The organism is Sulfitobacter sp. 1A13496 (assembly GCF_043557225.1).
Classification (GTDB): Bacteria; Pseudomonadota; Alphaproteobacteria; order Rhodobacterales; family Rhodobacteraceae; genus Sulfitobacter; species Sulfitobacter faviae.
In genome coordinates, this window is record NZ_JBIFFP010000001.1 from 221,547 (window position 1) to 332,246 (window position 110,700).

General features: G+C 63.8%; 109 protein-coding genes (1 of these 109 cut by a window edge). 56 read left to right on the forward strand and 53 right to left on the reverse strand.

The annotated features are described in order from the left end of the window. On the reverse strand, window positions 1–708 hold the 5' portion of the coding sequence (locus tag ACGYLX_RS01120) for a bifunctional sulfate adenylyltransferase/adenylylsulfate kinase (protein ID WP_394446882.1). Its footprint begins 1,005 nt before the window's first position; the window shows 708 of its 1,713 coding nt (coding positions 1–708); it begins with the start codon at window positions 706–708; its stop codon lies beyond the left edge, outside the window. Window positions 709–901: 193 nt separating this feature from the next. Then, entirely contained in the window at window positions 902–1,906 is a 1,005-nt protein-coding gene (gene trxB, locus ACGYLX_RS01125) for a thioredoxin-disulfide reductase (protein ID WP_394446884.1), read from the reverse strand. Window positions 1,907–2,122: 216 nt separating this feature from the next. Between trxB and ACGYLX_RS01130 the strand changes: the two genes are divergently transcribed. Then, on the forward strand, window positions 2,123–2,623 hold the full coding sequence (locus tag ACGYLX_RS01130; protein WP_394446886.1) for an Lrp/AsnC family transcriptional regulator: 501 nt from the start codon (window positions 2,123–2,125) through the stop codon (window positions 2,621–2,623). A 2-nt stretch (window positions 2,624–2,625) separates the two neighbouring features. Here ACGYLX_RS01130 and ACGYLX_RS01135 read toward each other — a convergent pair whose 3' ends face one another. The 5 genes from ACGYLX_RS01135 to lgt form a co-directional block, all read right to left on the reverse strand. After that, window positions 2,626–3,339, reverse strand: coding sequence for a Hint domain-containing protein (locus ACGYLX_RS01135; RefSeq protein WP_394446889.1), 714 nt, complete (start codon window positions 3,337–3,339; stop codon window positions 2,626–2,628). 271 nt (window positions 3,340–3,610) lie between these two features. Next, window positions 3,611–3,754, reverse strand: a complete 144-nt coding sequence (locus ACGYLX_RS01140; protein WP_169306083.1) for a hypothetical protein — start codon at window positions 3,752–3,754, stop codon at window positions 3,611–3,613. A 271-nt stretch (window positions 3,755–4,025) separates the two neighbouring features. Next, window positions 4,026–4,781: a peptidoglycan editing factor PgeF gene (gene pgeF, locus ACGYLX_RS01145; protein WP_394433750.1), complete on the reverse strand. Its 756-nt coding sequence runs from the start codon at window positions 4,779–4,781 to the stop codon at window positions 4,026–4,028. Beyond that, the gene (locus ACGYLX_RS01150; RefSeq protein WP_394446891.1) at window positions 4,778–5,836 is read right to left on the reverse strand and encodes a class I SAM-dependent methyltransferase; all 1,059 of its coding nucleotides are present in this window, start codon (window positions 5,834–5,836) and stop codon (window positions 4,778–4,780) included. Before ACGYLX_RS01150 ends, pgeF begins: the two co-directional genes overlap by 4 nt. Then, a complete protein-coding gene (gene lgt / locus ACGYLX_RS01155; protein WP_394446893.1) occupies window positions 5,833–6,717 on the reverse strand; it encodes a prolipoprotein diacylglyceryl transferase in 885 nt (294 codons plus the stop codon). The genes ACGYLX_RS01150 and lgt overlap by 4 nt, the downstream gene beginning before the upstream one ends. A gap of 94 nt (window positions 6,718–6,811) precedes the next feature. Here lgt and ACGYLX_RS01160 point away from each other — a divergent pair, with 94 nt between their 5' ends. The 5 genes from ACGYLX_RS01160 (at window position 6,812) to ACGYLX_RS01180 (ending at window position 9,983) form a co-directional block, all read left to right on the forward strand. Then, the gene (locus ACGYLX_RS01160) at window positions 6,812–7,054 is read left to right on the forward strand and encodes an accessory factor UbiK family protein (RefSeq protein ID WP_067267308.1); all 243 of its coding nucleotides are present in this window, start codon (window positions 6,812–6,814) and stop codon (window positions 7,052–7,054) included. Window positions 7,055–7,358: 304 nt separating this feature from the next. Further along, the gene (locus ACGYLX_RS01165) at window positions 7,359–7,859 is read left to right on the forward strand and encodes a YbjN domain-containing protein (protein WP_209218247.1); all 501 of its coding nucleotides are present in this window, start codon (window positions 7,359–7,361) and stop codon (window positions 7,857–7,859) included. A gap of 30 nt (window positions 7,860–7,889) precedes the next feature. Beyond that, window positions 7,890–8,705: a pyrroline-5-carboxylate reductase gene (gene proC / locus ACGYLX_RS01170; protein ID WP_394446896.1), complete on the forward strand. Its 816-nt coding sequence runs from the start codon at window positions 7,890–7,892 to the stop codon at window positions 8,703–8,705. Then, on the forward strand, window positions 8,698–9,036 hold the full coding sequence (locus ACGYLX_RS01175; RefSeq protein ID WP_394446898.1) for a tRNA-binding protein: 339 nt from the start codon (window positions 8,698–8,700) through the stop codon (window positions 9,034–9,036). Before proC ends, ACGYLX_RS01175 begins: the two co-directional genes overlap by 8 nt. After that, window positions 9,033–9,983 (forward strand): 2-hydroxyacid dehydrogenase, encoded by a 951-nt coding sequence (locus ACGYLX_RS01180; RefSeq protein ID WP_394446900.1) that lies wholly within the window; start codon window positions 9,033–9,035, stop codon window positions 9,981–9,983. Before ACGYLX_RS01175 ends, ACGYLX_RS01180 begins: the two co-directional genes overlap by 4 nt. Here the strand turns inward: ACGYLX_RS01180 and ACGYLX_RS01185 are convergent. Further along, window positions 9,980–10,561, reverse strand: a complete 582-nt coding sequence (locus ACGYLX_RS01185; protein WP_067267300.1) for a thymidine kinase — start codon at window positions 10,559–10,561, stop codon at window positions 9,980–9,982. The two genes, ACGYLX_RS01180 and ACGYLX_RS01185, sit on opposite strands and share 4 nt — an antisense overlap. A 77-nt stretch (window positions 10,562–10,638) precedes the next feature. After that, a complete protein-coding gene (locus ACGYLX_RS01190) occupies window positions 10,639–11,763 on the reverse strand; it encodes a beta-ketoacyl-ACP synthase III (RefSeq protein WP_394446902.1) in 1,125 nt (374 codons plus the stop codon). Window positions 11,764–12,178: 415 nt separating this feature from the next. Between ACGYLX_RS01190 and ACGYLX_RS01195 the strand changes: the two genes are divergently transcribed. Genes ACGYLX_RS01195 through ACGYLX_RS01205 form a run of 3 tightly spaced genes read left to right on the forward strand, consistent with a single transcriptional unit; the run spans window position 12,179 to window position 14,969 of the window. Beyond that, on the forward strand, window positions 12,179–13,882 hold the full coding sequence (locus ACGYLX_RS01195) for a pilus assembly protein TadG-related protein (protein WP_394446904.1): 1,704 nt from the start codon (window positions 12,179–12,181) through the stop codon (window positions 13,880–13,882). After that, the gene (locus ACGYLX_RS01200; protein WP_067267295.1) at window positions 13,879–14,409 is read left to right on the forward strand and encodes a TadE/TadG family type IV pilus assembly protein; all 531 of its coding nucleotides are present in this window, start codon (window positions 13,879–13,881) and stop codon (window positions 14,407–14,409) included. Before ACGYLX_RS01195 ends, ACGYLX_RS01200 begins: the two co-directional genes overlap by 4 nt. Beyond that, complete coding sequence (locus ACGYLX_RS01205) at window positions 14,406–14,969, forward strand: TadE/TadG family type IV pilus assembly protein (protein ID WP_394410372.1); 564 nt, start codon at window positions 14,406–14,408, stop codon at window positions 14,967–14,969. Before ACGYLX_RS01200 ends, ACGYLX_RS01205 begins: the two co-directional genes overlap by 4 nt. 55 nt (window positions 14,970–15,024) lie before the next feature. Here ACGYLX_RS01205 and carB read toward each other — a convergent pair whose 3' ends face one another. Further along, on the reverse strand, window positions 15,025–18,384 hold the full coding sequence (gene carB, locus ACGYLX_RS01210) for a carbamoyl-phosphate synthase large subunit (protein WP_394446906.1): 3,360 nt from the start codon (window positions 18,382–18,384) through the stop codon (window positions 15,025–15,027). A gap of 156 nt (window positions 18,385–18,540) precedes the next feature. Then, the gene (locus ACGYLX_RS01215) at window positions 18,541–19,326 is read right to left on the reverse strand and encodes an alpha/beta fold hydrolase (protein WP_394446908.1); all 786 of its coding nucleotides are present in this window, start codon (window positions 19,324–19,326) and stop codon (window positions 18,541–18,543) included. Between the two features lie 54 nt (window positions 19,327–19,380). Between ACGYLX_RS01215 and ACGYLX_RS01220 the strand changes: the two genes are divergently transcribed. Next, on the forward strand, window positions 19,381–19,755 hold the full coding sequence (locus ACGYLX_RS01220) for a hypothetical protein (protein ID WP_394446910.1): 375 nt from the start codon (window positions 19,381–19,383) through the stop codon (window positions 19,753–19,755). Between the two features lie 18 nt (window positions 19,756–19,773). Here ACGYLX_RS01220 and ACGYLX_RS01225 read toward each other — a convergent pair whose 3' ends face one another. Next, window positions 19,774–20,172, reverse strand: a complete 399-nt coding sequence (locus ACGYLX_RS01225; RefSeq protein ID WP_271693095.1) for a cupin domain-containing protein — start codon at window positions 20,170–20,172, stop codon at window positions 19,774–19,776. 275 nt (window positions 20,173–20,447) lie between these two features. Beyond that, window positions 20,448–21,725 carry a serine hydroxymethyltransferase gene (gene glyA, locus ACGYLX_RS01230; protein WP_394446912.1) on the reverse strand — a complete coding sequence of 426 codons (1,278 nt, stop codon included), beginning with the start codon at window positions 21,723–21,725 and terminating at the stop codon, window positions 20,448–20,450. 181 nt (window positions 21,726–21,906) lie between these two features. On the opposite strand from glyA, the gene ACGYLX_RS01235 reads away from it, so the two are divergent. Continuing rightward, on the forward strand, window positions 21,907–22,668 hold the full coding sequence (locus ACGYLX_RS01235) for an NAD kinase (protein WP_067267283.1): 762 nt from the start codon (window positions 21,907–21,909) through the stop codon (window positions 22,666–22,668). 123 nt (window positions 22,669–22,791) lie between these two features. Beyond that, the gene (locus ACGYLX_RS01240; protein WP_067267282.1) at window positions 22,792–22,989 is read left to right on the forward strand and encodes a CsbD family protein; all 198 of its coding nucleotides are present in this window, start codon (window positions 22,792–22,794) and stop codon (window positions 22,987–22,989) included. 64 nt (window positions 22,990–23,053) lie between these two features. Here the strand turns inward: ACGYLX_RS01240 and ACGYLX_RS01245 are convergent, their stop codons facing one another. The 3 genes from ACGYLX_RS01245 to ACGYLX_RS01255 all read right to left on the reverse strand — a co-directional run bounded on the left by ACGYLX_RS01245 (window position 23,054) and on the right by ACGYLX_RS01255 (window position 27,528). Further along, window positions 23,054–24,295 carry a saccharopine dehydrogenase family protein gene (locus tag ACGYLX_RS01245; protein ID WP_394446913.1) on the reverse strand — a complete coding sequence of 414 codons (1,242 nt, stop codon included), beginning with the start codon at window positions 24,293–24,295 and terminating at the stop codon, window positions 23,054–23,056. Between the two features lie 20 nt (window positions 24,296–24,315). Further along, window positions 24,316–25,410 carry a carboxynorspermidine decarboxylase gene (locus ACGYLX_RS01250; protein ID WP_394446915.1) on the reverse strand — a complete coding sequence of 365 codons (1,095 nt, stop codon included), beginning with the start codon at window positions 25,408–25,410 and terminating at the stop codon, window positions 24,316–24,318. Between the two features lie 225 nt (window positions 25,411–25,635). Beyond that, entirely contained in the window at window positions 25,636–27,528 is a 1,893-nt protein-coding gene (locus tag ACGYLX_RS01255) for a propionyl-CoA synthetase (RefSeq protein WP_394446916.1), read from the reverse strand. 190 nt (window positions 27,529–27,718) lie between these two features. Between ACGYLX_RS01255 and ACGYLX_RS01260 the strand changes: the two genes are divergently transcribed. Continuing rightward, window positions 27,719–28,480, forward strand: a complete 762-nt coding sequence (locus ACGYLX_RS01260) for a MipA/OmpV family protein (RefSeq protein WP_394446918.1) — start codon at window positions 27,719–27,721, stop codon at window positions 28,478–28,480. Between the two features lie 42 nt (window positions 28,481–28,522). Here the strand turns inward: ACGYLX_RS01260 and ACGYLX_RS01265 are convergent, their stop codons facing one another. After that, window positions 28,523–30,796, reverse strand: a complete 2,274-nt coding sequence (locus ACGYLX_RS01265; protein ID WP_394446920.1) for an NADP-dependent malic enzyme — start codon at window positions 30,794–30,796, stop codon at window positions 28,523–28,525. 220 nt (window positions 30,797–31,016) lie between these two features. Between ACGYLX_RS01265 and ACGYLX_RS01270 the strand changes: the two genes are divergently transcribed. The 5 genes from ACGYLX_RS01270 (at window position 31,017) to ACGYLX_RS01290 (ending at window position 36,141) form a co-directional block, all read left to right on the forward strand. Further along, window positions 31,017–31,409, forward strand: coding sequence for a cytidine deaminase (locus tag ACGYLX_RS01270; RefSeq protein ID WP_067267269.1), 393 nt, complete (start codon window positions 31,017–31,019; stop codon window positions 31,407–31,409). 4 nt (window positions 31,410–31,413) lie between these two features. Then, window positions 31,414–32,718, forward strand: a complete 1,305-nt coding sequence (locus ACGYLX_RS01275; protein ID WP_394446921.1) for a thymidine phosphorylase — start codon at window positions 31,414–31,416, stop codon at window positions 32,716–32,718. Continuing rightward, complete coding sequence (locus ACGYLX_RS01280; RefSeq protein ID WP_394446923.1) at window positions 32,718–33,908, forward strand: phosphopentomutase; 1,191 nt, start codon at window positions 32,718–32,720, stop codon at window positions 33,906–33,908. Before ACGYLX_RS01275 ends, ACGYLX_RS01280 begins: the two co-directional genes overlap by 1 nt. A 70-nt stretch (window positions 33,909–33,978) precedes the next feature. Beyond that, complete coding sequence (gene upp / locus ACGYLX_RS01285; RefSeq protein WP_067263778.1) at window positions 33,979–34,620, forward strand: uracil phosphoribosyltransferase; 642 nt, start codon at window positions 33,979–33,981, stop codon at window positions 34,618–34,620. 87 nt (window positions 34,621–34,707) lie between these two features. Next, the gene (locus ACGYLX_RS01290; RefSeq protein WP_394446925.1) at window positions 34,708–36,141 is read left to right on the forward strand and encodes an SPOR domain-containing protein; all 1,434 of its coding nucleotides are present in this window, start codon (window positions 34,708–34,710) and stop codon (window positions 36,139–36,141) included. A 69-nt stretch (window positions 36,142–36,210) separates the two neighbouring features. Here the strand turns inward: ACGYLX_RS01290 and ACGYLX_RS01295 are convergent, their stop codons facing one another. Together ACGYLX_RS01295 and ACGYLX_RS01300 are read right to left on the reverse strand one after the other, a co-directional pair. Continuing rightward, window positions 36,211–37,224, reverse strand: a complete 1,014-nt coding sequence (locus ACGYLX_RS01295) for a hypothetical protein (RefSeq protein ID WP_394446928.1) — start codon at window positions 37,222–37,224, stop codon at window positions 36,211–36,213. Window positions 37,225–37,308: 84 nt separating this feature from the next. Continuing rightward, window positions 37,309–38,934, reverse strand: a complete 1,626-nt coding sequence (locus tag ACGYLX_RS01300) for an AMP-binding protein (RefSeq protein ID WP_394446930.1) — start codon at window positions 38,932–38,934, stop codon at window positions 37,309–37,311. 94 nt (window positions 38,935–39,028) lie between these two features. Between ACGYLX_RS01300 and ACGYLX_RS01305 the strand changes: the two genes are divergently transcribed. Both ACGYLX_RS01305 and ACGYLX_RS01310 read left to right on the forward strand, forming a co-directional pair. Then, window positions 39,029–39,961, forward strand: a complete 933-nt coding sequence (locus ACGYLX_RS01305) for a DMT family transporter (protein WP_394446932.1) — start codon at window positions 39,029–39,031, stop codon at window positions 39,959–39,961. Continuing rightward, a complete protein-coding gene (locus ACGYLX_RS01310) occupies window positions 39,958–40,599 on the forward strand; it encodes a sulfotransferase family 2 domain-containing protein (protein ID WP_394446934.1) in 642 nt (213 codons plus the stop codon). The genes ACGYLX_RS01305 and ACGYLX_RS01310 overlap by 4 nt, the downstream gene beginning before the upstream one ends. 249 nt (window positions 40,600–40,848) lie before the next feature. Here the strand turns inward: ACGYLX_RS01310 and ACGYLX_RS01315 are convergent, their stop codons facing one another. The 7 genes from ACGYLX_RS01315 to ACGYLX_RS01345 all read right to left on the reverse strand — a co-directional run bounded on the left by ACGYLX_RS01315 (window position 40,849) and on the right by ACGYLX_RS01345 (window position 48,744). Next, complete coding sequence (locus ACGYLX_RS01315; protein WP_394446936.1) at window positions 40,849–43,050, reverse strand: 3-hydroxyacyl-CoA dehydrogenase NAD-binding domain-containing protein; 2,202 nt, start codon at window positions 43,048–43,050, stop codon at window positions 40,849–40,851. 20 nt (window positions 43,051–43,070) lie between these two features. Continuing rightward, entirely contained in the window at window positions 43,071–44,285 is a 1,215-nt protein-coding gene (locus tag ACGYLX_RS01320) for an acetyl-CoA C-acetyltransferase (RefSeq protein ID WP_209218222.1), read from the reverse strand. 15 nt (window positions 44,286–44,300) lie between these two features. After that, window positions 44,301–44,939: a glutathione S-transferase family protein gene (locus tag ACGYLX_RS01325; protein WP_394446938.1), complete on the reverse strand. Its 639-nt coding sequence runs from the start codon at window positions 44,937–44,939 to the stop codon at window positions 44,301–44,303. Between the two features lie 134 nt (window positions 44,940–45,073). Next, a complete protein-coding gene (locus ACGYLX_RS01330) occupies window positions 45,074–46,222 on the reverse strand; it encodes an acyl-CoA dehydrogenase family protein (protein WP_394446939.1) in 1,149 nt (382 codons plus the stop codon). Between the two features lie 23 nt (window positions 46,223–46,245). After that, entirely contained in the window at window positions 46,246–46,458 is a 213-nt protein-coding gene (locus ACGYLX_RS01335) for a hypothetical protein (RefSeq protein WP_067261198.1), read from the reverse strand. A gap of 50 nt (window positions 46,459–46,508) precedes the next feature. After that, a complete protein-coding gene (locus ACGYLX_RS01340) occupies window positions 46,509–48,290 on the reverse strand; it encodes an acyl-CoA dehydrogenase C-terminal domain-containing protein (RefSeq protein ID WP_394446941.1) in 1,782 nt (593 codons plus the stop codon). A gap of 52 nt (window positions 48,291–48,342) precedes the next feature. Further along, window positions 48,343–48,744 (reverse strand): MerR family DNA-binding transcriptional regulator, encoded by a 402-nt coding sequence (locus ACGYLX_RS01345; RefSeq protein ID WP_067261195.1) that lies wholly within the window; start codon window positions 48,742–48,744, stop codon window positions 48,343–48,345. A 185-nt stretch (window positions 48,745–48,929) separates the two neighbouring features. Between ACGYLX_RS01345 and ACGYLX_RS01350 the strand changes: the two genes are divergently transcribed. Together ACGYLX_RS01350 and ACGYLX_RS01355 are read left to right on the forward strand one after the other, a co-directional pair. Continuing rightward, the gene (locus ACGYLX_RS01350) at window positions 48,930–49,691 is read left to right on the forward strand and encodes a LuxR C-terminal-related transcriptional regulator (RefSeq protein ID WP_394446943.1); all 762 of its coding nucleotides are present in this window, start codon (window positions 48,930–48,932) and stop codon (window positions 49,689–49,691) included. 99 nt (window positions 49,692–49,790) lie between these two features. Beyond that, window positions 49,791–50,015: a hypothetical protein gene (locus ACGYLX_RS01355; protein WP_271688094.1), complete on the forward strand. Its 225-nt coding sequence runs from the start codon at window positions 49,791–49,793 to the stop codon at window positions 50,013–50,015. A 9-nt stretch (window positions 50,016–50,024) separates the two neighbouring features. Here ACGYLX_RS01355 and ACGYLX_RS01360 read toward each other — a convergent pair whose 3' ends face one another. Further along, window positions 50,025–50,405 carry a MerR family DNA-binding transcriptional regulator gene (locus ACGYLX_RS01360; RefSeq protein WP_209218215.1) on the reverse strand — a complete coding sequence of 127 codons (381 nt, stop codon included), beginning with the start codon at window positions 50,403–50,405 and terminating at the stop codon, window positions 50,025–50,027. Between the two features lie 118 nt (window positions 50,406–50,523). Here ACGYLX_RS01360 and ACGYLX_RS01365 point away from each other — a divergent pair, with 118 nt between their 5' ends. The 3 genes from ACGYLX_RS01365 to ACGYLX_RS01375 are packed head-to-tail and all read left to right on the forward strand — an operon-like array spanning window position 50,524 to window position 52,830. Then, window positions 50,524–50,946: a PaaI family thioesterase gene (locus ACGYLX_RS01365; protein ID WP_067261213.1), complete on the forward strand. Its 423-nt coding sequence runs from the start codon at window positions 50,524–50,526 to the stop codon at window positions 50,944–50,946. Beyond that, the gene (locus tag ACGYLX_RS01370; protein ID WP_209218213.1) at window positions 50,943–51,455 is read left to right on the forward strand and encodes a PaaI family thioesterase; all 513 of its coding nucleotides are present in this window, start codon (window positions 50,943–50,945) and stop codon (window positions 51,453–51,455) included. The genes ACGYLX_RS01365 and ACGYLX_RS01370 overlap by 4 nt, the downstream gene beginning before the upstream one ends. Before the next feature lie 22 nt (window positions 51,456–51,477). Next, the gene (locus tag ACGYLX_RS01375) at window positions 51,478–52,830 is read left to right on the forward strand and encodes an MATE family efflux transporter (RefSeq protein ID WP_394448066.1); all 1,353 of its coding nucleotides are present in this window, start codon (window positions 51,478–51,480) and stop codon (window positions 52,828–52,830) included. Here the strand turns inward: ACGYLX_RS01375 and arsC are convergent. From arsC to ACGYLX_RS01390, 3 genes are read right to left on the reverse strand one after another with little or no spacing between them, the layout of a single operon-like run. Then, a complete protein-coding gene (arsC, locus tag ACGYLX_RS01380; protein ID WP_394446945.1) occupies window positions 52,827–53,168 on the reverse strand; it encodes an arsenate reductase (glutaredoxin) in 342 nt (113 codons plus the stop codon). The two genes, ACGYLX_RS01375 and arsC, sit on opposite strands and share 4 nt — an antisense overlap. Further along, window positions 53,165–54,208 carry a quinone-dependent dihydroorotate dehydrogenase gene (locus ACGYLX_RS01385; RefSeq protein WP_394446947.1) on the reverse strand — a complete coding sequence of 348 codons (1,044 nt, stop codon included), beginning with the start codon at window positions 54,206–54,208 and terminating at the stop codon, window positions 53,165–53,167. The genes arsC and ACGYLX_RS01385 overlap by 4 nt, the downstream gene beginning before the upstream one ends. After that, window positions 54,205–54,555, reverse strand: a complete 351-nt coding sequence (locus tag ACGYLX_RS01390) for a DUF952 domain-containing protein (protein ID WP_394446948.1) — start codon at window positions 54,553–54,555, stop codon at window positions 54,205–54,207. The genes ACGYLX_RS01385 and ACGYLX_RS01390 overlap by 4 nt, the downstream gene beginning before the upstream one ends. A 130-nt stretch (window positions 54,556–54,685) precedes the next feature. On the opposite strand from ACGYLX_RS01390, the gene ACGYLX_RS01395 reads away from it, so the two are divergent. Both ACGYLX_RS01395 and ACGYLX_RS01400 read left to right on the forward strand, forming a co-directional pair. Then, the gene (locus ACGYLX_RS01395; RefSeq protein ID WP_394446950.1) at window positions 54,686–56,245 is read left to right on the forward strand and encodes a bifunctional metallophosphatase/5'-nucleotidase; all 1,560 of its coding nucleotides are present in this window, start codon (window positions 54,686–54,688) and stop codon (window positions 56,243–56,245) included. A 179-nt stretch (window positions 56,246–56,424) separates the two neighbouring features. Beyond that, entirely contained in the window at window positions 56,425–56,838 is a 414-nt protein-coding gene (locus tag ACGYLX_RS01400) for a VOC family protein (RefSeq protein ID WP_394446953.1), read from the forward strand. Between the two features lie 70 nt (window positions 56,839–56,908). Here ACGYLX_RS01400 and ACGYLX_RS01405 read toward each other — a convergent pair whose 3' ends face one another. Both ACGYLX_RS01405 and ACGYLX_RS01410 read right to left on the reverse strand, forming a co-directional pair. Next, window positions 56,909–57,241 (reverse strand): hypothetical protein, encoded by a 333-nt coding sequence (locus tag ACGYLX_RS01405; protein WP_394440315.1) that lies wholly within the window; start codon window positions 57,239–57,241, stop codon window positions 56,909–56,911. A gap of 86 nt (window positions 57,242–57,327) precedes the next feature. Beyond that, complete coding sequence (locus tag ACGYLX_RS01410) at window positions 57,328–58,227, reverse strand: LysR substrate-binding domain-containing protein (RefSeq protein ID WP_394446955.1); 900 nt, start codon at window positions 58,225–58,227, stop codon at window positions 57,328–57,330. A 97-nt stretch (window positions 58,228–58,324) separates the two neighbouring features. Between ACGYLX_RS01410 and ACGYLX_RS01415 the strand changes: the two genes are divergently transcribed. Then, window positions 58,325–59,548 carry an acyl-CoA dehydrogenase gene (locus tag ACGYLX_RS01415; protein WP_067263620.1) on the forward strand — a complete coding sequence of 408 codons (1,224 nt, stop codon included), beginning with the start codon at window positions 58,325–58,327 and terminating at the stop codon, window positions 59,546–59,548. 129 nt (window positions 59,549–59,677) lie between these two features. Then, a complete protein-coding gene (locus ACGYLX_RS01420) occupies window positions 59,678–61,852 on the forward strand; it encodes a thiamine pyrophosphate-dependent enzyme (protein WP_394446957.1) in 2,175 nt (724 codons plus the stop codon). 224 nt (window positions 61,853–62,076) lie between these two features. On the opposite strand, the gene ACGYLX_RS01425 is transcribed toward ACGYLX_RS01420, so the two are convergent. The 4 genes from ACGYLX_RS01425 to ACGYLX_RS01440 are packed head-to-tail and all read right to left on the reverse strand — an operon-like array spanning window position 62,077 to window position 66,166. Then, a complete protein-coding gene (locus ACGYLX_RS01425) occupies window positions 62,077–63,309 on the reverse strand; it encodes a mandelate racemase/muconate lactonizing enzyme family protein (protein WP_209218204.1) in 1,233 nt (410 codons plus the stop codon). 23 nt (window positions 63,310–63,332) lie between these two features. Next, entirely contained in the window at window positions 63,333–64,175 is an 843-nt protein-coding gene (locus ACGYLX_RS01430) for an NAD-dependent epimerase/dehydratase family protein (RefSeq protein ID WP_394446960.1), read from the reverse strand. Between the two features lie 12 nt (window positions 64,176–64,187). Further along, a complete protein-coding gene (locus ACGYLX_RS01435; RefSeq protein WP_394446963.1) occupies window positions 64,188–64,967 on the reverse strand; it encodes an HpcH/HpaI aldolase/citrate lyase family protein in 780 nt (259 codons plus the stop codon). Further along, window positions 64,964–66,166, reverse strand: coding sequence for an NAD(P)/FAD-dependent oxidoreductase (locus ACGYLX_RS01440; protein WP_394446965.1), 1,203 nt, complete (start codon window positions 66,164–66,166; stop codon window positions 64,964–64,966). The genes ACGYLX_RS01435 and ACGYLX_RS01440 overlap by 4 nt, the downstream gene beginning before the upstream one ends. 256 nt (window positions 66,167–66,422) lie before the next feature. Here ACGYLX_RS01440 and ACGYLX_RS01445 point away from each other — a divergent pair, with 256 nt between their 5' ends. From ACGYLX_RS01445 to msrB, 4 genes are all read left to right on the forward strand, one after another. Then, window positions 66,423–66,923: a sigma-70 family RNA polymerase sigma factor gene (locus ACGYLX_RS01445; RefSeq protein ID WP_394448067.1), complete on the forward strand. Its 501-nt coding sequence runs from the start codon at window positions 66,423–66,425 to the stop codon at window positions 66,921–66,923. Then, window positions 66,920–67,612 (forward strand): anti-sigma factor domain-containing protein, encoded by a 693-nt coding sequence (locus ACGYLX_RS01450; RefSeq protein ID WP_209218200.1) that lies wholly within the window; start codon window positions 66,920–66,922, stop codon window positions 67,610–67,612. The genes ACGYLX_RS01445 and ACGYLX_RS01450 overlap by 4 nt, the downstream gene beginning before the upstream one ends. Window positions 67,613–67,784: 172 nt before the next feature. Continuing rightward, window positions 67,785–68,339 (forward strand): fasciclin domain-containing protein, encoded by a 555-nt coding sequence (locus ACGYLX_RS01455; RefSeq protein ID WP_067268384.1) that lies wholly within the window; start codon window positions 67,785–67,787, stop codon window positions 68,337–68,339. 82 nt (window positions 68,340–68,421) lie between these two features. Continuing rightward, on the forward strand, window positions 68,422–68,904 hold the full coding sequence (msrB, locus tag ACGYLX_RS01460; protein ID WP_394446966.1) for a peptide-methionine (R)-S-oxide reductase MsrB: 483 nt from the start codon (window positions 68,422–68,424) through the stop codon (window positions 68,902–68,904). A gap of 54 nt (window positions 68,905–68,958) precedes the next feature. Here the strand turns inward: msrB and hrpB are convergent, their stop codons facing one another. After that, complete coding sequence (gene hrpB, locus ACGYLX_RS01465; RefSeq protein WP_394448068.1) at window positions 68,959–71,382, reverse strand: ATP-dependent helicase HrpB; 2,424 nt, start codon at window positions 71,380–71,382, stop codon at window positions 68,959–68,961. A gap of 80 nt (window positions 71,383–71,462) precedes the next feature. Between hrpB and meaB the strand changes: the two genes are divergently transcribed. After that, window positions 71,463–72,437, forward strand: coding sequence for a methylmalonyl Co-A mutase-associated GTPase MeaB (gene meaB, locus ACGYLX_RS01470; RefSeq protein ID WP_394446967.1), 975 nt, complete (start codon window positions 71,463–71,465; stop codon window positions 72,435–72,437). Here meaB and ACGYLX_RS01475 read toward each other — a convergent pair. The 3 genes from ACGYLX_RS01475 to ACGYLX_RS01485 form a co-directional block, all read right to left on the reverse strand. Further along, window positions 72,434–72,862, reverse strand: coding sequence for a PACE efflux transporter (locus tag ACGYLX_RS01475; RefSeq protein WP_394446968.1), 429 nt, complete (start codon window positions 72,860–72,862; stop codon window positions 72,434–72,436). The two genes, meaB and ACGYLX_RS01475, sit on opposite strands and share 4 nt — an antisense overlap. 106 nt (window positions 72,863–72,968) lie before the next feature. Continuing rightward, window positions 72,969–73,913, reverse strand: coding sequence for a tyrosine recombinase XerC (locus ACGYLX_RS01480; protein WP_394446969.1), 945 nt, complete (start codon window positions 73,911–73,913; stop codon window positions 72,969–72,971). Then, a complete protein-coding gene (locus ACGYLX_RS01485; protein WP_067263525.1) occupies window positions 73,910–74,617 on the reverse strand; it encodes a DUF484 family protein in 708 nt (235 codons plus the stop codon). Before ACGYLX_RS01485 ends, ACGYLX_RS01480 begins: the two co-directional genes overlap by 4 nt. A 271-nt stretch (window positions 74,618–74,888) precedes the next feature. On the opposite strand from ACGYLX_RS01485, the gene ACGYLX_RS01490 reads away from it, so the two are divergent. Next, complete coding sequence (locus ACGYLX_RS01490) at window positions 74,889–75,809, forward strand: nitrilase-related carbon-nitrogen hydrolase (protein ID WP_394446970.1); 921 nt, start codon at window positions 74,889–74,891, stop codon at window positions 75,807–75,809. 63 nt (window positions 75,810–75,872) lie between these two features. Here ACGYLX_RS01490 and fsa read toward each other — a convergent pair whose 3' ends face one another. Beyond that, the gene (fsa, locus tag ACGYLX_RS01495) at window positions 75,873–76,526 is read right to left on the reverse strand and encodes a fructose-6-phosphate aldolase (RefSeq protein ID WP_067263530.1); all 654 of its coding nucleotides are present in this window, start codon (window positions 76,524–76,526) and stop codon (window positions 75,873–75,875) included. A 122-nt stretch (window positions 76,527–76,648) separates the two neighbouring features. Here fsa and ACGYLX_RS01500 point away from each other — a divergent pair, with 122 nt between their 5' ends. From ACGYLX_RS01500 to ACGYLX_RS01515, 4 genes are all read left to right on the forward strand, one after another. Continuing rightward, window positions 76,649–78,838, forward strand: coding sequence for a primosomal protein N' (locus ACGYLX_RS01500; RefSeq protein ID WP_394446971.1), 2,190 nt, complete (start codon window positions 76,649–76,651; stop codon window positions 78,836–78,838). Between the two features lie 259 nt (window positions 78,839–79,097). Beyond that, the gene (locus ACGYLX_RS01505) at window positions 79,098–80,330 is read left to right on the forward strand and encodes an MFS transporter (protein WP_394446972.1); all 1,233 of its coding nucleotides are present in this window, start codon (window positions 79,098–79,100) and stop codon (window positions 80,328–80,330) included. Window positions 80,331–80,412: 82 nt separating this feature from the next. After that, window positions 80,413–81,285: a 50S ribosomal protein L11 methyltransferase gene (locus ACGYLX_RS01510; RefSeq protein WP_394446973.1), complete on the forward strand. Its 873-nt coding sequence runs from the start codon at window positions 80,413–80,415 to the stop codon at window positions 81,283–81,285. A gap of 110 nt (window positions 81,286–81,395) precedes the next feature. Beyond that, window positions 81,396–81,740, forward strand: a complete 345-nt coding sequence (locus ACGYLX_RS01515; protein ID WP_394446974.1) for a hypothetical protein — start codon at window positions 81,396–81,398, stop codon at window positions 81,738–81,740. An 89-nt stretch (window positions 81,741–81,829) separates the two neighbouring features. Here the strand turns inward: ACGYLX_RS01515 and ACGYLX_RS01520 are convergent, their stop codons facing one another. Continuing rightward, window positions 81,830–82,048 carry a DUF1127 domain-containing protein gene (locus ACGYLX_RS01520; RefSeq protein ID WP_394446975.1) on the reverse strand — a complete coding sequence of 73 codons (219 nt, stop codon included), beginning with the start codon at window positions 82,046–82,048 and terminating at the stop codon, window positions 81,830–81,832. Between the two features lie 354 nt (window positions 82,049–82,402). Here ACGYLX_RS01520 and ruvC point away from each other — a divergent pair, with 354 nt between their 5' ends. From ruvC to folD, 17 genes are all read left to right on the forward strand, one after another. After that, the gene (gene ruvC, locus ACGYLX_RS01525; protein WP_067263543.1) at window positions 82,403–82,909 is read left to right on the forward strand and encodes a crossover junction endodeoxyribonuclease RuvC; all 507 of its coding nucleotides are present in this window, start codon (window positions 82,403–82,405) and stop codon (window positions 82,907–82,909) included. Then, complete coding sequence (gene ruvA / locus ACGYLX_RS01530; RefSeq protein ID WP_067263546.1) at window positions 82,906–83,583, forward strand: Holliday junction branch migration protein RuvA; 678 nt, start codon at window positions 82,906–82,908, stop codon at window positions 83,581–83,583. Before ruvC ends, ruvA begins: the two co-directional genes overlap by 4 nt. Window positions 83,584–83,659: 76 nt before the next feature. Then, window positions 83,660–84,679 carry a Holliday junction branch migration DNA helicase RuvB gene (gene ruvB, locus ACGYLX_RS01535; protein ID WP_394446976.1) on the forward strand — a complete coding sequence of 340 codons (1,020 nt, stop codon included), beginning with the start codon at window positions 83,660–83,662 and terminating at the stop codon, window positions 84,677–84,679. Between the two features lie 23 nt (window positions 84,680–84,702). After that, the gene (locus tag ACGYLX_RS01540; protein ID WP_394448069.1) at window positions 84,703–85,326 is read left to right on the forward strand and encodes a hypothetical protein; all 624 of its coding nucleotides are present in this window, start codon (window positions 84,703–84,705) and stop codon (window positions 85,324–85,326) included. Continuing rightward, the gene (locus ACGYLX_RS01545; RefSeq protein ID WP_394446977.1) at window positions 85,323–85,730 is read left to right on the forward strand and encodes a YbgC/FadM family acyl-CoA thioesterase; all 408 of its coding nucleotides are present in this window, start codon (window positions 85,323–85,325) and stop codon (window positions 85,728–85,730) included. Before ACGYLX_RS01540 ends, ACGYLX_RS01545 begins: the two co-directional genes overlap by 4 nt. Window positions 85,731–85,839: 109 nt before the next feature. After that, window positions 85,840–86,535 (forward strand): protein TolQ, encoded by a 696-nt coding sequence (gene tolQ / locus ACGYLX_RS01550; RefSeq protein ID WP_394446978.1) that lies wholly within the window; start codon window positions 85,840–85,842, stop codon window positions 86,533–86,535. Window positions 86,536–86,538: 3 nt separating this feature from the next. Beyond that, on the forward strand, window positions 86,539–87,012 hold the full coding sequence (gene tolR / locus ACGYLX_RS01555) for a protein TolR (protein WP_209218187.1): 474 nt from the start codon (window positions 86,539–86,541) through the stop codon (window positions 87,010–87,012). A 3-nt stretch (window positions 87,013–87,015) separates the two neighbouring features. Continuing rightward, complete coding sequence (locus ACGYLX_RS01560; RefSeq protein WP_394446979.1) at window positions 87,016–88,152, forward strand: energy transducer TonB; 1,137 nt, start codon at window positions 87,016–87,018, stop codon at window positions 88,150–88,152. A 1-nt stretch (window position 88,153) separates the two neighbouring features. Next, window positions 88,154–89,497, forward strand: coding sequence for a Tol-Pal system beta propeller repeat protein TolB (gene tolB, locus ACGYLX_RS01565; RefSeq protein ID WP_394410222.1), 1,344 nt, complete (start codon window positions 88,154–88,156; stop codon window positions 89,495–89,497). Between the two features lie 98 nt (window positions 89,498–89,595). Then, window positions 89,596–90,120 (forward strand): peptidoglycan-associated lipoprotein Pal, encoded by a 525-nt coding sequence (gene pal / locus ACGYLX_RS01570; protein ID WP_067262930.1) that lies wholly within the window; start codon window positions 89,596–89,598, stop codon window positions 90,118–90,120. A 73-nt stretch (window positions 90,121–90,193) separates the two neighbouring features. Beyond that, on the forward strand, window positions 90,194–91,054 hold the full coding sequence (ybgF, locus tag ACGYLX_RS01575; RefSeq protein WP_394448071.1) for a tol-pal system protein YbgF: 861 nt from the start codon (window positions 90,194–90,196) through the stop codon (window positions 91,052–91,054). Between the two features lie 6 nt (window positions 91,055–91,060). Then, a complete protein-coding gene (gene tilS, locus ACGYLX_RS01580) occupies window positions 91,061–92,290 on the forward strand; it encodes a tRNA lysidine(34) synthetase TilS (RefSeq protein WP_394446980.1) in 1,230 nt (409 codons plus the stop codon). A gap of 143 nt (window positions 92,291–92,433) precedes the next feature. After that, the gene (ftsH, locus tag ACGYLX_RS01585; protein ID WP_067262909.1) at window positions 92,434–94,350 is read left to right on the forward strand and encodes an ATP-dependent zinc metalloprotease FtsH; all 1,917 of its coding nucleotides are present in this window, start codon (window positions 92,434–92,436) and stop codon (window positions 94,348–94,350) included. A 145-nt stretch (window positions 94,351–94,495) separates the two neighbouring features. Further along, entirely contained in the window at window positions 94,496–95,149 is a 654-nt protein-coding gene (locus tag ACGYLX_RS01590; RefSeq protein WP_394446981.1) for a hypothetical protein, read from the forward strand. A 39-nt stretch (window positions 95,150–95,188) separates the two neighbouring features. Further along, entirely contained in the window at window positions 95,189–95,773 is a 585-nt protein-coding gene (locus ACGYLX_RS01595) for an MOSC domain-containing protein (RefSeq protein WP_394446982.1), read from the forward strand. Between the two features lie 111 nt (window positions 95,774–95,884). After that, window positions 95,885–97,561: a formate--tetrahydrofolate ligase gene (locus ACGYLX_RS01600; RefSeq protein ID WP_394446983.1), complete on the forward strand. Its 1,677-nt coding sequence runs from the start codon at window positions 95,885–95,887 to the stop codon at window positions 97,559–97,561. Window positions 97,562–97,635: 74 nt separating this feature from the next. After that, entirely contained in the window at window positions 97,636–98,526 is an 891-nt protein-coding gene (folD, locus tag ACGYLX_RS01605; protein WP_394446984.1) for a bifunctional methylenetetrahydrofolate dehydrogenase/methenyltetrahydrofolate cyclohydrolase FolD, read from the forward strand. Here the strand turns inward: folD and ACGYLX_RS01610 are convergent. The 11 genes from ACGYLX_RS01610 to ACGYLX_RS01660 all read right to left on the reverse strand — a co-directional run bounded on the left by ACGYLX_RS01610 (window position 98,523) and on the right by ACGYLX_RS01660 (window position 110,507). After that, window positions 98,523–98,945, reverse strand: a complete 423-nt coding sequence (locus ACGYLX_RS01610; protein ID WP_394446985.1) for a PaaI family thioesterase — start codon at window positions 98,943–98,945, stop codon at window positions 98,523–98,525. The two genes, folD and ACGYLX_RS01610, sit on opposite strands and share 4 nt — an antisense overlap. Continuing rightward, entirely contained in the window at window positions 98,945–99,616 is a 672-nt protein-coding gene (gene pdeM / locus ACGYLX_RS01615) for a ligase-associated DNA damage response endonuclease PdeM (protein ID WP_394446986.1), read from the reverse strand. The genes ACGYLX_RS01610 and pdeM overlap by 1 nt, the downstream gene beginning before the upstream one ends. A 286-nt stretch (window positions 99,617–99,902) precedes the next feature. After that, entirely contained in the window at window positions 99,903–102,356 is a 2,454-nt protein-coding gene (locus tag ACGYLX_RS01620; protein ID WP_394446987.1) for a ligase-associated DNA damage response DEXH box helicase, read from the reverse strand. A gap of 44 nt (window positions 102,357–102,400) precedes the next feature. After that, the gene (locus tag ACGYLX_RS01625) at window positions 102,401–103,708 is read right to left on the reverse strand and encodes an ATPase (protein ID WP_394446988.1); all 1,308 of its coding nucleotides are present in this window, start codon (window positions 103,706–103,708) and stop codon (window positions 102,401–102,403) included. Between the two features lie 122 nt (window positions 103,709–103,830). Then, window positions 103,831–104,325 (reverse strand): prepilin peptidase, encoded by a 495-nt coding sequence (locus ACGYLX_RS01630; protein WP_394446989.1) that lies wholly within the window; start codon window positions 104,323–104,325, stop codon window positions 103,831–103,833. A gap of 3 nt (window positions 104,326–104,328) precedes the next feature. Then, window positions 104,329–105,180, reverse strand: a complete 852-nt coding sequence (locus tag ACGYLX_RS01635; protein ID WP_394446990.1) for a tetratricopeptide repeat protein — start codon at window positions 105,178–105,180, stop codon at window positions 104,329–104,331. 27 nt (window positions 105,181–105,207) lie between these two features. Continuing rightward, on the reverse strand, window positions 105,208–105,807 hold the full coding sequence (locus ACGYLX_RS01640) for a tetratricopeptide repeat protein (RefSeq protein ID WP_394446991.1): 600 nt from the start codon (window positions 105,805–105,807) through the stop codon (window positions 105,208–105,210). Further along, a complete protein-coding gene (locus ACGYLX_RS01645; protein WP_394431488.1) occupies window positions 105,807–106,784 on the reverse strand; it encodes a type II secretion system F family protein in 978 nt (325 codons plus the stop codon). The genes ACGYLX_RS01640 and ACGYLX_RS01645 overlap by 1 nt, the downstream gene beginning before the upstream one ends. 10 nt (window positions 106,785–106,794) lie before the next feature. Next, window positions 106,795–107,757 carry a type II secretion system F family protein gene (locus ACGYLX_RS01650; protein ID WP_394403748.1) on the reverse strand — a complete coding sequence of 321 codons (963 nt, stop codon included), beginning with the start codon at window positions 107,755–107,757 and terminating at the stop codon, window positions 106,795–106,797. Window positions 107,758–107,768: 11 nt separating this feature from the next. Continuing rightward, entirely contained in the window at window positions 107,769–109,238 is a 1,470-nt protein-coding gene (locus ACGYLX_RS01655) for a CpaF family protein (protein ID WP_394446992.1), read from the reverse strand. A 24-nt stretch (window positions 109,239–109,262) separates the two neighbouring features. Continuing rightward, the gene (locus ACGYLX_RS01660) at window positions 109,263–110,507 is read right to left on the reverse strand and encodes a CpaE family protein (protein WP_394446993.1); all 1,245 of its coding nucleotides are present in this window, start codon (window positions 110,505–110,507) and stop codon (window positions 109,263–109,265) included. Window positions 110,508–110,700: the final 193 nt, after the last annotated feature.

Genomic DNA, 110,700 nt, shown 5'->3' on the forward strand with positions numbered 1-110,700 from the left:
GCGGGTGAAGTGATCGACATCGCCGGGTTTGGTCATGCCGACAACGGGGTGGATCAGCAGGTTGGCCTGCGCTTCACGGGCGGCGCGGAAGGTGAGTTCCTGATGCGCGCGGTGCAGCGGGTTGCGGGTTTGGAAGGCCACGACGCGGCGCCAGCCCAGTTTGCGGAAATAGGCGCGCAATTCGTTGGGCGTGTCGCGGCGGGCGCGGAAGTCGTAGTGCACGGGCTGCTGGATGCCGGTCACGGGGCCGCCCAGATAGACGTTGCCTGCTTGGTTGTGCAGGTAGTTCACCGCCGGATGCGCCTCGTCATCGGCGCCAAAGACCTTCTCGGCCTCGCGCGATTTGTTCGGGGTCCAGCGGTCGGTGACGGTCATGGTGGCGAGGATCACGCCCTCTTGGTCGCGCAGGGCGATGTCCTGCCCTACTTCCAGCTTCTCGGCGAAAGCCTCGGTCACGTCGAGGGTGATGGGCATCGGCCAGAGGGAGCCATCCGCCAGCCGCATATTCTCGACCACGCTGTCGTAGTCCTCTTCGCCCAAGAACCCTTTCAGCGGGTTAAAGCCGCCGTTCATCAAGAGTTCCAGATCGCAGATCTGACGCGGGGTGAGGTCGAGGCTCACCAGATTGCCCGCCTCCACCTTCAGTTTTTGCGACGACTCGTAAGAGACGTAGAGTTCGGGGATCGGCGTGAGGTTGCTGGGCATCATGACTATCACTTTTCTTCAGGGAACAGGCGGCTTCGGTCCCGGCTGCCATAGCTGCAAAAGATGTGAAAAGTCTATAGAACTAAGGGGTGTCGCCCCGTTAAAGGCCGAAATCCCATGATCCGAGGGAGGCCTGCAATTCGGGTGCTGAGGGGCGGCGGAAACCGGAATTATCTCCGCCGCACCTTCGTCTGACTTAAACGTCTTCCTTCACTTCGGCCCCGTAGCCGAGCGGGAGGGAGGTATCTTTGCCGTCATCGTCGCCCACTTCGGCAAGGAAGCGCTCGGCTTCGAGTGCTGCCATGCAGCCCATGCCGGCGCTGGTCACCGCTTGGCGGTACTTGTGGTCGGTCAAATCGCCTGCGGCAAAGACGCCGGGGATGGAGGTCTTGGTGCTGTCGGGTTTGGTCACGACATAGCCGCCCATGTGGGTCTCCAGCGTGTCTTTGACCAACTCGTTGGCAGGCGCATGGCCGATGGCCACGAAGACGCCCTTGGCGGGGATGTCGGTGATCTCGCCGGTCTTGGTGTGTTTGACCTTCACGCCCTCGACGCCGAGCGGGTTGTCGGTGCCGTAAACCTCATGCAACTCATGGAACCACAGCGGCTCGATCTTGGGGTTCTTCATCAACCGGTCGATCAGGATCTTCTCGGCGCGCAGCTCGTCCCGGCGGTGGATCAGCGTGACCTTGGAGGCGAAGTTGGTGAGGAACAGCGCCTCTTCCACGGCGGTGTTGCCGCCGCCGATGACCACGATCTCCTGACCGCGGTAGAAGAACCCATCGCAGGTAGCGCAGGCCGAGACGCCGAAGCCCTTGAACTTTTCTTCGCTCTCCAGCCCGAGCCACTTGGCCCGCGCCCCGGTGGCGAGGATCACGGAATCGGCGACGTAAGTCGTGCCGCTGTCGCCCTTGGCGTGGAACGGGCGGCTCGACAGGTCGAGGTCGGTGATGATGTCGCCGATGATCTCGGTCCCCATGGCCTTGGCGTGGTCCTGCATGCGGATCATCAGGTCGGGGCCCTGCACCTCGCTGTCGCCGGGCCAGTTCTCGACCTCGGTGGTGGTGGTCAGCTGGCCGCCCGGCTCGATCCCCTGCACGAGAATCGGCTCCAGCATGGCGCGGCTTGCGTAGACCCCGGCGGTATAGCCTGCGGGGCCGGAGCCGATGATCAGTACCTTGGTTTTACGTGTCTCGGCCATCTGGCGCCCCCGGGCTGTCATTGATATTGCCCGCCTCATATAGCGATAGCCGCGAAGCCGTTAAACCCCTGCCGTCACCGCCCTGCCATTACGCTTGCGTGAGCGGTGAGGGCGGTTGGCATCAAGGATCGCGATAAAGAATATTGCGCTTATGTGAAACTTTATTGCGCGTACCACGCAGGCTGCTATAAGAATCGAAAATTCACTGAGGATGTTATGGCGGGTACACGACTTGATCCGATAGACCGGATGATCTTGGCCGAGTTGCAATCTGATGGCCGGATGACGAATGTCGAACTTGCCAAACGCGTCGGCATCTCTGCACCGCCCTGTTTGCGCCGGGTGCGCACCTTGGAAGAGCAGGGCTATATCAAAGGCTATCATGCGGATGTCGATGCGCGCGAACTGGGCTTTGAGGTGCAGGTCTTCGCCATGGTCGGGCTGGCCAGTCAGGCCGAGGCTGATCTGAGCGCGTTTGAAGAGAAATGCCGTGGTTGGCCGCTGGTGCGCGAGTGCCATATGCTCAACGGTGAGGTCGATTTCATCCTGAAATGCGTGGCACCAGATCTGTCGAGCTTTCAAAGCTTCCTGACCGGGCATTTGCTGACCACGCCCAATGTGGAAAGCGTGAAGACCAGCCTCGTGATCCGCGGGGCCAAGGACGAGCCCGGCGTGCCCTTCGACGTGTTGGAAGCGCGGCTGTCGACCGCGCCTTAAGGTCAGCTATCGGCGCGGTCTTCTGCCGCCTCGGGCGCGCGGGGATGGGCGAGGGGGCCGAAATCCCGCCCATGCGCGATCTGCGGAAACATGGATAGAAAGCGATCCCGCAGGCCGGGCGTTGCGTCACGCAGCGCTTGAGCGCCGGGGTGAAAGGTCTCCATCTCTAGCCCGCCTGCCTTGATCACCGCATGGCGCGACAGACAGATATGAAACAGGCGTACCGGGGTTGGCGGGGTGACCTCGATCACATTGACCCCATCCACGAATTCGCACAGCGGTGTGAGCAGGCGGCTGCCCTCCGCCCCGGCCCGCAGGTGGGGCGGCGTCTGGAGCACCCGTGCGGCGGGGCCGAGGGTGATGAAAGAATTCGGGCGCCCCTCGCCGAAACTGTCGGGCATGATACGGATGAGGGGCAGCCGCCCACTGTCCGCCGGGATGAAACGGCTCGACCCGATCCAGATCAACTGCGCCGGGTCTCCGGCACTCGTGTGGATCATGTCGCCGGGCTGGAGGTCTTCGATGGCGATGTCGCCCTGCACCGTTTGGATTGGCGTCCCGCGGGCGAAGGCCGCGAAAGCGGCTTCGAGAAGTGGCGCGGCGGGGGCGGTGTCTTGGCCGATATAGAGCGACCCGTCGGCGCGGAGCGCGGCGACTTCATAGCTGCGCATCGGCGCGGGCGGTGGGCCTTCGGCTTTGGTGGCGGTCTCAGTCATGCAAAACCCTTTGTCGGCCCGGCACAGCGCTGCCGAGGGCGCCATGCACCAGCTCGGGCTGACGGATACTGCGCCATGTTCTGCGGGATTTGTCAAAATATCCGGCCTGAGTGCTGCGCTTTGCGCGCCAATCTCGGCGGAATGCGGGGGCTGTTTCCGGGCCGGGTGCGTGATCGCCATATTCGCATGAAAACGCCCCTCGCAACGAATCAACGGCACGAGGGGCGGTCTGCTATACCGAGCGCGTGGCACCGGTACCGGGGGGAACTTCTCAGGCGGTCTTGCGGACCGGGGCGTTGCCGGAGCGTTTGGCGATGAAAGCGGCGCGGCGCGCACCGCGGGCCCATGGCATGACGGTGTCGGTTTTGGCCGCTGTCTCGACAACGGATTTGATGAAGCGCGGGTTCTTTTTCATGGCTCTGTTCCTCTTCGGGTCACGCGGGCATCGTTGCATCCACTATCGCAGTGCAATCGGGCCGGTTTTTGACCGTGGGCGAGAAACTTGTGGGAAATTGACGGCTTGGAAGGGCGGTTTTGGGCGCCTTTGCCATACTTCGAAAAGTGTTAATTTTCGGTGGTTTGCAGGGGGTGCGGGAAGCAATGATGCCGCAAAGTGCTGATTGTGCCAGATATCGCGACAGCAATGCGGCGCGAAACGGGCAGGCTTTGCCGCAATCCCGCCCCGTTCAGAGGGTGATCGCCGAGAGCAAGCGCCCATAGTCCGCTTCTTTGGCATGGGTCGTGCGCCGGTAGGAATAGAATCGCGCGGCATCGGCGTAGGTGCAATGCCGCGTCCATTCCGCATGGCCCACACCCGCAGCACGCAGACGGTTCAGGCCAAAGCCCGGCAAGTCGAAATGCAGACGGTCACCTTCGCCTTGGGCAAAGTAACGGGCAAACTCTGGGTCGGCGCTCATGAAATTGTCGAGAAACTCCGGCCCGACCTCATAGGCGCGCTGGCTGATGGAGGGGCCGATCACCGCGGTGATCTTTTCGCGGGTGGCGCCGAGATCGACCATGGCGTCGACCGTCGCCTCGAGTATCCCATCAAGCGCGCCGCGCCAGCCTGCATGGGCCGCGCCCACCACACCAGCCTGCGCATCGGCAAAAAGCACGGGCTGACAGTCAGCGGTCAGGATCGACAGGGCGATGCCGGGGGTTTTGGTGACCAAGGCATCAGCGCGGGGCTTGTCGTCGTGCGGCTCCGTCACCGTGACGACAGTGGCGGAATGCACCTGATGCACGCCGACAAGGTGGTCGGCAGGCAGGCCCATCGCCTCGGCGGCGCGGGCGCGGTTGATGCGCACGATCTCGGACTGGTCCGAGCTGCCGCTGCCGCAGTTCAACCCGGAAAACACGCCCGACGACGCACCGCCACGGCGGGTGAAGAACCCGTGCCGCAAAGGCGCAAGCGCATCGGATGTCAGAATTTCGAGCGTCATACTTCTGTCCCCGGGGGCGGGGTCTGACCTTTTTGGTAGAGCCCCATCACTTTGAACAGGTTTCCCATTTCCGTCGGGTGCGTCAACCGTCGATGTGCGGCAATATGGTTACTGAGCGCGTCGCCGGTCAGCGCCTCGGCCAGTTTCTGCGCGCGGGGGGTGATGCCCAACCGCTCCAGAAAAACGCCTTGGGTGACCACGCGGCTATGGGGGCAGGGGCAGGCGCGGGCCAGCGCCTCGAAATCGACATGGGCGGTCAGATCGGCCTGCCCGGGATTGGCGAGGGGATCGGCGGGGCTGTGGTTCTCCAGCGCTTGCAGCGTGTCGCCCAAGGCGCGCCAATCGCCATAGTCGATGATCAGCCCCGCCCCGCCATGGGCCGCGATGCGGTTGCCGATCTCTTGCATGATCTCCGCCGCCGGGGCGCAAAGCTCGATAAGGTCGCCGTCCTTCGTATCCTCCAGCCGATGGGCAAGGGCGGGCTGTGGGGTCACGGGGCCGAGGCCAAAGGTCAGCGCCCCCTCTGCCGCGCCCACCCGGCGCTCGGCCCAGCCTGCGCCTTGGCGGATGAATTGCCGGATTGGCAGCGCGTCGAAAAACTCATTGGCGATCAGGAACAGCGGCGCATCTGGCAGGTCAGCGGCACTTTCGGCCCAAGTGACCTCGGCCCCTCGCAGCGTCTCGCGCTGCACATCGCGCAAAGACGGAGAGGCTTCGACCAGCGTGACCTGCGCCGCCGCCTGAAACCCCGGCACCCGCGCCGTGGCGCGCAGGATATCGGCCATCAATGTCCCCCGGCCCGGCCCAAGCTCGGCCAGTGTGAAGGGGGAGGGGGCGCCCTGATCCAGCCAGCTTTGCGCCAGCGAAAGGCCGATCAACTCGCCAAACATCTGGCTGATCTCGGGGGCGGTGATGAAATCCCCCTCCGGGCCGAAAGGCGCCCGGGTGGTATAGTACCCCCAGTCGGGATGCAGCAGGCAGGACTGCATATAGGCGTCCAGCCGCATCGGCCCTTCCAGTGCGATCCGTGTGAGCAGATGGTCCTTCAGGCTCATGCCTGCCGCCGCGCTCGGATGATGAGGAAGACGCCCACGGCAATCATCGGCAGCGATAGGATTTGCCCCATGGTCAGCCCCCAGCCGCCGATATGCCAAGCCAGCCCCAGCGGGTTGCCGGGGGTGACGAATTGCGCGTCGGGCTGGCGCAGGAACTCCACCGCGAACCGTGCCGCGCCATAGCCCGCAAGGAAAGTGCCACCGATCAGCCCCGGCATTTTAAGCGCGCCGCGTTTCCACGCCATCCACAGCAGCACGCCGCCCAAGAGCAGCCCCTCCAGCAGCGCCTCATAGAGCTGCGAGGGGTGGCGCGCGCAAATGCCCGCCACATCGGGGCAGAACTGCGCCGCCTCACCGGGGAAGGCCACGCCCCAAGGCAGATCGGTCGGGCGGCCCCACAGTTCGGCATTGATGAAATTCGCGAGCCGCCCCAGAAACAGCCCCGGCGCCAGCCCCAGACAGACCATATCCCCGGTCGAAATCACCGGAATCCGGTGTCGCCATGTATAGAAAAGACCGGCCAGAATGACCCCAAGCGCCCCGCCATGGAAGGACATGCCGCCCTCCCAAAGCTGCAAGATCGCGGCGGGGTTCGACAGGTAATAGGCCGGTTGGTAAAACAGCACATAGCCCAAGCGCCCGCCAAGGATCACGCCCAGAATGACCCAAAAGAGCAGGTCCTCGACCTGACCGGGCTTCATGACTGGCGTGTCGTTCTTCCACAGATGGGGGCGTTTGACCGCCGCAGTGGCAATGCGCCAGCCCAGCAGGATGCCCACGATATAGGCCAGCGCATACCAGCGCAGCGCGAAGGTGGAACCAAACAGGGTCACCGAAAAGATTTCCGGCGCGATATCGGGGAAGGGGAGCATGGCTATCATGCTGCTGATTGAGCAAGGCCGCGCGGGGAAGTCAACCTTGCGAGCAAGGGCGCCGCGCCCCATATAGGGGCTAACAAACCTCCGGAGGCCAGACATGCAGACCCGCAATAAGTTTTTCGATGACGTTTCACAGATGATGACAAACGCGATGGGCGTCGCCCAAGGCGCGAAGGATGAGGCCGAAACTGCCTTCAAGGGCATGCTCGACCGTTGGCTCGCCGATCGTGATTTCGTCACCCGTGAGGAGTTCGACGCGGTGCGCGCCATGGCGCAGAAGGCCCGCGAAGAGAACGAAGCGCTGAAAGCGCGGCTCGACAAGCTCGAAGCCAAGGACTGAGCCTGAGGCCAACTCTGATCGGTCGCCCCAAATTTCGGGGCGGCGATCCCCCGCGCTACACGGGGGTTTTTCTGGCCCGGTAGCTCCCTCCCTCCAATTTATAGACGATTTCCGCGATTTACCCACAAGTTATTGCGGTTATCCCCTATCAATTGTGGTTATCCCCAAGAAAAAACTTGCCAGACTGTTCCGCTGCAAGCACCATATCTTGTATAGGTGATGTGAACCTACACGCCTATTTGTGCAGGCTTCCATGCATGGTGGGCCAAGTCCCGCCCCGTGGAACAGATTGAGAGGTGGCGAAATGGCCCTGTCCGAGCATTACCTTGAAGAAGAAATCCACCCCATTGATATCGTTGAAAATCTCGCGGCCCATCACGATTGGGAATTCGACCGCGTGGCGGATGACCAGATCGCCATGGCGGTCGAGGGGCAGTGGCGGACCTATTCCATCACGCTGGCATGGTCAGCTTACGACGAAACGCTGCGCCTGATCTGCACCTTCGAGATGGAGCCTCCGGCTGAAAAACTGCCGGAACTTTACGAATTGTTAAACCTCGTCAACGATCAATGCTGGGCGGGGGCCTTCAGCTTCTGGGCCGATCAGCAGTTGATGGTCTACCGCTACGGGCTGGTTTTGGCGGGCGGACAGGTCGCGGGGCCAGAGCAGATCGACACGATGATCGGTGCCGCCGTCATGAGCGCGGAACGCTACTATCCTGCGCTGCAATTGCTGGTCTGGGGGGATCAAACCCCCAAGGCCGCGATGGACGTCGCCATTGCAGAGGCTTACGGCCGGGCGTAACAAAGTCCCCGAACAACTTCGGGGGATAGGATGAAAGACGGGAGAGTAGCACGCGACGGTCTGGTTTTGCTGGGCTGTGGCAAAATGGGATCAGCCATGTTGGAGGGCTGGCTGGCGCAGGGGCTGCCGGCAAGCGCGGTTTGGGTCGTTGACCCGAAACCGTCCGATTGGCTGCAAGGCACCGGCGTGAACCTGAACGCCGACCTGCCTGCCGCGCCGGCGGTGGTGCTAGTGGCGGTCAAACCGCAGATGATGGCGGACGCGCTGCCGACGCTTCAGGCGATGGGCAATGGTGAGACGCTGTTCGTCAGCGTCGCGGCGGGCACGACCATCGGCTATTTCGAAAGCGTCCTCGGCGGGGACACGCCCATTGTGCGGGCCATGCCCAACACGCCTGCCGCCATTTCCAAAGGGATCACCGCCATCGTCGGCAACGCCAAGGTGGGCAGCCGGTCTCTGGATGAAGCCGAAACGCTGCTGAGCGCGGTGGGTGAGGTCGTCCGCCTGACCGAGGAGGCGCAGATCGACGCGGTCACCGGGGTCAGCGGCTCCGGCCCGGCCTATGTCTTTCACATGATCGAATGCATGGCCACTGCCGGTGTGGCCCAAGGCCTGCCCGAGGAATTGGCGATGCAATTGGCCAAGGCGACGGTCGCCGGGGCAGGGGCGCTGGCGATGCAGGCTGAAGAGGAACCGGCGCAGTTGCGCGTCAACGTCACCAGCCCCAATGGCACGACCCAAGCGGCGCTTGAGGTTTTGATGGATGAGGCCGACGGTTTCCCGTTCTTGCTGAAACGCGCGGTTGCCGCCGCGGCGGACAGATCGCGGGAGCTGGCCAATGGCTGAGATCACTTTCGACGATTTCCTGAAGGTCGACATTCGCGTCGGCACCGTGACCCGGGCCGAAGCCTTTCCGGAAGCACGCAAGCCGGCGATCAAACTCTGGGTAGATTTCGGCGAGGAGATCGGCGAGCGTAAGACCTCGGCCCAGATCACCGCGCATTATACGCCGGAGACGCTGGTGGGGCGGCAGGTCGTGGCTGTGGTTAATTTCCCCCCACGCCAGATCGGGCCTTTCATGTCCGAGGTGCTGGTGCTCGGCCTGCCCGACCAGGACGGAGAGATCGTGCTTTTGTCGCCCGATCAAAAAGTGCCCGAAGGAGGGCGGATGCATTGAAAAAGATATTGATTGCCAGACCCTTGCCCAAAGAAGTCACCGAAGCGTTAAAGGGCTGCGAAGTGACGGTGCGCGAGGAAACTGCGCCGCTTTCGGGCGAAGAAATGCGCGCCGCGCTGCGCGACTATGACGGGGTGATGCCGACCCTGGGGGATGCTTTCTCGGCCGAGGTTTTCGCCGATGTGCCCGAGCCGCGCTGCAAGATCCTCGCCAATTTCGGCGTCGGTTATAACCACATCGACGCGGCAGCGGCCCGCGCAGCGGGGGTGGAGGTGACCAACACCCCCGGCGCCGTCACCGATGCCACGGCGGATGTCGCCATGACGCTCATGCTGATGTCCGCCCGCCGCGCTGCCGAAGGGGAGCGGCTGGTCCGCTCCGGCGCTTGGGCCGGTTGGCACCCGACGCAGATGCTGGGGCTGCATTTGACCGGCAAACGGGTCGGCATCGTTGGCATGGGCCGGATCGGGCAGGCCATCGCGCGGCGCTGCCACTATGGGTTCGAAATGCAGGTCAGCTATTTCAACCGCAGTGAGAAAGACCTCGATTTTCCCGCTACCCGTGTCGAAAGCCTGCCCGCGCTGGCCGAAGCCGTGGATATGCTCGTCATCGCCGTGCCCGGCGGCGGCGAGACGCGGCATCTGATCGATGGGACTGTTCTCGGCGCGATGCAGCCTCATGCCCATCTGATCAACATCGCCCGCGGCGATGTGGTGCAGGAGGCCGCGTTGATCAAAGCCCTGCAAGCGGGGCGCATTGGCGGTGCGGGTCTGGATGTCTATGAGTTCGAGCCCAAGGTGCCGCAGGCGCTGCGCGATCTCGACAATGTTGTGCTGCTGCCGCATCTCGGCACGGCGGCGCATGAAGTCCGTGTCGATATGGGGCTGATGGCGGTGGCCAATCTGCAAGCCTTCATTGACGGAGAGACCCCGCCAAACCGGGTTTAACCGTCGCCCACAGCGGCGCGCCAGTGTTTGCGGCAGAGCGAGACATAGGTCTCGTTCCCGCCAATCTGCACCTGCGCGCCGTCCCGCATCGCTTGCCCTTCGGCGTCGCGGCGCACGACCATCGTGGCTTTCTTGCCGCAATGGCAAATGGTGCGCACTTCGCGCATCTCATCGGCCAGCGCCAGCAGGGTGGCGGAGCCGGGGAAAAGCTCACCCCGGAAATCGACCCGCAGGCCAAAACACATGATCGGCACGCCCAGATCATCCACCGCGCGGGCCAGTTGCCAGACCTGCTCGACCTCCAAAAACTGCGCCTCATCGACAAAGATACAGGCGCAGGGGCCTTGCTCCAACCGGGCTTCGATCTTGGCCAAAAGGTCTTCGCCCGGGGCGAAAGTATCGGCCTCTTGCCCGATGCCGATACGGGAGGCGATGCGACCTTCGCCCGCGCGGTTGTCGAACTGCGCGGTGAGCAAGAAGGGCACCATGCCGCGTTCCACATAGTTATGCGCCGCTTGAAGCAGCACCGTGGATTTACCGGCGTTCATGGTGGAGTAATTGAAGTAGAGCTTTGCCATGGGCAGGGTGTTACGCCGCCCATGACAGCGGATCAAGATGCAAACCCCGCCCTGATCTTAGGGCCGGGCGCCGCGCGTCAGCCGCGCTTTTTGACGATGACGGAGCCGACGGAATAGCCCGCCCCGAACGAACAGATCAGCCCGGTCTCGCCGTCTTCCAGATCGTCGGAGTTCTTCGCAAAAGCGATGATCGACCCGGCGGAGGAGGTGTTGGCGTAGTCTTGCAGAATGTTGGGCTGTTCGCCTGGCTCAGGCTCACGCCCCAGCACTTTGCGCCCGATGAAATCGTTCATCGACTTATTCGCCTGATGCAGCCAGATGCGCTTGAGGTCGTCGGATTCCAACCCGTTGTCGGCCATATGCCCGCCGATATGCTCGGCCACCATGGGTAATACTTCCTTAAACACTTTGCGCCCATTCTGCATGAACTGCATATCGCGCCGGTCGCTCAGCCCATCGGGGCGGGAGCGGCGGAGGAAGCCGTTGTTGTTGCGGATGTTGTTGGAATATTCGGTCGCGCAGCGGGTCGAGATGACCTCGAAACAGGGGCCGTCGACATCTTCGGCGCGTTCCAGCAGCGTGGCGGTGGCCACGTCACCAAAGATGAAGTGGCAATCGCGGTCACGCCATTCGAGGTGGGCTGAGCAAATCTCGGGGTTCACCACGAGGGCGGAGCGGATGGAGCCGGAGCGGATCATATCCGCCGCCGCCTGAATGCCGAAAGTGGCCGAAGAACAGGCGACGTTCATATCGAAGGCGAAGCCCTTCACGCCAAGAAGCTCCTGAATCTCGATGGCCACGGCAGGATAGGCGCGCTCGAGGTTGGAGGCGGCGCAGATCACCGCGTCCACATCCTCGGCGCTCTTTCCAGCGGCGGCGAGCGCCTTTTGCGCGGCATCAATGGCCATTTCGGCCATGAGAGAAGGCTCCTCATCCGTGCGCTGGCGCAGCAGGGGGTGCATCACATTGGGGTCCAGCACGCCGGATTTATCCATAACATAGCGCTGTTCAATGCCGCTGGCTTTGACGATGAACTCTTCCGAGGAATGCGCCTTGGCCTCTAGGGTGCCCGCTTCGATCGCCTCGGCATTTTCGGCGTTGTAGAGGTCGGCATAGGCGTTGAAGGCTTCGACCAGTTCGGCGTTGGTGATGGTTTGCTGCGGCGTGAAAACGCCCGTACCGGTGATGGCGGCTTGATACATCGCTGTGATCCCTTTCTCTCCAACGGCATGGCTGGTCTGATAAAGCTGAGCAGCCCCGGACGAATTGCAAGGGCCGTTGTCATGTCGGTGCACTTTGATGCAGGGGGAAGCAAGGTGCAGGTTCCATACTTTAGCGAAACCGCGCAGGACTTGCCACGGCTTTGACGGGGCAGACGTGTGAATGCCGCTACAGTTGCGAATTTTGATCGCCCCGGCCCCCGCGCGCTGGCTTGACTATGCAACCGGAAGCGCGCAGTGATTGAGCATTAGCAATCATTAATTGAACGAGAACAGTCAGGGTTTTTTGAGGCAGCGGCCCCTCCGGCGCGTGATTTACAGGTCCACCATCCGCGGATGCCGCAGCCTAAAGCACAGAATTTGCTTACGGATTCAACCTCCGAAAAAGAGAGGTGTCATGAGGCGCAGTACTATCAGTCGAATGCTTTGCGAGGGGGCAAAGCGTTTTCGCAAGGACGAGGGCGGCGGCATGCTGGTCCTCATGTTGGTCGTGTTTTTCGGGATCACGATCTTTGGCGGGCTGGCCGTGGATCTGGCCAACCACGAGCGGACGCGGACCACCTTTCAGACCCATCTCGACAATGCCGTGCTCGCCGCGGCGAGCCTGTCGCAAGACCTCGACCCTGAAGAGGTTGTGCGCAGCTACCTGACTTCCGCCGGGCTTGATGCATCCGAAGTGGTGATCGATTCAAGCGAAGAAAAGATCGGTGGCATTCTGGTGGGGCGGACCGTCGAAGCCTCGCTTCCGGCAGGGCTGAACACCTATTTCTTCCGTTTTTTCGACATCGATTCACTCGGGATGACGATCAGCTCTGAGGCGACCGAACGGGTCGAGGATATCGAGATTTCGCTGGTGTTGGATGTGTCGGGGTCGATGGGGGAGAGGACCAGCGACCGCAGCGGGATCAAGTTGACCCTGCTGAAGAATGCGGCCATCGACTTTGTCGATACGATCCTAAGCGATACCGAAGAGGGACGCGTATCGATTTCGATCATTCCCTATTCGACCAAGGTAAATGCGGGAGAAGCTCTGCTGGGCCAATATTCGACAACCACCGAACATAGCTATTCCCACTGCGTGGATTTCGATGGGAATGACTATAGTTCCTTGGCGATCGACCCCCAACAACAGATGCAACGGACAGGGCACTTCCAGTTCCAGAGCATGTCGAGTTCCAACCAGGAAAGGGGCCAATGGGTTTGCCGTAAAGACGCAGGTTTTGAAATTACTCCTCTGTCAGACTCGGTCGCGGCGCTGAGATCGCAAATCCTCGCTTTGACCGCCGAAGGGTCGACGTCGATCGACGTTGGTGCGAAGTGGGGGCTGGCCTTGCTTGACCCCTCCGCACAGGGGCCGGTGAGCGGCTTGATCGACGCCGGTCTGGTCCCGCAGGAGTTTCAAGGCCGCCCGCACCCACACGGGGCTGATAACAGCATGAAGGTTCTGGTGCTGATGACGGATGGTGAGAACTTTCCGGAATACCGTCTTGAGCCTGAGTATGCTTCCGGCGAGTCGGATGTGATCCGCACCGACTACGGTTCGGTGGTGTTCTATACAGTGGATTCTGCCGAACGCTCCAACGAATACGACGGGGATAATTCCTATCCTGAAGACTACTTTTATGCGACCCACCCTTGGGGCTCTGATCGTAGGTGGGATGATTACACGCTGCTCAACCACCCCAGTCTACGGGACTATAGGGATCAAGGGCAGGAAGAACGGCTCGACTGGCCCGAGGTTTGGGCCGAGATGTCCCCTTATTACTACGGCTATAACCTCTATGGCCGACGGCGGACGACGAACTGGTGGGGCGGATCGCAGACTTGGAGTTCCCGCGCGAACAGTTTTTGGAACGACATGCACGACACCATCAGCGCGAGCGAGAAAGACCGCCGCCTGCGCCAAATCTGCGGCGTCGCGAACACTGCTGGCGTCGTGGTCTATTCCATCGGCATGGATGTCGACAGCACCAACTCCCTCAGCCTTCTGAAAGACTGCGCCTCTTCCGAGGCCCATTACTTCGACGTTCAGGGTCTGGAGATCCAAACCGCCTTCGACATGATCGCGGCGTCCATCTCCATGTTGAGGCTGACCAAATGATCCGCTTCGTCAAAGACCGCTTTCGCCGGTCCGAGGCGGGCGGGGTCACCATTGAGTTCGTCATCCTTTTGCCGCTCGTCTTTTACTTCTTCTTCCTCGCGCTTGAGACGGGGTTGTGGAGCGCGCGTGAGATCATGCTGCGCCGGGCCACGAATTTGGCCGTGCGGGACGTGCGTTTGGCCACCGGTTCTGTGCCAGGCTATGACGCGATGAAGGCGCTGATTTGTGAGCGGTCGGTTTTCGATGCGGGCTGCATCGAGAATATCCGGATCGAGATGCGCGCCATGCCGATTGCCGATTGGGCTGACCTGAGCGGGGCTGCCCCCTGTGTCGACCGGGATGAGGATTTCGACCCAGCAAATGGTTTTCTGCCCGGCCAGCAGAACAATCTGATGATGATGCGGGTCTGTCGTTTGTTCGATCCGCTTTTGCCGGGGACAGGCTTGGGCCGGAAATTGCCCGAAGGGTCGGATGGCACATATGGCGTGCGAGTCACCACCGCTTTCGTGACGGAGCCGCGCGGATGAGGGGGGGCGTATTCAAAGGTTTCGTCCGGTCGGAAGAGGGCAGCCAGACGATTGCCTTTCTGGTTCTGCTGCCGTTGTTGGTCTGGTCGATCATGGCGATGCTGACCTTTACCGATGCCTTTCGGGTGCGTGGGATGGCGACCGATGCCACCGCCGTCATCGCCGACAGCCTGTCGCGGCAGACGACGCCGATCAACGCCGCTGATCTCTTGGGCCTGCAATCGGTGGCGGAGCAGCTCACTGGTTACGAAGTCTCTCTGCGCGTCACGCAGGTGCGGTGCATTCTGAATTGCGACAGTCTGGACCGCCGGATTTTGGCGGTGGATTTCTCGCAAGGCATCGGGCTGGACAGCCTGCTCGACATCGACTTTATCGCGGGGCTTTCGCGTGAACGGGTGCCGCTGATGGCCAATGGTGACCGTCTGGTGCTGGTGGAGACTTCTTTCATGCACGAGCCGATTGCGCAGATCGGCTTGGAGGGCACGGAGGTCAACGTCTCGCATGCCACACGGATGCGTTTCGCGCCTCAGCTTTGCTGGATCCGGTGCATCATCAGCTAGGCGGGCACCGATGCCCAAATGCGAAAGGGGCCGCCCGATGGGCAGCCCCTTTTTCTTATCCCTGAAGCGCTTTCACGCCGATCGCATCCTCGGCCTGCGCCTTGATTGCCAATGCGGCGGCATGGGCGCCTGCGGCGGTGGTGAAATAGGGGATCTTGTCGTAAAGCGCGATAGAGCGGATCGACTTGCTGTCTTCGACCGCCTGTGCGCCTTCGGTGGTGTTCATCACCAGATGCACCTCGCCGTTCTTCATCATATCGGTGATGTCGGGGCGCCCCTCATAGACCTTGTTCACCACATCGCAGGCATGGCCATTGGCGGTGAGCCATTCCGCCGTGCCACGGGTGCCGATGAGGGTAAAGCCTTGGTCCAGCAGGATCTTCGCCGCATCCAGCATGTTCTGGCCCTTATCCGCATCCTTGACCGACAGGAAGGCGCAGCCCTTGCGCGGCAGCGGGTTGCCCGCGCCCATTTGCGCCTTGAGGAAGGCGCGGGGGAAGTCGCGGTCCCAGCCCATGACCTCACCGGTGGAGCGCATTTCTGGTCCCAGCAGCGTGTCGACGCCGGGGAAACGGGCGAAAGGCAGCACGGCCTCCTTGACTGAGAACCAAGGCATATTGGGGTCGGCCAGCGTCATCGGGTCGCCCAAGGGCAACGTGTCTTCGTAAGCCGCCTGATCGGGGTAGGCGGGGCGCTGCGGGAAGTTGCTCAGCGGCTCACCAGCCATGATCCGCGCGGCGATGGAGGCGATGGCGCTATCGGTCGCCTTGGCCACGAAGGGCACGGTGCGCGAGGCACGGGGGTTCACCTCGATGAGGTAAATCTCGCCGTCTTTCACCGCGAACTGGATGTTCATCAGGCCCACAACGTTGAGCGCTTTGGCCAGCGCGCGGGTCTGCTCTTCGACCTCTTCGATCACCTCACGCGGCAGCGAATAGGGCGGCAGCGAACAAGCGCTGTCGCCGGAGTGGACACCCGCCTCTTCGATGTGCTGCATGATGCCCGCCACATGGACATTCTCACCATCGCAGAGCGCGTCGACGTCAAGCTCCACCGCGCCCGACAGGTAGCTGTCGAGCAGCACCGGGCTGTCGCCCGAGACCACCACGGCATTGGTGATGTAGCGCTCAAGGCTGGCCTGATCGCGGACGATCTCCATCGCACGGCCGCCCAGCACGTAGGAGGGGCGGATCACCAGTGGGAAGCCGATCTCCTTGGCGATCTCCATCGCCTCTGCATCGGAATGGGCGATGCCATTGCGCGGCTGTTTCAGGCCGAGGTTCAGCACAAGCTGCTGGAAACGCTCACGGTCTTCGGCCAGATCGATCATGTCGGGCGTGGTGCCGAGGATCGGAATGCCCGCTTCTTGCAAACCGTTGGCGAGCTTCAGCGGGGTCTGGCCGCCGAACTGGACGATGACGCCGTGTAGTGTGCCGTTCTCCTGCTCGACGCGCAGGATTTCCATGACATGCTCAAAGGTGAGCGGCTCGAAATACAGGCGGTCCGAGGTGTCATAGTCGGTCGAAACCGTCTCGGGGTTGCAGTTGACCATGATGGTCTCGTAGCCCGCATCGGTCAGCGCATAGCAGGCGTGGCAGCAGCAATAGTCGAACTCGATGCCCTGACCGATCCGGTTCGGGCCTCCGCCGAGGATGACGACCTTCTTGCGGTCCGAAGGCCGCGCCTCGCATTCCGCCTCGCCCATCAGCGGGGTCTCATAGGTGGAGTACATGTAGGGCGTCTGCGCCTCGAACTCGGCGGCGCAGGTGTCGATGCGTTTGAACACGGCCTTGACGCCAAGTGCCAGCCGCGCGTCGCGGACCTGTGCCTCGCGGCTGTCGGTCAGCATGGCGAGGCGGGCATCGGTGAAGCCCATCATTTTCAACTCGCGGAAGGTATCGGCGTCGCTTGGCAGGCCGCCCGTGCGAACGCCTTCCTCGGCCTCGATAATCTCGCGGATGCGGGCAAGGAACCAGGGGTCGAACATCGTATGCGCGTGCAGATCGTCGTCGGACATGCCGTGGCGCATCGCTTGGGCGATGGTGCGCATCCGGTCGGGCGTGGGCGCCGATACGGCTTTGATAAGCGCCGCCATATTCTCGGGCGCGTCGCCGGGCAGGTCGCTGTTGAGACCGACAATTTCCACCTCGTCAAAGCCTGTGAGGCCCGATTCCATCGACGCCAGCGCCTTCTGCAGGCTTTCGTGGATGGTGCGGCCAATGGCCATGGTCTCACCCACCGATTTCATCGCGGTGGTCAGGTTCGGCTCGGCGCCGGGGAATTTCTCAAAGGCGAATTTGGGGATCTTGGTGACCACATAGTCGATGGTCGGCTCGAAGGAGGCGGGGGTGACGCCGGTGATGTCGTTGTCGAGCTCATCCAGCGTGAAGCCCACGGCGAGCTTCGCGGCGATCTTGGCGATGGGGAAACCCGTGGCCTTGGACGCCAGCGCCGAGGAGCGGCTGACGCGCGGGTTCATCTCGATCACGACCATGCGGCCATCGGCGGGGTTCACGGCCCATTGCACGTTGGAGCCGCCGGTCTCCACCCCGATCTCGCGCAGCACCGCGATGGAGTGGTTGCGCATGATCTGGTATTCTTTGTCAGTCAGCGTCAGCGCAGGGGCCACGGTGATGCTGTCGCCGGTGTGCACGCCCATCGGGTCGATGTTCTCGATCGAGCAGACGATGATGGCGTTGTCGGCGGTGTCGCGCACCACCTCCATCTCGTATTCCTTCCAACCCAGCAGGCTCTCGTCGACGAGGATCTGGCCCATCGGCGAGGCATCCATGCCCGAGCGGCAGTAGAACTCATAATCCTCGCGGTTGTAGGCCACGCCGCCGCCGGTGCCGCCCATGGTGAAGGCGGGGCGGATGATCGCCGGAAGGCCCACGTATTCCAGTGCCTCGAGCGCGAGGTTCACGCCCGCGGCGAGGTCTTTCTTACCGTCTTCGCGCTTGGGCGCGGTGACGATGGTGGCCTTGGGGTTTTCGATGCCCAGACGGTCCATCGCTTCGCGGAACAGCTTGCGGTCTTCGGCCATCTCGATGGCCTCGCGTTTGGCCCCGATCATCTCGACGCCGAATTTCTCAAGCACGCCCATCTCTTCGAGCGCGAGCGAGGTGTTCAGCCCGGTCTGGCCGCCCATGGTGGGCAGCAGCGCATCGGGGCGCTCTTTCTCGATGATCTTGGCGACGATTTCGGGCGTGATGGGCTCGATATAGGTGGCATCGGCGAGCCCGGGATCGGTCATGATCGTGGCCGGGTTGGAGTTGACGAGGATGACGCGGTAGCCTTCCTCTTTCAGCGCTTTACAGGCTTGGGCGCCGGAATAGTCGAACTCGCAGGCTTGTCCGATGACAATCGGCCCCGCACCAATGATCATGATCGACTGGATGTCGGTACGTTTCGGCATGGCGGCCCCCTAATTTTGCAAATTGTCCTGCCTTATAGGGATGGCGGCACGGGCTGCAAGGGGGGAATGGCTTTGACGGCCCCAGAAATAAGGGCGGGGCCGTCTGTTCAACCTTTGCGGGCGCTATGAAGGGGCGATCCGCCGGGGCGGAAGGGGTCAGCCCGCGGGCGCGGCCCCTTCGGCGTTTAGAAAGATGCGCAGGGTGGCTTCGAACTCGCGCGGTTTCTCTGCGTGCAGCCAATGCCCCGCGCCGGGGATTTTGGCAAAGCGCGCCTGCGGGAAAAGCGCCTTGATTGGCTCGCGATGTTCGGGTTGGACATAGTCCGACGCACCGCCAGACAGGAACAGGGTCGGCCCCGTGAACTGGCCATCGGCGTCTTCGGGCCAGCCAACGATCTTGGGCATCTCCGCCTCAAGCGCGTCAAGATTCAACCGCCAGCGTTTGCCGGGCAGGTCGAGCGATTGGGTGAAAAAGCTCTGCAACGCGCGCTCCACCCCCGCCTCGGCCAATTGCGCCTCGGCGTCCGAGCGGCGCTCGACCCCGCTTAGGTCCACGCCGCGCATGGCGTCGATGAACATTTGCTGCGTGTGGCCATAGGTGACGGGCGCGATATCGGCGACGATCACCCGGCGCAGCAGATCGGGCTGGGTCAGCGCCAGCATCATCACCGCCTTGCCGCCCATGGAGTGGCCGCAGATGTCCACCGGGCCGCCCAGATGCGTGATTACCTCGGCCAGATCCTGCGCCATCTCGGGGTAGCTATGGGTGTCGTGATGCGGGCTGCTGCCGTGGTTGCGCATGTCCACCGTGACGACATGGCGCTCGTCTGACAGGCGTTTCGCGATGACGCCCCAGTTGCGGCCAGAGCCATAGAGGCCATGGACAATCAGCAGGGTCGGGCGGTCGGCGGCGGCTTCGCCATATTCGGAGTAATTTAACATGTGGGCAAATTTAAGGGCATTGCAGCCCGGGGACCAGAGCGATTAGATGCGCCCATGATTGACCGCCAAAATTTCGACACCCGCGCCGAGGCGCTGCGCCCTCTGTTCGAGGACCGTCTGCGCATCAAGGCCCGCGATCTGCGCGAGGCGTTTCACCGCGCCGGACCAGAGCTGCCGCGCGGCGTTCGTGGTGACGGGGTGTTGCTCAGCAAGACCGAGCATTTGGTCGGCAATCCCCACATTGCCCGTCAGTTGGAAGATGCCCCGGTTTGGGCTGCCTTCAACCGGGTTGCGGCGCATTTGAAAGAGATCGACCCCAAGGCTCGGCGACGCGGCATCATCCTCGACCGTTTGGCCGGGGTGGCCTTCAACATCCTTGTGGTCATCGTGGGCTTCGTGATCTGGCTTTGGTGGCGCGGCTACGTTTAAGCCGCCGCGCCTAAGGGCTCAGGCCGGGTCGTAATCCGCGTCCGTTACCTTTTCCATCCATTCGACCGCCTCACCGACCTGTGCCTCTTGCAGGGCGATATGGGTCATGGCGCTGTCGGGCGCGGCGCCGTGCCAGTGTTTCTCTCCGGGGCCGAACCAGACGACATCGCCCTTGTTCAACGTTTGCACCGGGCTGCCTTCGGTCTGGGCGCGGCCTGTGCCTTCGGTAACGATCAGGGTCTGGCCCAGAGGGTGGACATGCCACGCGGTGCGCGCGCCGGGCTGAAAGGTTACCGTCACCCCGCGCAGGCGGGCGGGGGCGGGGGCCGAGATCAGCGGCGTCATCTCGACCTCTCCGGTGAAGTAATCGTCAGGGCCGGGTTCAGAGGGGCGGCTGCCCTTGGGGTGAATGATCATGCGGTTCTCCTTTGCAGAAGAATGTGGCGCGGGGAGGGGGGATCGGCAAGGGGGCTGTCTGGCGATGATCGCCCGGAATCAAGGCGCTTTGCGCCGCCGGGCAGCGCTCGACCGCCCATGGGCGGGCGCTTTTGCTGCCGGGCACATCACCTTGGCCGCAGATCGTGGATGAGAGATAAAGGGGTAGGAACGCAGGTTGCGATGCCCACCCGCGGTCGGGCGCCGCCCGGCCGGAGGGTAAAGTGGCCCCCGCATCGCTGCGAGGGCCAGAGAGCTTACAGGTTCGGATACATCGGGAAACGCTGGCACAGCGCTTCGACTTCGGCTTTCACCTTGGCCTCGACCTCGGCATTGCCATCGGCACCATTGGCCGCCAGCCCGTCGACCACTTCGATGATCCAATCGGCGATCTGGCGGAACTCGGCCTCACCAAAGCCGCGTGTCGTGCCCGCGGGGGAGCCGAGACGGATGCCGCTGGTCACCATCGGTTTCTCGGGGTCGAAGGGCACGCCGTTCTTGTTGCAGGTGATCTGCGCGCGGCCCAGAGCCTTCTCGGTGTCGTTGCCCTTCACGCCTTTCGGGCGCAGATCGACCAGCACAACATGGGTGTCGGTGCCATGGGTCACGGTGTCGAGGCCGCCTTTGATCAACTGATCCGACAGCGCCTGCGCATTGGCGATGACCTGTTTGGCATAGGCTTTGAATTCAGGCTGCTGCGCTTCGCCAAAGGCCACAGCCTTGGCCGCGATCACATGCATCAGGGGGCCGCCCTGAATGCCGGGGAAGATGGCGGAGTTGATCTTTTTCGAGATCGCCTCGTCATTGGTCAAGATCATGCCGCCGCGCGGGCCGCGCAGGGTCTTGTGGGTCGTGGTCGTCGCCACATGCGCATGGGGGAAGGGGGAGGGATGCTCACCCGCTGCCACGAGGCCCGCGAAATGCGCCATGTCGACGAGCAGATAGGCGCCAACGCTGTCGGCAATCTCGCGCATTTTGGCAAAGTCGATCTGACGTGGGATGGCAGAGCCACCGGCGATGATCATTTTGGGCTGATGCTCTTTCGCCAATTCGGCGACTTGGTCGTAGTCCAGCAGGTTGTCCTGCTTGCGCACACCGTATTGCACGGCGTTGAACCATTTGCCCGACTGGTTCGGCTTGGCCCCGTGGGTCAGGTGGCCGCCGGCATCAAGGCTCATCCCCAGAATGGTGTCGCCCGGTTGCAGCAGCGCTGTGAAGACACCTTGGTTCGCTTGGCTGCCGGAGTTCGGCTGCACATTGGCGAACTGGCAATCGAACAGCGCGCAGGCGCGTTCGATGGCGAGGTTCTCGGCCACGTCGACATGCTCACAGCCGCCATAGTAGCGGCGGCCCGGATAGCCTTCGGCGTATTTGTTGGTCATGATGCTGCCCTGCGCCTCTAGCACCGCAGCGGAAACGATGTTCTCGCTGGCGATCAACTCGATCTCGTCGCGCTGGCGGCCCAGTTCGGCATCGATCGCAGCGGCGAGGGCGGGGTCGGAATCAGCGAGAGATTTGGTGAAGAAATCGGACATCAGGGGATCCTCATTGGAGCTGGTTTCGCGTGTTGCCTATCGGAAACCCGGCCTAAGGTGAAGGCTGTAAACCGACAGGTTGCAAGATATGTGCGTCAACACTGGTGGCGCACGGAATAATGTGATTGTTTTGGCCCCAAACGCCGATGATCGGAAACTTCGCCGGAATGAGCCTGCTGACATGTCCTTAAAGATCGCTTTTGTGGCCAGCCGGGCCAGCGTGGCACAGACGGCGCGGGCCGCTTTGATCGGGCGGTATGGCGATGTGCCACTGCGTCAGGCCGAGGTGATCGTGGCGCTTGGGGGCGACGGGTTCATGCTGCATACGCTGCACAGCACCCAAGACATGGACGCGCCGGTCTATGGGATGAACCGGGGCACCATCGGCTTTTTGATGAACGCCTACCGCGAGGGCGACCTGCAAGCGCGGCTTGCAGCGGCGGAAGAGGCGGTGATCAACCCTCTGGTCATGCGCGCCACGCATATTGACGGGACCATCTCGACCGCGCTGGCGATCAACGAGGTGTCTTTGCTGCGCGCGGGGCCGCAGGCGGCCAAGCTGCGCATCACGATCGACGGGCGCCAGCGGATGGAGGAACTGGTCTGCGACGGGGCGCTGGTGGCGACCCCTGCGGGCTCCACCGCCTATAACTACTCCGCCCATGGGCCGATCCTGCCCATCGGTTCTGACGTTTTGGCTTTGACCCCGATTGCCGCCTTCCGCCCGCGCCGCTGGCGTGGGGCCTTGTTGCCGAAACGGGCCACGGTGCGTTTCGATGTGCAAGAACCGCAGAAACGCCCCGTGATGGCCGATGCCGACGGCCAGTCGCACCGCGATGTCACGACGGTTGAAGTTTCCTCGGACCCCAGTGTCAGCCACCGGATCCTCTTCGATCCCGGCCATGGGCTGGAAGAGCGGTTGATCTCGGAACAGTTTAACTGACCGGGAAGGGCGGCGCCTTTCCGCCGCACCTCGCGCCCGCCGGAACCCTGACTTCGCGTCAGCGTTGAGCCTGCAAGAGCGGGATCCTCCCGCGTCTTAACAGCCGAAGAAAGGAGACCTAAGATGAATTGGGACCGTATCGAAGGCAATTGGAACCAGATGACCGGCGCGGTGAAATCGCAATGGGGCGATCTGACGGACGACGAAATCGCCGAAGCCCGTGGAAATCGCGAGCAGCTGGTGGGTAAGATTCAAGAACGCTATGGCATCGCCAAAGACGAGGCCGAGCGTCAAGTCGATGACTTCGCCGCGAAATACTGAGTTTCGTCGGCAGAATTAAAAAAGGCGACCCTTTGAGGGTCGCCTTTTGCGTTTCAAGAGAGGCTCAAGCCTCGTGCCACGCGCGGTCACCCTTGTCGTCTTTGACACGGGTGGGCAGGCCGATTTCGTCGAGCAAACCAAAGAGGGGCTTGGGGTCCAACTCTTCGACATTGACCATGGTGGCGGTGTCATAGGTGCCATCGGCGATCAGCATCGCAAAGGCCACCGGCGGCACGCCCGCGGTGTAGGAAATGCCTTGGCTGCCCACTTCGTTATAGGCGTCCTTGTGATCGGCCACGTTATAGACGAAGACCTCGACTTCTTCGCCGTCCTTCACGCCTTTCACCAGATCGCCAATGCAGGTCTTGCCGGTGTAGTTGGGCGCAAGGCTCGACGGGTCGGGCAGCACGGCTTTCACCACTTTCAGCGGCACGACCTCCAGCCCCTCGGCGGTGGTCACGGGCTGCTCGGACAGCAGCCCGAGGTTTTGCAAGACGGTGAAGACGTTAATGTAGTGGTCGCCAAAACCCATCCAGAAGCGCACGTCAGCCTGCGGGTAGTTCGCGGAAAGCGAATGCACCTCGTCATGGCCCGACAGATAGGCCTTCTGCTTGCCGACCACGGGCAGGTCCCATTCGCGACCCACTTCGAACATCTTGTTCTCTTGCCACGCGCCTTCCTGCCAGCTGTAGACCGTGCCGGTGAACTCGCGGAAGTTGATTTCGGGGTCAAAGTTGGTCGAGAAATACTTGCCGTGGTTGCCCGCGTTGATGTCAACGATGTCGATGGATTTGACCTCATCCATGAACTCGTCCACGGCGAAACGGGCGAAAGCGTTGACCATGCCCGGATCGAAGCCAGCGCCGAGAATCGCGGTCACGCCCGCTTCGGCGCAGGCCTCGCGGCGCTTCCATTCGTAGTTGCCGTACCACGGCGGGGTCTCGCAGATCTTGGTCGGGTCTTCGTGGATCGCCGTGTCGATATAGGCGGCACCGGTGTCGATGCAGGCCTGCAGCACGGTCATGTTCACGAAGGGAGAGCCCACGTTGATGACGATCTGGCAGCCGGTCTCCTTGATCAGGGCGGCCACGGCGTCGGTGTCCATCCCGTCAACGGCATGCGCCTTGAAGACGCCATCCTGCTTCATCGCGCTTTTCTCATGCACGCTGGCGATGATCGCCTCGCATTTGGAGACCGTGCGGCTGGCGATATGCAAGTCACCCAAACGGTCATTATTCTGCGCGCATTTATGCGCCACGACCTGTGCGACGCCGCCCGCGCCGATGATAAGAACATTGCGTTTCATAGTGTTGACCTCTTTCCTTGTCACGACAGGGCGGCGGCGAAATCGTCATAGTCGAAATCGCGCACCATTCGGGTGGTTCCGTCCAACTCGCGCACCGCGATGCCGGGCATCTTGACGCCGTTGAACCAGTTTTTCTTGACCATCGTGTAACCGGCAGCGTCCTGGAACGAGAGCCGGTCGCCCGCCTTCAGCGGCGCATCGAAGCGAAACTCGCCAAAGATATCGCCCGCAAGGCAGGACTTGCCGCAGATCATCCATTCGTGGTCACCGCTGTCGGGGCTCACCTTCGCAGGCTCGCGGTAGATCAGCAGATCGAGCATATGCGCCTCGATGGAACTGTCGACGATGGCGAGGTTCTTGCCGTTGTGCATCGTGTCGAGCACGGTGACCTCCAGCGTTGCCGCCCCGGTAATCGCGGCCTCGCCCGGCTCCAGGTAGACCTGCACACCAAAGCGGTCGGCAAAGGCCTTGAGCCGCAGCGCCAGATCGTCGAGCGGATAGTCCTCGCCGGTGAAGTGGATGCCGCCGCCGAGGCTGATCCACTCCATCTTGTGCAGCACCGCGCCGAAGCGGTCTTCGATCAGGGTCAGCATCTCATCGAAACGGGCGAAGTCGTCGTTCTCGCAATTGTTGTGGAACATCAGCCCGCTGATCCGGTCGGCGACCGCGTCGATCGCTGCCGGGTCATGCTCGCCTAGACGGCTGAAGGGGCGAGCGGGGTCGGCGAGGTCGAAGTCCGAGGTGGAGACGCCGGGGTTCACCCGCAGGCCGCGGATACGGCCCGCGGATTGCGCATCGAACTTGTCGAGCTGGCCGATGGAGTTGAAGATGATCTTGTCGGCATGGCCCAGCACCTCGTCGATCTCATGCTCGGCATAGGCCACCGAATATGCATGGGTCTCACCGGGGAATTTCTCGGCCCCGAGCCGCACTTCGTAAAGCGACGAGGAAGTCGAGCCGTCCATATACTCGGACATGAAGTCAAAGACCGACCATGTGGCGAAGCACTTCAGCGCCAGCAGGCAACGCGCACCGGAAAGCGCGCGGAGGCGGGCGATCTTTTCCATATTGTCGCGGAGATTGGCCTTGTCGATCAGGTAATAGGGTGTCTGCACGTCGAAAACCTTTCTGCGCGGCCGGAGGGCAAGCTCCGGGAGGGAAAAGACCCACTGAATGTGCTGTCGTGGTTGGCCCCGCCGGGGGGCATTTCCGGGGGCGCTTCGCATATTTTTTGCAAGCAACGCAATTGTAAAAAACGCGCGGGCTGGGCTGCGCGCGCGTTTCTGTGGGGGTAACTGTAGCGCCGGACAGGCAAAGGTCCACCGCCATGTAATTTTTGGTTAGCTCTGCGGGTAGCCGATGCCCTTCAGCGCCTCGCGGATTTCGTCCAAAATCGCCGGGTCGTCGATGGTGGCCGGGGTCTTGAAATCCTCCCCATCGGCGATCTTCACCATCGTCGCGCGCAGGATCTTGCCCGAGCGGGTCTTGGGCAGGCGGTCGACCACCACGGCCTGTTTGAAGGCGGCGACGGGGCCGATCTGCTCGCGCATCCGGGTGACGCATTCGGCGACGATTTCCTCATGCGGGCGGTCGACACCCTTGGTCAGGCAGAGAAACCCGACCGGCATCTGTCCTTTAAGCTCATCGCTGACCCCCACAACGGCGCATTCCGCTACATCGGGGTGCCCGGCCAAGACCTCTTCCATCGCGCCGGTCGAGAGGCGGTGGCCCGCGACGTTGATCACGTCATCGGTGCGCGCCATGATCCAGACATAGCCGTCCTCGTCGATCCGGCCCGCATCGCCGGTCTCATAATAGCCGGGGAAGGTGCTGAGGTAGGATTTGCGAAAGCGGTCTTCGGCGTTCCAGAGCCCCGGCAGGGTGCCGGGGGGCAGGGGCAGCTTGATGGCGATGGCGCCCAACTCTCCGGCGGGCAGCGGGTCGCCGCGCTCATCCAAAATCTGCACGTCATAGCCCGGCATCGGCACGGTTGGGGAGCCGACCTTGACCGGCAGCGCCTCAAGCCCCGCCGGATTCCCGACGATGGTATAGCCGGTCTCGGTCTGCCACCAGTGATCGTAGACCGGCTTGCCCAGTTTCTCCTGCGCCCATTCGACGGTATCGGGATCGGCCCGCTCCCCCGCGAGATAGAGCGCACGCAGGCTCGACAGGTCGTATTTCTTGATCTCTTCGCCCTCGGGGTCTTCGCGTTTCACGGCGCGGATGGCGGTGGGGGCGGTAAAGAAGCTCGCCACGCCATGTTCCTCAATCACCCGCCAGAAGGTGCCCGCATCGGGCGTGCCCACGGGCTTGCCTTCGAACACGACGGTGGTGTTCCCGGCGATCAGCGGCGCGTAGCAGATGTAGCTGTGCCCCACGACCCAGCCCACGTCCGAGGCGGCCCAAAAGACCTCTCCCGGTTCGACGTTATAGACGTTTTTCATGGTCCAGTTCAGCGCCACCAGATGCCCCGCCGTGGGCCGCACCACGCCCTTGGGCGCGCCGGTGGTGCCAGATGTATAGAGGATATAGGCCGGGTGGTTCCCCTCTACAGGCACGCAGGGCGCCGGGCGCACGCCGTCTTGGGCGGCGTACCAATCGATGTCCCGCTCAGGGTTCAACTCACAGGGTTTCTGGCCGCGTTGCAGGATGATGCAGGTGTCGGGCTTGTGGCAGGCCTGTTCGATGGCCCCGTCAAGCAGCGGTTTGTAATCCACCACCCGCGACGGCTCCACTCCGCAGGAGGCGGCGATGATCGCCTTGGGTTTGCAATCGTCGATCCGCACCGCCAATTCGCTAGAGGCAAAGCCGCCAAAGACCACCGAATGGATCGCGCCGATGCGGGCGCAGGCCAGCATCGCCTCAACCGCTTCGGGGACCATAGGCATATAGATCACCACGCGGTCGCCTTTTTCCACGCCTTGGGCCACCAGCGCCCCGGCGAGCGAGGCGACATGGGCCTGCAACTCGCTATAGGTCAGGGTCGATTTATTGCCGGTGATCGGGCTGTCATGGATGATTGCGACGCGCTTGCCATTGCCTTGGTCCACATGGCGGTCGACGGCGTTGTAGCAGGTGTTCACACTGGCATCCGCGAACCATTCATAGATATGGTCACCCCGGTCAAACAGCGCGCGCGTCGGCGCGATGTCCCAGTCGATCGCCTCGGCTTGCTCTAGCCAATAGGCTTCCGGGTCGGCCTTCCAGCGGTCGTAGGTGTCGCGATATCCCATGGTGTTCCTCCTCCTGTTGCGCTGTCCGGCAAACCCGCGGGCCGGGTATAGGTGCACTGTCGCGCAATTATTTCCAGTCACTCTGGCTGCTTAGAAAGATTTCGGCAAGCGGATCGCTATTGTTCCTGTCAGTCGCGCCGCGTCATGCTAGATTGGGCGGAAATTCACAGTTTTTCCGGAGCCTGCCATTATGCGTCTCGCCCTTTCTTTGCCTCTTGCATCCTGCCTTGCCATCGTTGCCGCGCTGCCTGCGGCGGCGCAGGACCGTAGCATCAACTTCGCCCTGCGCGGCGGTGTCGGGGCGGCGCCGGATTATCCGGGCGCCAGCAGCTATCGCGCGACGCCGGATCTGGCCTTTACCTTCGGCTCATTGGAGTGGGGCGGGCGCAAGATCGGCACCAACATTGGCGAAGCGCCCAAGACCGGTTTCGGCTTCACCGGCGCGTTCCGCTATCTGGGTGAGCGTGACAGTTCCGATCACGCGGAGCTTGCGGGGCTTGAGGATATCGACGCGGCGGTCGAACTGGGCTTTGGCGTGGTCTACCGCGAGGTGAACTGGCAGGTCTTCGGCAAGGTGCGCCGTGGCTTTGGCGGCCATGAAGGCGTGACCGGCGACATCGGCGCCGATGTGATCTTCCGCCCCGATGAGCGCTGGACCATCACCGCAGGCCCGCGTTTCAGCCTTGGCAACGACACCTATGCTGACACCTATTACGGCGTCGACACCGCCACCACGAACTTCGCCGCTTATGAGGCCGGTGGCGGTCTGCTCGGCGCTGGTGTCGAGGTCGAGGCGACCTATCGTCTGGACGAGGCATGGGCGCTGGAAGGGGCCGTGGCCTATCAACGTCTGCTGAATGACGCTGCCGACAGCCCGATCACACAGGCCGGGTCAGAGGATCAATGGACCATGCGCATTGGCGTCAGCCGCGCCTTTACTTGGCGGTTCTAAACGGCTTTGCGCCGCCCTTTGGGGGCGGCGCCTTGTCTTGCCTTAGCCGTAATGCGCGACCGGCGTGCCCGCGATGGCGCCCACGTTCAGCAGCCCGCGCGCGGTGATCGAGGGCGACACGATATGCGCGCGGTTGCCCATGCCCATCAGGATCGGCCCGACCTCAAGGCCGTCGCCCTTCATTTTCAAGATGTTGCGCACGCCCGAGGCGGCATCGGCATGGGCGAAGACCAGAACATTGGCGGCCCCTTCCATCCGGTTGCAGGGCAGCAGCCGCGCGCGCAGTTCGGCATCAAGCGCGGTGTCGATGTTCATCTCACCTTCGTAGACGAAATCATGGTTGCCCGCGTCGAGGATCTCCAGCGCCGCGCGCAGACGTTTGCCCGATCCTTCGCCCTGATTGCCGAACTGGCTTTGTGAGCAGAGCGCCACTTTAGGCTCGATGCCAAAGCGGCGGACGTGACGGGCGGCCCCGATGGCGATCTCGGCGATCTGTTCGGGGGTGGGGTGCAGGTTCACTTGGGTATCCGCGATGAAGAGCGGCCCGTCTTCGAGGATCATCATCGACAGCGCGCCATGCGGGCGGAAACCGTCGCGGCCCAGCACTTGGTTGACGTAATTGAGGTGCCAGCCAAATTCGCCAAAGGTGCCGCAGATCAGGCTGTCGGCCTCACCGCGATGCACCATGACCGCGCCAATGGCGGTGGTATTGGTGCGCATGATCGCCCGCGCGATGTCGGGGCTGACGCCGCGGCGGCACATCAGGCTGTGGTAGGTCTCCCAATAGTCGCGGTAGCGGGGGTCGTTCTCGGGGTTCACCAGATCGACGTTTTGGCCCAGTTGCAGGTTCAGCCCCGCCTTTTCGATGCGCCGTTCGATCACCTCGGGGCGGCCAATCAGAATGGGCCGTTCCACCGTTTCTTCGATGATCGCTTGCGCGGCGCGCAGCACGCGTTCGTCCTCCCCCTCGGTAAAGACCAGACGGCGGGGGGAGGAGCGGGCGGATTCAAAGACCGGGCGCATGATCAGCGCCGATTTGAACACCGATCCGTCGAGTTTGCGCTTGTAGGCGTCGAGGTCTTCGATTGGCCGCGCCGCCACGCCCGTCTCCATCGCGGCCTTGGCCACGGCGGAGGAGACGACGCCGATGAGGCGCGGATCGAAGGGTTTTGGGATCAGATATTCCGCGCCAAAAGTCAGCTGCTCGCCCTGATAGGCCGCTGCCGCCTCCGCGCTTGTCGTGGCGCGGGCAAGGGCGGCGATACCGTCGATACAGGCGATCTTCATCTCGTCGTTGATCGTGGTCGCGCCCACGTCCAGCGCACCCCGGAAGATGAAGGGGAAGCAGAGTACGTTGTTGACCTGATTGGGAAAATCGCTGCGCCCTGTGGCAATGATCGCATCCGGTGCCACGGCGCGGGCGACATCGGGCAGGATTTCCGGCGTGGGGTTCGCCAGCGCAAAGATGATCGGGCGCTTGGCCATCTTCGCCACCATCTCGGGCGAGAGCACGCCGGGGCCGGAGAGGCCAAGGAAGAGGTCGGCCCCGTCGATCACATCATCCAACGTGCGCAGGTCGGACTTCTGTGCATATTCGGCCTTGCTGGGGTTCATATCCTCGGTCCGGCCCTCATAGACCAGCCCGTTGATGTCGCAGAGCCAGACGTTCTCACGCTTTACGCCGAGTTTCAGCAGCATGTTGAGGCAGGCGATGCCCGCAGCCCCGCCCCCGGTGGAGACGATCTTGATGTCCTCGAAACGCTTGCCCGCCACATGCAGCGCGTTCTTGACCGCAGCGCCGACGACGATGGCGGTGCCGTGCTGGTCATCATGGAAAACGGGGATGTTCATGCGCTCGCGGCAGATCTTCTCGACCACGAAACAATCCGGGGCCTTAATGTCTTCGAGGTTGATCGCGCCAAAGCTCGGCTCCATCGCGCAGACGATCTCGGCCAGTTTCTCGGGGTCGGATTGATCAAGCTCGATGTCGAAACAGTCGATATTGGCGAATTTCTTGAAGAGCACGGCCTTGCCCTCCATCACCGGTTTCGAGGCCAGCGCGCCGATATTGCCCAGCCCCAGCACCGCGGTGCCATTGCTGACCACGGCCACCAGATTGCCGCGCGAGGTATAGCGCGCGGCGGTGTCGGGGTCGTTCTTGATTTCGATACAGGCCTCGGCCACGCCCGGTGAATAGGCCCGCGCCAGATCGCGGCCATTGGCCAGCGGTTTGGTCGCGCGGATCTCCAGTTTCCCGGGCCGGGGGTGTTCGTGGTAATCCAATGCAGCTTGGCGCAGGTTGGGGGTGTCGGACATCGTTTATGCTTCTCCCGAATAATGGTTTAGCGTTAAACTAATTTTCGCGCGCAAGCAAAGCGGCTTTTGGCGGGGGCGGTCTGGGCGCCGGATGGCTTTGCCCCAGCGTCGCCCTTGCAGGTCATTTTGCGCGGGCTTTAAGAGGCGATTGAGAGGACATGTGGTTTTGCATCGCACAGGGCGGGGCAATTTTCTATAGTCCGAGAAAAGGGAGAGCCTAATGACTGATTTGCGCGACGCGGCTGTATTGGTGCGGGAAAACGCCCATGCGCCCTATTCGAATTTCAAGGTCGGCGCGGCGATCCGCACCGCCTCGGGCGCGGTGTTCAGTGGCTGCAATGTCGAAAACGTCGCCTACCCGCAGGGCACCTGCGCCGAGGCGGGCGCGATTGCCGCCATGGTCGCGGCGGGCGAGCGTGAGATCGCCGAGGTCTATGTCGTGGCGGGCAGCGATATGCCGGTGACGCCTTGCGGCGGCTGCCGCCAGAAACTGGCGGAATTCTCAGGCGGGGATGTATCCGTGACCATGGCCACCGTGGCGGGCAAGGAACAGCAGACCACCATGGGCGACTTGCTGCCGGGGGCCTTTGGCGCCGCCCATATGCAGGGTTAACCGCATGAGCGCGCGGGACATTCTGGCGCGGCTGCGCCATGGTGAGGCATTGGATGCAGAGGCGCTGACCTGGATGGCCGGGGCGCTGGCCGATGGCCGTGTCAGTGACGCGCAGGCCGGGGCTTTTGCCATGGGCATCTGCCTGAATGGCTTGGACCAGCAGGGCCGCGTGGCGCTGACCCTCGCGATGCGCGATTCGGGGCAGGTGTTGGACTGGGACTTGGACGGCCCCGTGCTCGACAAACATTCGACCGGCGGGGTGGGCGATTGCGTCTCGCTGATCCTCGCCCCCGCGCTGGCTGCCTGCGGGGCCTATGTGCCGATGATCTCGGGTCGGGGGCTGGGGCATACCGGCGGCACGCTCGACAAGCTTGAGGCGATCCCCGGCGTTAGCACGCAGTTGGAAGAGGCGCGGTTTCGCGCGGTGGTGCGGGACGTGGGTTGCGCCATTGTCAGCGCCAGCGGCGACATCGCCCCGGCGGATCGGCGGCTTTATGCGGTGCGGGATGTGACCTCGACCGTGGATTCGCTCGACCTGATCACCGCGTCGATCCTGTCGAAAAAGCTCGCCGCTGGGCTGGATGGGCTGGTGCTCGACGTGAAGGTCGGCTCGGGCGCTTTCATGAAGGAGCTCGCGCAGGCGCGTGCCTTGGCCGAAGCGCTGAGCGGCACCGCCACGGTGGCGGGCTGCCCGACGACGGCGGTCATAAGTGACATGAACCAGCCGCTGGTGCCGAGCCTTGGCAACGCGCTGGAAGTGGCCGAGGTAATGCGGGTGCTGACCGGGGCGGCCACGGGGCCGATCCTTGATGTGACGGCTGAATTGGGTGGCGGGCTTCTTGCCAATGGCGGTCTGGCCGCGACGGCTGAGGCGGGGGCCGAAGCCCTGCGCACGGCGGTCCGCGATGGCCGCGCGTTGGAGCGCTTCACCCGGATGCTCAGCGCCATGGGCGCACCCGCTGATTTCGCCGAAAACTGGGAGCGTATTCTGCCCAAAGCCCCCGTGATCCGCGCAGTCCCCGCGCCGCGCGGCGGCTACGTGAGCGCGATCGACGGCGCGGCACTCGGCATGGGGGTGGTCAGCCTCGGCGGGGGCCGGGTGGTCGAGGCGGACCAGATCGACCCGGCGGTGGGCCTGTCGCAGGTGCGGCGCTTGGGCGAAGAGGTCTGCGCCGGCGCGCCTTTGGCCACGATCCACGCGGCGGGAGAGGCGGCTGCGGATGCGGCAGAGGCGGCGGTTCTGGCGGCGATCACGCTAGGCGATAGGGCGGTTGAAGCGCCGGATTTGATCTTGGAAAGGATCGGTTGATGGGACGTGCATTCTTGGTCGTGATCGATTCCGTCGGCATCGGCGGCGCGCCGGACGCGGGGGATTTCTTTAACGGTGATCTGCCCGATACCGGGGCCAATACGCTGGGTCATATCGCGCAGGCCTGTGCCGCGGGGAAGGCCGAAGAGGGGCGGAGCGGACCGCTTGCTTTGCCCAATCTCGATCGGCTAGGGCTGGGCGCTGCGCTGAAGCTGGCCAGCGGGATGGAGGCGCCGGGGCTGGCCGCTGCGCCCGAAGGCCGCTGGGGGGCTGCGACGGAGGTTTCGCAGGGCAAAGACACCCCCTCGGGCCATTGGGAATTGGCCGGGCTGCCGGTGCCTTGGGCATGGCATTACTTCCCGGATGAAACGCCTGCCTTTCCCGCAGACCTGACCGCAGAGGTCGCGCGGCTCGCGGGCACCGATGGCATCTTGGGCAACTGCCACGCTTCTGGCACGGCGATCATCGAACGGCTGGGGGCGGAGCATTGCGAAAGCGGCTGGCCGATCTGCTATACCTCTGCCGACAGCGTGTTCCAGATCGCCGCGCATGAAGAGACCTTTGGCCTCGACCGCCTTTTGGAGCTTTGCCAAGACATCGCGCCGCGGCTGCATGAGATGAAGGTAGGCCGTGTCATCGCGCGGCCCTTCACTGGCGGACCGGGCGCCTTTGAGCGCACCGCGAAACGGCGCGACTATGCCATCACGCCGCCTAAACCGGTGCTGACCAACTGGGTGCAGAACGCCGGAGGGCGGGTCTATGCGGTGGGCAAGATCGGCGACATTTTCACCATGCAGGGCATCGACGAGCTGCGCAAAGGGCCGGATGCCAAGCTGATGGATCATCTGCATGATCTGGTGAATGAAGCCGAAGACAGCAGCCTGACCTTCGTCAATTTCGTGGAGTTCGACAGTCTTTACGGGCACCGCCGCGATGTCTCGGGCTATGCCCGCGCGCTGGAGTGGTTCGACGCCGAGATCGGCAAGGTGATCGCGGCGCTGCGCGAGGGCGACATGCTGGTGGTGACGGCGGACCATGGCAATGATCCGACATGGGCGGGCAGCGATCACACCCGCGAAAGGGTGCCGGTGCTGGTTGCGGGGACCGGGGCGGGGGCGTTGGGGCAGATCGGCTTTACCGATGTCGCAGCCCTCGTCGCCGGGCATCTGGGGGTAGAGGTGCCGCAGTAGCCGCGCAGCCTTTGCTTGCGAGCGGGGCGCTTGTGCGGCTAGAAGCAGGGCAAATAAAGGAGCCTGCCGCATGACCGATACCCCCAATCACCTGACGATCGTCGACCATCCGCTGGTGCAGCACAAGCTGACCATCATGCGCGACAAAGCCACCTCGACCGCCGTCTTCCGGCAGTTGCTGCGCGAGATCAGCCAGCTTTTGGCCTATGAGGTGACGCGCGGCCTGCCGATGACGACCAAACGGGTTGAGACCCCGATGCAAGAGATGGACGCGCCGACGCTCGACGGCAAGAAACTGGCGCTGATTTCGATCCTGCGGGCGGGCAACGGGCTGATGGATGGGGTGCTCGAATTGATCCCCTCGGCGCGGGTCGGCTTTGTCGGTCTCTACCGTGACGAAGAGACCCTCCAGCCGGTGCAGTATTACTTCAAAGTGCCCGAGGCGATGGAAGACCGTCTGGTCATCGCCGTGGACCCGATGCTGGCCACCGGCAACTCCTCGGTCGCGGCGATCAATCTGCTGAAAGAGGCAGGCGCCACCAATATCATCTTCCTCTGCCTGTTGGCCTCGCCCGAGGGGGTCGCCACGATGAAAGCGGCGCATCCGGACGTGCGCATCGTCACGGCCTCGCTGGACGAGTCCCTCAACGAAAAGGGCTATATCATCCCCGGTTTGGGCGACGCGGGTGACCGGATGTTCGGCACCAAGTGATCGGGTAAGTTTCGCTAATCAGCGCGCGGTGCTTTACTCACGCCGCGCGCTGATGCATCGTTCTACCAGATAGTGTGGGGGCATTAGATGACACTTACCAGAAGTATTGCCATGGCGATGATCGTCGCAGCCTTGGGCGTCGGCGGATCGCAGACCCAAGCGCAGGACAGCCGCAGCCAACCGGCAGAGTTTCCGCCGTCCTCTTACAAGGGCAAGCAATATGTCGACAGCGCGGGATGTGTGTTCATCCGCGCGGGCATCGACGGCAATGTGTCATGGGTGCCCCGCATGAGCCGTGCGCGCCAGCAAATCTGCGGGTTCCAGCCCACAAACGGCGTGAAAGTGGCAGAGGCAAAGGTTGAGGCGGCGCAGACCAAAGTCGATCCCGCCCCGGCCAAGAGGCCCCCGGCCCGTGTCGCCGAAGTGCCCGCGCCCAAGGCGAAGCCGAAAGCCCCCGTGGCCCGGCCCGCGCCGCAAAAAGTGGTGCGCCGTGTCGCGCCAGCCCCGGCGCGGAGCACTGCCCCCAAAGTCGTGCGCGAGACCGCGCCGCGCCCCGTGCCCGTGGTGCCCAGCAAACCCGTCGCGCTGGCCGCCCCGGCACCGGCTGGCTTTGTCACCGCTTGCCCCGGCGTTTCGCCCCTGTCGCAGCGCTATATGCGGCGCGGGGATGGCTATAGCGTGCGCTGTGGTCCGCAGGCGGAGCCGATTGTGACAGGGCGTCTTGCCCCTTCCAGCCCGCAGCGCGGCACCGCACCGCAGCCCTACCGCAGCGCGAGTATGATGCCCGGCGTTGCCGCTGCACCCGCGCGGATCGTGGCCCCTGCCGCCGTCGCCGCTCCGGTGGTCAGCGCCAAACCCACCCGCGCCGTGGGCACGCAGACGCGGATCGTGCCGAAACATGTGGCGATCAACCGGGTGAACACCACCAATGTGAAAGTCCCGAAAGGATACCGGAAGGTTTGGGAAGACGACCGTCTGAACCCGCACCGGGCCGAGCAGACCGTGGAAGGCCGCGCCGACATGCTGTTGGTCTGGACCCAGACCCTGCCGCGCCGTTTGGTCAACAAGGCCACCGGCGAAGACGTGACCGCCAAAGTGCCGCTGATCTACCCCTATCTCGATATCGAAACGCAGCGCCGCAAGCTGGGGCGGGTCAAGATCGTCGAGCGGGATGGCCAAGTGGTGAAACGGGTGCTGCGCTACCGCAACGCCGCGCCGATCCACCGGGATGCCCACCCGATCAAGAAGGCCCCCGTCTACTCCAGCCGCTCGGCCCCGACAGCCCAGCCCAGCACCAAAGCGGGCTATGTGCAGGTTGGTGTCTTTGGCAGCCCCGCCAATGCGCAGCGCGCGGCACGGCAGATCGCGGCCTTGGGCCTGCCCGCCCGCATCGGCAAACAGACCCGTGGCGGCAAAACCTATCACAGCGTTCAGGCAGGCCCCATTGCGGGCGGCTCTGCCCAAGCGGCGCTTGGCCAATTGCGCCGGGCGGGATACCGGGACGCCTATCTGCAGCGCTAAGCGTTTTGCAATCAAGGTAAAAGGCCAGCCGCGGTGTTCCCCGGCTGGCCTTTTTCTTGGGCCAATCCGTCAGCCGCCGCAGATGCTTTGCAATCTCAGCCAATCGGCATCCGACATCAGCGGCGCGGTTAGCTTGCCGTTCATCGGATCACCCTCGATCAGGGGCAGGGTGCTTTCGCCGGTGATGTCACGCGCAAAGGCATAGGGCTTGCTGCGCAGCTCGGCTTGGGCAAATCGCGCCAGTTGAGCCTCGACCTGCGGTGTCGCGGCGGGGCGCATCAGCAGTTGCTCGGCATAGGCATCCAGCGCCTCGGAAGAGATATCGCCGGTGGTCAGCAGGCGGAAATTCTCGCGCAGGCCCACGGCCTCCAAAAGCGCGCGCAGCGGGTCATGCTCCCGGCGCGCCACATCCTCGGTCAGCACATAGCCCGCGGCGACATCGGGCTCTTCGTAATCCTCCAGCACCGCGCGGTCGAGCACGATAAGACGGCCCGGCAGATGCAGGCTGGCCCGGGTCATATCGGGCAGGATCGCCACGCGCCCGACCTCCAACCGTTTGGTGAGCCGCGCCAGCGCGGCGCTGCCGCCGGGGCTTTCGCAGGCGGGGCCAGAGACGCGTTCAAGCCGTTTGAGCAGGGCCGTGCCCAAGGAGACGCGTTTGACCTCTGGCACCACTTTGATCGCGTGATCGCGCAGCGCGCCGGGCATCCAAAAGACCGCCAGTGCCGCCACCACCGCGACGGAGGCCAACATGCCGACCGACCGCAAACGCCCCGGCTTGGGGCGGCTGCGGTTGATCGCGCGGCGCAGCTTTTCGATGGCCTCGATCATCTCGGTTTCATTGTCGGGCAGTTCCAGGGTTTCGCCCGGATCGCCGTCGGGATGATAGAGCGCGGGGGTCTGGCCGGGATTGGCCCTGTCGACGGCGGCCAGCGACCAATGGGTCAGCGCCTGATCCTTGAGATCGCTGATCACCAGCGTCGCGTCACCGATAGAGACGATCACCTCGCGCCGCTGCGCATCGGGCGTGGCGCGCCAAAGGCCCGTCGCTTCGAGCCGGGCGTATTTTGTCAAGGCGGTCATGGGGTTCTGCTGCGGGCCTGTCAGTTTTCGCCACTCTACCACGCGCTGCGGGATCAGCAATGGCAGGTGACATAATGCCCCGCCTTAGAGGGCCGCTGCCTGTTTGCGCAACGCGAACTTCTGGATTTTCCCGGTGGAGGTTTTGGGCAATTCGCCAAAGACCACCCGCTTGGGCGTTTTGAACCCGGCAAGGCGCGCGCGGGCGAAGGCGATCAGCGCCTCTTCGCTGGCCTCCGCCCCCGGTTTCAGCTCGACAAAGGCGCAGGGCACTTCGCCCCATTTCTCATCCGGTTGCGCCACCACGGCGGCGAGGTTGACCGCGCCGTGGCCCATCAACACACCCTCGACCTCGACGCTCGAAATATTCTCTCCGCCCGAGATGATGATGTCCTTGGCGCGGTCGGCGATCTGGATGTAGCCGTCGGGATGCTGCACCGCGATGTCGCCGGAATGGAAGTAGCCGCCTGCGAAGGCTTCGGCCGTGGCCTCGGGGTTCTTGAGGTAGCCTTTCATCACCGCATTGCCGCGGATCATGATCTCGCCCTGCGCCGCGCCGTCGCGTGGGGTTTGGGCCATCCCGGCGTCCATCACGGTGATCTCTTCCATCATCGGCATGGCGACACCTTGGCGAGCTTTGATCCCGGCGCGCTCAGGCTCGGGTAGCCCGTCCCATGCGCCTTGCCAGAGGCATTCGGTGACATGGCCAAAGGTCTCGGTCAGCCCGTAGACCTGCGTAACGTTGAATCCCAGCTTTTCGATCTTCGACAGGGTCGCGGGGGCCGGGGGCGCGCCCGCGGTGAAAACCTCGACCCGGTGATCGAAGGCGCGGCGGTCTTCTGCGTCCGCGTTGACCAGCATGTTCAACACGATGGGCGCGCCGCCGAAATGGGTGACGCCGTGATCGGCGATGGCGTCATAGATCGCCGCCGCGGTGATGTCGCGGCAGCAGACCAGCGTGCCGCCCAGAAGCGGCATCATCCAAGTGTGGTTCCAGCCGTTGCAATGAAACAGCGGCACGATCTGCATGAAGACCGGGCGCAGCACCATCTGCCATGAGATTACCGTGCCCATGGTCATCAGGTAGGCGCCGCGGTGGTGGTAGACCACGCCCTTGGGCCGCCCGGTGGTGCCGGAGGTGTAGTTGAGCGCGAGGCTCTCCCATTCGTCCTGCGGCATGATCCAGCGAAAGTTCGGATTCGCCTCCGCAAGCAACTCTTCGTATTGCGGGTGCCGTCCGCTGGCGGGGAAACCGGCGGGGGCGTCGGGCACTTCGATGATGGCGGGGCAGGTGCCTTGCATCCGCGCGCAGGCGTCTTCGGCCAGCGGCAGGAACTCGGTATCGACCAAGAGCACCTTGGCGCCTCCGTGGTCGAGGATATAGGCCACCGTGTCGGGGTCGAGGCGGATGTTGATGGTGTTGAGCACAGCCCCGCAGGCGGGCACGCCGAAATGCGCCTCGGCCTGCGCGGGCAGGTTGGGGATGAGGGTGGCGACCACATCGCCGGGGGTCACGCCGATTTCGGCCAGTAACGCGGCGAGGCGGGTGCAGCGGTCATGGTAATGGGCATAGGTGACGCGATGCGCGCCGTGGATCACCGCCGTCTGGTTTGGGAAAACCTCTGCGGCGCGGGCCAAATGCGACAAGGGCGTGAGCGGCACGAAATTCGCCGCGCATTTCTCAAGCCCGCTTTCATCCGTCATCCACCCCATGCGACCCCTCCCAAGGCATTGGTTGCGATTTGGGGTTGAGTATTGCTGCCCGGACGTGACTTTGAAAAGAGGGCAGGAGGGAAAAGGAGGGCAGATGCAGGACACAGCGGTAAAATCGGGGCTGGCGGCGCTTTGCGCGGTGAGCGGTATGGCGGCTTTGGGGCTGACGGATAATTTCGTCCCCTTCATCACCGAGCGCGGGTCGCTCTGGCAGTTTCACTTCCTGCGCGGGCTTATGGCGGTGGCCATTCTGATGGTGCTCGCGGCCTTGGGCTTCGGCATTCTGCGCCCGCGGCGGTTCTGGGCCGTGGCCGGGCGCAGCTTGTTTCAGGCGGGCGCGATGTTGATCTATTTCGGCTGTCTGGCCTTTCTGCCCATCGGGGTGGTGGTGGCGGGGCTGTTCACCTCGCCGCTTTTCGTGCTGATGATCTCGGCCCTGTTTCAGGGCAAACGCGTCGGGCCGTGGCGGTGGGGAGCCGTGGCCGTGGGCTTTGCCGGGGCCTTGATGGTGATCCGTCCGGACCCGAGCGATCTTGACCCCGTGGCCTTCCTCCCGCTGTTGGCCGGGGCGCTCTACGCAATCGGCGCCGTGGCGACGCGGGCGTGGTGCGAGGGGGAGAGCACGATGGTGATGACCGCGGGCTTCTTCGGCATGTTGGCAGTCATGGGCGGCATCGGTGTCTTGCTCCTGCCGGGTGCGGAGGTGGCGGGGGCCGAAGGTTTCGTCACCCGCACATGGGGGCCGCTTGACGGCGCGATGTGGTTCTGGATCGCGGTGCAGGCGGCAGGCTCGCTTATCGGCATCGGCTTTCTGGTGCGCGGCTACCAAATGGGAGAGGCCGGACATGTGGCGATTTTCGAGTATTCGCTGCTGATCTTCGCCAGTTTCTGGGCCTATGTCCTTTGGGACCAAGAGGTACCGCCTTTGGCATTCGCGGGCATGGCGTTGATCGCACTGGCCGGGGCGGTGATCGCCCTGCGTAGCGATGAGCCTTCGACCCTGCGCGCGCCGGAGGCGGTGGAGTGATCATCAGTCGCGGTCGGCGTTACGTCTTCGTGCATATCCCCAAGACCGGGGGCACCTCACTGGCGCTGGCGCTCGAGGATCGCGCGATGAAAGACGACGTGATGCTGGGCGACACGCCGAAAGCGCGGAAGCGGCGGCGGCGGGTGCAGGGGGTCGAGACCGCGGGGCGGCTGTGGAAGCACTCGACACTGGCGGACATCGACGGGTTGGTGACAGCGGAGGAACTCTCGGGGCTGTTTTGTTTCACGCTGGTGCGCAACCCATGGGACCGGGTGGCGAGCTACTATCGCTGGCTGCGGGGGCAGGGGTTCGATCATCCGGCGGTGGCTTTGGCGAAGGCGACGGATTTCGCTGGGTTCCTGCGGCAACCGCAGACGCAAGCCAGCCTGCGGGCATGGCCCGCGCGGCGGTATATGCGGGATGCGGCGGGGCGGGAGCGTTGCGATCTCTATATTCGGCTGGAGCATTTTGCCGAAGATGCGGCGCCGCTGTTTGAGCATCTTGGGTTTGAGTTGGAATTGCCGCGGGTAAACACCTCGGAGGGGCAGGCGGCCTATACGCCCGAGTTGCGCGATTTGGTGTCGGAGGTCTGTGCCGAGGATATCGCGCGGTTTGGCTACGGTTACGAAGAACACTAGGCCCGGAATCAAGCCGCAGGCGCCGGGCCATCGCCTGCCCGCCCCGTCACGCCAGAGGCGTGCAGGTACAGTTAGGGCGCACCTCCAGTGCGACCGGGTAGGCGATTTGGTGAGGCAGGGCGCGCCCTCGCGAGCGCCCATCATGGCTGCACCATAAAGTGGTATAAAGCCACGTCGCATCGCCGACCCGCGGGCAGACGATGACCCTCCTACGAAATGAAAAGGGGCGCCGCAGCGCCCCTCTCCCCCTTACGCCGCCTTGGCGTCCGGGTTGAACCGTCCGTAGAAACTCTGGTTCTTCTGCGCCATCTCGCGCAGCAGGTCCGGGCAGGCAAAGCGCTCACCGTATTTCTCGGTCAGCTCGTCACAACGCTCCGCCGCATAGGGCGCGCCGATCATGTCGAGCCAGCTCAGCGGGCCGCCGGACCAGGGCGCAAAGCCCCAACCGAGGATCGCGCCCACGTCGCCCTCGCGGATGTCCATCAAGACACCTTCCTCCAGCGCGCGCACGGCTTCCAGCGTCTGCGAGAACAGCAAGCGGTGCTGCACCTCGATCAACTCGGGCTGCTCGTCGGCGACGGGGTACTTGTCCCCCATGCCCTGCCACAGACCCTCGCGCTTGCCCTTGGCGTCGTAGCTGTAGAAACCGGCGTTGGCCTTGCGGCCCAGACGGCCCTCTTCTTCCATCCAGAACACCAGCGGATCAATGTCGTCGTTCGGATAGGCATCGCCCATCGCCGCTTTGGTCGCCCGGGCGATCTTCGCGCCTAGATCGATCGAGGTTTCGTCCATCAGCTGCAGCGGGCCCAAGGGCATGCCGACCAGCTTGGCCGCATTCTCGATCAGCGCCGGCTCGACACCCTCCTGCACCATGCGCACACCCTCGTTGATATAGGGAATGATGCAGCGGTTGGCATAGAAGAAGCGCGCGTCATTGACCACGATCGGGGTCTTGCGGATCTGGCGCACGTAGTCGAGCGCTTTCGCCACGGCCCGGTCACCGGTCTCTTGGCCCTTGATGATCTCCACCAGCAGCATCTTCTCGACCGGCGAGAAGAAGTGAATGCCGATGAATTGCTCCGCGCGGCTCGACGCTTTCGCCAGATCGGTGATCGGCAGGGTCGAGGTGTTGGAGGCGAAAATGCAATCCTCGGGGATCACCGCTTCGACCTTCTGGGTCATCTCGGCCTTCACCTTGGGGTCTTCGAAGACCGCCTCGATGATCAAATCACACCCCTTCAGCGCCTCCAGATCGGTGGTGGCGGTGATCAGATCGAGCGCCTTGGCCTTCTTCTCGGGCGTGGCTTTCTTACGGGCGATGCCCTTGTCGAAATAGCCCTCGGTATAGGCCTTGCCGCGGTCGGCGGCTTCCTGCGTCTGGTCGATCAGCACCACCTCGATCCCGGCCTGCGCCGAGACCAGCGTGATGCCCGCGCCCATCATGCCGGCACCCAGCACGCCCAGCTTCTTCACGCGCTGGTCCGGCACGCCTTCGGGCCGCACCGCGCCTTTCTCCAGCGCTTCCTTGTTGAGGAAGAGCGAGCGGATCATGTTGCCCGACGACGGGTTCATCAACACGTTAGTGAACCAACGCGCCTCGACCTTCAGCGCCGTGTCGAAGGGCACCAGCGCACCTTCGTAGACCGCCGAGAGTAGCGCTTTGGCCGCCGGGTAGACGCCTTGGGTTTTGCCGTTGACCATGGCGTTGGCGCCAACAAAGGTCATGAAGCCGGCCGGATGATAGGGCGCGCCGCCGGGCATCTTGTAGCCTTTGGCGTCCCAGGGTTTGACCAGATCAGCGTCCTTGGCGTTGAGCACCCAGTCACGCGCTGCGGCCATCGGGTCTTCGCTGACCTCGTCGATAATCCCGGCCTTCTGCGCGGCAGCAGGGGCAACCATCTTGCCTTCCAGAAGGAAGGGCGAGGCCGCCATGGCGCCGAGCTTGCGCACCATCCGCGTGGTGCCACCCGCCCCGGGGAAAATGCCCACGAGGATCTCCGGCAGGCCGATGCGCGCCTTGGGGTTATCTGCGGCAAAGGTACGATGCGTGGCCAAGGGCAGTTCAAGCCCGATGCCCGCAGCAGTGCCGGGGATCACGCAGGCAACAGGCTTGCCGCCCTTGTTGGTCTTGGGGTCCATGCCCGCGCGCTCGATCTTGCGCAGCAGGGCGTGCATCTGCATCGTGCCCTCGAAAAGCCCCTTGGCCGGATCGTCGCCCGCGTCTTCCTTCATCTTCGCCAGCAGGTTCAGATCCATGCCCCCGGCAAAGGAGCCTTCCTTGCCCGAGGTGATGATGATGCCTTTGACGGCCTCATCGGAGAGCGCGTCGTCGATGTGCTTTTCCAGATCGCGCAGGCCCTCGAAGGACATGACATTCATACTCTTGCCCGGCACGTCCCAGGTGATGGTGGCGATGCCCTCGGCATCCTTGTTCATTGTGAAATCGGTCATTCTCTTGCTCCCTTCGCGGCTCACACGCGCTCGATGATGGTGGCGGCACCCATGCCCGACGCGATGCAGAGCGTGGCCAGCCCCACTTCCTTGTCGGCGCGCTCCATCTCATCGAGCAGGATGCCGATGATCATGGCGCCGGTGGCGCCCAGGGGGTGGCCCATGGCGATGCCGCCGCCGTTCACGTTGACCTTGCTGTCATCCACGTCGAAGGCCTGCATGAAGCGCAGCACCACGGCGGCGAAAGCCTCGTTGACCTCGAACAGATCGATGTCGCCGATGGTCATGCCGTTGTCCTTGAGGATTTTCTCGGTCACCGGCACCGGGCCGGTCAGCATGATGGTGGGATCGGTGCCGATCTTGGCGGTGGCGCGGATGCGGGCGCGGGGCTTCAGCCCATGCTGCTCGCCGAACTCCTTGTTGCCGATCAAGACAGCGGCGGCACCATCGACGATGCCCGACGAGTTGCCCGCATGATGGATGTGGTTGATCCGCTCCAGATGCGGGTATTTCATCAGCGCGACCTTGTCGAAGCCGGGCATGACCTCACCCATCTGCTGAAAGGCGGGGTTCAAGCCGCCAAGGCTCTGCATATCGGTCTGCGGGCGCATGTATTCGTCGCGGTCGAGGATCGCGAGGCCGTTCTGGTCACGCACGGTGATGACGGACTTGTCGAAGCGGCCCTCTTCCCAGGCCCGCGCGGCGCGCTGCTGGGACTGCATGGCCAGTTGGTCGGCCTCGTCGCGCGAAAAGCCGAACTCGGTGGCGATGATGTCCGCCGAGATGCCTTGGGGCACGAAGTATTTCTCCATCGCCAGCGTCGGGTCCACGGCGATGGCCGCCCCGTCGCTGCCCATGGCCACGCGGCCCATCATCTCCACACCGCCGGCGATATAGCCGTTGCCCGCGCCGCCTTTGACTTGGTTCGCAGCGAGGTTCACCGCTTCCATGCCCGAGGCGCAGAAGCGGTTGATGGCCAGACCCGGGATGCGCTCATCAAGGTCCGAGGCCAGCACCGCCGAGCGGGCCAAGCAGCCGCCCTGTTCCATCACCTGGGTGACGTTGCCCCAGATCACGTCCTCGACAGCATGGCCTTCGAGGTTGTTGCGCTCCTTCACGGCGTTCAGGGTCTGGGCCGAGAGCCGCAGCGAGGTCACCTCGTGCAGGGCGCCGTCCTTGCGGCCCTTGCCGCGCGGGGTGCGCAGGGCGTCGTAGATGTATACGTCTTGGGTCATGTCATGTCCTCCGGGTCAGGCGCGGTCAGCAGGGCTGCCGGGCATCAAATCATAGGGGGCTTTCCAGCCCGGTGTTTCGCTCAGACGCGTAAGCCACGCGTCGATATGGGGCCAGTCGCTGCGGTCGAAACCGAAAGGCTCGGGGTAATAAAGATACCCGCAGCAGCTGAGGTCCGCGTTGGTGATGTCGTCGCCCGCGATCCAATCGCGGCCGTCGAGATGGTCGTTCAGCACGCCGTAGGCCGCCTTGAGCCGGCCCTGGTTGAAGGCGATGACCTCGGCGGGGCGTTTGTCTTCGGGCAGGAAGTTCATCAGAAAACGGGTCATCCCGGCAACGGAGCTAAGCTTGTGGTTATCCCATAGCACCCACCGCAGGATTTCGCGCCGTTCCGTCGCGTCGCGCCCGCCGAATTTGCCCGTCTTTTCCGCGACGTAATCCTGAATTACGCCCGATTGGGTGAGCCGAAGATCGCCGTCGATCATCACCGGTGCCTCGCCCATGTTGTTGATCTGCGCGCGGTAATCGGGCTGACGCGTCTGGCCACCGAAGAAGTTCACCTTCACCGGCTCCCAGTCGAGCCCCGACAATTCGAGCGCCAGCGCCGCCTTGTAGGCGTTGCCCGATTCGCCAAAGCAATAAAGCTGTATGGTCACCTGTCATTCCTCCTCTTCTGTCGGCGCCCGCTGAAATGTCGGAAGGTATTTGTGAAAGGATGAAGGGGGCAGGGGGCGCCTTATCTTCATCCTTTTTCAAATACCTCTGCGCCGGTGTTTCAACCCGCGCGCGGCTAGAGGTTGCGCGCGATCAGTTCCTTCATGATTTCATTGGTGCCGCCGTAAATGCGCTGCACCCGCGCGTCGGCCCACATTTCGCCCACGGCATATTCCTGCATGAAGCCGTAGCCGCCGTGCATCTGCAAGCAGACGTCGAGCACGTCGCCCTGCGTGTCGGTGAGCCAGTATTTCTGCATCGCCGCCTTGTCGACGCTGAGCTCGCCGCGCAGGTGTTCCGCGATACATTCGTCGAGGAAGGCGCGGGCGACAGTGGTCTTGGTCTTCACTTCGGCAAGTTGAAAGCGGGTGTTCTGGAACTGGGTCAGCGGGCCGCCGAAGGCCTCGCGTTCCTTGCAGTATTGTACCGTGCGCGCCACTGCGCCTTCCATGGCGCCCACCGCGCCGCAGCCGATGATCAAGCGTTCCTGCGGCAGTTGCTGCATCATCTGGTAGAAGCCCTGGCCCTCGTCTTGGCCGAGGATGTTCTCGGGCGGGATCTCGACATTGTCGAAGAAGAGCTCGGAAGTGTCGGCGGCATGCAGGCCGATCTTGTCGAGGTTGCGGCCGCGCTGGAAACCTTCGGCCTTGTCGGTTTCCACGACGACGAGGCTGACGCCCTTGGAGCCTTCCTTGGGGTCGGTCTTGGCCGCCACGATGATCAGGTTGGCGTGCTGGCCGTTGGTGATGAAGGTCTTTTGGCCCGAGAGTTTGTAGGCGTTGCCCTCGCGGATCGCCTTAGTTTTGATGCGCTGCACGTCCGAGCCGGTCGAGGGTTCAGTCATCGCCAGTGCGCCGACCAGCTCGCCCGAGACCATCTTGGGCAGCCAGCGTTTTTTCTGGTCCTCGGTGCCATAGGCGAGGATGTAATGCGCCACGATGCCGGAGTGGATGCCGTGGCCCCAGGAGGCGAGGTTGGCGCGGGAGCCTTCGATCAGGATCGCGGCCTCATGGCCGAAGTCGCCACCAGCGCCGCCGTATTCTTCGGGCACCGAGGGGCAGAGCAGGCCGAGCTCTCCGGCCTGGGCCCATGTGTCGCGGTCCATCTGGCCCTGTTTGCGCCATTTCTCGAAATGCGGCGCCCATTCGGTGTTGATGAACTGCGCCGTCATGTCGGCGATCATCTGGTGTTCTTCGGTCATCCAGCTGGATGTTTTGGTCTGCATCTTCTGGCCCCCTCCCCAAGGGTTCAGCGTTTGCGGGCGTCCAGTTCGGCGTTGAACAGGCGCAGCCGCGCGATCAGGTTTTCCTCGTTCATGACCGAGTTGAAATTCTCGAACAGGAACGACAGCGCTTCCCCCTCATCAAGACCTGCGTCGGTGCTGAACTTCTTCAGCCTGCGGTAGCCCTCCTCGGTCATGGCGACGGGGAAGCGGCGGGTCAGGCGGAAGCGTTTGGGCATGGTCTCTCCGGGTGTTGGGCAGGGTGGGGGGCTTGCCCCCACCCCCCGTTTTAGAAGTTTGCGGCCTCCAGCGCCATGACCGTATCCGCGCCCGATTGGATGCGGGTCAGGTGCAAGGCCGTGGCGGGCAGTTGGCGCGCCATATAGTAGCGGCCGGTGGCCAGTTTGGTCTCGTAGAAGGTGGCGTCGCCGCTGCCGTTCTTCAATGCTTCTTTCGCCACCAGACCCATCTTGGCCCACATCAGGCCGAGGCAGACATGACCGAACATATGCATGAAGTCATTGGACCCGGCGAGCGCGTGGTTGGGGTTCTTCATGCCGTTCTGCATAAAGTACATGCCCGCCGATTGCAGGTCCTTGCTGGCCGCCTTCAGGGGTTCAAGAAAGGCCGCGTCGAATTCGGCGTCTTGGCCTGCGTTGTCCTTGATGAAGCCCTTCACGAGGTCGAAGAAGGCCATGACATGCTTGCCGCCGTCCTGCGCCAGTTTGCGGCCCACGAGGTCAAGCGCCTGCACGCCGTTGGCGCCTTCGTAGATCTGTGCGATGCGGGCGTCACGGGTGAATTGGGACATGCCCCATTCCTCGATATAGCCGTGGCCACCGTAGACCTGCTGGGCCTTCACGGTCATGTCGTAGCCTTGGTCGGTCAGGAAGCCCTTGATGACCGGGGTGAGCAGCGACACGAGGCCATCTGCGTCCTTATCCTCAGCGCGGTGCGCCGCGTCGATCATCGTGGCCCCCCAAAGGATGAAGGCACGGGCCGCTTCGACAAAGCTTTTCTGGTCCATCAGCGAACGGCGGATGTCGGGGTGCACGATCAGCGGATCGGCGGGCTTTTCAGGGGCGACGGCACCGGTGACGGCACGGCCTTGCAGGCGGTCCTTGGCGTATTCCAGCGCGTTTTGATAGGCCACCTCGGCCTGAGCCAGACCCTGCATGCCGACGCCGACGCGGGCTTCGTTCATCATGGTGAACATGGCGCGCATGCCCTTGTGTTCGGTCCCCAGCAGATAGCCGGTGGCGCCGTCGTAGTTCATCACGCAGGTGGAGTTGCCGTGGATGCCCATTTTCTCTTCGATGGAGCCGACGGAGACGCCGTTACGCTCCCCCAAAGACCCATCTTCGGTGACCATGAACTTGGGCACGATGAAGAGCGACACGCCCTTGATGCCCTCAGGCCCGCCTTCGATCTTGGCCAACACGAGGTGGATGATGTTGTCGGCCATGTCATGCTCACCTGAAGAGATAAAGATCTTCTGGCCAGAGATCTTGTAGCTGCCATCGTCCTGCGGGGCCGCCTTGGTGCGCATCAAGCCCAGATCGGTGCCGCAATGCGGCTCGGTCAGGTTCATGGTGCCGGTCCATTCGCAGGAGACCATCTTGGGCAGATAGGTGTCCTTCTGCGCGTCGGTGCCATGGGCAAGGATCGCCGAGGCGGCGCCATGCGTCAGACCTTGATACATGGTGAAGGCCTGGTTCGCGGCGGAGAACATCTCGCCCACGGCGGTGCCGAGGACATAGGGCATGTTCTGCCCACCGTATTGTTCGGGCATGTCGAGGCCGGGCCAGCCGCCTTCTTTCACCTTTTCAAAGGCTTCCTTAAACCCCTTGGGCGTGTAGACGACGCCGTTTTCCAAACGGCAGCCTTCCTTGTCGCCGACGACGTTCAGCGGGGCGAGCACTTCGGAGGTGAGCTTGCCCGCCTCTTCTAGGATGGCGGAGGTGAAATCAGGCTCCAGCTCATCATAGCCGGGGGTCTTGCTTTCGGTCACCTTCAGCACGTCGTGCAGAACGAATTGCAGGTCTTTGGTTGGGGCTGTGTAACTGGGCATCTTTGCTCTCCGGGTCGTCTTTTTATGGATGTGAGGGGCGGCGTCGCCGGGGTTATTCGGCGGCGCGGCGGGGTTGGTTCATGGAGGCGATCATCTTTTCCCCCCATTTCAACTGGTCCTTGAGGTCTTCGATGGCCTCGTTCAGCTCTTCGCGGCGCGACTCGAGGTCGGCCAGACGGGCGCGGGCGATCTCATAGGCCGCGGCGATCTGCGTCTGCTGCTGGTCGCCCATATGATACAGGTCGAGCAGCTGGCGGATTTCTTCGAGGCTGAAACCAAAGCGCTTGCCGCGCAGGATCAGCTTGAGCCGGGCGCGGTCGCTTTTGGTGAACAGGCGTTTCTGGCCCTCGCGCAATGGGAAAAGCAGCTCTTTCGCTTCGTAGAACCGCAGGGTGCGGGGGGTCACTTCGAAAGCGTCGCACATCTGGCGAATGGTCAGCGTGTCGGCGGTCATCTCATCACTCTCCAATCGTCGTTTCATGACTTCAGTTGGGGGCTGGCCCCTCTGATACAATGGGAGTTGACGTTGACGTAAGTGATACGTTGCGTCACTTTATGCGCAGGGGAATTTCATTTAGGTTTGAAAGGCTGGCGGGCGTGCGCCGCCCTCATGGCGCTGGGCATCAGAACGGGTGGGAGATGGCAAACCTCGATCAAAGCGGGCCGACGACGCTGGACGCGCTGGTCCACTGTGCGCAGAACGCCACAAGCGCGGCGGGCATTCTGGCCTGCGGGCTTGGCTACTATCAGCGGCTTGGAATTGATCTGGTCAGCTATCATGGCGACAGCCCCGGCGCGCCTGCGATCCTTTATAAGTTCGACGGAATGGGCGCGGTGGGGGCGCAGTGGCATTCGCAATTTCTGGATGTGGAGAAATTGCGCGAAAGCCCGGTCGAGGCGCTGGCCCGGCAGCAGGTGATGCCGATCTACTGGTCCGATGTGGCCCGCACGGCGCGGCTGACTGCTGCGGAAGACCACTATATGAAAGGGTTGATGCGGCGTTATCCGAATGACGGCGTGTCGCTCAGGGTACATGGCCCGGGCGGGGATTCCGCCGTGGTGGGGCTGGGCTTTGCCGCGAAACAGGCGCGGCTGTCCCTGGGGGAGCTGTATAAGCTTCTCAGCGCCGCCCAAATCGCGCATCTGCGCTATTGCGTCTTGGCCGAAAGCCAATCGCCGCGGGATTTCGGCTTGTCCCCGCGCGAGGTCGAGGTGCTGGAGTGGATCGCTACTGGCAAGAGCAATGGCGTCATCGCCGAAATACTTGGGATTTCGCCTCATACGGTCGATACGATCGTGCGGCGCATCTTCTCCAAGCTTGACGTGAACGACCGCACCACCGCGGCCATTCGCGGGCTCGGCGCGGGGCTGCTCCGCCGCCCGAAAGAGGGCGCGCCCTAGGGCAAGGTTGACCTCGCGTCGCTGTCGCGTGACTGCGTGACATGACCCCACGTCGTGGGGGCTGTAGGTGCGGGCGCTCGACCTAAAGAGGCACGAGGCATGTCAGAAAAACAAGAGCAGACAGGTAGCGGGGCTGAAAACGGTTCCGTGGCAGAAACGCGCGCGCGTGTGGTTGCAGAGCTGAAAGGCGCGTCCGAGACCATCGAAAACGGCGCATTCGATCTGGCCGGAGACGCGAGCGCGGATGTGGTGTCCGATCTCATCCGCATCACGGCGGACTTGCAGATGCTCATCGGGCAGTTGGCGCAGCGCAACAGCCGCTGAGCCCGCCGCTCAGCTCTTGTCCGAGGCGATGGCCGCGGCGGTGTCGTCGCGCAGCTTTTGCAATTCCGCCATGGCTTCGTCCAACTGGCGGCGCTGCTCGGCCAGTTCTTCCAACTGCCCATCGGCCATGGTGACCCAAGTGCGCATCTGCGCCTCGGTCCCCTCTTTTTCATAGATCAACAGCCACTGGCGGATATCTTCCAGCGCGAAGCCGAACTTGCGGCCGCGTAGGATCAGCTTCATCCGCGCCCGTTCGCGCGGACCATAGAAACGCGAGCGCCCCTCACGGTGTGGTTGCAGCAATTCGATATACTCGTAATAGCGCAACGTGCGTGGCGTCACGTCAAAAGCCGCGCACATCTCTTTGAATGTCAGGCGTTCATCGTCCAAAGCATCTTCTCCCTTCAGGCAAACTATGGTCAGGCGCGGGGATGCGCAACAGGCGGTCTTGCCCTTTGGCTATCTCGCCCTGATAAAGGACAAAACCAGAGGCAGAGGGTTGGGTTGCATGTCCGACAAATTAAAGCTGGCGCGGCAGTTCATTCAGGCGCTGCCCCATTCCATGGCACTGGGGATGGAGTTGCAGGAGTTGGGCGATGGCTCTGCCGTGATCACCATGCCCTATGACGACAAGCTGATCGGCGACCCGCAGACCGGGGTGATCAGCGGTGGCGCGGTCTCGGCCCTGATGGACACCTGCTGTGGAGCTGCGGTGATGAGCCACCCCAGCAACCCGGCGGCCACCGCCACGATGGATCTCAGGATCGAATATCTACGCGCTGCCACCCCGGGGCAGACGATCATCACCCGCGCGACCTGCTATCACGTCACCCGTTCGGTCGCCTTCGTGCGGGCCACGACGACGGATGAGGACGCCGACAACCTTGTCGCCACGGCGACCGGCACTTTTACCGTGGAGGGGCACACATGACCACACGTCGCAAGCCGGAGCCGGTTCAGGTCATCAAACAACGCCGCGACGGGGTGCTGCGCGCCATGGTTGAAGGCGTGCCCTATATCCGCTTTCTGGGCATCGAGTTCGAGCGCCGTGGCGATGAGTTGACCGGCATCATGCCTTTTTCCGAACAATTGATCGGCAACCCGATCCTGCCTGCCCTGCATGGCGGGGCCACGGCGGCCTTTCTTGAGGCGACCGCGATCATCACCCTCAGCTGGGGGCTGATCTGGGAAGATATGGAAAGCGGCGCGCTCGATCTGGACAATCTGGATGCCGACCACTTGCCGCGGCTGCCCAAGACGATCGATTTCACCGTGGATTACCTGCGGTCGGGCCTGCCGCGCGATGCCTATGCGCGGGCGCGTATCAACCGCTCGGGGCGGCGCTATGCCAGCGTCCATGTCGAGGCATGGCAGGACAACCGCAGCCGTATTTTCGCGCAGGCCACGGGCCATTTCCTGATGCCGCAACGGCGTGGCTGAGCCGCAATCAGAGACAGAGCCGCTGACCGAGGCAGAGGTGCGCGCGGTTGAGCGTGGCACGCTGGCGGCGCGCGATGTGGTGACCCACCGCCGCGTGCTCAAGATCGCGGTTCCCATTGTCATCTCCAACGCCACCGTGCCGATCCTCGGCGCGGTCGATACCGGCGTGGTGGGGCAGATGGGCGCCGCCGCCCCCATCGGCGCGGTGGGGCTGGGGGCGATCATCCTCTCGGCGCTTTACTGGATTTTCGGCTTTCTGCGGATGGGCACCGTGGGCCTCACCGCGCAGGCGGCGGGCAATGGCGAAGAGGGCGAGGTCGCCGCATTGCTGACGCGCGGGCTTTTGATCGGCGCGGGGGCGGGGCTGGCCTTGATGGCGCTGCAATGGCCGCTTTTCTGGGCCTCGTTCCAGATCGCCCCCGGATCGCCCGAGGTCGAGGGGCTGGCGCGGCAATATATGGCGATCCGCATCTGGTCTGCGCCCGCCGCGATCTCGATCTATGCGATCACCGGCTGGCTCATCGCGCAGGAGCGCAGCCGCGCCGTGCTGGTGTTGCAGGTCTGGATGAACGGGCTGAACATTCTGCTGGATCTGTGGTTCGTGCTGGGTCTCGGCTGGGGCGTGGAGGGCGTGGCCATCGCCACCTTCCTTGCAGAGTGGAGCGGCGCGGCCTTGGGCCTGTGGTTCTGCCGCGCGGCTTTCGCAGGGGGGGCGTGGCGCGATTGGGCGCAGGTCTTTGACGGGCCGCGCTGGACGCGCATGATGCAGGTGAACACCGATATCCTGATCCGCTCGCTTTTGTTGCAGGCGATCTTTGTCTCCTTCCTTTTCATGGGGTCGGGATTGGGCGATGTGACCTTGGCGGCCAATCAGGTGCTGCTGCAATTCTTGATGATCACCTCCTACGGGCTGGACGGTTTCGCCTTCGCCGCCGAGGCGATCATTGGCCGGGCCTACGGCGCGGGGCAGCGCGATGTGCTGCGGCGCGGGGCGGTGCTGACCTCCTCTTGGGCGCTGTTGGTCAGCCTGCTGTTGGCGGTGGTCTTTGCCGTCAGCGGTGGCGCGATTATCGACCTGATGGCCAAGGCCCCGCAGGTGCAAGAGCTCGCCCGGGTCTATCTGCCGTATATGATCGCGGCGCCGCTGCTGGGTTGTGCGGCCTATATGTTCGACGGTATTTTCATCGGCGCCACGCGGTCGCGCGACATGCGCAATATGATGCTTGTGTCGTTTCTGATCTATGCCGTGACCGCGCTGGCATTGGTGCCAAGCCTGGGCAATCACGGGCTTTGGATATCGCTTCTGGTGTCCTTCGTGGTGCGCGGCATCACCTTGGCGCTGCGCTATCCGGCATTGGAGCGCGCGGCGGGCTAGAGCAGCGCCTGCACCGCTTCGGGCGGGCGGCCGATCACGGCGCGGCCAGTGCTAAAGGCGATGGGGCGTTCGATCAGGATCGGATGGGCGGCCATAGCGTCGATCAGGGTCTCTTCGGGGCTGTCCTTGGTCAGGCCCAACTCTTTGAACAGCTTCTCGCCCGTCCGTATCATCTTGATCGCAGGAAGGCCAAGGGCGTCGCGGGCGGCGATGACCTCATCCCGTGTCGGCGCATCTTCGAGGTAGCGGCGGAGTGTTACTTCCACCCCCGCCGCTTCGATCAGGGCCAGCGCCTGCCGCGATTTTGAACAGCGCGGGTTGTGCCATAGGGTGATCATAGCCAATCCTCGCGTTTGCTGCCCACGGCCTCGGCCACGCTGGCAAAACCATCGCGGGCCAAGAGCGCATCCAGCCCGGTGGTGATCTCTCGGACTAGCCCGAGGCCGCCGAAGACCAGCGCGGTGTAAAGTTGCAGGGCAGAGGCCCCGGCGCAGATCTTGGCATAGGCGGTCTGCGCGTCCGACACCCCGCCGACGCCAATCAGCGGAATATCCGTCAGCCCCGCCAGCCGCGCCAAGACGCGGGTCGAGCGGTCGAACAGCGGCGCACCCGACAGACCACCCGCCTCGCCTGCATGGGCGCTGGCAAGGCCGGTCCGGTCAAGCGTGGTATTGGTCGCGATGATGGCAGCAACGCCCGAATTTTGGGCAACCTCGGCCACATCCTCAATCTCGGCTTCGCTGAGATCGGGGGCGATTTTCAGGAAAACCGGCGTGGCGCCGCGCACATCCATCACCCCTTCGAGCAGGGCCGACAGCGCCGCCTTGCCCTGAAGGTCGCGCAGCTTTTCGGTATTGGGCGAGGAGACATTGACCGTCGCGAAATCGACGTGGTTGCGTGCGGCGGTCATCACGCGGGCAAAGTCGGCAGCACGGTCCTTGCTGGTCTTGTTCGCGCCGAGGTTCAACCCCACCGGCACCCCCGCGCCGCGGCGCGAAAGCCGGGCGCAGATCGCCTCCATCCCCTCGTTGTTAAAGCCGAAGCGGTTGATTGCGGCGCGGTCTTCGGTCAGGCGAAACAGGCGCGGGCGCGGATTGCCGGGCTGGGGCAGGGGCGTGGCGGCCCCCACTTCGACAAAGCCGAAACCGGCGCGGGAGAGGGGGGCGACCGCGGTGGCGTTCTTGTCAAACCCCGCCGCCAGCCCGAGAGGGTTCGGCAGGTCCAGCCCCGCAAGCGTTGTGTGCAGCCGCGCAGAGGTCTGCGGCCCCGGCGCGGGCGCAAGCCCCGCCCGCAGCGCGCGGATCGCCAGACCATGGGCCGCTTCGGGATCGACCCGGTGCAGCGCCCGCAGGCCCAGCCTTTCCAAGAGCGGCGTCATTTGCTGGCCTCGCCCAATCCTGCGGGGAATTCATGCACGCCATCCACCAGCGGCAGGGGCTGCGCCCAGACCACGTCTTCCATCTTGAGCGGGCGGTAGAGATGGGGGAAAAGCGCACCGCCGCGCGAGGGCTCCCATTTCAGCGCATCGCCCAGAGCGTCGGCCTCAAGCGCAAGCAGGAAGAGGCTGTCCTCCCCCTTGAAATGTTTGGCAGCGGTTTCCGCCGCCTGTTCGGCGGTGGAGAAATGCACATAGCCATCGGTGACATCGATCGGCGCCCCGTCCGAGACCCCGTTCTTGCGCAGCGCAGCCCATTCGTCTGCGCGGAATATCTTGAAAATCAGCATGGCTTCTGATGCCCGCCGCACGGGGCGGGGTCAAGACCCATGGGGTGACCATAGGGCAGGTGATATGACCTTTGACACGGGCCAAACCCCGCGCCACGATACCGACATAACAAGCAACAGGGGAACTATCATGAAACGATTCCTGACCGCGACCGCTGCGCTGGCTTTGACCAGCGGCATGGCGGCGGCAGAGTATAATCTGACCATTCTGCATACCAATGATTTCCATGACCGGTTCGAGCCGATCAGCAAATATGACGGCCCCTGCAGCGCCGAGGATAACGCCGAGGGCAAATGCTTTGGCGGCGTCGCGCGGATGGTTACCGCCATCGAAGCCGCCCGTGAACGCGCGGGCGAGAACCACCTGCTGCTGGATGCGGGCGACTGGTTCCAAGGCTCGCTTTTCTACACCCGCTATAAGGGCGACATGGCGGCGGAGTTCATGTCGAAGCTCGACTATGACGTGATGGCCGTGGGCAACCATGAATTCGACGACGGCCCCGAGGGGCTTGCCGATTTCGTGGCACAGGTCGATTTCCCCGTCCTGTCGGCCAATATCGACGTGAGCGGTGTCGAGGGGCTGGAGGGCGAGATCGCCAAATCCACCGTGGTTGAGGTTGGTGGAGAGCGGATCGGCATCGTCTCCGTACTTGCCGAAGACACGCCCGAGACCTCTTCGCCCGGGGCGGAGGTGATCTTCTCTCCCGCAGCGGATGCGGCACAGGCCGAGATCGACGCGCTGACCGAGGGCGGGGTTAACAAGATCATCCTGCTCACCCACATCGGGCTGGCGGGCGACAAGCGGCTGGCCGAGGAGTTGACCGGGGTTGACCTGATCGTCGGCGGCCATTCTCATACGCTTCTGAGCAACAGCGAGGAACGGGCCGAGGGCGCTTATCCGACGATGGTCAATGACGTGCCGATCGTGCAGGCCTATGCCTACAGCAAGTATCTGGGCGAGCTGAACGTCACCTTTGACGATGCGGGCGAGGTGACCGCGATCTCAGGCGATCCGATCCTGCTCGACGCCTCGGTCGAAGAGGATCAGGCGACGGTCGATCTGGTGGCCGAACGCGCCGCCCCGCTGGAGGAGTTGCGCCAGAAGGTCGTGGCCGAGACATCGGAAACCATCGAAGGCAGCCGTGACGTCTGCCGCGCGCAGGAATGTGCGATGGGCAACCTCGTCTCCGACGCGATGCTGGACCGGGTGAAGGATCAGGGCATCGACGTGGCGATCTCAAACGCGGGCGGTCTGCGCGCCTCCATCGACGCGGGCGAGGTGACCATGGGCGAGGTGCTGACGGTGCTGCCGTTCCAGAACACGCTCTCGACCTTCCAGATCAGCGGTGCGACCCTGATCGAAGCCTTGGAAAACGGGGTGAGCCAGTTGGAAGACGGCGCGGGCCGTTTCCCGCAGGTGGCGGGCATGTCCTATACCTTTGATCCCAAGGCCGAGCCCGGCAGCCGCATCAGCGATGTGATGGTGGGTGGCGAACCGATTGATCCCGAAAAGACCTATGGCGCCGTGTCCAACAACTATGTCCGCAATGGCGGCGACGGCTACGCGATGTTCAAGGACGCCGAGAATGCCTATGACTTCGGCCCCGATCTGGCGGATGTGACGGCAGAGTATCTGGCGAAGAACGGCAGCTACAAACCCTACACCGATGGCCGCATCAAGATGAAGTAAGGGTCTCAGGCCTTAGCGAGAGGGCGCGTCCAGCGGGGCGCGCCCTTTTTTGTTTGTGAATAGCCGGGCAGGGCCCTTGATTCCGGGCGGATGCCTAAGCTGCGCGTCCCCCCCCAAGCCAGCCCCTTGCACCTCTCCCGCCAAGGGATACACATGCGGTAACCAAATAGGAGACCGCTATGCTCACCCCCTTCCACCTTGCCTATAACGTCCGCGACCTTGATGAGACCCGCGCCTTCTACGGCGATGTGCTGGGCTGCACCGAAGGCCGGTCGACCGAGACTTGGGTCGATTATTCCTTCTTCGGCCACCAGATCTCCATGCATCTGGGCGAGCCTTTCAAGACAGAGGCCACCGGCAAGGTCGGTGAGCATATGGTGCCGATGCCGCATCTGGGCGTCGTCCTGCGGATGGAGGATTGGAAGGCGCTGGCGGAGCGGCTGAAGTGCGCAGAGGTCGACTTCGTGATCGAACCCTCGCTGCGTTTCGAAGGGGAGCCGGGCGAGCAAGCGACCATGTTCTTCCGCGACCCGTCGGGCAACCCGATCGAGGTCAAGGGGTTCGCCGATATGGACCGCGTTTTTGCCCAATAAGGCCAAGCGCTGAAACAACAAAGCCCCGCTGTCACAAGCGGGGCTTTGAATGGCTGAAACCGGTGCGGGCTCAGTCGAAGCTGATCGCCCCTTCGAAAGCAGGCTCTTCCAAAGTCTGCCCGCTGAAGCTGGTCGGGGTCTGTGCGGTGATGTCGAGTGTGTAGCTGCCGTTCACGGGGATCGGGCCGCTGGTCCATGCCTCGTCCTCGCCGGTGATCGTATGGCTGCCGGTGGCGTTATTGGTGAAGACAACCTGATCGCCCGGCTGCACATGGGACAGCGATGGGAAATAGGCGCCGTCGACGATCAGCACGTTGCGGCTTTCGGCCATGGCGCCAGCGGCGCAGAGGCTCAGGGCAAGGGCCAGAGCGCCGGTGCTTTTGCGGTATGAACTTAGCATCATCTGCTCCTTTGGAACGCCCGATGCGGGCGGGTTAGCCGGTTTCATACAAGGTAAATGCGGCATAACTTGGGCCAGCTTTGCGCGGCTCATCCTGCCGTCGCAGGCTCCGCCTGCTGGGCCAGCCAGCTGCGGAATGACGCAAGCGCCGCCGTCTCATCCCGGTCGTCGGGCCAGACGAGGTAGTAGTTCCCGATGCTTTGCGTGGTCGGTGAAGCGGCCAGCACCAATTGCCCGTCGCGCAGGTAGGGGCGGGCGAAGAAGGTCGGCAGCAGCGCCACCCCCAGCCCGTGAATGGCCGCCTGCGCCATGGTCGAGAATTGGTCGAACATCATGCCGCCCGGCGGCTCATCCGTCACCCCGAGCGAGGACAGCCAGCGCGCCCATCCGCGCGGGCGGGTCTCCAGATGAAGCAGCGGCAGATGGCGCACGTCGCGTGCATCCTCCAAGGGTGCGGGCAGCAGGTCGGGCGCGCAGACCGCCACCACCGTTTCCGGCAAAAGCGGCAGGTAGCGCACGCCGGGCCAATCTTCATGACCAAAATGAATGGCGGCGTCGAATCGGCTGCCCGCAAAGGTAAAGGGCCGCAGCCGGGTCGATAGGTTCACCGTCACCTCCGGGTGATCGCGCGCGAAATCGCGCAGGCGCGGGGCCAGCCAATGCATCCCGAAGGCCGGCAGGATCGCCAGATTCAACGTGCCGCCCGTAGGGTTTGTCCGGGCCGAGACCGAGGCCTGCGCCAGCCGGTTCAGGATGTCGCGCACCTGCGTTACATAATCCAATCCGGCTTGCGTCGGGGTCAGACGGCGGCCCTGACGGATCATCAGCGTCACGCCCAGCTGTTCCTCCAGCGTCTTGATCTGACGGCTGACCGCGCTCTGCGTGAGGTTCAATTCCTGCGCTGCCGCCGTGGCGGTGCCGAGCCGCACGACCGCCTCGAAAGACAGCAGGGCCGAGATCGAAGGCAAGAAGCGGCGCGGCGCGATCATATGACTTTTTCTCATGAACTCAGGACAAAGCAGCGATAGAGTTCGCGCCGCCGATTTGCAATACTGCCGCAAATCACATCACCCGAAAGGATGCATCATGACCGCTGACGCCCCCAAGCTGCGCGCCAAGGACAAACCCGATCTTGGAACCTTCGACTGGCAGGATCCCTTCCGCCTCGACAGCCAGTTGACCGAAGACGAGCGCATGATCCGCGATTCCGCCCGCGCCTATGCGCAGGAAAAGCTGCAACCGCGCGTTATCGAAGCCTTTGCCGAGGAAAAGACCGACCCCGAGATCTTCCGCGAGATGGGCGAGATGGGCCTTCTGGGCGTCACCATCCCCGAGGAATACGGCGGTCTGGGCGGCAGCTACGTCTCCTACGGCCTCGTCGCCCGTGAGGTCGAGCGTGTGGACAGCGGCTACCGGTCGATGATGTCGGTGCAGGCGAGCCTCGTCATGTATCCGATCTATGCCTATGGCTCCGAAGAGCAGCGCCAGAAATACCTGCCCAAGCTTTGCTCGGGCGAATGGATCGGCTGCTTTGGCCTGACCGAGCCCGATGCGGGTTCCGACCCCGCGGGCATGAAAACCCGCGCCGTGAAGACCGACACGGGCTACAAGCTGACCGGCTCCAAGATGTGGATCTCGAACTCCCCCATCGCCGATGTCTTTGTGGTTTGGGCCAAGTCCGAGGCGCATGACGGCAAAATCCGCGGCTTCGTGCTGGAAAAGGGCATGAAGGGTCTCAGCGCGCCGAAGGTCGGCAACAAGCTTAGCTTGCGTGCCTCGATCACCGGCGAGATCGTGATGGACGGTGTCGAAGTGGGCGAAGACGCGCTGTTGCCGAACGTGCAGGGTCTGAAAGGCCCGTTCGGCTGCCTTAACCGCGCCCGCTACGGCATCTCTTGGGGCGCGATGGGTGCCGCCGAGTTCTGCTGGCACGCCGCGCTGCAATACGGGCTGGACCGCAAGCAGTTCAACAAGCCGCTGGCGCAAACGCAGCTGTTCCAGAAGAAGCTGGCGGATATGATGACCGAGATTTCGCTCGGCCTTCAGGGCTCCCTGCAAGTGGGCCGCCTGATGGATGCCGCCAACGCCGCGCCTGAGATGATCTCAATCGTCAAACGCAACAACTGCGGCAAGGCGCTCGACGTGGCCCGCATGTCGCGTGACATGCACGGCGGCAACGGCATCTCGGGCGAATTCCAGGTGATCCGTCACATGATGAACCTTGAAACGGTGAACACCTATGAGGGCACCCATGATGTGCACGCGCTGATCCTGGGCCGTGCCCAGACCGGTCTGCAGGCGTTTTTCTAAACACTGGCTTCGGGGGGGGCACTCCCCCCGGCCACCGAAAATACTTATGGCCAGAAAGAGGGGCGGCGCCTTTCTTTCTGGCCGACATGCTTTCGCCGAGGGCGATTAATTTCTATTTCAAGAGGCCCCATGGACCGCGTAGCCATCGTTCATGAGAACTTCCTCCGTCGCGTTGCGGCGGGGGATTTTCCCGATTCCACCCATTCCGAAAAGGCGCTGGAGCGCGACCAGTTGGAGCAGCTCTACCGCGCGCAGGTGCTGAGCCGGGCGCTCGACCTGCAAAGCCGCGTCATGCAGAAGGAGGGGCAGGGGTTCTACACCATCGGTTCCTCCGGCCACGAGGGGATGGCAGCGGTGGCGGCGGCGCTGCGCGTCGATGACATCGCTTTCCTGCATTACCGCGATGCGGCCTTCCAGATCGCCCGGGCCGATCAGGCGGGGGGGCAGGACATGATGCGCGACATGCTGCTCAGCTTTGCCTGTTCTGCCGAGGATCCGACCAGCGGGGGGCGGCACAAGGTGTTGGGCTCGCGCCCGCTGATGATCCCGCCGCAGACCTCGACCATCGCCAGCCATCTGCCCAAGGCGGTGGGGGCGGCGCATTCCATCGGCATGGCGCGGCGGCACCGGCCCGAGCACGCGATCCTGCCGCGCGACGGCATTGCCATGTGCAGCTTCGGGGACGCCTCGGCCAATCACTCCACGGCGCAGGGGGCGATCAATGCCTCCTGCTGGACCGCCGTGCAGGGCGTGCCGCTGCCGCTGCTCTTCGTTTGCGAGGACAATGGCATCGGGATTTCGACCAAGACACCGACGGGATGGATCAAGGCGTCGATGTCGGCGCGGCCGGGGTTGAAGTATTTCGAGGGCGAGGGGCTCGATCTGCACGCGGCCTATGCGGCGGCGAAGGCGGCGGCGGATTACGTGCGCGTGCATCGCAAGCCGGCTTTCCTGCACCTGCGCACCGTGCGGCTCTATGGCCATGCCGGGGCGGATGTGGCGACCTCCTATCTGCCCCGCGCTGAGGTGGAGGCGGATGAGGCCAACGATCCGCTGCTGCATTCCGCGCGGCTGCTGGTGGAGGCTGGGGCGTCTGCCGAGGAGGCGCTGGTGATCTACCGCGATACGCAAGAAGCGGTCGCGAAGGCGGCTGACGAGGTCGTGAAACGCCCCCGGCTGAGGACGGCGTCGGACGTCATGGCGAGCCTCGTGCCGTCCAAGCGCGACTGCGCGCCCAGCAACGGGCCGAGCGCCGAGATGCGGGCCGACACCTTTGGCAGCGACATGGGGCAGATGGACAACCCCCAGCCCATGTCGCGGCTTATCAACTGGGCACTGCACGACCTGATGCTTTCGCACCCCGAGACCATGCTGATGGGCGAGGATGTAGGTCGCAAGGGCGGGGTCTATGGCGTCACCCAGAAGCTGCAGAACCGTTTTGGCCCCGGTCGGGTGATCGACACGCTGCTGGATGAGCAGAGCATCCTCGGCCTCGCCATCGGCATGGCGCACAACGGTTTCGTGCCGATGCCGGAGATCCAGTTTCTCGCCTATCTGCACAATGCCGAGGACCAGCTGCGCGGCGAGGCGGCGACTTTGCCTTTCTTCTCAGACGGGCAGTGGAGCAACCCGATGGTGCTGCGCATCGCGGGGCTGGGCTATCAGAAAGGGTTCGGCGGGCATTTCCACAACGACAACTCGCTGGCCGTATTGCGCGACATTCCGGGCATTATCATCGCCTGCCCCTCGGCAGGGGACGACGCGGCGATGATGCTGCGCGAAGCCCATCGTTTGGCGCGGGAAGAGCAGCGGGTGGTGGTCTTTGTTGAGCCCATCGCGCTTTACCCGATGCGCGACCTGATGGAGGCCGGGGATGGCCGCTGGATGCGCAGCTATCCGGCACCGGACCGGCGGATCGGGCTGGACGAGGTCGGGGTCACGGGTGCGGGCGGTGATCTGGCGATCGTGAGCTATGGCAACGGGCATTACCTGAGCCAGCAGGCGGCGCGCGATTTGGCCGAGGCAGGTGTCGATGCGCGGGTGATCGACCTGCGCTGGCTGGCGCCTTTGCCGGAGGATGCGTTGATCGAGGCCATCGGGGATCGTCCGGTGCTGATCGTCGACGAGTGTCGTCGGACGGGCGGGCAGGCCGAGGCGCTGATGGCGCTGATGGCTGAGCGTGGTGTGGCAAAGTTTGCTCGGCTGACGGCGGAGGACAGTTTTATCGCCACGGGGCCAGCCTACGCGGCAACGCTGCCTTCGCGCGAGGGCATCGTGGCGGCGGCGCGGGAGCTATTAGGGTAGTCGAGGGCTAGCGCCTGCCCGCGGATCGGCGATCCGCGGGTTGTTCATGCCACTTTATCGCACAGGTTCGATGCGGGGTCGCAAATGGCCGCACGGGTTGCAAGATCGCCTACCCGGTCGCACCAGAGGTGCGCCCTGAAATGCTGGCACGCCTCTGGCGTGACGAGCGGGCAAGCGATGGCCCGGCGCCTGCGGCTTGTTCCGGGCCGGGCAGGCGATGGCCCTTAGTGGCTATCCGCCGGTGCGCCGCCTTGGAAATTATTCCCATTCACATAATCGCAAGGCTCTTCGCGCATCTCCAGATGCAGGCCATCGCCTGTGTAAGGATGCGCGCGGGCCAGCGCCTCATCCACTTCGATCCCCAGACCGGGTGCTTTGGGGGCGGTGATGAAGCCGTCCTCCACCCGGATCGACCCTTTGATCAATTGGTCATGGAACGGCGTCTCGATACATTCGCACATCAGGATGTTCGGGATCGCGGTGGCAAGCTGCACATTCGCGGCCCATTCCACCGGCCCCGCATAAAGATGCGGCGCCACTTGCGCGTTATAGACCTCGGCCATGGTGGCGATCTTCTTGGCCTCGGCGATACCACCCACACGGCCAAGGGCCGGTTGCAGGATCTCTGCCGCTCCGGCGCGCAAGAGCGGCGCGAACTCGGCCTTCGTGGTCAGCCGCTCGCCGGTGGCCACGGGGATGCGCACGCCGCGCGCGACCTTGGCCATCTGCTCGGGCGCGTCTGGCGGGATCGGCTCTTCGTACCACAGCGGGCTATAGGGTTCGATCGCTTGGCCCAGCCGGATTGCGCCCGCGGTCGTGAACTGCCCATGGGTGCCAAACAGCAGGTCGGCGCGGTCGCCCACCGCCTCTCGGATGGCCTTGCAGAACGCCGCTGAGGTGCTGATGTCCGACATCGCAGGCATATGCCCACCGCGCAGCGTATAGGGGCCGGCGGGGTCGAATTTCACCGCCGTATAGCCGCGCGCCACGCAATCCGCCGCCGATTCCGCCGCCATCTCGGGCGAGGTCCAGAAATCCGCCATGCTGTGATGCGGCAGCGGGTAGAGGTAGGTATAGCCGCGCACCCGGTCATTGGTGCGCCCGCCGATCAGCGCATGCACCGGGCGGTCGCGGTCCTTGCCCAGGATGTCCCAACAGGCGATCTCAAGTCCCGAAAACGCGCCCATGACCGTCAGGTCTGGCCGCTGGGTGAAGCCCGCGGAATAGGCGCGGCGGAACATCAACTCGATATTCTCGGGGTTTTCGCCCTGCATATGACGGGCAAAGACATCTTCGATTACCGCGCGCATCGCATCGGGCCCGACGCTGGCGGCATAGCATTCGCCCCAGCCGGTTATGCCGGTGTCGGTGGTCAGTTTGACCAATATCCAATAGCGCCCGCCCCAGCCGGGGGCGGGCGGGGCCGTCACGATGATATCGAGGTCTTGCAGTTTCATGACGGTCCCTTTCGTTTGGCCGCTTAGGTCTCTTTCTTGTCGTCGACGATGGTCATCTGCGCGATGCCGCTTTCGCCCAGATCGACCTTGGCGAAGGGGCCGCCGTGGCACATCTGGCCGGGGTCGGTGATGTCGACGGGGCCTTTTTCGGCGAGCACTTTTTCGGCGAATTGCTCGGCGTTGTCCTTCGGGCGGTAGCCGAGGAAGGAGGCTTTCGAGTTGTCCACCGGGGCGCGGTCGTTGTTCGACACGCCGTAGATCACCGAGAATCCGACCGAGGGCGTGTCCACCGCGCGGGTCACCAGTTGGATCAGGTCGTCATAGCTGAGCCACGAGCCGAGCGCGCGGGAGTTGTTGACCTGTGCCGCGCTCAGGATGCGCAGATGCACGGATTCAAGCTGGCGCTTGTCCCAATACATGGAGCCGAGGTCTTCGGTGAAACATTTGGCGAGGCCGTAGAAAGTATCGGGCTTGTGGGCCGCGTCGATGCCGATGAAATCGGCCTTCTTGTGCATCCCCACCGCATGGATCGAAGAGGCATAGACCACGCGGCGCACCCCGGCTTGATAGGCCGCTTCCCATACGTTGTAAGAGCCGACGAAGTTCGGGCCCAAGAGTTCCATGAAGGGTTTTTCGTCCACGATGGCCCCGAAATGCACCACCATGTCGGCGCCCTCCATCAGGGCCGCCACTTGATCGTATTCCGCCAGATCGGCCTTCTGATAACGCTCACCGTCGTAAAGCTTGCCAATGTCCTCGGCGATGTCGGAGCTGACCAGTTCTTCACACATCGCGGCCAGTGGTTCGCGCAGGTAGGAGCCGAGCCGACCGGCGGCACCTGTCAGGACCAGTTTCTTAAATTTCATAACATCTTCCTTTCACGTCTCAGAAATCTTGTCGCGCACCTGCGCGCGCAGCGTATCGGCGCCTTGGGCCAAAAGCCCCACATCCGTGCCGCAGGCGACAAAGGTGAAGCCTTCGTTCAGCAGTTGGGCGGCGAAATCGGGGTCGGTGACCAGCGTGCCGACGGGAATGCCCTTGTCCATCAAGAGTTTGGCCGCGGGGCGGATGACCTCCCAGACCTCGGGGTGCAGGGTCTGGCCCAGATGGCCCATATCGGCGGCGATATCGGCGGGGCCAAAGAAGATGCCCTCGATCCCCTCAACCTCGGCAAAGGCGGCGGCGTTTTCGACGGCGGCGCGGGTTTCAAGCTGGATCAAGATGGCGGTCTGGTTCTCGACCTCGGCGTTGTAATCCTTAACCCGGCCAAACTGGTTGGCGCGGTTCAGCCCGGCCACACCCCGCACGCCGCGCGGCGGGTAGCGGCAGGCGGCCACGGCGGCGCGGGCCTCATCAGGTGTCTGCACCATGGGAAACAGCAGCCCCGGCGCGCCGAGGTCCATCAGCCGTTTGACCTTGACCGCATCGTTCCAGTCGGGCCGCACCATCGCCGTGGTCTCACTGCCCGAGAACGCCTGCAACTGCCCCAGAACCGAGGCCATGTCGCTGGGCGCATGTTCCATATCCAGCATCACCCAGTCATAGCCCGCGTGGGCCACCACCTCGGCGGCATAGCCGTTGGAGAGGGAGACCCAAAGGCCAAGCTGCTTTTGCCCGGCGCGGATGGCCGTCAGGAAGCTGTTCTCGCGCAATTTCATATCACGGCCCTTTCCACGAATTTCTCGGAACGCACGATCCGCGCGTAGTCTAGCGGCGTGAGGTCAAGCGTGCGGTAGCCGCCATGGGTGATCAACTCTGCCGTGCCGCGCCCGATGGCGGGGGCCTGTTGCAACCCGTGGCCGGAAAAGCCGTTCATGAAGACGAAGTTCGCGACCTTGTCGTGCCGCCCCAGAATCGCGTTCTGGTCGACGGTGTTATAGGCGTAATGCCCGACCCATTCGTTGATCACCTTGACCCGCTCAAAGGCCGGAACGCGGGTGGCGATGGTGGGCCATACCTTTTCCTCCCAGATCGAATGGTCGAAGGTGAAATCATCATATGCCGCGTCGTAGTCATCCTCCGGAGGGCAGCCTGCCATATAATATTTGCCTTCTTGGCGCATATGCACGCCGCTGGGGTCGATGGTCAGCGGCAGGTCCATCTCAAGCGGCTCGGCGGCATCGAAAATGAAGGTGTAGCGTTTGCGCGGCACGACGGGCAGGGCGATGCCTGCCATCTGCGCCGTCGCGGCGGCACGGGGGCCGGAGGCATTGACGACCGTGCCGCAGGAGATCTTTGCCCCGGATTTCAACGTCACCGCATCCACCGCGCTGCCTGCGGCGTTCAGCGTCATGCCTGTCACCTCGTCATGGACAAAGGTCACGCCGCGGCGCTTGGCCATGCGTTTGAACCAGTCGAACATCGTGCCGCCGTCGAAATAGCCCTCATTCACCGTGTTGTGATTGGCGGCGGTCACATCGTCGAGCATGTAGAAGGGATAGCGCGCGGCGATCTCATCCTTGGTCATATGCTGGGTATGCGCGCCCATGGAGGTCTGGATGCCCTGCGCCTCGCGCAGGGTCTGGGCAAACTCGGGCGTGTCGGCAAGGTAGAGGTAGCCAAAGCTTTGCAGCGCCAGTTCAGGCACCTCGGGATCGTCATGCATGAAGTGGCGGAAGTTTTTGATGAACTCGGCCCCGAATTGCGAAATCTGGATGTTCACGGGGGCGCTGAACTGCTGGCGGATGCAGGAATTCGTATGGCTGGTCGAGGCGAATTCATAGGTCGGATCCCGCTCGACCACCAGCACCTCGCCGTCGAATCCCGGCGTGTTGGTCAGCCACCAAGCCAAAGCCGAGCCATAGATGGCCCCGCCCACGATCACCACGTCATAGGACGTCTCAAGCGCGTTTTGCATGCACAGTCTCCCTTTGCGCATTCCCCTCTGAATCGTGGGTAGCCTAAGCATCCAGAGCCTGCAATCTTTGTGAAGCGCGGCGCGAATTTTCGTTTTGCGGCGATGGGTTGCGCCCGTGCCCATGAATGAGGCAGGGTTGACTTTTACTGCGGCTGTCGCACCATGAGCGCGATGCCGCAACACAGATGACCGCCCAAAGGAGTGACCCTTGGACAGCGACCGCGAAGAGATTGAGCGTCTGATTGCGAAGGTCGCAATGGGGGACCGTGCCGCCTTTGAGGCGCTTTATGATCGGGTGTCGGCGAAACTATTCGGGGTCTGCCTGCGTGTGTTGGATACACGCGCCGCAGCAGAGGATGCCATGCAGGACAGTTTCGTCAAAATCTGGAATAATTCCGACCGCTATCAGGCCAATGGCCTGTCGCCGATGACGTGGCTGATCACCATTGCCCGCAATACCGCGATCGACCGTTTGCGCGCCACCCGTAAGGGCCATCAGGACATCGACACGCCGGGGCTGGAACTGGCCGCGCCGGGACCGAGCCCCGAACAATCCGCCGTTGCCGCGTCAGAGGCCAAGCGCCTGACCAACTGTCTGGATGATCTCGAAGCGGATCGCGGTGCTGCGGTGCGCGGGGCGTACCTTGATGGCGACAGCTATGCCGAGCTTGCGCAGCGTTTCAACGTGCCGCTTAACACCATGCGCACATGGCTGCGCCGTGGTTTGATGGCCCTGCGGGAGTGTATGAGCATATGAGCGACACCCCCATCACCCCGCCCGAAGACGACGATCTGCTGGCCGCCGAAATGGCCTTGGGCCTGTTGGAAGGCGAAGACCGTGCCGCGGCACGCGCCCGGCTGATGCAAGACCGTGATTTCGCCCGTCGCGTGGCCGATTGGCAGGAGCGTTTCGTGGCGATGACCGATGATATCGCCCCCGTCGCCCCGCCCGCGAAGCTGCGCCGCGCGCTGATGGCGCGGCTCTTCCCCGCGCGGCAGGTGCCGCTGTTGCAGCGGCTCTGGCTGTGGCAGGGGGTTTCGGTGGCAGCACTGGCTACTGTGGCCTTCCTTGCCCTGCCGATGCTGCGCGAGCCGCCGATGCAGCCCCCGGCCGAGGTCTATGCCACCCGCATGGCCGCCGAGGACAGCGCGCTGGAATTGCTGGCCGTCATGGACATGTCGCGTGGCGATATCGCGCTGCGCCGCGTCTCGGGCGACGCGCCCGCGGGCCGCGTTTTGGAGCTTTGGGCGATCCTGCCAGACCGCGCGCCGATCTCTCTAGGCGTGCTGCCTGAGGGGGAGGTCAACCGCGTGGCCTTGCCCGCTGATCTGGCGCCCGAGGCGGCGCAGATCACGCTGGCCATCACCGATGAACCGCCCGGCGGCGCACCCGGCGGTGTCCCCACCGGGGAGGTCATGGCCGCTGGTGCTGTAGCGGAACTTTAAACCCCCGAAACGCCCTGCTTTGACTGAGCGGGGCGTTTCATTTTTCATCGCCTTTACAGTGCGTTATGATTTTGTTGCGAATTTTCTGAACCATTCTGAAACTCCTCTCACGTCTGCCCCGTGGGTCCAGTATCGCCGCCCACAACGGGAGGCATTCAAGGGAGGAAACCCAATGAAGACGCTCAAGACATTCGCCGCCGCCACCGCCACTGCCGCTCTGCTGGCCACCGGTGCCATCGCCGCCAATCCCGAAGTGGGCGGCGCGCCCATGTTCGAGAATAAGAACATCGTCGAAAACGCCGTGAACTCCGCCGATCACACCACGTTGGTCGCCGCCGTGAAGGCCGCCGGTCTGGTCGATACGCTGGCCTCCGAAGGGCCGTTCACCGTTTTCGCCCCGGTCAACTCCGCCTTTGACGCGCTGCCTGCGGGCACTGTCGAGACCCTGCTCAAGCCCGAGAACAAGGACATGCTGACCAAAGTGCTGACCGCCCATGTGGTGGCCGGTAAATGGTCCGCCGCCGACATCGCCGCCAAGGCACGCGCCTCCAGCGATGGGTTCTACCACTTTAACGCCGTCTCCGGCGATGCGCTGTCGGCGCAGGTGAAGGGCCGCAACGTCTATATCATCGACGAAAGCGGCAATGCCTCGCGCGTGACTATCGCAGATGTGAACCAGTCCAACGGGGTGATCCATGTTGTAAACAGCGTGTTGGTGCCCAAGTAAGAGGCAACCCATATATCTGTTGCCGGGCCAGTACCTCCATGCTGGCCCGGCGCTATCCCACCCGAACGCGAGGAGTAACACCATGAACAGACGTCACTTTCTGACATCGACCTTTCTGGGCGCCACCGCCATCGGGTTCGGCGCGCGCGGCGCTTTGGCCGCTTATGTCGAGGGCGATTTCGAGATTACCCGCACTGAGGCCGAATGGCGCGCGATGCTGAGCGATCTGGAATATGCGGTCATGCGCGAAGGCGATACGGAGCGGGCCTTTACCAGCCCGCTGAACGACGAGAAACGCCCCGGCACCTTCATCTGCAAGGGCTGTGATCAGCCGCTTTACGATGCGGCGACCAAGTTCAAAAGCGGCACCGGCTGGCCGAGCTTCTATCAGCCGCTCGACAATGCGGTTGAGACCATGGCCGACAACAGTTTCTTCATGCGCCGGACCGAGGTGCATTGTGACCGTTGCGGCAGCCATCTGGGCCATATCTTTGATGACGGGCCAGAGCCTACGGGCAAGCGGCATTGCATCAACGGCGTCTCGCTGAAGTTCGTCGCGGCTTAACGGATAGGTCTCACCCCAACGGATCGCGCGCCGCTTTCGGCGCGCGTTGTCTTGTCAGGTGCCGCGCGGTTTGGCGCGCAGGGTCGGGTCCGCCACCGTGGGGTCTTCGGGCCACGGATGACGCGGATACCGCCCGCGCATGTCCTTTCGCACATCGGCATAGGAGCTTGCCCAAAAGCCGGGGATATCCATCGTGACCTGCACCGGGCGCTGCGCGGGTGATAGCAGGGTGACTTGCAACGGCTGGCCGCCCACCGTCGGGTGCCGCGTCACGCCGAACATCTCCTGCAAACGCAGCGCGATGCCGGGGGTCTCTCCGCTGTAGTCGATGGCCACGCGCCGCCCGAGTGGGGTTTCAAAATGGGCAGGGGCCGAGCGGTCCAACTCTTGTTGCTGCTCCCAGCTGAGCCGGGCTTTCAGCGCCGGGGTGATGTCGAACCCTTTCCAATCCGCGCTGCTGCGCACGCCCGTCAGATGCGGCAGCAGCCAGTCTTCCAGCGTCTCCATCAGATGCGCTTCGCTGAAATCGGGGAAGGGCGCGGGCATCAGCCGGGCGCGGGCCAGAAACAGCGCCGCCGTCTTGCCGGGGTTCAGCCCCAATTGCCGCACACCGTCCAGCATCGCGACCGCCACTGCATCGGCGGGCGCATCGGGCCATGTGCGGTCCTCCAGAACCAGCGCGCCAAAGACCTCTTGCTTGCGGGTCAGCACACGCCCCTCGCGGCGCGACCATAGGCAGACATCCTGCCAGCGGATTTGATCGGCGAAGGTAGCGCGCAACTCGGCGTCCGAGATCAGCGCCGCCTGCCGGATACGCGCCTCACGCGGGTCGCCGTCAAGGTCTGTGGCCACCAAGAGCCGCGCGCCCGCCATCGGGTCGGTCTCCGGCAGCACCGCGCCTTTGCCGCCCGAGAGTACATAGCGCGGTGCCTCGCCCTTGCGGCGCAGCCCGACGCGGTCGGGGTAGGCGAGGGCCGCCAGCACGCCCAAGGAGTCCGGCCCGTCGCCCTTCGCGCCGCGTGCAAGGCGTTTCGCCTCGGCCTTGATGCGCGCTAGCGTGGGCGCATGGGGCGGCGTGGCAGTGCGTTTGCCGGCCAGCGCGTCCATCCGCTGCGCAAGGTCGACGGGTGCGCCGCGCATCGGGTCACGCTCGGCCAGAAGGGCCGCCAGCATCGGCGCGCGAGGGCCGCCGCGCGCCACCATATGCGCCAATCGTGGGTGCAGGGGGAGTTTTGCCAAGGCGCGGCCATGCTCGGTGATGCGGCCCGCAGCGTCGAGCGCGCCCAGCATCTGGAGCACCGATTGCGCCTCGGCCAGACGGCCCGCGTGGGGCGGGGTGACGAAGCTGAGATCACTCGCCTGCGCGCCCCAGAGCGCCAGTTCCAGCGCGAAACCGGTGAGGTCGCCCGCCTCGATCTCGGCCGGGGGGAAGGCCGCCAGCGCGCCTTCCTCGCCCCGGGTCCAGAGCTTGTAGGCCACCCCGGTATCCAGCCGCCCGGCACGGCCCGCGCGCTGCGTCGCCTCGGCGCGGGTCACCCGCTCGGTCACCAGCCGGGACATGCCCGAGGCGGGATCGAAGAGCGCGCGCCGCGCGCGGCCCGCGTCGACGACGATGCGGATGCCTTCGATGGTCAGGGAGGTCTCGGCGATGGAAGTCGCGAGCACCACCTTGCGGCCCGAGGGGGCGGGGGCGATGGCCGCCTGCTGGGCCTTGAAGTCGAGCGCGCCGAAGAGGGGCGCGAGGGTGCAATCTTCTGGCAGGGCGGGGCACAAAAGTGCCTCGACGCGGCGGATCTCACCCTCGCCGGGCAGGAAGACCAGCGCGGAGCCGGGCGATTCCGACAGCCCCTTTAGCGTGAGGTCGGCCACGGCGTTCTCTAGCCGTTGCTTGCCCATCGGCTTGTCGAGCCAGCGCGGCTCAACCTCGAAACTGCGCCCCTCGGAGGTCACGATCGGCGCCGCCATCAGCGCGGCTACCGGGGCGGCGTCGAGCGTGGCGGACATGGCCACCAGCATCAGGTCGTCGCGCAGCGCACCCGCGACTTCGAGCGCCAGCGCAAGCCCCAGATCGGCGTTCAGCGAGCGTTCGTGAAATTCGTCGAAGATCACCGCGCCGACGCCCGGCAGGTCGGGGTTGTCCTGCAACATGCGGGTCAGAATACCCTCGGTGACGACTTCGATGCGCGTGGATTTCGACACCGCCGAGGCGCCGCGCACGCGAAAACCGACGGTCTGGCCGGTCTCCTCGCCGAGGCTTTGGGCCATGCGCGCGGCGGCGGCGCGGGCGGCGAGGCGGCGCGGTTCCAGCATCAGGATGCGGCCTTGGGTCAGCCCGGCCTCCAGCATCGCCAGCGGCACCCGCGTCGTCTTGCCCGCGCCGGGGGGCGCTTGCAGCACGACGCGGCCCGTGTCGCGCAGGGCGGCGATTACATCCGGCAGGACGGCGTCGATGGGCAGGGCGAAATCAGCATTGGACATGGCGCGGTTATCGGGCAAAGCCGTCGCCGCGCCAAGGGTGGGGATGGACAATTCCACGCTGCCCCCGCAAAAGTTGCCCCATGGATATCGACGATCTGGCCGAAGGCATCATAGCAGGAGAGCGCCGCGCATTGGCGCGGGCGATCACCTTGGTGGAATCGGGCCGCGCCGATCACCGCGCGGCGGCGGCGGAGCTGTTGGCGAAGCTGCCCACCGACCGGCAGGCGCTGCGCATTGGCCTTTCGGGCACGCCCGGTGTGGGCAAATCCACCTTCATCGAAAGCTTCGGCATGATGCTGACGGGGCAGGGCAAACGGGTGGCGGTGCTTGCGGTGGACCCCAGTTCGGCGCGCACCGGCGGCTCGATCCTCGGTGACAAGACGCGGATGGACCGGCTGAGCCGTGATCCCAATGCCTTCATCCGGCCCTCGCCCAGCCAAACGCATCTCGGCGGCGTCGCGCGCCGCTCGCGCGAGGCGGTGCGGCTCTGCGAGGCGGCGGGCTTCGACGTGGTGCTGATCGAGACCGTGGGCGTCGGCCAGTCGGAAACCGTGGTGGCAGAGATGTCGGATGTCTTCGTGCTGCTTCTGGCACCGGCGGGCGGGGATGAGTTGCAGGGCGTGAAACGCGGCATCATGGAGATTGCCGACCTCATTGTCATCAACAAGGCCGACGGCGATCTGAAATCTACTGCCGCGCGCACCCGGGCCGACTATGCCGGTGCCCTGCGCCTGTTGCGCAAGCGGCCGCAGGACCCTGAGAGCTTTCCGCGTGCCACCGCCGTCTCGGCGTTGGAGGAAAACGGGTTGGAAGAGACTTGGGCCGCCTTGCAGGAGCTGACCGACTGGCGCCGTGAACAGGGGTTCTGGGACCGCACCCGCGCCGCACAGGCGCGCTATTGGTTCGAACAGGACGTGAAGCAGCGGCTTCTGGCGCAGCTTGAGACCCCACAGGCCAAGGACGATCTGACGCGGCTCAGCGATGCCGTGGCCGATGGCGCGCGTGATCCGGCGGAAGCGGCGGCGGAATTCGTCCGCCGCCTCAGGGCAGATTAAGACGCGTTTGCGGGTTCCGAGACGGGGAAGAGCACGTCGTAGATCCAGTTAAAGACGAAGGCGTAGATCAGGTAAAACACCGCCAAGGACACGTCGATCAAGAAGGCTTCGCGCAGGGAAATCTCAAGATACCACGCGATGAAGGGCAAGAGCACGAAGAGCAGCCCGATCTCGAAACTCACGGCATGAAGCAGGCGGATCGGCACCGTCTTTTTCACCGTGCCGCGCAACCGACGCAGGGCGTGGTCGAAGCCGAGGTTGTAGACATAGTTCCACCCCGTCGCGATGCTGGCGCTGACCACGGCGACAACGCCGATATGGCCGATGGGCTTGTCAAAGAGCCAAGCACTGGCGGGGGTGACGATCAGCAGGGCGATGATCTCAAAACTAAGGGCGTGGCGGATGCGGTCTGCGGTGCTGCGCATGGGGTGGTCCCGGTATTGGTCGGGTCGTCCCGAGTGGCTGCCCAAATGGGGGAGGTCGTCCTCGCTTGGGGCCAATATGGCGATTGACACGCGGGGTGCAAGGGGCTCAGCGGCCCGCCTTGGGATGGGCGTTGTTATAGACCTCCATCAGCCGCGCGGTATCGACGGCGGTATAGGCCTGCGTGGTCGAGAGGGAGGCATGGCCCAAAAGCTCCTGAATGGCGCGCAGATCGCCGCCCGCGTCGAGCAGATGGGTGGCAAAGCTGTGGCGCATGGCGTGGGGCGTGGCGCTGGCGGGCAGGCCCAGTTGCATCCGCGCATCGGCCATCACCTGCGCCACGGCGCGCGCGCCCAAACCACCGCCACGGATGGCGCGGAACAGCGGGGCCTGCGCCTCACGCGGGTGCGGGCAGAGGGCGAGGTAGTCTTCGACCGCGGCGCGTGCGGCGGGCAAGACCGGCACGACACGTTCCTTCCCGCCTTTGCCAAGGATGCGCAGGCTGGCGGGCAGGGGCGCATCGCCGCCTTTCAGCGCCAGCGCCTCAGAAATCCGCAGTCCGCAGCCCCAGAGCAGGGTCAGCACCGCCACGTCACGCGCGGCAACCCATGGCGCGCGGGCTTGGGTCTCGACACAGTCGATCAGCGCGCGGGCGGCGTCTTCGGCCAGCGGGCGGGGCAGTTTTTTGGTGAACTTCGGCGACCGGGCGAGCAGAACGGCAGTGGGCTCGAACCCCTCCCGCTCGGCCAGCCAGCGGTAAAAGGCTTTCACCGCCGAGAGTTTGCGCGCGACCGACCGTGACCCCGCCCCGCCGCTGCGGGTGCTGGCCATCCATGCGCGCATATCGCTGATGGTGATTTTTGCCAGCGCGCCCAGACCTTGGGTGTCGCCCTTATGCAGCGTCATGAAGGTGAGGAATTCGGTGACATCGCCCCGGTAGGCGATGATCGTATTTTCGGCCGCATCCTTCAGCGCGCTTTGGTGTTCCAACCACGTCTGAAGCGCGTCCCGCGCGGCGGGGCTGATCAGCAGCGGATTTGCCTTCTCGCTCAAGACAGCCAGCGGCGCATGGAGCGCTCCAGCACGCCGGTAAAGAAGGTGAGCAGATCGGTGCCCTGTTGCGGGCCGAACATATGCGGGTCTTCGGCGCCCATGACCAACAGGCCGGGCAGCCGTCCGGGGCCGAAGTCAAGCTTGAGACAGGCTTCGGACCGGATCCACCCCGCCTTGCTGCCATAGAGCGCTTCGGACCCGTCTTGCAGCGCGCGCAGGGTCACCTGCCGCACCATGCCGCCGCGCCCTTGGCTAAGGTAGTCGTCGATAAACCCCGGTTCGGCCACGCTGAGCACATCGCCCAAACGCTGCACCGCCGGGTCATTGTCGTTCTGGGTGGATTCCAACACCAGCCGCACCGCATCGACGCGCAGAATATCGGCCACTTCGCCGCCGAGATCGCGCAGGAAAGTCTCGAACTCCACCGGGTCGAGCATGCGCAGGATGGCGCGGTGGATCTGATTGGTCCCGGCAAGGTTTTCATAGGCCGCCGCGATGACGCTGCGGTGGGTGTCCTCCAGCCGGTCAAGACGGGTTTCCAGCCGCTCCATCGCGATGCCGCGCAGATCGACGATATTGCCGCCCATGGCCTTTTCATTGGCCGCGATCAGCGCCTGCATCACGTCGCTGTCGTCAAGAATGACATCGGGCGCTGAGATGATCGCCTCCCGCAGGGCGTCGTCGATTTTGGGGCTGCTGCTCATGGGCGTCTCTTTTTGATTTGCAGTGTCATAGCATGCTGGGGCGTCAAGATCTGCCCCCAATTGGTCACGGGTCCTGCCGCCTGCGGTCTTTGTTGCCGCCTTGCGTCAGGCCGGGATGTAGAACGAAGCCCGGCGGAACAAAAGCGGCGCAGACGTGTTGGCCCCGGTCGACGCGCGGATTTCAGCCGTAGGGCCACGCGTACCTGATCGAAGCCTGCCGCATATCCCCGGATGCGGTGGAACAGGTCTTTGCCGGGAGAGGAAATCTTACATGGAACATGTCTCTGTCGATCTTTGGGCCGCCAACCTTCAGGTCGCGCCAGACTCGCTGCAAAGCTGGCTCGCCAGTGTCGAGGCGCGCCTGCAACAGGCCGCCGCGCGTGAGGCGCAGCTTTTGGTGATGCCCGAGTTTTGCTGCGCGCAGTGGCTGAGTTTCGCCCCCGCCGAGCTGCCTGCGGAAGAGCAGCTTGGCTGGCTCGCGCAGACCGCCACGCTGGCGCTTGACCCGATGCGGCGCATGGTTGAGCAAACCGGCGTGGCCCTGCTGCCCGGCACCTTTCCCGTGGCCTTCCCTTCGGTCGATGCGCCCGAAGGTTACCTTAATCAAGCGTGGTTTCTAACCCCCGATGGCGGGCTGCAAGTGCAGAACAAGCTGAGCCTGACCCCGCTTGAGGCGAATGGCGCCAGCGGCGTGACCATCGCGGGCACGGGGATCAACTTGTTCGAGTGGAACGGGCTGCGCTGTGTCATCGCGATCTGTCTCGATGCGGAATATACCGCGCTCTGGTCCAAGCTGGGGGAGTTGAACCTCGATCTGGTGATCATTCCCGCCAAGACCGACATGATCACCGGCTATAACCGTGTGTTCAGCTGTGCGCGGGCGCGGGCGATCGAATTGCAAACCGCCGTCTGCTGTGTCGGCGCCGTCGGCGCGCCGCTGACCCCATGGCAAGAGGATACCGGCGTGGGCGGGGCGAGCGTCTATCTGCCCTGCGACGTTTCGGTGGCTTTGGACGGAATGCATGCGGCCCTGCCGCCCCAGACGGCGGCGCAGGGCATGAATTTGGTCTTGCAAGCTCATGCAATTCCCGTGGGACAGTGCCGCCGCATCCGTGCGGGTGCTGCCGAGGCCGAGGTGCGTCCGGGCCTGTGGTCGGGCGATCACCTGACGGTCGAAGGCAGTGCGGCCTAAGGCAAAGAAAAACCCCCTCCGCCACGGGCGGAAGGGGTTTGATGTTCGCAGGTTAAGGCTGGATCAGAGGATGTTCTGACCGGTCTTTTTCCAATCGGCCATGAACTGCTCCAGCCCCTTGTCGGTCAGCGGATGCGCGGCCAGTTTCTTGATCACCTCTGGCGGCGCGGTCATCACGTCGGCACCGATGCGCGCGGCGTCCAGAATGTGGTTCACGCTGCGGATGGAGGCGGCGAGGATCTGCGTCTCGAAACCGTAGTTGTCATAGATGGTGCGGATGTCTTGGATCAGGTCCATGCCATCGAGGTTGATGTCGTCAAGGCGCCCGATGAAGGGCGAGATGAAGGTCGCGCCCGCCTTGGCCGCGATCAGCGCTTGGTTCGCCGAGAAACAGAGTGTTACGTTGATCATGTGACCTTCGCCCGACAGAACCTTACAGGCTTTCAGCCCGTCCCATGTCAGCGGCAGTTTGATGGTGATGTTGTCGGCGATCTCGGCCAGTTTGCGGCCCTCGGCGATCATCGCGTCGGCTTCCAGCGCCACGACTTCGGCGGAGACGGGGCCATCGACGAGGTCACAAATCTCTTTGGTGACTTCAAGGATGTTGCGGCCCGATTTCAGGATGAGGGAGGGGTTGGTGGTCACGCCGTCGACCATGCCAAGGTCGTTGAGTTCGGCGATGGCGTCGATCTCGGCTGTATCTACGAAGAATTTCATGGGCTTTCCTTCCGGGTTGGAATGTGATCGCTATCGGGTCAATTCGTTGCCTTGGCTTTACCGCATGATCTGCGATGCTTAAAGCCTCAATTCCCCCAAGCGACACGGAGCATGCGGCAGACATGGCTGAATTCTACCACCATGGTGAGTTGTTGTCGGTGATGACCACCCAGCCTTTGGGCCGCGCGCTGGATTATCGCGCGCCTGAGGGCGGTTGCCATGCAGGGGCCTTTGTCGAGGTGCCGTTGGGGCCGCGCAAGGTGATGGGTGTGGTCTGGGGGCCGGGGGCCGGGGACTACGACATCAACAAGGTGCGCCATGTGATCCGGGTGCTCGACGCGCCGCCGATGCGCGAGGAGATGCGCGAATTTCTGCTACGGTCCGCAGCCTATACGCTGACCCCGCTGCCCGCCATGCTGCGGTTGGCGACCCGCGCGCCGGGCCTCGGCGATCCGCCCTCGATGCGCAAGATTTACCGGGCCGGCGATGGTATGCCGTCGCGCATGACCGATGCGCGGCAAAGGGTCATGGCGGTGCTGGAGGAATATGGCGATCTGGCTTTCACGCTGAAGGAGTTGTCGGAGATGGCCGGGGTGACCTCCTCGGTCGTGAAGGGCCTCGTCGACCAAGGCGCGGTGCGCGAGGAGGAAAGCCCCCGCGACCTGCCGTTCCGCCCGCTCGATCCCTCGCTGCCGGGCAAGGCGCTGACCGAGGATCAGGCCAAGGCAGCGGCGGTGCTGCGCGAGGGGATCAAGTCCGAGACCTACGGCACGACGCTTTTGCGCGGGGTCACCGGCTCGGGCAAGACGGAGGTCTATCTCGAAGCCGTGGCGGCGGCGGTGCAGGCCGGGCGGCAGGCGCTGGTGCTGCTGCCCGAGATCGCGCTGACCGAGCAGTTTTTGGAGCGTGTCGAAGAGCGTTTCGGCGCCAAGCCCGCCGAATGGCACTCGGGCGTGACCATGACCGAGCGGCGCCGCATCTGGCGCATGGTGGGGCAGGGCAACGCGCAGCTGGTGATCGGCGCGCGCTCGGCGCTGTTCCTGCCGTTTCAGAATCTCGGGCTGATCGTCGTGGATGAGGAACATGACACCTCCTACAAGCAGGAGGACGGCGTGCTCTACAATGCGCGGGACATGGCGGTGCTGCGGGCCTCGATCTGCGGCGCACAGGTGGTGCTTGCAAGCGCCACGCCGAGCCTCGAAACATGGGCCAATGCCGAGGCCGGGAAGTACCGGCGGCTGGAACTGACCTCGCGTTTCGGCCCGGCGGTGATGCCGCAGATGGGGGCGATCGACATGCGGCAGGCGGGGCTGCCGGGGGATAAATGGATTTCGGGCGAGATGAAGCGCGAGGTCGACGCGCGATTGGCGCGCGGCGAGCAGGCGATGCTCTTCATCAACCGCCGCGGCTATGCGCCGGTGACGCTTTGCCGTGCCTGTGGCGAGCAGATCGGCTGCGACCAATGCGATGCGCGGATGGTCGAACACCGGTTCCTGAAACGCCTCGTCTGCCATCAATGCGGCGAGAGTAAACCGATGCCCGAGGCCTGCCCCTCATGCGGGGTCGAAGGCAAGCTCGCGCCCGTGGGGCCGGGGGTGGAGCGTCTGGGCGAAGAAGCGGCGGCACTCTGGCCCGAGGCGCGGATCGCGACGCTGAGTTCTGACATGTACGGCTCGGCCCGCGCGCTCAAGGCCGAGATCGCAGGCATCGCCGAGGGGGCCGCGGATATCATTATCGGCACGCAGCTGGTGGCCAAGGGGCATAACTTTCCCAAGCTGACGCTGGTGGGGGTGATCGACGCCGATCTCGGACTCACCGGGTCGGACCTGCGCGCGGCGGAGCGGACCTTTCAACTGATGCGGCAGGTGGCGGGGCGTGCGGGCCGGGCCGAGGCGCCGGGCGCGGCCCTGTTGCAGACCTATCAGCCCGAGCATCCGGTGATCCGGGCCATTCTGGCGGGCGAGGAGGAGGCCTTCTGGGCCGCCGAGGCCGGGGAACGGCGGCAAGCCGGGGTGCCGCCCTATGGGCGCATGGCGGGGATCATCCTGAGCGGCAGCGACGCGGCGGCGGTGTTCGATCTGGGCAACCATCTGGCGCGGCATGACGGGCCTTTGCGTGCGGTAGGGGCGCAGGTTTTCGGCCCCGCCCCCGCGCCGATCGCCCGGGTGCGCGGGCGGCATCGGGTGCGGCTCTTGGTGAAGGCGGATAAGGGCGTGGCGTTGCAGGAGGCGCTGGGCCGCTGGGTCGGGGGGCTGCGGCTCAAGGGGGACTTGCGGCTGGCGGTGGATATCGATCCGCAGAGTTTTTATTGAGGCTGGCTGGCAGGGCATCTGCATCGAACAAAACAGCCCGGAATCAAGGCCGAAGGCCGCCGGGCAGCGCCAGACCGGTCCATGGTCTGGCGCTTTTGCTATCGGAGTGGCGGCTTGCGCATGTTTCATATGAGTTGCTGCCATAAAGTGCCCACCTGAAAGGTCGTCTGCGCCAGCCCCCGGTCTGGCACTGCCCGGCTCCTGAGCCGGATCGTCCTTTTCTCTCGCCATCCCCGGGCCTTGGGCGTAATGAAATCCCATGACCCGTTTCATCACCCTCGAAGAGGCCAAGCGCCTGCCGTTCTGGCGCCGTCCCGTAGCCCTGCTGTTCCTCATGGCGCTGGCCATGCCGATCGCCTTCAACACATGGTCGGCGTTGCTCAATAACTTCGTCATCGAGGTCGCCGATTTCGACGGGTCCGACATCGGGCTGCTGCATACGGTGCGCGAGATCCCGGGCTTCTTCGCCATCGGTGTCATCGCCATCCTGCTCTTCATGCGCGAACAGGTGCTGGGGCTGGTCGCGCTCGCGCTTCTGGGCGCGGCGACGGCGGTCACGGCCTATTTCCCCTCCATGGGCGGTATCCTGACGATCACCATGCTCAGCTCCATCGGCTTTCACTACTACGAGACGGTGAACCAGTCGCTGCAACTACAATGGCTGAAGATCGAGGACGCCCCGCGCATGATCGGCTGGCTCATGGCCGCGGGCTCGCTGGCCACGTTGGTGGCCTATCTCGCGATCATGGCGCTGTGGGAGACGCTGAGCCTCAGCTACAGCATCGTCTATATGATCGGCGGCGGTGTCACCGTCGCCATCGCACTCACCGCCATGCTGGCCTATCCGCAGTTCGAGGCACTCACGGTGCAGAACAAGAAAATGGTGCTGCGCCGCCGCTACTGGCTTTATTACGCGCTGCAATTCATGTCCGGAGCGCGGCGACAGATCTTCGTGGTCTTCGCGGGCTTCATGATGGTCGAACGCTTCGGCTTTGAGGTGCATGAGATCACCATGCTCTACCTCATCAACCTCGTCGCCAATATGCTCTTTGCCCCGCTGATGGGCCGCGCGGTGGGCCATTTCGGCGAACGCCGGACCTTGGCAGTGGAATACATCGGGCTGATCTTGGTCTTTCTGGCTTACGGCGGGGTCTATTACCTCGGCTGGGGCGTGGTGATCGCGGCGGCGCTCTATGTCATCGACCATATGTTCTTTGCCCTCGCACTGGCGTTGAAGACCTATTTTCAGAAGATCGCCGATCCGGCGGATATCGCGCCCACCGCGGCGGTGGCCTTCACCATTAACCATATCGCCGCAGTCTTTCTGCCGGTGCTTCTGGGGCTCTTGTGGCTGGCCTCGCCGGCCGCCGTGTTCTTCCTCGCCGCGGGCATGGCGGCTGTCTCGCTGATGCTGTCGCTGCTGATCCCGCGCCACCCCGCGCCGGGGCATGAGACGATCTTTCAAAGTGTCCTGCCGCAGGCCGCCGAATAAGGCGCAAAACCCAGCATGGCTTGACCCGGCGCGCGCGCGGCCCTAGGCGAAACGCAACCGCACCGCAGCAAAGGACCGCGCCATGCCCACTTTCACCGCCCTGACCACCCTCGAAGGCCGCGACCCCGCCTATGCCCTGGGCGAGGCGATGGAACGGCTGACCCCTGAGCCCACCGGCGTGGGCGTTTTCGAGGTCGAGGACGGCTCGGGCCTGTGGGAAGTCGGCGGCTATTTTGAGGAAAAGCCCGATACCGCAGCACTTGCCGTGCTGGCCAAGGCGATGGGCGCCAAGGAGTTCACCGTTTCCGAACTGCCCGAGACCGATTGGGTCGCCCATGTCCGGCGCGAGCTGGCACCGGTGGAGGCAGGCCGCTTCTTCGTCTACGGCAGCCATGACGCGGACAAGGTGCCCGAAGGCTGCGAGCCGCTGCTGATCGAGGCCGCCATGGCCTTCGGCACCGGGCACCACGGCACCACCTTGGGCTGCCTCAAGGCGCTCGACCGGCTGGCGAACGAGGGGTTCCACGGCCGCAACGTCGCCGACATCGGCTGCGGTACCGCGGTGCTGGCGATGGCCGCCGCGCGCATCTGGCCGGAGACCGTGCTGGCAAGCGACATCGACGAGGTCGCGGTCGAAGTGGCGCAGGCCAATGTCGATGCCAACGGGCTAACGGGCCGCGTGACCTGCGTGGAGGCCGCGGGTTTCGACCATCCCGCGTTGGCCGAAGCCGCGCCTTTCGATCTGGTCTTTGCCAATATCCTCAAAGGACCGCTGGTGGCGCTGGCCCCCGACATGGCGGCGGCGCTCCAACCCGGCGGCTATGCGATTCTCTCCGGCCTGCTGAACGAACAGGCGGAAGAGGTCATCGAGGTTTATGCACAATCCGGCATCAATCTGGTCCAACGCGAGAGCATTGGTGACTGGACGACACTAACGCTTCAAACGAAAGTATAATTCACGCCTCATTTTCGTTGCATTCGACCCTTTTGCCTCTTTGTTGCCACATTTGGACTTTATTCAAATTGGCAGCAAACGGTGGGGGCCGGATTGCTACGGAGGCTGTGATGGCTGAAGGACACGCTCAATTCGCGAAACGGATCGAACTTCTGGGGCGCAAGCATCGGAAGCTGGAACGAGGATATGTCACCCGCGTCGGACGCGATGGGTTGATCTCTGTCTTGCCGAAACGCGCCCGCCGGGGCTGCCCGATGACAGGGCTTTTCCTGATCGTTCTGGTGTTTTTCGGCTTCAAAGCCTTCACCCTCGCCGCGATCGGCCCGGTGACCTATAACGAACGCCTCTCGCGCCTCGCCAATGGGTCGAACCTTGAGCAGATCGGCGCCAAGATGATGGCCATCGACCCGGTGACCCAGACATTGGCCGAGCTGACCGGCCCGATCATGCGGTAACGTGGCACCGCCCATCGCGTAAAGAAAAAGCCGTAGCGGAGGCTCTCCGCTACGGCTTTTCTAATGGGGCTGATGCATATCCCGTAGGGTCAACGCACGAAGTGGTTCTGCGCCACAAGGTCGATGTCGCCCCGGATCAAGCCGATGTCTTGCAACTCGAGATCGCTCAGGTCCGACAGCGCCTTGTGGGTGGCGCGGCTGTCTTGCCAAGCTTCGACCGCGGCGAAGAAGGCGCCGAAAAAGCCAAGGATACGTGTGACGGCCGAGGGGGAGCCGTAAGCGGTGCGGGTGGTGTCGAAAGCTGCCATGGGGCCGTCCTTTGTTTGATCTCAGGTTGCGTCGGCAGGGGGGCGGGATGGCTTTCCTTACCGAACGGAATTTTCGGCAAGTATGCCCGAAATTCGCCCCGCGCAATCCCTCAAAAACGACAGTGAGGCTTGCGTTTTTTGCATGGGTCGAAAATAGGGTTAACTCACTCTCATTACGGGAAAAATTCACCGCCCGGCATGTCGGTTTTGAACCATGGAGAGGCGCAATTCGACACCGCGGTTCAAAAGCGACAGAGCGCCTGTCGCAAAGCGCCCGCCGCGCATGAGGGCTTTGCGATGTTCGCCTTTCGTGCTAGTGCACCAGAAAAGCAACAATTTTATCGAGGGGCAGAGATGATACGGGTGATCGGCATAGATCCGGGGCTGCGCAATCTGGGCTGGGGCGTGATCGACGTCTCGGGCAGCCGAATCGCCCATGTGGCCAATGGCATCTGTCACTCCGAAGGCGACGACCTTGGCGCGCGGCTCTTGTCCTTGCATGGGCAGCTTACGCGCGTGCTGACGGCATGGCGGCCCCAAGCGGCAGCGGTTGAGCAGACCTTCGTGAACAAGGATGGCGCCGGGACGCTGAAACTGGGGCAGGCGCGGGGCATCGCCATGCTGGTGCCCGCGCAGTTTGGTTTGACGGTGGGCGAATATGCCCCCAACAAGGTCAAGAAAACCGTGGTCGGCGTCGGCCATGCGGATAAGGGGCAGGTGGCGCATATGGTTAAGATGCAGATGCCGGGGATCGAGATTGCGGGGCCGGATGCCGCCGACGCGCTGGCCATCGCGATTTGCCACGCGCATCACGGCGGGGCGAGCACGCTGGCGCAGGCGGTGGCGAGGGCAAGCGCATGATCGGCAAGCTTTCGGGCCGCATCGACTACCGCGCGGCAGATCACGTGCTGATCGACGTGCGCGGGGTGGGTTACCTCGTCTATGTCTCCGACCGAACCATGGCAGCACTCCCGGGCGTGGGCGAGGCGGTGGCGCTTTATACCGACCTCGTGGTGCGCGAGGACCTGATGCAGCTCTTTGGCTTCCAGACGCTGGTGGAGAAGGAATGGCACCGGCTACTGACCTCGGTGCAGGGGGTGGGGGCCAAGGCCTCGCTCGCGATCCTCGGCACGCTGGGACCGGATGGCGTGAGCCGCGCCATCGCGCTTGGTGACTGGAACGCGGTGAAGGCCGCGAAGGGCATCGGCCCGAAGATCGCGCAGCGCGTGGTGCTGGACCTCAAGGACAAGGCGCCCGGCGTCATGGCGATGACCGGCACCGTGGCCGACGCCATGGGCGAGACTGAGGCCGCCGCCGACGAGGCGGTGATTGAAGCTGCCGCCCCGCGCCCCGCGCCGAAACCTGCCGCCCCCAATGCCTCTGCCCAGTCCGAGGCGCTTTCGGCGCTCGGTAACCTCGGCTATGCCCCGGGCGATGCGGCGGGCGCCGTGGCGCAGGCGGCAGGCGAGACGCCCGAGGCCGATACCAAGGCGCTCATTCGCGCGGCGCTCAAGCTGCTGGCGCCGAAGGGGTGAGCACGAATGCGCGCGGCGGTTGGTGCGTGAACCTTCCGCTGGAAGAACCACGCACCCTACGGCATAACGAGGCCCTATGACCGACATCGACCCCACCGTGCGGCCCGACCCGCTGCCCGAAGATACCGACCGCGCGCTGCGGCCGCAGATGCTCAGCGAATTCGTTGGGCAGGCGGAGGCGCGGGCGAACCTGTCGGTCTTCATCCAGTCGGCCCGCCAGCGCGGCGAGGCGATGGATCACACGCTGTTTCACGGGCCGCCGGGCTTGGGCAAGACGACACTGGCGCAGATCATGGCGCGCGAGCTTGGCGTCGGCTTTCGCATGACCTCCGGCCCGGTGCTGGCCAAGGCCGGGGACCTCGCCGCGATCCTCACCAATCTTGAGGCCCGCGACGTGCTCTTCATCGACGAGATCCACCGGCTGAACGCCTCGGTCGAAGAGGTGCTCTACCCCGCGATGGAGGATTTCGAGCTCGATCTGGTGATCGGCGAAGGCCCCGCCGCGCGCACCGTGCGGATCGAGTTGCAGCCCTTCACGCTGGTTGGCGCCACCACCCGCATGGGGCTGCTGACCACGCCGCTGCGCGACCGTTTCGGCATCCCGACGCGGCTGCAGTTCTACACCGAGGACGAACTCTACATCATCGTCGACCGCAATGCCCGCAAACTCGGCGCCCCGGCGGACGAGGGCGGCGCGCGCGAGATCGCAAAGCGCGCCCGGGGCACACCGCGCATCGCCGGACGCCTGCTGCGCCGCGTCGTGGATTTCGCGGTCGTCGAGGGCGATGGCCGCGTGACGCGCGAGTTGGCCGACATGGCGCTCACGCGGCTGGGGGTCGACCACCTCGGCCTCGACGGCGCCGACCGGCGATACCTGCGCTTGATGGCCGAAAATTATCAGGGCGGCCCGGTGGGGATCGAGACGCTCTCGGCCGCGCTATCGGAAAGCCGCGATGCGCTGGAAGAGGTGATCGAACCCTTCCTGTTGCAGCAAGGCCTGATCCAGCGTACCCCGCGCGGCAGAATGTTGGCCGCCAAGGCTTGGAGCCATCTCGGGATGGCCGCGCCCAAGGGGCAGAGCGACCTGTTTGGCTGACCCGGACGGAGAGACGCATGACAATGACCGCAGAAGAAATCGAAAAATTGTTCACCCGTCGCGACGGGCAGTTCGCCTTTGCCCGTTGGGGCCGCCCCATCGCGCCGGTGGTCTTTGGCGTCGAGGAAGAGGCCCTGCCGGTGATCAAGGGCGCGCTCGAGGCGGTGGCCCAGCTTGCCGGTCACGAGATGGCCGAGACCGATCCCGATTTGGGCAGCAACGTCATGATGTTCTTCTTCGCCGATTGGGCCGAGCTTCTCGACGTGCCGGGGATGGACGGCCTCGTGCCGGATCTCGCGCAGCAGGTCGACCGGCTGCAGGCCGCGGGGGCCAACCAATACCGCTTCTTCCGCTTCGAGGAGAACGGCGCGATCAAGGCGGCATTCGTCTTCCTGCGCATGGACGAAAGTCTGCAGGAGATGTCCGCGCAGGTGCTGGCGCTGAGCCAAGCGGTGCAGATCATCCTGCTCTGGTCCGAGGACGCCTTTCAGGAGAAATCCCCCTTGGCGTTGGCCGATGAGGCGCTGGTGCTGCGCCCCGAGGTGGCAGATGTGATCCGCGCGGCCTATGACCCGGTGATGCCCCCAGCGGCGACCGACGCGAGCCACGCGCTGCGTCTGGCCGCAAGGGTGCAGGTAGCGTCATGAGCCATGTCTTCCCGGTCCGCATCTTCTACGAAGACACCGACATGGCCGGCATCGTCTATTACGCCAACTACCTGCGCTACATCGAACGCGCGCGCTCGGACATCGTGGAGCAGATGGGCCTCGACCAGCGCGCCATGCGCGACGAGGGGCTGGTCTTTGCCGTAAGCCGGGTAGAAGCCGATTATATCGGTGCCGCGCGTTTCGGCGACCGGCTCGAGGTGCACACCACCCATCATGCCGAAGGGCGCGTCCGCTGGGTCTTCGATCAGGACGTTCTGCGCGATGGCAAGGTAATCTTCCGCGCCAAGGTCACCGCCGTCTGCATGACGCCGGAGGGGCGGCCCACGCGACTTCCAGCGGAACTTCGCTTGTCAGGCCCGGATCAAACCCGGCCCATACCATAATTCTGGCAATCCCGGTTGCAGTCCGCTAGCTTTGCGCCAAATTGAGGCCGGAAATTCGGCCCGAGAGGCAGATTGCCCCTGAAGGGGTGGCAGGAAAGAGCATAGGCAAATGGAAGCAGAAACGCTGGCATTGGCACAGGGGATGGATTTTTCCCTGTGGGGGTTGTTCGCGAAGGCAACGCTGACCGTCAAACTCGTCATGATCATGTTGATCGGGGCGTCCTTCTGGTCCTGGTCGATCATCATTCAGAAAACCATCCAGTACCGCAAAGCCCGCGCCGAGGCGGCGCAGTTCGATCAGGCCTTCTGGTCAGGCGAGCCGCTGGACGGGCTTTTCGACTCCATCGGCGCGGACCCTGATGGACCTTCGGAGAAGATTTTCGCCGCCGGCATGTCGGAATGGCGCCGCTCGCACCGCGAGGACGGCGCGCTGATCCCCGGTGCCACCGCGCGGATCGACCGCTCGATGGACGTAGCCATCGCGAAGGAGGCCGAGCGTCTGCAAAAAGGCCTGCCGGTGCTTGCGACCGTGGGTTCCACCGCGCCCTTCGTCGGCCTTTTCGGCACCGTCTTCGGCATCATGAACTCCTTCATCGAGATCGCGGCCCAGCAGAACACCAACCTCGCCGTCGTGGCCCCGGGCATCGCCGAGGCGCTTCTGGCGACCGGCATCGGCCTTCTCGCCGCGATCCCGGCGGTGGTCTTCTACAACAAGCTGAGCGCCGACAGTGACCGGATCCTCGGCACCTACGAGGCCTTCTCGGATGAATTCGCCACCATCCTCAGCCGCCAGTTGGACAGCTAAGCCATGGGTGCGGGTGTCATGAAAAAACAAGGCGGCAAGGGGCGGCGGCGCGGCCGCGCCCAGCCGATGGCCGAGATCAACGTCACGCCCTTCGTCGACGTGATGCTGGTGCTGCTGATCATCTTCATGGTCGCGGCCCCGCTCTTGACTGTCGGCGTGCCGGTGGAACTGCCCAAGACCGCCGCCACGGCCCTGCCGGCCGAGCAGGAAGAGCCGCTGACCGTCACCGTCACCGCCCAAGGCGCGGTGCAGATCCAGACCACCGACACGCCGCGCGATCAGCTGGTGACCAAGCTGCGCGCCATCGCGGCAGAGCGCGCCAGCGACCGGGTCTTCCTGCGCGCCGATGGCGCGGTGCCCTATGCGCAGGTCATGGAGGTCATGGGCGCGCTCAACGCGGGCGGATTTTCCAACATCGGTCTAGTGACCGACATCGGCGGCCCGGCGATGGACGGCAGCGACACGTCGGGTGGCTGAGCGGTGCATACCGGGCATTACATATCAGGTGCCGGGCATCTGGGTCTTATCGGCTGGCTTTTGTTCGGGAACATTTTCACCTCCGAGCCGGACCCGGTTGAGATGACCGAGGTCTCGGTGATCTCGGCGGCGGAATATGACGCGCTCGTCGCGGCCCAGCAGCCGCCCGCTTCGACCACCGAGGTGGCCCAGCCCGCATTGCCCGCGCCGAGCGAGGAGGCGCCCGAGGTCACCGCCGAGCCGGATGCCGAGATCGTACAGCCCGAGCCGGTGCAGACCGAAACCCCGCCCGAGGACACGCCGCCCGAGGTGACCGAGCTGGAACTGCCGCCGCAGACCGAAGTGGACGACAGCGCGCCCGAACTCAACGAACCCATCGGCGACACCGCCGTGCTGGTGCCCGAGATCGCCCCCGAGGCCCGCCCCCGCGAGGCCCCGCGCGTGGCGCCCGAGCCCGTGGCCCCGCCCGAGCCCGAAGCGCGCCCCGACCTTGACGAACAGCCCGCCGTCGCGCCCGAACCCGAGGCCGAGCCGGAAGTTGTCGTCGAAGAAGAGCCGCAAGAGGCGCAGACGCCTGAGGACAGCACGACCGAGATCGTGACCGAGGCCGATCAGGCCCCGGCGGCCTCGGCCCGCCCGCCCGGTCGCCGTCCGGCCCCGCCGCCGCCCGTCGAGGTGGCCGAGGCCCCGGAGGAACCCGAGGAGACGCCCGCGCCGGAGCCCGCCGAGGAACCTGCGCAGGACACGACCGAAGACGCCATCGCCGATGCGCTGAGCGAAGTCCTCGGCCAGCCGGAGGCCGAGGCCCCGGTGCCGAGCGGCCCGCCGCTGTCCTCGGGCGAGCGCGAGAGCCTGCGCGTCGCGGTTTCCGCCTGCTGGAACATCGGCGCGCTGTCGACCGAAGCGGCGCGGACCACGGTGATCGTGGGGCTGCAGATGAATCAGGACGGCACGCCGGTAATCGGGTCGATCCGGATGCTCAGCGCCTCGGGCGGTGGCGATGCCGCAGCAAGGCAGGCCTTCGAGGCGGCCAAACGTGCAATCATCCGCTGCGGCAGCCGCGGCTACGACCTGCCACAAGAAAAATACAGCCAGTGGCAAGACATCGAGATGACATTCGATCCAATGAGGAGCCGATAACATGCTGACGAGACTTCTGGGACTTCTGGCACTGGGGGCCGCGACCGTCTTCGCGGCGGCCCCGGACACCGCGCGCGCCGAACCGTTGCGCATCGTGATCGACGATCCGACCATCGAGCCTTTGCCCTTCGCCGTGCCCAGCTTTCAGCCCGAAAGCGGTGAGGCGGGGCAATTGGCCGTCGACATCGCCCGCGTCGTTTCGGACGACCTGACCGGCACCGGCCTCTTCCGCGAGATTCCGGCCAGCGCCTATATTTCTACCGTGAGCGACTTCAACGCGCCGGTGGAATATGCCGATTGGAAGGCGATCAACGCGCAGGCGCTGATCACCGGGGCGGTCAATGTCACCGGCAACAGCGTGAATGTGAAGTTCCGCGTCTATGACGTCTTCTCGGGTGAGGAGTTGCTGGATGCCAGCGGGCAGGGCGGTTTGCAATTCAGCGGCACCGTCGACGGCTGGCGCCGCATGGCGCATAAGGTGGCCGATGCGGTTTACAGCCGGATCACCGGCGAGGGCGGCTATTTCGACAGCCGGGTGGTGTTCGTCTCTGAGACCGGGCCGAAGGACAATCGCCAGAAACGTCTGGCCGTGATGGACTATGACGGGGCGAACCTGAAATACCTCACCGAATCCGGCTCCATCGTGCTGGCGCCGCGTTTTTCGCCCAGCGGGGACCGTGTGCTCTACACCAGCTATGAAAGCGGCTTCCCGCGCATCTATGTCTTGGATATCGGCACCGTCCAACGCCGCGCGCTGCAAAGCGCCGAAGGCTCCATGGCTTTCGCGCCGCGGTTCTCGCCCAGCGGTCAGACGGTCGTCTATTCGCTGAGCCAAGGCGGCAACACGGATATCTATTCGATGGACATCAACAGCGGCCAGTCGGTGCGCCTGACGAACACGCCTGCGATTGAGACGGCGCCGAGCTTCTCGCCCGATGGCAGCCAGATCGTCTTTGAGAGTGACCGTTCCGGCAGCCCGCAGCTTTACGTCATGCCCGCCACCGGGGGCGAGGCGACGCGGATTTCCTTTGGCGAGGGGCGTTACGGCACGCCCGTCTGGTCGCCGCGCGGGGATTTGGTGGCCTTTACCAAGCAGAACAAGGGCCGCTTCCACATTGGTGTCATGCGGCTGGATGGCTCGGAAGAGCGTCTGCTGACCGCTTCCTTCCTCGATGAGGGTCCGACTTGGGCCCCCAATGGGCGGGTGATCATGTTCGCGCGCGAAACCCAAGGGGCGGGCGGGTCCTCCTCGCTCTATTCCGTCGATATTTCGGGGCGCAACCTCAAGCCTGTGCGCACGCCCGAAGGCGGCTCTGACCCCTCGTGGTCACCGCTGCAAGACTAAGGTTTCCACATGCCACACACGGGTGCGGGCAATTCCAATGATCCTGCGCCTGTGTTAATACCAGCAACGATAACGCCACCACATAGAAGGCAGACCCCATGAAACGCATTCTGACCAGCACGCTTTTGATTTCCGCATTGGCCGTGTCGGCCTGTACCAACCCTGACCGCTTTGGTGCCGATGGCATGGGCGGGGCAAATGCAGGGGCCGGGGTCAACGCCGGCGTGGTGCCGGGCAGCGCGAATGACCCGACCTCCACCGCCTATTTCCAGCAGGCCGTGGGCGACCGGGTGCTGTTCCTTGTGGACCAATCCACCCTGACCGACGAAGGCCGCGCCACGCTTGACGGGCAGGTCGCATGGCTTCAGGCCAATTCCGACTACCAAGCCGTGATCGAAGGCCATGCCGATGAGCAGGGCACACGGGAATACAACATCGCCCTTGGCGGTCGCCGCGCCAACGCGGTGCGCGAATATATGATCTCGCGCGGGATCGCTGCCTCGCGGCTCAAGACCATCAGCTACGGCAAGGAACGCCCGATTGAGATTTGCTCGGCCGAGGCTTGCTATGCCAAGAACCGCCGCGCGGTGACCGTGCTGGCTGGCGGCGCGTTGACCAGCTGACCGCGGCAACAGCCCAAGCAATGAACAATCCAAGGAGGCCGATGTGCTGAAGCGATATATCTTCGTGGCCGTGATGGGGCTGATGACCGCCCCCGCCGCGCTTATGGCGCAGGACAACGATCAGACGCTGGCGGACATTCGCCAGCAACTGACCGTGCTCAACGTCGAGGTGCAAAAGCTGCGCCGCGAATTGTCGACCACCGGCGGCGCCTCGGTCGAGACCGGCGGCAATTCGGTGTTGGAGCGGGTCAGCACCATGGAGAGCGAGTTGCAGCGCCTCACCTCCAAAACCGAGGAGATGGAGAACCGCATCAACCGGATCGTCGCCGATGGCACCAACCGGATCGGCGATCTGGAATACCGTCTGGTTGAGCTTGAAGGCGGCGATCTGGGCGCTTTGGGTGAGACTTCGACCCTCGGTGGAGGGGAGGCGCCCGCCGTGGCGGCCCCCGCCCCCGAAGCGGGCCGCGAGGTGGTCGAAGTGACCCCCGGAAACGGCGAAGCGGGCGCTTCCGGCGGCATCATCACCCCGATCAACGAAGCAGAGCTGGCGGTCAGCGAGAAGGCCGATTTCGAGCGGGCGCAGGAGGCGCTCGCATCGGGTGACTTTCGCAGCGCCGCCGATCTCTTTGCGTCCTTCAATACGACCTACCCCGGCGGTCCGCTAGCCGCCGAGGCCGAGATGCGCCGGGGCGAAGCCCTGACCGGTCTGGGCGACAACCGCGAAGCAGCGCGCGCCTATCTCGCGGCCTTCAGCACCGATCCCGAAGGGCCGGTGGCCCCGCGGTCGCTCTTCGAGCTGGGCCGCGCCCTTGGCGTGTTGGAGCAGACCCAAGAGGCCTGCGTGACCCTCTCGGAAGTCGCCGTGCGCTTCCCGAACGCCCCGCAGGTCAGCCAAGCCGAGGCGCAGCGCCAGACGCTGGGTTGTTCCTGACCGCAGATGACTGCACCCGCCGCAACGGCTGATGCAGCGCTGGCCGAGGGGTTGCTTTCTGGCTTGGGCGGCGCGCTGCCGCCCCGCCTTGGCGTGGCCATCTCGGGCGGGGGCGATTCCATGGCGCTGCTGTCGCTTCTGCATGAGCTGGCGACAGCGACGGGCAGCCATCTTGAGACCGTGACCGTCGACCATGGGCTGCGCCCAGAAGCGGCGGAAGAGGCCGCCATGGTCGCGCGCCATGCCGCCCGACTGGGGTTGGCCCATGAAACCCTGCACTGGCGCGATTGGGACGGGCAGGGCAATCTCCAAAACGCCGCGCGGGAGGCGCGTTATCGCCTGATGGCCGATTGGGCCGCGCGGCGCGGGCTTCCCGTCGTGGCCCTTGGCCATACGGCGGACGATCAGGCCGAGACGGTGCTGATGCGCTTGGCGCGCCGGTCGGGGGTCGATGGGCTTGCGGCGATGGCGCCGCGCAGCGATAGGCTCGGTGTCACATGGCTGCGCCCGCTGCTTTTCGCCCGGCGCGCGGCCCTGCGCGATCATCTGCGGCGGGCGGGGCTGCACTGGGTCGAAGACCCCAGTAACGATGACCCGCGCTATGCCCGGATCAGAACCCGCCAAAGCCTTGATGCCCTCGCGCCGCTTGGCATCGATGTAGAGACTTTGGCCGAGGTCGCGCGCAACATGGCCACCGCACGGGCGGCATTGGACGTCCAAACCGACCGCGCCGCGGGCGATATTCTGCGTATGGAGGCGGGCGCGCAGGTGATGCAGGCCGATGCCTTTTTCGCCGAGCCGGAAGAGATCCGCCGCCGCCTGATGCTCCGGGCAATTGGGCAGATCAACGGCGGCGCATACTCCCCGCGCCGCGGCCCCGTGGCCGCCCTGATCGCGGGGCTAGCGGAAGGGCAGGCGGCCACGCTGGCGGGCTGTCAAGCGCTGCTTCGGCGCGGTGAAATCTGGGTCTTTCGCGAGTATAACGCGGTGCGCGATCTGTGCGTGCCTGCGGATCAGCTTTGGGACGGGCGTTGGCGTGCGATTCCCCCCGAAGGGCTGCCGCCCGAGGCCGAACTGCGCGCGCTTGGCCCCGAGGGGCTGGCCCAATGGCCCGATTGGCGCAGCCTTGGGCGACCCCGTGCCGCCTTGCTGTCGACCCCGGCCATCTGGCAGGGCCCGCGGCTGCTTGCCGCGCCCCTTGCCGGGCTGGACCAGAAATGGCATGTCCGGCGCTAAAGCGGCGCGGAATGGAACAAAACCGCGCCATTATCGCATTGAACATGAGCGCATCATGTCTATCTTAGTATGGTGGTTGCCCGAACGGGCGCCCCTTGGGTTGCGGGACTTGCCCGCGGCCATGTGAATTTAGGAGAATTCCCTTGGGAAATGTTCGTAACCTCGCCTTCTGGGTTGTCCTGATGTTGCTTGTGCTGGCGCTGTTCAACCTGTTCAGCGGGTCCAGCGGGTCGCTGCAAAACAACGAAGTCAGCTATTCCGAATTCGTCACCTCCGTACAGGATGGTGATGTCCGAAATGTGACATTGGATGGTGAGCAGGTGCGATTCCGCCAAGCGGATGGTGCCGACTACCTGACGATCAAACCCGGCGATGCCGAGCTGACCCAGCTTCTGATCGACAACGACATCCCCGTCAAAGCGCGCCCCCAGCAACAGTCTGGTTTCCAGACCTTCTTGATGTCGCTCTTGCCCATCGCGCTGCTGATCGGCGTGTGGATTTACTTTATGAACCGCATGCAGGGCGGCGGCAAAGGCGGGGCCATGGGCTTTGGCAAATCCAAGGCCAAGATGCTGACCGAAAAGCATGGCCGGGTGACCTTTGACGACGTGGCGGGCATCGACGAGGCCAAGGAAGAGCTGGAAGAGATCGTCGAATTCCTGCGCAACCCGCAGAAGTTTTCGCGCCTCGGCGGCAAGATCCCGAAAGGCGCGCTGCTGGTGGGCCCTCCGGGCACCGGTAAGACGCTGCTGGCCCGTGCGATTGCGGGTGAAGCGGGTGTGCCCTTCTTCACTATTTCGGGCTCCGACTTCGTCGAGATGTTCGTGGGTGTCGGTGCCAGCCGCGTGCGCGACATGTTCGAACAGGCCAAAAAGAACGCCCCCTGTATCGTCTTCATCGACGAGATCGACGCCGTCGGTCGCCACCGTGGCGCAGGCTATGGCGGTGGCAATGACGAGCGTGAGCAGACCCTGAACCAGCTTCTGGTCGAGATGGACGGTTTCGAGAGCAACGAGGGTGTCATCATCCTCGCGGCGACCAACCGTCGCGACGTGCTCGACCCCGCGCTGCTGCGTCCGGGCCGTTTCGACCGTCAGGTTACCGTGCCGAACCCCGACATCAAGGGCCGCGAGAAGATCCTTTCGGTGCACGCCCGCAAGACCCCGCTGGGGCCGGACGTCGACCTGCGCATCATCGCGCGCGGCACGCCGGGCTTCTCGGGTGCGGATCTGGCGAACCTCGTGAACGAGGCCGCGCTGATGGCCGCCCGCGTCGGCCGCCGTTTCGTTACCATGGTCGACTTCGAACAGGCCAAGGACAAGGTGATGATGGGCCCCGAGCGCCGGTCGATGGTGATGACCGCAGAGCAGAAGGAAATGACCGCCTATCACGAGGCCGGTCACGCGCTGGTGGGCATGACGCTGCCCAAATGCGACCCGGTCTACAAGGCCACGATCATCCCGCGCGGCGGCGCGCTCGGCATGGTGATGAGCCTGCCTGAGATCGACCGGCTGAACATGTTCAAGGACGAATGCCACCAGCGTCTGGCCATGGCCATGGCGGGCAAGGCGGCGGAAATCCACAAATACGGGCCGGATTCGGTCTCCAACGGTCCGGCGGGCGACATCCAGCAAGCGTCTGCGCTGGCGCGTGCGATGGTGCTGCAATGGGGCATGTCGGATAAGGTCGGTAACATCGACTATTCCGAAGCCGCACAGGGCTATCAGGGCAACACTGCGGGCTTCTCCGTCTCAGCCAATACCAAGGAGTTGGTCGAGAAAGAGGTGCAGCAGTTCATCCAAGACGGCTATGATCGCGCGATGAAGATCATCACCGAGAAAGAGGTGGAGTTCGAGCGTCTGGCCCAAGGTCTGCTGGAGTATGAGACCCTGACCGGCGATGAGATCAAACGCGTCATGGACGGCCTGCCGCCAGCAGAGGATTCCGACGACGACAACTCCGACACCGGCAGCGCGCCGAGCGTCACCGCGATCCCCAAGGCGAAGGGCAAGAAGACCCCGCCGAAGGATGGCGGGATGGAACCTGAACCTTCGGTCTGATCGGACCTACGACATTTGAAAGACCCCGCTTCGGCGGGGTCTTTTCGTTTTGGGGAGCCATTCGTTGAGGGGCGGGAATTCCACTATCGCGTCGCAGCCGCCGTCGCGTTACATAGAGGCGGAATTCTCGACAAGCCGGGGTCCCATGCGACGCATCCTTTCTGCCCTTGCCCTTCTTATGGCCGTCAACGCCGGACGCGCTTTGGCCGATCCGCAAACCTACGCCGTGGCCTTGGGCGGGCGGCAGTTGGGGACTTTGCAGTTCAACGGCCAAAGCCGGAACGCCGCTTTCTTGCTGTCGCTCGACAACGCACCATTCGGCATCAAGGACGGCAGTTTCAACGCGGTTTCCAAGGCGAAAGGGAACGCGGTCAGCTATCTCGGTTCAAACCGGGGGAGCGAGACGCGCGATATCGCGATTGAACGGGCGGGGCGGCAGGTCACCTCGGTCAAGATCACGCCGTCATCGGAAATGACGAAAATGTCGGATGCCAAGGCGGTGCCGCCCGGTGTCCTGTTTCCGCCGGAGCTTTTCGCAGCGCTAGCCACCGGCAAAAGCTGCCCCGCGCCGCTGTCGCTCTACGATGGCCGCCGCGTGGTGCAGATCGCGACGCAGAGCAGCCGAGAGCAGGGGGCTTCGGTGGTCTGCGATATGTCCTACCGCGTCGTCATGGGGCCGGGCTATGTCTCTCCCTTTTATCTCAAATCTTTCGGGATGGGGCTTGTCTATACGGCGGGCACCCTTGCCAAAGCCTCACTAAGCGGGGGCGGTTTCAAGGTGCATCTGATCCGGCAATAGGCATAGGATGCCATAGCAAACCACGCCAAAGGACGCCCCATGCCCGAACTGCGCAAGACAGACCATACCGCCCGGATCACTTGGCTGGGCATGGTCCCTCAGGACCGCGAAAACATCCGCGCGATCGGGGTGGAGCACGCCTTTGCGACCTATGCGGGCATCAAAGGTGATTTTCACGCAGGGCTGACCCGCCCCGCCTGCGTGCGCGTGCGCAACCTGCATGCCAAGGGGACGGAGATACGCAACACGCGCCAACTCTCCATCCTCTCCGCCGAAGAGATGGCCGAGATCGCCGCCGCCATCGACCTGCCCACGCTCGACCCGACCCTGCTGGGCGCTTCGATCATCCTTGAAGGGATCCCGGATTTCACCCTTGTCCCGCCGGGGTCGCGGCTGCAAAACGAGCATGGCACCACCTTGGTCGTGGACATCGAAAACGGCCCCTGCAACCTGCCTGCCCGCGAGATTGAGGTGGAGGCCCCCGGCCATGGCAAAACCTTTAAAGCCGCCGCCCAAGGCAAACGCGGCGTGACCGCATGGGTCGAGCGGGAGGGGCCGTTGAGCAACGGGGACGAACTACGGCTTTTCGTGCCGAACCAGCCGGTCTGGCCGCATCTGGGCTAAGCGCGCGCCGTTTCGCGAACTTTGAGTGTCGGAAACACGGCCCCCCGTCGGGGGCTTGTCGCGCTATGGCTAAAGAATAAAGATCGCCACCAACGGCAACAGGGGATTCTCATGGCTTTTAAAACCGACATTCAAATCGCCCGCGAAGCGGCGAAACGCCCTATTCAGGAGATCGGCGCGAAGCTGGGCATCTCAAGCGACGATCTGCTGCCCTATGGCCATGACAAGGCGAAGGTGAGCCAATCCTTTATCGACTCTGTGCAGGACCGCGCGAACGGCAAGCTGATCCTCGTCACCGCGATCAACCCAACCCCGGCGGGGGAGGGCAAGACCACCACCACCGTCGGGCTCGGCGACGGGCTGAACCGGATCGGCAAAAAGGCGGCGGTCTGCATCCGCGAAGCCTCGCTGGGGCCGAACTTCGGGATGAAGGGCGGGGCCGCGGGCGGCGGCTATGCCCAAGTGGTGCCGATGGAAGAGATGAACCTGCATTTCACCGGCGATTTCCACGCCATCACCAGCGCCCACAACCTGTTGGCGGCGATGATCGACAATCACATCTATTGGGGCAACGAGTTGGAGATCGACACCCGCCGCGTCACATGGCGCCGGGTGGTCGACATGAACGACCGCGCCCTGCGTCAGATCACCGCCTCCTTGGGCGGTGTGCCCAACGGTTTCCCGCGCGAGACGGGCTTTGACATCACCGTAGCCTCCGAGGTGATGGCGATCCTCTGTCTGGCCAAGAACCTCACCGATCTGCAAGAGCGCCTTGGCGCGATGATCGTCGCCTACCGCCGCGACCGCAGCCCGGTCTACGCCCGCGACATCAAGGCGGATGGGGCGATGACGGTGCTTTTGAAAGACGCGATGCAGCCGAACCTCGTGCAGACGCTTGAGAACAACCCCGCCTTCGTCCACGGCGGGCCCTTCGCCAATATCGCCCACGGCTGCAACTCGGTCATCGCCACGACCACGGCGTTGAAACTGGCGGATTATGTGGTGACAGAGGCAGGCTTTGGCGCCGATCTCGGGGCCGAGAAATTCATGAACATCAAATGCCGCAAGGCGGGGCTGGCGCCTTCTGTGGTGGTCGTCGTCGCCACGGTGCGCGCGATGAAGATGAACGGCGGCGTCGCGAAAGCCGACCTAGGGACCGAGAATGTCGAGGCCGTGCAACAGGGTTGTGCTAACCTTGGCCGCCACATCGAAAACGTGAAATCCTTTGGCGTGCCCGTGGTGGTGGCGATCAACCATTTCGTCACCGATACCGACGCCGAAGTGGCGGCTGTGAAAGACTATGTCGCAGCCCAAGGGGCCGAGGCGATCCTGTCGCGCCACTGGGAGCTGGGCTCGGAAGGCTCCGCCGACCTGGCCACCCGCGTGGCAGAGATCGCCGATGGCGATCACGCGAATTTCGCCCCGCTCTATGCCGACGAGATGCCGCTGTTCGAAAAGATCGAGACCATCGCCAAACGTGTCTACCGTGCCGATGAAGTGCTGGCCGACCAAAAGGTGCGCAACCAGTTGAAGGATTGGGAGGCGCAGGGCTATGGCGATCTGCCGGTCTGCATGGCCAAGACCCAGTATAGTTTCTCAACCGATCCCGACCTGCGCGGCGCGCCCACCGGTTTCAGCGTACCCATCCGCGAGGTGCGCCTTTCGGCAGGGGCGGGCTTCGTTGTCGTCATCTGCGGTGAGATCATGACCATGCCGGGCCTGCCGCGGGTGCCATCTGCCGAGGCAATCAAGCTCAACGCCGATGGCGATGTGGAGGGATTGTTCTAAGGCGGGTTGCAATGACCCGCCGTCGCGGTGATGTAGAGCATGTTCAACCTGCAGCGAGCGAAAGTGAGACGGATATGGCAGCGACAATCATCGATGGCAGAGCCTTTGCAGCAACGGTGCGTGAGAAGGTCGCGGGTCATGTCGACCGGCTGAAGACGGATCACGGCGTCACTCCCGGCCTCGCCGTGGTGCTGGTGGGCGAAGACCCGGCAAGCCAAGTCTATGTCCGCTCCAAGGGCAAAATGACTCGCGAGGTCGGCATGAAGTCGGTCGAACACAAGCTGCCCGCGACCGTCGATCAGGACGACCTGCTCAAGCTGATCGACGCGTTGAACAACGACCCCGAGATACACGGCATCCTCGTGCAACTGCCGCTGCCGGATCATCTGGACGAAAGCCGTGTGGTCAATGCCGTCTCGCCCGCCAAGGACGTGGACGGTTTCCACATCTCCAATGTCGGGCTGCTGGGCACGGGGCAGAAAAGCATGGTGCCCTGCACCCCGCTGGGCTGCCTGATGATGCTGCGGGACCATCACGGCGATCTGACGGGTATGAACGCGGTGGTCATTGGCCGTTCCAACATCGTCGGCAAACCGATGGCGCAACTGCTCTTGGGCGATAGCTGCACCGTGACCATCGCGCACAGCCGCACCCGCGATCTGCCCGAAGTGGTGCGCCGCGCCGATATCGTGGTCGCCGCTGTTGGCCGCCCCGAAATGGTGCCCGGCGATTGGATCAAAGAGGGCGCCACGGTGATCGACGTGGGCATCAACCGGATCGAGACCGGCGGGAAAACCAAACTGGTTGGCGACGTGGACTTCGACAGCGCCAGCCAGCGCGCCGGGGCCATTACCCCGGTGCCCGGCGGGGTCGGGCCGATGACGATCGCCTGCCTGCTGGCCAATACGGTCACCGCCTGCTGCCGCGCCAATGGGTTGGCAGAGCCCGAAGGGCTGACCGCCTAAGCGCCTGGCACCGGCACGATGGTGCCCTGCAGGATGGCGATGAGCTTGGCCGCGCCATCCGTTTCCGCATGCACCTCTGCCGTGACCACACAAAGCCGCCGGCCCGGTTTGACCACCCGGCCCGTGGCAACCAGCCGGTCTCCCCGGGCGGGGGCCAAAAGGTTGATCTTGATCTCCGAGGTCACGACGTCCACCTCCGGCGGCAACATGCTCAAGGCCGCATAGCCCGCCGCGGAATCGCCGATGGAAAAGGTCAGCCCCGCATGGCCAAAACCCTGCTGCTGCATCGCGCCCGGCAGGACCGGCGCGGCAACCCTGACCAGACCCGACTGCACTTCGATGATCTCGGCCCCCAAGGTCTGCATCATGGTCTGCTGGGCAAAACTTTCCCGCACTCGGCGTTCAATCTGATCGTCCATCATCGCTTCTTTCCGGGCATGGGGATCGCCACAGGGTGAGGCCCCGTCAGCACCGCACAGGCCTCCGGCCCCATCAAATCACAAAGCACCCGCGACTGGCTGCGCAGCCCGCCGGTATAGGTGCCATATGCAGGCAGGATCAGCCGCTTGCTGTCAAACAAAAACGCCGGACGCGAGATGCTGCGGCCCCGCGCGCGGATCGATGCCTTGGGGTGATAATGCCCTGACACCTCACCGCAGGCACCCTCCGCCGCGATATGCCGAAAGGTCAGCGGGCCGAGCGCCAGCTCACCCAAATGGGTACCACCCAACCCAACCGGGCCCGGATCATGATTGCCTTCGATCCAATCCCATTGCCGCCCGGCCTGCAGGCCAAGAATCCAAAGCCGCTCTTCCTCTGGCAGCGCCTGCGCCGCGTCGAGGTCATCAAAACTATCGCCGAGGCAGATCACATGCTGCGCCTGCGTGAAAGACAGGTCCGCCGCCAACCGGTTCAACGTATCGCGCGTCTCATAAGGCGGCAGCGCCGACCCGCCGCGCCGCGCGATCCGTTCCGACTTGCCCAAGTGAAGGTCGCTCACACAAAGCAAATCTCTTTCGCGCCACCAAAGCGCGCCAGAACCAAGCGCAGTCAGCCCGGCCCCGGCGAATGAAAACTCAAGTCCGTTCATCCTTTGTTCATCTGAGATCGGCACCGATTTGGCAAGGGGCCAAACGCGAAGGTTGCGCAGATGGAATGGTCAGCGCAGAGGTATTTAAGAAAGGATGAATTGCAGAAAGCGCGCCCCGCGATCGGGTGGTCACCGGACCGGAGACGCGCCTTCATCCTTTGCGGTCATCGGCTCCTCAGCCTGTACCGCGAGAGTAAGATGCGCCACCTTAATTAAAGAACCCTTAATCATCTTCATCCTTTTTCAAATACCTTGCAGAACCTCTCTGCTCGCGAAACGCTCCTGTTCAACGACCATCCCGCCATGGCGGCTGATCCGACGGCGGCGGGGTGAGTTGCGCGAGGCCGGAGGCTTCCATCAAGCGTTCCGCCTCTTCTGCCAACAGACGATCCTGCCCGGCGCCTTCAACCGGAACGCGGCCCATTTCGAGAAACAGCGGCGCGGCCAGGGGGCTCACGCGGGAGAGCTTGCGATGGGTGATCCGCCCGGCGATCCGCCCGAGCATTTCTTCAATTCTGCCGAAATCCACCAACCCGCTGAGGGCTTCTTCACGGGTGATGTCAAGCATCAGGTGGTCGGGTTCATAGCGTTGCAGCGTGTCGTAGAGGATATCGCTGGAGAAGGTCGTTTGCCGTCCGGATTTGCGCGCCTGCGGGCTGTTGCGCTCGATCAGCCCGGCGATGGTGGCGGCGGCGCGAAACGTGCGTTTCATCACGGCATTGCCCGCGAGCCAACTGTCGAGCCCTTCGTGCAGCACCGTCGGATCAAGCAGCGGTGCCGGGTCGTCGACAGGGGAGAGCCCCCAGATCAGCGTGGCATAGTCCGTCGCGACGAAGCCTAAGGGGCGTAGGCCAAGGTCTTCCATGCGTTTGGTGAGCAGAAGGCCGAGCGTTTGTTGGCCGTTGCGTCCGGCAAAGCCGTAGAACACCGTCTGTTCGGCAAAGTCATGGGGGAAGCTTTCCACCAGCAACGTGCCGGGCTGCGGCAGTTGGCTGACCTCACGTTGCAGGCTGAGCCATTCGGCGGTGTGGGGCGGCAGTTCGGGCCAGCTGTCTTGGGTGAACATTTGTTGCACGCGGGCCGAGAGTTGGGTGGAGGTGGCGAATTTCGTACCGCCGAAGGTCGCCACTTTCGGCTTCTTCGCGGCGTTGCGGCTGACCTCGACCACGGTTTCGCGCAGCCCTTCGTAGCGCACGATTTGCCCGCCGATCAGGAAGGTATCGCCTTTGGTTAGCGTGGCGGCAAAGCCCTCTTCGATCTCGCCAAGGGGTTTGCCGCCGCGGTTGCGTTTCATGCGGACCTTGAGCTTGTCGGTGTCCTGAATGGTGCCGATGTTCATGCGGATACGTTGCGCGGCGCGGGGGTCACGCAGTTGCCATTGCCCATCGGGGCGTTGCAGCAGCCTTTGCCAGCGGTCATAGGCGCGCAGCGCGTAGCCCCCCGTGGCGCAGAAATCGAGGCAAGCATCGAAGGCGGCGCGCGAGAGGTTGGCATAGGCGCCGGCGGTGCGGATTTGGGCAAAGAGGTCCTCGGCGTCGAAGGGGCCGGCGCAGGCAGCGATGAGGATGTGCTGGCAGAGCACGTCGCGCGGGCCTTGCCCGCGCGGATCGCCGTCGAGTGCACCTTCGAGCACGGCCTCTAGCGCCGCCACGCATTCCACCACTTCAAAGCGGTTGGCGGGGACCAGGAGCGCTCTGGAGGGGGCGTTGTAGCGGTGGTTGGCGCGGCCGATGCGCTGGACCAGACGTTTCACGTTCTTCGGCGCGCCGATCTGGATGATGAGGTCCACGTCGCCCCAGTCGATCCCCAGATCAAGCGTGCCGGTGCAGACGATCGCGCGCAGATCGCCGCGTACCATCGCCGCCTCGACCTTTTCGCGCTGCGCGCGGTCGAGGCTGCCGTGGTGGATGGCGATGGGCAGAGCATCCTCATTGGCGAGCCAGAGCTTGTGGAAGAAGATCTCGGCCTGTGCGCGGGTGTTGTGGAAAATCAGCGTCGTCTTGTGTTGGCGCACCTGCTCCAGCACCGCGGGGATCGCATAGGCGGCGCCGCCGCCGGCCCAGGGCGGGGCCTCCTCGGTGCGCAGCATCTGGATGTCGGGGGCGGGGCCGGGATCGGCCAAGAGCACTTCGCAGGGGTCGGGGTGGCAAGCCATCAGGTGGGCGATCGCGGCGGGGTCTTCGACAGTGGCCGAGAGGCCCACGCGTTTCAGACCCGGGCACAGCGCTTGCAGCCGGGTCAGCGCCAACATCAGCTGGTCGCCGCGTTTGCTTTCGGCCAGCGCGTGAATCTCGTCAATCACCACGCGTTTGAGGCCCCGAAAGGTGCGCCCGGCGTCCTCATAGGAGGTCAGCAGGGCGAGGCTCTCGGGTGTGGTCAGCAGGATATGCGGCGGGTCGGCGCGTTGGCGGCGGCGGCGCGACTGCGAGGTGTCGCCGGTGCGGTCCTCAATGCGGATCGGCAGGCGCATCTCCTCGACCGGGCGGGTGAGGTTGCGTTTGATGTCCGCGGCCAGCGCCTTGAGCGGCGAGATGTAGAGCGTGTGCATCCCCTCGTGATCATTCTCGGCCAGATCGACGAGGGTTGGCAGGAAACCGGCCAGCGTTTTACCGCCCCCTGTGGGGGCGATGAGCAGCAGGGCGTGGGCCTCGGCACGGTCCAGCATCTCTTGCTGGTGAGGGTGCAAAGACCAGCCATTCTGGGCGAACCAATCGGCGAATTTTGGGGGTAGGGCGCGCATGCACCCAATGTAGTATCGGCAGGGCGCGGTGCCAGCGGCGAAGGCTATTTAACGATCACCTCATCGCGAACGAACATATTGGCCCATGCCCGGTCCACCAGATCGGGGTTCATCTGATAGGGGATGCCTTCGAAATCACAGATCGCGATCATTTGGTCGATCAGGAAATTCGGCTGATAATTCGCATAGACATTGTCGATGGTGGGGTATTTCACCTTGAGCAGATGAACCAGCGTCGCCTCATCCAACGGCATGCCGCGTTTGCGGGCGACCATGGCGAAGATCTTGAGGAAGTTCTCTTGGTCCGGCCCGTCGATCTTGATCTTGAAAAAGATACGCCGCAGGGCGGCTTGGTCGAAAATCTCGTTCGGGTGGAAGTTGGTAGAGAAGATCACCAGCGTGTCGAAGGGCACCTCGAATTTCTCGCCCGATTGCAGGGCGAGGATGTCTTTGCTTTCCTCCAGCGGGACAATCCAGCGGTTGATGATGCTTTGCGGCGGCTCTTTTTGGCGGCCAAGGTCGTCGACGATGAAGATGCCGCCCGTGGCCTTGAGTTGCAGCGGCGCCTGATAGGTCCGCGCCGTGGGGTTGTAGACCAGATCGAGCATGTCGAGCGTCAACTCGCCGCCCGTGATGACGGTGGGGCGTTCGCAGCAGACATAGCGGGCGTCATAGCGCGTGATCCGGCGCAGGGAGGTTGGGTCTTGCACCTCGGCCTCGGCGGCGGAATGGACGATTGGGTCATAGACGGTGATGACTTGGCCTGCGTATTCGATGGCGCGGGGGACATAGACCCGATCACCAAGCGCGTCGCGTATGCCATTGGAAACGCTGGATTTACCGTTGCCCGGCGGGCCGTACATCAGGATCGACCGCCCGGCAGAGACGGCGGGGCCGAGGTGATCCAGCAGGCTGTCGGGCAGCACCAGATGGCCCATGGCGCCGGTCAACTGGTCACGGGTGATTTGCAGATTGCGCACGGATTGGCGTTTGACCTGCTCGCGATAAACCTCAAGCGGGACGGGCATGGCGCCGAAATATTCTGACTGCGCCAGCGCATCCAATGCGCGCGCCTTGCCCGCATCGGTCAACTGATAGCCCATCTCATTGCCGCTGGTGGCGCTGAGCGTGCCGGTGGCTTCGATCAGGCGCTGGCTGCGGGCTTGGTCGACCATCTCCTGCGTGACCGGGATCGGCAGGCAGAGCGCTTCGGCCAGATCGCTGACCATCTCGACGTTCTTGCGAAAGATCGTTTTCAGAAGGATATCGCGCATCATCACGATGGGCAGTTTCATATCCTCCAACCGCTTGGGGGGCGGCGGGGCAAGCACGGTGCTGGTCGGGGCGTTCATCAATGGCTTCCTTGGAAAGTCATGCGGCGGTGCGGCTTGTCGGTCAGACTGGAGGGTAAATCTTGAATATGGCGTGAATGTGGACGCTTTTGCGCGATGAGAAAGAGTTTGCAGCGGGGCGGTCAGACCCCGAAGAGCGCCCCCAAGATCAGATAGAGCCCCAGCGTGGCGCCAAGGGCGAGGCCCATGGGGAATTTCTTGGTTTCCTGCCAGCTCTGCCAATCGGGGGCGAGGCGGCGCAGGGGGGTGTATTTCACCCCGCGGTGCGTGGCGGCGGCGGCGAGAAGGGTGGCCATGAAAAGCATCATTAAGAGGCGTAGATCGCCCCATGCGATATAGGGCGCGGCGGCGGCGGCGAACTTCGCGTCACCGGCCCCCATCACCCCGGCGGCGTTCAGGACGATGCCGACCACCAGAACCACGACAAGGCTCAGCAGGCGCCAGAGGTAGGTGTCAAAGGGCAGCAGAAACAGCCCCAGCAGCACGAAGATCGCGGTCAGCACCAAGACCGCCTGATTGGTGATCCGCATCTGCTTCATGTCGGTGAAGGCGACATAGAAGCAGATCGGCAGGACGAAGGGCAGAAACCACAGGGCCGCCGTGGCAGAGATCGCCATGGATTAGCCGTTTTCCAATGCGCGCAGAGAGCGGACGGCGGCTTCGAAGTGCTGAGGATGTGTGTCGATCGCTTCGCGCAGCAGGCCCTTGCCGGTCTCCACATCGCCGCGTTTGATCGCCGAGAGGGCCATCGTGTGCAAAAGCTGGGCGCGCTCAGATTGCTCCATCGGCATCACGGGCAGGGTGTAGTCGCGCTGCGCGGCGCGGGCCATGATGAGGTTGTTCTTGGCGGTGAAAAGCGTGTTGTCCTGACGGATCGCCTCGCCAAAAAGACGCTCGGCCTCGGCATAGTCGCCGCGGGTCAGCTTTGAGTAGCCCCAGTTGTTCATCACGGCGGCGGGGGTCGTGGTCAGGCCGACGGCGATCTCGTAAAAGCTGTCGGCGCGGTCCCACTGTTCCTTGCTGTCGGCCACCATGGCCTCAAGTCGGTAGCGGGCAAAGGTCTCATGGGTGGGGGGGATGCCGTTGAGCACCGTCTCGGCCCGCGCCCAGTTGCCCGAGCGGATCAGTGCATCGGCCAGTTGCACGCGGTCTTCGGGGGTGGCGCCCTCCATTTTGACGACCTTGTCCCATTCGGTCACGGCCTCGGTCGTGCGTTTGGCGCGGACCAGTGACGTGGCGAGCCCGCGCTGGTGGTCGATGCGGTCGGGGCTTTCCTTGACCGAACGCGCGAAATAGCTCACCGCCTCATTCGGGTCGGCCACTGTCAGCATCACGTCGGAGAGGTTGGTCTCATCCACCACGTTGACGTCCTTGAAGGCCCGTTCAACGGTGGCGTTCGCGTCTTTTTCACCGCAGCCTGCAAGGGCGGTGACGCCTGCCATGCAGACGGCCAGAATGATTGGATGGCGCATTTTGCGTCCTCTTACTGCTCTGCCGGGTCATGGTGTCGGACGGATCAGGTAATCCCCGCTGCCGCGCCGCACCAATTTGTAATTATCCTCATTGACTTCTGTTATAACAGATTTTTCCGTTTTTGCGAGCGCCAAGCGCAGATTGTCCCGGATTGCGTCACTTTCGCCATTGTCGAGCGCATAGGCTTTGCGGAAAATCTGTTCGGCCTCGGCGGTCTGGCCGCTTTCCATCAGCACGACGCCAAGGTTGTTCCAGACTTCCGGCTCGGCAGCGTCTTTCTCAACGGCGCGGCGCAGCAGGGTTTCCGCCTGTCCCAAACGCCCGAGCCCGAGGTTGGCGCTGCCGAGGGCCGAGAGGATTTCCCCGGTCAGCCCATGCTCCAGCGCGGCGCGGTTGAAGGATTTGATGGCCAATTCATATTGCCCCGCCGCGATAAGCCTATGGCCCACTTCGATCCCATCCACCGCCTCGGCCCGTTGGTTCACGCCGGGGGCATAGAGGTTTTCGGGTGTCTGATCCCCGCGCAACGCGGAAAAGCCGCCTGTCGAACAGGCGGCCAGAGCAAGGGACAAGATCGGCCCGATGAAAACGGCGCGGAGAAGGCTGCGCCGAATTTCCTTTTTCATTAATTCCCCATCTGACCCAGTTGCGAGATGCCATGTGCCGAGGGGCCGACCAGAATGATCAGCAGCGGCGGCACGGTGAGGCCCATAGTGGCAAGGGTCATCTTGGTTGGCAACTTGTTTGCCGCTTCCTCGGCCCGCATCACGCGTTTGTCGCGCATCTCGGCGGCATAGACGCGCAGGGCGTCGGCGATGGAGGTGCCGAAGGCCGCCGATTGGATCAGCACGGTCACGAAAGAAGAGACATCCTGCACGCCGCAACGCTCACCCATGTCGTTGAGCACCGATACTTTGTCCTTACCGGCTTTCATCTCATAGGCGACCATCTCGAACTCTTCGGAAAGGGCGCGGTAGGAGGCGCGCAGCTCGCGCGCGACGCGGACGATGCATTGATCCAGCGATTGCCCGGCTTCGACGCAGACCAGCATCATATCCAGCGCGTCGGGGAAGCCCCGGGTGATCTCTTCTTTGCGGGAATCGACCCGGCGGCGGACCCAGTATTTCGGCAGGTAGTACCCGATGGCGCCGGGGCCGATGGCCCACATCATGGTCTGCTGCGTGGTCAGCCCTTCGCCGCCGCCCAGGACATTGGTATAGACCAGACCGCCGACCAGCCCGAGCATCCCAAGGGCAAATTGGGCAAAGTAATAAAGCCGCACCGCATCGCGCGAGCGGTAGCCCGCTTGGCGCAGCATCAACTGTTTGGCGCTGAGTTCGGCCACGTCCTCCGGCTCAAGAAACTTGGCGAATTTCTGCAACTGCGCGTTTTGATCCGATTGGCGCAGCTTCTCACGCGAACTGTCGCCCGTAGGGGCAGAGCTGGTGCGTTTGAGCTTGGTCAGCGGGTCTTCGGGCTGGCGCAGCATCAAGACCAGCGTGATCGCCACCAAGGCGACGCCCAAAGTGCCGATGATGATGATCAGCCCCATCGGCCCCAAGGCTTGGTTGATCTGATCGTTAAGCTGATTGAAAAATTCCATCACCGGCCTCTCAGACTTTGATATTGGTAAGGATGCGCATCACGAAAAGGTTCAGCACAAGGAAGATCCCCACAAGGAAACAGGCTGGAATGAAATAGGGGTGATCGCGCACCTCGTCGTAGTAATGCGGATCGCCGAGGTTGATCACCACCAGCGCGGCGAGCGGGAAGGCCGATAGGAACTTGCCCGACCATTTCGCCTCGGCCGTGATTGCTTTGACACGACGGAACAGGCGAAAACGGGCGCGGATCACTTTTGCCAGACCGGCGAGGATCTCGGCCAAGTTGCCGCCTGATTGCTGCTGGATGGTTACGGCAACAGCAAGAAAGCGCAAATCCTGCATGTCGAGCCGTTCGGCCATATCTTTCAGCGCCTCGCCCAGATCGCGGCCATAGGCGGCCTCATCGGCGATTACGCCAAATTCCGAGGCAAGCGGGTCTTGGATTTCCTTGGACACGATGGAGATCGCGTTGGAGAAAGGGTGCCCCACCCGCAGGCTGCGCACCATCAGCTCCACCGCATCGGGAAGCTGTTCTTCGATCATCGCCATGCGTTTGCTGGCCTTATGGGACACCCAAAAGAACACTGCGCCCACGCCCATGGCGATGGACATCAGCGCGCGCACCGACACGGAGGTATCGGTGCCGATGGTCAGCCCCAGAAAGGCCAAAGCGGCCAATCCGGCCATGATCATCAACAACTGCTGCGGCGTGAAGGCAATCGCGGCCTTCTGCGCACGTTCTGACAGCAGGGAGTAGAGCGGGATCGACTTGGCGTTCATATGCTGCTGCATTTCCTTGCGCAGCTTGTCGAGCACCTCTTCGCGGCGCGCGCCTTTCTCCAGCATCTCAAGGCGGCGGTTCACGCGGCTGTTGAGGCTGATGGATTTGCCGAATGCGACAAGGTACAGCCCCTCGACCAGCACCAGAACGCCGATGAAGATCAGACCATAGATGATTGGTTCGGCACTCATTGCATCAATCCTTACTGGGCCGCCACGGGTTCGTAGATGGAGGCGGGCAGGTCATAGCCCCACATGCGGAACCGCTCAGAGAAGTGGCTGCGCACGCCGGTGGCGGTGAAATGGCCGATGATCTTGTTCTCGGGCGTCAGGCCGACGCGCTGGAAGCGGAAGATCTCTTGCATCGAGATGACCTCGCCCTCCATGCCCGTGATCTCGGTGATCGAGGTCATCCGGCGCGAGCCGTCTTGCAAGCGGCTGGCCTGTACGATCAGGTTCACAGCCGAGGAGATCTGGCTACGCATCGCCTTGAGCGGCATTTCGATCCCGGCCATGGCAATCATGTTTTCCAGACGGCTGATGCCATCGCGGGCCGAGTTGGCGTGAATCGTGGTCATGGAACCGTCGTGGCCGGTGTTCATCGCCTGCAACATGTCGATGACCTCTTCGCCGCGCGTTTCGCCGACGATGATGCGGTCGGGGCGCATCCGAAGGGCGTTTTTCAGACAGTCGCGGGGCGAGACTTCGCCCTTGCCTTCGACATTGGGCGGGCGGCTTTCCATCCGGCCCACATGGGTCTGTTGCAGTTGCAATTCGGCGGTGTCTTCGATGGTCAGAATGCGTTCGGCATTGTCGATGAAAGACGACAGCGCGTTGAGCGTGGTGGTCTTACCCGAGCCCGTACCGCCCGACACGATGATGTTAAGACGCGTGGCCACGGCGGCCTGCAAATAGGCGGCCATCTCTTCCGAGAACGCGCCGAAGTTCACCAGATCGTCGATGCCCAGCTTGTCTTTCTTGAACTTACGAATGGACACGAGCGAGCCATCGACGGCCACCGGGGGCACCATGGCGTTGAAACGTGAGCCATCCTTGAGACGCGCGTCAACGTAAGGGTTGCTTTCATCCACCCGACGCCCCACCGCCGAGACGATCTTGTCGATGATCCGCAGCAGGTGTTTTTCGTCTTTAAAGGTGATGTCGGTCAATTGCAGCTTGCCTTCGCGTTCGACGAAAATCTGCTGCGGGCCGTTCACCAGAATATCGTTGACGCTGTCGTCTTTCAGCAGCGTCTCAAGGGGGCCAAGACCGGTGACCTCGTCATAAAGCTCGGAGTTCAGCGTCATGCGGTCTTCGCGGTTGAGCACGATGCTCTTTTCGGAAAGGATCTCGACGGCGATATCGTTGATTTCCTGCCGCAAATCAGCTTCCGAGGCATGTTCCAGCGCGGCGAGATTGAGGTTGTCCAAGAGCGCGCGGTGCAGTTCGAGCTTGATCTCACTCATCCGCTGCTTGCGCTTGACCTCACGGTCCTCGGGGGAAGCGGCGGCGGGTTTGACCGCGCGGCGCATTGAAACCGGTTTGGCTGCCGGTGTGGGCGCAGGTGCCGCGGGGGCGGGCTGGGCGGCTTTGGCTGGCTTGGCCTCACGCGCCGGCGCGGGGGCGGCGGCTTTCGAGGTGGCAGAGGCTGGTTTCTTGTATTTCGAGAACATCGGTACGCTCTTTCGCTAGGGGGCTCAGGCGGCTTGGGCCTGCTCGCCCTTGAGATCGTGGATGGAGCTTGCAAGTTTGGCGATTTCGCGGCGCAGTGGGCTTTTCGGCGCGGAATTGGCCAGTGGCAGCCCGTGGTCATTGGCCTGCGTCACCGCCTTGCCGCCATCGGGCATCTGCACGTCGATCGAAATGCTCAGCGATTCGGCCATACGCTTGACCCGGCTCTTGGCGCTGAGATCGGTGAATTTCGGCGCGCGGTTCATCACATAGCGCAGCTTTTCAAAGGGCAGTTCTTCGGATTGCAGCGCCCGCTTGAAGCGGAGTGCGTTTTGGGCCGAGCGCATGTCGAGTTCCAGCATCGCAAAGTAGACATGCGCGCTGGTCAGCACGGTCTCGGACCATTGCACCAGCGTTGAGGGCATGTCGACGATGACATAGTCGAACTGGTTGCGGGCCATGTTGAGGATGCGGTCGACGTCTTCATTGGTCACGATGTCGAGCGGCAGCATCTCTGCCGGGGCGGTCAGCACATGCAGCTTGTCTTCAAAGGTTTGCAGGGCTTGACCAAAGATCTCTTCGTCCATGGATTCCGTGTCGGACATCATCTCATAGACCGCCTCGCGGCGTTGCAGATCAAGGAAAGTCGCGACCGAGCCATATTGCAGGTCAAAATCCAGCAGGCAGACCGAAGGCGGGTCCTTCTTGTCTGCATTGGCCAGTTCCCAAGCGAGGTTTACCGCAAGGGTCGTGGCCCCGGTGCCACCGGCCAAGCCATGCACCACGATCAGCGCGCCGTCCTTTTGCGCACCGGCCTTCAGTTGCGGCGCGCTGGCCTCGGCTACGGGGGCAGGGGGGGGGTTCTCTCCGGCGCGGACGCGGGCGATGGCCTGGGCCAACTCGCCTTCGGGCAGCGGGTAGGGGACGAATTCGTCAGCACCCTGACGCAGCAGCGAATGCAGCGCGGCGGGGGTCATGTCTTCGGCGATCAGGATCACCCGGATGTCGCGCGCCTTGGCCTGTGTGATGATTTCGCTCATCAAAACGAGGTTGTCCTCGTCGGTCTCATCCATGGCGAGGGCGACAAATTCCATCGCCTCGGCTTCGGGTTGGCTGAAGAATGCCAGCGCCTCGGCGAATCCCAGATCGCCCCAGCTTTCGCCCAAAGTGGCTTCCATGTCTTCGATCAAGAGGTCGAAGTTCTGTACATCACGGCTGATTGTGCAGGCAACGATCGGCGCTGCTTCGGGTTGTGGCATAGTGCTGCTCATGACCTTTTGTCCTTTACATCAACGGTTTGGCCGGAGGGCGGCGATATTCTGTCGCTGCGAACGCTCTGACCTCTGCCTCATGCGCGGCGCTTGAGCCGGGCACATTTATCCTTCTGCGTCGAATATCACCCCCAACTGGGGCGAGATTGGGGCCAAAAAGCCTCTATTGTTGGGTATCTTGAAACGATACGTC

Excerpts from the sequence above, each read along its gene's own strand:
- proC (WP_394446896.1), top strand. The coding sequence starts at position 7,890 with ATGAAAGACGGGAGAGTAGCACGCGACGGTCTGGTTTTGCTGGGCTGT.
- ACGYLX_RS01400 (WP_394446953.1), top strand. The coding sequence starts at position 56,425 with ATGCTCACCCCCTTCCACCTTGCCTATAACGTCCGCGACCTTGATGAG.
- ACGYLX_RS01640 (WP_394446991.1), bottom strand. The coding sequence starts at position 105,807 with ATGAAAAAGGAAATTCGGCGCAGCCTTCTCCGCGCCGTTTTCATCGGG.
- ACGYLX_RS01220 (WP_394446910.1), top strand. The coding sequence starts at position 19,381 with ATGATTGACCGCCAAAATTTCGACACCCGCGCCGAGGCGCTGCGCCCT.
- pal (WP_067262930.1), top strand. The coding sequence starts at position 89,596 with ATGAAACGCATTCTGACCAGCACGCTTTTGATTTCCGCATTGGCCGTG.
- ACGYLX_RS01275 (WP_394446921.1), top strand. The coding sequence starts at position 31,414 with ATGAGCGCGCGGGACATTCTGGCGCGGCTGCGCCATGGTGAGGCATTG.
- ACGYLX_RS01290 (WP_394446925.1), top strand. The coding sequence starts at position 34,708 with ATGACACTTACCAGAAGTATTGCCATGGCGATGATCGTCGCAGCCTTG.
- tilS (WP_394446980.1), top strand. The coding sequence starts at position 91,061 with ATGACTGCACCCGCCGCAACGGCTGATGCAGCGCTGGCCGAGGGGTTG.
- ACGYLX_RS01590 (WP_394446981.1), top strand. The coding sequence starts at position 94,496 with ATGCGACGCATCCTTTCTGCCCTTGCCCTTCTTATGGCCGTCAACGCC.
- ACGYLX_RS01490 (WP_394446970.1), top strand. The coding sequence starts at position 74,889 with ATGGAACATGTCTCTGTCGATCTTTGGGCCGCCAACCTTCAGGTCGCG.
- ACGYLX_RS01240 (WP_067267282.1), top strand. The coding sequence starts at position 22,792 with ATGAATTGGGACCGTATCGAAGGCAATTGGAACCAGATGACCGGCGCG.
- ACGYLX_RS01355 (WP_271688094.1), top strand. The coding sequence starts at position 49,791 with ATGTCAGAAAAACAAGAGCAGACAGGTAGCGGGGCTGAAAACGGTTCC.
- ACGYLX_RS01160 (WP_067267308.1), top strand. The coding sequence starts at position 6,812 with ATGCAGACCCGCAATAAGTTTTTCGATGACGTTTCACAGATGATGACA.
- meaB (WP_394446967.1), top strand. The coding sequence starts at position 71,463 with ATGGATATCGACGATCTGGCCGAAGGCATCATAGCAGGAGAGCGCCGC.
- ACGYLX_RS01370 (WP_209218213.1), top strand. The coding sequence starts at position 50,943 with ATGACCACACGTCGCAAGCCGGAGCCGGTTCAGGTCATCAAACAACGC.
- folD (WP_394446984.1), top strand. The coding sequence starts at position 97,636 with ATGGCAGCGACAATCATCGATGGCAGAGCCTTTGCAGCAACGGTGCGT.
- ACGYLX_RS01295 (WP_394446928.1), bottom strand. The coding sequence starts at position 37,224 with ATGACCGCCTTGACAAAATACGCCCGGCTCGAAGCGACGGGCCTTTGG.
- ACGYLX_RS01485 (WP_067263525.1), bottom strand. The coding sequence starts at position 74,617 with ATGAGCAGCAGCCCCAAAATCGACGACGCCCTGCGGGAGGCGATCATC.
- ACGYLX_RS01130 (WP_394446886.1), top strand. The coding sequence starts at position 2,123 with ATGGCGGGTACACGACTTGATCCGATAGACCGGATGATCTTGGCCGAG.
- ACGYLX_RS01430 (WP_394446960.1), bottom strand. The coding sequence starts at position 64,175 with ATGAAATTTAAGAAACTGGTCCTGACAGGTGCCGCCGGTCGGCTCGGC.
- ACGYLX_RS01200 (WP_067267295.1), top strand. The coding sequence starts at position 13,879 with ATGATCCGCTTCGTCAAAGACCGCTTTCGCCGGTCCGAGGCGGGCGGG.
- ACGYLX_RS01440 (WP_394446965.1), bottom strand. The coding sequence starts at position 66,166 with ATGCAAAACGCGCTTGAGACGTCCTATGACGTGGTGATCGTGGGCGGG.
- ACGYLX_RS01475 (WP_394446968.1), bottom strand. The coding sequence starts at position 72,862 with ATGCGCAGCACCGCAGACCGCATCCGCCACGCCCTTAGTTTTGAGATC.
- ACGYLX_RS01175 (WP_394446898.1), top strand. The coding sequence starts at position 8,698 with ATGGCTGAGATCACTTTCGACGATTTCCTGAAGGTCGACATTCGCGTC.
- ACGYLX_RS01255 (WP_394446916.1), bottom strand. The coding sequence starts at position 27,528 with ATGGGATATCGCGACACCTACGACCGCTGGAAGGCCGACCCGGAAGCC.
- trxB (WP_394446884.1), bottom strand. The coding sequence starts at position 1,906 with ATGGCCGAGACACGTAAAACCAAGGTACTGATCATCGGCTCCGGCCCC.
- ACGYLX_RS01335 (WP_067261198.1), bottom strand. The coding sequence starts at position 46,458 with ATGCCCAAACGCTTCCGCCTGACCCGCCGCTTCCCCGTCGCCATGACC.
- ACGYLX_RS01385 (WP_394446947.1), bottom strand. The coding sequence starts at position 54,208 with ATGACGCCGCTCTTGGAAAGGCTGGGCCTGCGGGCGCTGCACCGGGTC.
- ACGYLX_RS01395 (WP_394446950.1), top strand. The coding sequence starts at position 54,686 with ATGAAACGATTCCTGACCGCGACCGCTGCGCTGGCTTTGACCAGCGGC.
- ACGYLX_RS01510 (WP_394446973.1), top strand. The coding sequence starts at position 80,413 with ATGCCCACTTTCACCGCCCTGACCACCCTCGAAGGCCGCGACCCCGCC.
- ACGYLX_RS01165 (WP_209218247.1), top strand. The coding sequence starts at position 7,359 with ATGGCCCTGTCCGAGCATTACCTTGAAGAAGAAATCCACCCCATTGAT.
- ACGYLX_RS01435 (WP_394446963.1), bottom strand. The coding sequence starts at position 64,967 with ATGAAATTGCGCGAGAACAGCTTCCTGACGGCCATCCGCGCCGGGCAA.
- ACGYLX_RS01655 (WP_394446992.1), bottom strand. The coding sequence starts at position 109,238 with ATGTTCTCGAAATACAAGAAACCAGCCTCTGCCACCTCGAAAGCCGCC.
- ACGYLX_RS01595 (WP_394446982.1), top strand. The coding sequence starts at position 95,189 with ATGCCCGAACTGCGCAAGACAGACCATACCGCCCGGATCACTTGGCTG.
- ACGYLX_RS01150 (WP_394446891.1), bottom strand. The coding sequence starts at position 5,836 with ATGAGCCTGAAGGACCATCTGCTCACACGGATCGCACTGGAAGGGCCG.
- ACGYLX_RS01235 (WP_067267283.1), top strand. The coding sequence starts at position 21,907 with ATGTCCTTAAAGATCGCTTTTGTGGCCAGCCGGGCCAGCGTGGCACAG.
- ACGYLX_RS01410 (WP_394446955.1), bottom strand. The coding sequence starts at position 58,227 with ATGATCGCGCCGCGCCGCTTCTTGCCTTCGATCTCGGCCCTGCTGTCT.
- ACGYLX_RS01365 (WP_067261213.1), top strand. The coding sequence starts at position 50,524 with ATGTCCGACAAATTAAAGCTGGCGCGGCAGTTCATTCAGGCGCTGCCC.
- ACGYLX_RS01245 (WP_394446913.1), bottom strand. The coding sequence starts at position 24,295 with ATGAAACGCAATGTTCTTATCATCGGCGCGGGCGGCGTCGCACAGGTC.
- ACGYLX_RS01445 (WP_394448067.1), top strand. The coding sequence starts at position 66,423 with ATGGGGGACCGTGCCGCCTTTGAGGCGCTTTATGATCGGGTGTCGGCG.
- ACGYLX_RS01415 (WP_067263620.1), top strand. The coding sequence starts at position 58,325 with ATGACCGCTGACGCCCCCAAGCTGCGCGCCAAGGACAAACCCGATCTT.
- ACGYLX_RS01455 (WP_067268384.1), top strand. The coding sequence starts at position 67,785 with ATGAAGACGCTCAAGACATTCGCCGCCGCCACCGCCACTGCCGCTCTG.
- upp (WP_067263778.1), top strand. The coding sequence starts at position 33,979 with ATGACCGATACCCCCAATCACCTGACGATCGTCGACCATCCGCTGGTG.
- ACGYLX_RS01625 (WP_394446988.1), bottom strand. The coding sequence starts at position 103,708 with ATGAACGCCCCGACCAGCACCGTGCTTGCCCCGCCGCCCCCCAAGCGG.
- ACGYLX_RS01450 (WP_209218200.1), top strand. The coding sequence starts at position 66,920 with ATGAGCGACACCCCCATCACCCCGCCCGAAGACGACGATCTGCTGGCC.
- ACGYLX_RS01545 (WP_394446977.1), top strand. The coding sequence starts at position 85,323 with ATGAGCCATGTCTTCCCGGTCCGCATCTTCTACGAAGACACCGACATG.
- ACGYLX_RS01660 (WP_394446993.1), bottom strand. The coding sequence starts at position 110,507 with ATGAGCAGCACTATGCCACAACCCGAAGCAGCGCCGATCGTTGCCTGC.
- ACGYLX_RS01630 (WP_394446989.1), bottom strand. The coding sequence starts at position 104,325 with ATGGCGATCTCTGCCACGGCGGCCCTGTGGTTTCTGCCCTTCGTCCTG.
- ACGYLX_RS01500 (WP_394446971.1), top strand. The coding sequence starts at position 76,649 with ATGGCTGAATTCTACCACCATGGTGAGTTGTTGTCGGTGATGACCACC.
- ACGYLX_RS01405 (WP_394440315.1), bottom strand. The coding sequence starts at position 57,241 with ATGATGCTAAGTTCATACCGCAAAAGCACCGGCGCTCTGGCCCTTGCC.
- ACGYLX_RS01215 (WP_394446908.1), bottom strand. The coding sequence starts at position 19,326 with ATGTTAAATTACTCCGAATATGGCGAAGCCGCCGCCGACCGCCCGACC.
- ACGYLX_RS01600 (WP_394446983.1), top strand. The coding sequence starts at position 95,885 with ATGGCTTTTAAAACCGACATTCAAATCGCCCGCGAAGCGGCGAAACGC.
- ACGYLX_RS01345 (WP_067261195.1), bottom strand. The coding sequence starts at position 48,744 with ATGACCGCCGACACGCTGACCATTCGCCAGATGTGCGACGCTTTCGAA.
- ACGYLX_RS01280 (WP_394446923.1), top strand. The coding sequence starts at position 32,718 with ATGGGACGTGCATTCTTGGTCGTGATCGATTCCGTCGGCATCGGCGGC.
- tolB (WP_394410222.1), top strand. The coding sequence starts at position 88,154 with ATGCTGACGAGACTTCTGGGACTTCTGGCACTGGGGGCCGCGACCGTC.
- carB (WP_394446906.1), bottom strand. The coding sequence starts at position 18,384 with ATGCCGAAACGTACCGACATCCAGTCGATCATGATCATTGGTGCGGGG.
- ACGYLX_RS01330 (WP_394446939.1), bottom strand. The coding sequence starts at position 46,222 with ATGCAGACCAAAACATCCAGCTGGATGACCGAAGAACACCAGATGATC.
- ACGYLX_RS01140 (WP_169306083.1), bottom strand. The coding sequence starts at position 3,754 with ATGAAAAAGAACCCGCGCTTCATCAAATCCGTTGTCGAGACAGCGGCC.
- ruvA (WP_067263546.1), top strand. The coding sequence starts at position 82,906 with ATGATCGGCAAGCTTTCGGGCCGCATCGACTACCGCGCGGCAGATCAC.
- ACGYLX_RS01190 (WP_394446902.1), bottom strand. The coding sequence starts at position 11,763 with ATGTATCAAGCCGCCATCACCGGTACGGGCGTTTTCACGCCGCAGCAA.
- lgt (WP_394446893.1), bottom strand. The coding sequence starts at position 6,717 with ATGATAGCCATGCTCCCCTTCCCCGATATCGCGCCGGAAATCTTTTCG.
- ACGYLX_RS01320 (WP_209218222.1), bottom strand. The coding sequence starts at position 44,285 with ATGACCCAAGACGTATACATCTACGACGCCCTGCGCACCCCGCGCGGC.
- ACGYLX_RS01635 (WP_394446990.1), bottom strand. The coding sequence starts at position 105,180 with ATGCGCCATCCAATCATTCTGGCCGTCTGCATGGCAGGCGTCACCGCC.
- fsa (WP_067263530.1), bottom strand. The coding sequence starts at position 76,526 with ATGAAATTCTTCGTAGATACAGCCGAGATCGACGCCATCGCCGAACTC.
- ACGYLX_RS01520 (WP_394446975.1), bottom strand. The coding sequence starts at position 82,048 with ATGGCAGCTTTCGACACCACCCGCACCGCTTACGGCTCCCCCTCGGCC.
- ACGYLX_RS01270 (WP_067267269.1), top strand. The coding sequence starts at position 31,017 with ATGACTGATTTGCGCGACGCGGCTGTATTGGTGCGGGAAAACGCCCAT.
- ACGYLX_RS01340 (WP_394446941.1), bottom strand. The coding sequence starts at position 48,290 with ATGCCCAGTTACACAGCCCCAACCAAAGACCTGCAATTCGTTCTGCAC.
- pgeF (WP_394433750.1), bottom strand. The coding sequence starts at position 4,781 with ATGACGCTCGAAATTCTGACATCCGATGCGCTTGCGCCTTTGCGGCAC.
- msrB (WP_394446966.1), top strand. The coding sequence starts at position 68,422 with ATGAACAGACGTCACTTTCTGACATCGACCTTTCTGGGCGCCACCGCC.
- hrpB (WP_394448068.1), bottom strand. The coding sequence starts at position 71,382 with ATGTCCAATGCTGATTTCGCCCTGCCCATCGACGCCGTCCTGCCGGAT.
- ACGYLX_RS01425 (WP_209218204.1), bottom strand. The coding sequence starts at position 63,309 with ATGAAACTGCAAGACCTCGATATCATCGTGACGGCCCCGCCCGCCCCC.
- ACGYLX_RS01420 (WP_394446957.1), top strand. The coding sequence starts at position 59,678 with ATGGACCGCGTAGCCATCGTTCATGAGAACTTCCTCCGTCGCGTTGCG.
- ACGYLX_RS01305 (WP_394446932.1), top strand. The coding sequence starts at position 39,029 with ATGCAGGACACAGCGGTAAAATCGGGGCTGGCGGCGCTTTGCGCGGTG.
- pdeM (WP_394446986.1), bottom strand. The coding sequence starts at position 99,616 with ATGAACGGACTTGAGTTTTCATTCGCCGGGGCCGGGCTGACTGCGCTT.
- arsC (WP_394446945.1), bottom strand. The coding sequence starts at position 53,168 with ATGATCACCCTATGGCACAACCCGCGCTGTTCAAAATCGCGGCAGGCG.
- ACGYLX_RS01645 (WP_394431488.1), bottom strand. The coding sequence starts at position 106,784 with ATGGAATTTTTCAATCAGCTTAACGATCAGATCAACCAAGCCTTGGGG.
- ACGYLX_RS01205 (WP_394410372.1), top strand. The coding sequence starts at position 14,406 with ATGAGGGGGGGCGTATTCAAAGGTTTCGTCCGGTCGGAAGAGGGCAGC.
- tolQ (WP_394446978.1), top strand. The coding sequence starts at position 85,840 with ATGGAAGCAGAAACGCTGGCATTGGCACAGGGGATGGATTTTTCCCTG.
- ACGYLX_RS01505 (WP_394446972.1), top strand. The coding sequence starts at position 79,098 with ATGACCCGTTTCATCACCCTCGAAGAGGCCAAGCGCCTGCCGTTCTGG.
- ruvC (WP_067263543.1), top strand. The coding sequence starts at position 82,403 with ATGATACGGGTGATCGGCATAGATCCGGGGCTGCGCAATCTGGGCTGG.
- ybgF (WP_394448071.1), top strand. The coding sequence starts at position 90,194 with ATGGGGCTGATGACCGCCCCCGCCGCGCTTATGGCGCAGGACAACGAT.
- tolR (WP_209218187.1), top strand. The coding sequence starts at position 86,539 with ATGGGTGCGGGTGTCATGAAAAAACAAGGCGGCAAGGGGCGGCGGCGC.
- ACGYLX_RS01650 (WP_394403748.1), bottom strand. The coding sequence starts at position 107,757 with ATGAGTGCCGAACCAATCATCTATGGTCTGATCTTCATCGGCGTTCTG.
- ACGYLX_RS01265 (WP_394446920.1), bottom strand. The coding sequence starts at position 30,796 with ATGTCCGACACCCCCAACCTGCGCCAAGCTGCATTGGATTACCACGAA.
- ACGYLX_RS01610 (WP_394446985.1), bottom strand. The coding sequence starts at position 98,945 with ATGGACGATCAGATTGAACGCCGAGTGCGGGAAAGTTTTGCCCAGCAG.
- ACGYLX_RS01350 (WP_394446943.1), top strand. The coding sequence starts at position 48,930 with ATGGCAAACCTCGATCAAAGCGGGCCGACGACGCTGGACGCGCTGGTC.
- ACGYLX_RS01540 (WP_394448069.1), top strand. The coding sequence starts at position 84,703 with ATGACCGCAGAAGAAATCGAAAAATTGTTCACCCGTCGCGACGGGCAG.
- ACGYLX_RS01390 (WP_394446948.1), bottom strand. The coding sequence starts at position 54,555 with ATGCTGATTTTCAAGATATTCCGCGCAGACGAATGGGCTGCGCTGCGC.
- ACGYLX_RS01515 (WP_394446974.1), top strand. The coding sequence starts at position 81,396 with ATGGCTGAAGGACACGCTCAATTCGCGAAACGGATCGAACTTCTGGGG.
- ruvB (WP_394446976.1), top strand. The coding sequence starts at position 83,660 with ATGACCGACATCGACCCCACCGTGCGGCCCGACCCGCTGCCCGAAGAT.
- ACGYLX_RS01260 (WP_394446918.1), top strand. The coding sequence starts at position 27,719 with ATGCGTCTCGCCCTTTCTTTGCCTCTTGCATCCTGCCTTGCCATCGTT.
- ACGYLX_RS01185 (WP_067267300.1), bottom strand. The coding sequence starts at position 10,561 with ATGGCAAAGCTCTACTTCAATTACTCCACCATGAACGCCGGTAAATCC.
- ACGYLX_RS01315 (WP_394446936.1), bottom strand. The coding sequence starts at position 43,050 with ATGACCGATTTCACAATGAACAAGGATGCCGAGGGCATCGCCACCATC.
- ACGYLX_RS01225 (WP_271693095.1), bottom strand. The coding sequence starts at position 20,172 with ATGATCATTCACCCCAAGGGCAGCCGCCCCTCTGAACCCGGCCCTGAC.
- glyA (WP_394446912.1), bottom strand. The coding sequence starts at position 21,725 with ATGTCCGATTTCTTCACCAAATCTCTCGCTGATTCCGACCCCGCCCTC.
- ACGYLX_RS01620 (WP_394446987.1), bottom strand. The coding sequence starts at position 102,356 with ATGCGCGCCCTACCCCCAAAATTCGCCGATTGGTTCGCCCAGAATGGC.
- ACGYLX_RS01300 (WP_394446930.1), bottom strand. The coding sequence starts at position 38,934 with ATGGGGTGGATGACGGATGAAAGCGGGCTTGAGAAATGCGCGGCGAAT.
- ACGYLX_RS01195 (WP_394446904.1), top strand. The coding sequence starts at position 12,179 with ATGAGGCGCAGTACTATCAGTCGAATGCTTTGCGAGGGGGCAAAGCGT.
- ACGYLX_RS01135 (WP_394446889.1), bottom strand. The coding sequence starts at position 3,339 with ATGACTGAGACCGCCACCAAAGCCGAAGGCCCACCGCCCGCGCCGATG.